Annotated in this window: 98 protein-coding genes and 13 tRNA genes (2 of these 111 cut by a window edge); 68 read left to right on the forward strand and 43 right to left on the reverse strand. The window is 71.2% G+C overall.

Going from position 1 to position 113,916, the window contains the following annotated elements; translation table 11 throughout:
- From msrA to VIS07_04900, 3 genes are all read right to left on the reverse strand, one after another.
- Positions 1–193, reverse strand: partial view of a peptide-methionine (S)-S-oxide reductase MsrA gene (gene msrA, locus VIS07_04890; GenBank protein HEY8514836.1) — the beginning only. The gene continues 326 nt to the left of window position 1, outside the view; the window shows 193 of its 519 coding nt (coding positions 1–193); it begins with the start codon at positions 191–193; its stop codon lies off the left edge, out of view.
- 2 nt (positions 194–195) lie between these two features.
- The gene (gene msrB, locus VIS07_04895) at positions 196–693 is read right to left on the reverse strand and encodes a peptide-methionine (R)-S-oxide reductase MsrB (protein ID HEY8514837.1); all 498 of its coding nucleotides are present in this window, start codon (positions 691–693) and stop codon (positions 196–198) included.
- 322 nt (positions 694–1,015) lie between these two features.
- Complete coding sequence (locus VIS07_04900) at positions 1,016–3,247, reverse strand: hypothetical protein (GenBank protein HEY8514838.1); 2,232 nt, start codon at positions 3,245–3,247, stop codon at positions 1,016–1,018.
- 553 nt (positions 3,248–3,800) lie between these two features.
- On the opposite strand from VIS07_04900, the gene VIS07_04905 reads away from it, so the two are divergent.
- Positions 3,801–4,430, forward strand: coding sequence for a hypothetical protein (locus VIS07_04905; GenBank protein HEY8514839.1), 630 nt, complete (start codon positions 3,801–3,803; stop codon positions 4,428–4,430).
- 310 nt (positions 4,431–4,740) lie between these two features.
- Positions 4,741–5,493, forward strand: a complete 753-nt coding sequence (locus VIS07_04910; GenBank protein HEY8514840.1) for a hypothetical protein — start codon at positions 4,741–4,743, stop codon at positions 5,491–5,493.
- A 1,600-nt stretch (positions 5,494–7,093) separates the two neighbouring features.
- Here the strand turns inward: VIS07_04910 and VIS07_04915 are convergent.
- Positions 7,094–7,166, reverse strand: a tRNA-Thr gene (locus VIS07_04915).
- A gap of 316 nt (positions 7,167–7,482) precedes the next feature.
- Between VIS07_04915 and VIS07_04920 the strand changes: the two genes are divergently transcribed.
- Positions 7,483–7,875 (forward strand): hypothetical protein, encoded by a 393-nt coding sequence (locus VIS07_04920; GenBank protein HEY8514841.1) that lies wholly within the window; start codon positions 7,483–7,485, stop codon positions 7,873–7,875.
- 27 nt (positions 7,876–7,902) lie between these two features.
- Here the strand turns inward: VIS07_04920 and VIS07_04925 are convergent, their stop codons facing one another.
- The 6 genes from VIS07_04925 to VIS07_04950 form a co-directional block, all read right to left on the reverse strand.
- On the reverse strand, positions 7,903–8,751 hold the full coding sequence (locus tag VIS07_04925) for an SEC59/DGK1/VTE5 family protein (protein HEY8514842.1): 849 nt from the start codon (positions 8,749–8,751) through the stop codon (positions 7,903–7,905).
- Between the two features lie 5 nt (positions 8,752–8,756).
- On the reverse strand, positions 8,757–10,580 hold the full coding sequence (locus tag VIS07_04930) for a hypothetical protein (GenBank protein HEY8514843.1): 1,824 nt from the start codon (positions 10,578–10,580) through the stop codon (positions 8,757–8,759).
- Positions 10,581–10,676: 96 nt separating this feature from the next.
- Positions 10,677–11,603 (reverse strand): glutathione S-transferase family protein, encoded by a 927-nt coding sequence (locus VIS07_04935; GenBank protein HEY8514844.1) that lies wholly within the window; start codon positions 11,601–11,603, stop codon positions 10,677–10,679.
- Between the two features lie 34 nt (positions 11,604–11,637).
- Positions 11,638–12,750: a CHAD domain-containing protein gene (locus VIS07_04940; protein HEY8514845.1), complete on the reverse strand. Its 1,113-nt coding sequence runs from the start codon at positions 12,748–12,750 to the stop codon at positions 11,638–11,640.
- A 243-nt stretch (positions 12,751–12,993) separates the two neighbouring features.
- On the reverse strand, positions 12,994–14,379 hold the full coding sequence (locus VIS07_04945; GenBank protein ID HEY8514846.1) for a wax ester/triacylglycerol synthase domain-containing protein: 1,386 nt from the start codon (positions 14,377–14,379) through the stop codon (positions 12,994–12,996).
- A gap of 150 nt (positions 14,380–14,529) precedes the next feature.
- Positions 14,530–15,636, reverse strand: a complete 1,107-nt coding sequence (locus VIS07_04950) for a sugar phosphate nucleotidyltransferase (protein ID HEY8514847.1) — start codon at positions 15,634–15,636, stop codon at positions 14,530–14,532.
- Positions 15,637–15,730: 94 nt separating this feature from the next.
- On the opposite strand from VIS07_04950, the gene pyrE reads away from it, so the two are divergent.
- Together pyrE and VIS07_04960 are read left to right on the forward strand one after the other, a co-directional pair.
- The gene (gene pyrE / locus VIS07_04955) at positions 15,731–16,336 is read left to right on the forward strand and encodes an orotate phosphoribosyltransferase (GenBank protein HEY8514848.1); all 606 of its coding nucleotides are present in this window, start codon (positions 15,731–15,733) and stop codon (positions 16,334–16,336) included.
- Positions 16,337–16,450: 114 nt separating this feature from the next.
- Positions 16,451–16,963 carry a thermonuclease family protein gene (locus VIS07_04960; protein HEY8514849.1) on the forward strand — a complete coding sequence of 171 codons (513 nt, stop codon included), beginning with the start codon at positions 16,451–16,453 and terminating at the stop codon, positions 16,961–16,963.
- Positions 16,964–17,057: 94 nt separating this feature from the next.
- On the opposite strand, the gene VIS07_04965 is transcribed toward VIS07_04960, so the two are convergent.
- Positions 17,058–18,776: an amidohydrolase family protein gene (locus VIS07_04965; GenBank protein ID HEY8514850.1), complete on the reverse strand. Its 1,719-nt coding sequence runs from the start codon at positions 18,774–18,776 to the stop codon at positions 17,058–17,060.
- Between the two features lie 192 nt (positions 18,777–18,968).
- On the opposite strand from VIS07_04965, the gene VIS07_04970 reads away from it, so the two are divergent.
- Entirely contained in the window at positions 18,969–20,354 is a 1,386-nt protein-coding gene (locus tag VIS07_04970; GenBank protein ID HEY8514851.1) for a hypothetical protein, read from the forward strand.
- On the opposite strand, the gene VIS07_04975 is transcribed toward VIS07_04970, so the two are convergent.
- A complete protein-coding gene (locus tag VIS07_04975; GenBank protein ID HEY8514852.1) occupies positions 20,288–21,445 on the reverse strand; it encodes a LacI family DNA-binding transcriptional regulator in 1,158 nt (385 codons plus the stop codon). The two genes, VIS07_04970 and VIS07_04975, sit on opposite strands and share 67 nt — an antisense overlap.
- Before the next feature lie 356 nt (positions 21,446–21,801).
- Here VIS07_04975 and VIS07_04980 point away from each other — a divergent pair, with 356 nt between their 5' ends.
- Entirely contained in the window at positions 21,802–23,121 is a 1,320-nt protein-coding gene (locus tag VIS07_04980) for a PQQ-binding-like beta-propeller repeat protein (protein HEY8514853.1), read from the forward strand.
- A 3-nt stretch (positions 23,122–23,124) separates the two neighbouring features.
- Positions 23,125–24,519 (forward strand): hypothetical protein, encoded by a 1,395-nt coding sequence (locus VIS07_04985; GenBank protein HEY8514854.1) that lies wholly within the window; start codon positions 23,125–23,127, stop codon positions 24,517–24,519.
- A 51-nt stretch (positions 24,520–24,570) separates the two neighbouring features.
- Here VIS07_04985 and VIS07_04990 read toward each other — a convergent pair whose 3' ends face one another.
- Together VIS07_04990 and VIS07_04995 are read right to left on the reverse strand one after the other, a co-directional pair.
- Positions 24,571–25,506, reverse strand: a complete 936-nt coding sequence (locus tag VIS07_04990; protein HEY8514855.1) for an SDR family oxidoreductase — start codon at positions 25,504–25,506, stop codon at positions 24,571–24,573.
- 20 nt (positions 25,507–25,526) lie between these two features.
- The gene (locus VIS07_04995; GenBank protein HEY8514856.1) at positions 25,527–26,459 is read right to left on the reverse strand and encodes an SDR family oxidoreductase; all 933 of its coding nucleotides are present in this window, start codon (positions 26,457–26,459) and stop codon (positions 25,527–25,529) included.
- A gap of 209 nt (positions 26,460–26,668) precedes the next feature.
- Between VIS07_04995 and VIS07_05000 the strand changes: the two genes are divergently transcribed.
- Both VIS07_05000 and VIS07_05005 read left to right on the forward strand, forming a co-directional pair.
- A complete protein-coding gene (locus tag VIS07_05000) occupies positions 26,669–27,568 on the forward strand; it encodes a CsgG/HfaB family protein (GenBank protein HEY8514857.1) in 900 nt (299 codons plus the stop codon).
- A gap of 150 nt (positions 27,569–27,718) precedes the next feature.
- Entirely contained in the window at positions 27,719–28,597 is an 879-nt protein-coding gene (locus VIS07_05005; GenBank protein ID HEY8514858.1) for a DUF2333 family protein, read from the forward strand.
- A 46-nt stretch (positions 28,598–28,643) separates the two neighbouring features.
- On the opposite strand, the gene VIS07_05010 is transcribed toward VIS07_05005, so the two are convergent.
- A complete protein-coding gene (locus VIS07_05010; GenBank protein HEY8514859.1) occupies positions 28,644–29,072 on the reverse strand; it encodes a DoxX family protein in 429 nt (142 codons plus the stop codon).
- 215 nt (positions 29,073–29,287) lie between these two features.
- Here VIS07_05010 and VIS07_05015 point away from each other — a divergent pair, with 215 nt between their 5' ends.
- The gene (locus VIS07_05015) at positions 29,288–30,319 is read left to right on the forward strand and encodes a gluconate 2-dehydrogenase subunit 3 family protein (GenBank protein ID HEY8514860.1); all 1,032 of its coding nucleotides are present in this window, start codon (positions 29,288–29,290) and stop codon (positions 30,317–30,319) included.
- On the forward strand, positions 30,316–31,896 hold the full coding sequence (locus VIS07_05020; GenBank protein ID HEY8514861.1) for a GMC family oxidoreductase: 1,581 nt from the start codon (positions 30,316–30,318) through the stop codon (positions 31,894–31,896). Before VIS07_05015 ends, VIS07_05020 begins: the two co-directional genes overlap by 4 nt.
- A 1-nt stretch (position 31,897) precedes the next feature.
- Here the strand turns inward: VIS07_05020 and VIS07_05025 are convergent, their stop codons facing one another.
- Both VIS07_05025 and VIS07_05030 read right to left on the reverse strand, forming a co-directional pair.
- Positions 31,898–33,301: a beta-propeller fold lactonase family protein gene (locus VIS07_05025; GenBank protein ID HEY8514862.1), complete on the reverse strand. Its 1,404-nt coding sequence runs from the start codon at positions 33,299–33,301 to the stop codon at positions 31,898–31,900.
- A gap of 120 nt (positions 33,302–33,421) precedes the next feature.
- Complete coding sequence (locus tag VIS07_05030; protein HEY8514863.1) at positions 33,422–34,756, reverse strand: hypothetical protein; 1,335 nt, start codon at positions 34,754–34,756, stop codon at positions 33,422–33,424.
- An 80-nt stretch (positions 34,757–34,836) separates the two neighbouring features.
- Here VIS07_05030 and VIS07_05035 point away from each other — a divergent pair, with 80 nt between their 5' ends.
- Positions 34,837–35,094 carry a hypothetical protein gene (locus VIS07_05035; GenBank protein HEY8514864.1) on the forward strand — a complete coding sequence of 86 codons (258 nt, stop codon included), beginning with the start codon at positions 34,837–34,839 and terminating at the stop codon, positions 35,092–35,094.
- On the opposite strand, the gene VIS07_05040 is transcribed toward VIS07_05035, so the two are convergent.
- Together VIS07_05040 and VIS07_05045 are read right to left on the reverse strand one after the other, a co-directional pair.
- Entirely contained in the window at positions 35,079–35,939 is an 861-nt protein-coding gene (locus tag VIS07_05040; protein ID HEY8514865.1) for an HAD-IA family hydrolase, read from the reverse strand. The genes VIS07_05035 and VIS07_05040 overlap by 16 nt on opposite strands.
- A complete protein-coding gene (locus VIS07_05045) occupies positions 35,933–36,808 on the reverse strand; it encodes a VOC family protein (protein ID HEY8514866.1) in 876 nt (291 codons plus the stop codon). Before VIS07_05045 ends, VIS07_05040 begins: the two co-directional genes overlap by 7 nt.
- Before the next feature lie 137 nt (positions 36,809–36,945).
- Between VIS07_05045 and VIS07_05050 the strand changes: the two genes are divergently transcribed.
- Positions 36,946–37,791, forward strand: coding sequence for an RNA methyltransferase (locus tag VIS07_05050; protein HEY8514867.1), 846 nt, complete (start codon positions 36,946–36,948; stop codon positions 37,789–37,791).
- Here the strand turns inward: VIS07_05050 and VIS07_05055 are convergent.
- The 4 genes from VIS07_05055 to VIS07_05070 form a co-directional block, all read right to left on the reverse strand.
- Complete coding sequence (locus VIS07_05055; protein HEY8514868.1) at positions 37,739–38,212, reverse strand: hypothetical protein; 474 nt, start codon at positions 38,210–38,212, stop codon at positions 37,739–37,741. The genes VIS07_05050 and VIS07_05055 overlap by 53 nt on opposite strands.
- Before the next feature lie 102 nt (positions 38,213–38,314).
- On the reverse strand, positions 38,315–39,415 hold the full coding sequence (locus VIS07_05060) for a hypothetical protein (protein HEY8514869.1): 1,101 nt from the start codon (positions 39,413–39,415) through the stop codon (positions 38,315–38,317).
- Between the two features lie 135 nt (positions 39,416–39,550).
- Positions 39,551–39,955 carry a response regulator gene (locus VIS07_05065; GenBank protein HEY8514870.1) on the reverse strand — a complete coding sequence of 135 codons (405 nt, stop codon included), beginning with the start codon at positions 39,953–39,955 and terminating at the stop codon, positions 39,551–39,553.
- A gap of 46 nt (positions 39,956–40,001) precedes the next feature.
- Complete coding sequence (locus VIS07_05070; GenBank protein HEY8514871.1) at positions 40,002–41,000, reverse strand: sigma 54-interacting transcriptional regulator; 999 nt, start codon at positions 40,998–41,000, stop codon at positions 40,002–40,004.
- A 253-nt stretch (positions 41,001–41,253) separates the two neighbouring features.
- Here VIS07_05070 and rph point away from each other — a divergent pair, with 253 nt between their 5' ends.
- The 6 genes from rph (at position 41,254) to VIS07_05100 (ending at position 43,542) form a co-directional block, all read left to right on the forward strand.
- Positions 41,254–42,051 carry a ribonuclease PH gene (gene rph / locus VIS07_05075; protein ID HEY8514872.1) on the forward strand — a complete coding sequence of 266 codons (798 nt, stop codon included), beginning with the start codon at positions 41,254–41,256 and terminating at the stop codon, positions 42,049–42,051.
- A 31-nt stretch (positions 42,052–42,082) separates the two neighbouring features.
- Positions 42,083–42,679, forward strand: a complete 597-nt coding sequence (rdgB, locus tag VIS07_05080; GenBank protein HEY8514873.1) for an RdgB/HAM1 family non-canonical purine NTP pyrophosphatase — start codon at positions 42,083–42,085, stop codon at positions 42,677–42,679.
- A 169-nt stretch (positions 42,680–42,848) separates the two neighbouring features.
- A tRNA-Pro gene (locus tag VIS07_05085) sits at positions 42,849–42,922 on the forward strand.
- A 22-nt stretch (positions 42,923–42,944) separates the two neighbouring features.
- Positions 42,945–43,018: transfer RNA gene (locus VIS07_05090), tRNA-Arg, on the forward strand.
- A 193-nt stretch (positions 43,019–43,211) separates the two neighbouring features.
- Positions 43,212–43,286 (forward strand) — tRNA-His (locus VIS07_05095).
- Between the two features lie 183 nt (positions 43,287–43,469).
- Positions 43,470–43,542: transfer RNA gene (locus VIS07_05100), tRNA-Lys, on the forward strand.
- 208 nt (positions 43,543–43,750) lie between these two features.
- Here the strand turns inward: VIS07_05100 and VIS07_05105 are convergent.
- Positions 43,751–45,430: a radical SAM protein gene (locus tag VIS07_05105; GenBank protein HEY8514874.1), complete on the reverse strand. Its 1,680-nt coding sequence runs from the start codon at positions 45,428–45,430 to the stop codon at positions 43,751–43,753.
- Positions 45,431–45,576: 146 nt separating this feature from the next.
- On the opposite strand from VIS07_05105, the gene VIS07_05110 reads away from it, so the two are divergent.
- Both VIS07_05110 and VIS07_05115 read left to right on the forward strand, forming a co-directional pair.
- Positions 45,577–46,737, forward strand: coding sequence for a lipid-transfer protein (locus tag VIS07_05110; GenBank protein HEY8514875.1), 1,161 nt, complete (start codon positions 45,577–45,579; stop codon positions 46,735–46,737).
- Positions 46,738–46,739: 2 nt separating this feature from the next.
- The gene (locus VIS07_05115) at positions 46,740–47,186 is read left to right on the forward strand and encodes an OB-fold domain-containing protein (GenBank protein HEY8514876.1); all 447 of its coding nucleotides are present in this window, start codon (positions 46,740–46,742) and stop codon (positions 47,184–47,186) included.
- A 130-nt stretch (positions 47,187–47,316) separates the two neighbouring features.
- Here VIS07_05115 and VIS07_05120 read toward each other — a convergent pair whose 3' ends face one another.
- Positions 47,317–48,753, reverse strand: a complete 1,437-nt coding sequence (locus VIS07_05120) for a coniferyl aldehyde dehydrogenase (GenBank protein HEY8514877.1) — start codon at positions 48,751–48,753, stop codon at positions 47,317–47,319.
- Positions 48,754–48,828: 75 nt separating this feature from the next.
- On the reverse strand, positions 48,829–49,785 hold the full coding sequence (locus VIS07_05125; protein ID HEY8514878.1) for a hypothetical protein: 957 nt from the start codon (positions 49,783–49,785) through the stop codon (positions 48,829–48,831).
- Positions 49,786–50,153: 368 nt separating this feature from the next.
- Here VIS07_05125 and VIS07_05130 point away from each other — a divergent pair, with 368 nt between their 5' ends.
- From VIS07_05130 to VIS07_05145, 4 genes are all read left to right on the forward strand, one after another.
- Entirely contained in the window at positions 50,154–52,520 is a 2,367-nt protein-coding gene (locus tag VIS07_05130) for a phosphoketolase family protein (GenBank protein ID HEY8514879.1), read from the forward strand.
- An 8-nt stretch (positions 52,521–52,528) separates the two neighbouring features.
- Positions 52,529–53,743 (forward strand): acetate/propionate family kinase, encoded by a 1,215-nt coding sequence (locus VIS07_05135; protein ID HEY8514880.1) that lies wholly within the window; start codon positions 52,529–52,531, stop codon positions 53,741–53,743.
- A 52-nt stretch (positions 53,744–53,795) separates the two neighbouring features.
- Positions 53,796–54,872 (forward strand): ATP-dependent DNA ligase, encoded by a 1,077-nt coding sequence (locus tag VIS07_05140; GenBank protein ID HEY8514881.1) that lies wholly within the window; start codon positions 53,796–53,798, stop codon positions 54,870–54,872.
- Between the two features lie 113 nt (positions 54,873–54,985).
- Positions 54,986–57,220, forward strand: coding sequence for a DUF3604 domain-containing protein (locus VIS07_05145; GenBank protein ID HEY8514882.1), 2,235 nt, complete (start codon positions 54,986–54,988; stop codon positions 57,218–57,220).
- A gap of 78 nt (positions 57,221–57,298) precedes the next feature.
- On the opposite strand, the gene VIS07_05150 is transcribed toward VIS07_05145, so the two are convergent.
- The gene (locus tag VIS07_05150; GenBank protein HEY8514883.1) at positions 57,299–59,032 is read right to left on the reverse strand and encodes a helix-hairpin-helix domain-containing protein; all 1,734 of its coding nucleotides are present in this window, start codon (positions 59,030–59,032) and stop codon (positions 57,299–57,301) included.
- A gap of 24 nt (positions 59,033–59,056) precedes the next feature.
- Here VIS07_05150 and ligD point away from each other — a divergent pair, with 24 nt between their 5' ends.
- The 8 genes from ligD to VIS07_05190 all read left to right on the forward strand — a co-directional run bounded on the left by ligD (position 59,057) and on the right by VIS07_05190 (position 68,056).
- Positions 59,057–60,397 (forward strand): non-homologous end-joining DNA ligase, encoded by a 1,341-nt coding sequence (gene ligD, locus VIS07_05155; protein ID HEY8514884.1) that lies wholly within the window; start codon positions 59,057–59,059, stop codon positions 60,395–60,397.
- Between the two features lie 128 nt (positions 60,398–60,525).
- Positions 60,526–62,163, forward strand: coding sequence for a H(+)/Cl(-) exchange transporter ClcA (clcA, locus tag VIS07_05160; protein ID HEY8514885.1), 1,638 nt, complete (start codon positions 60,526–60,528; stop codon positions 62,161–62,163).
- Positions 62,164–62,233: 70 nt separating this feature from the next.
- Complete coding sequence (locus VIS07_05165) at positions 62,234–63,394, forward strand: hypothetical protein (protein HEY8514886.1); 1,161 nt, start codon at positions 62,234–62,236, stop codon at positions 63,392–63,394.
- Positions 63,395–63,441: 47 nt separating this feature from the next.
- A complete protein-coding gene (locus VIS07_05170) occupies positions 63,442–64,278 on the forward strand; it encodes a hypothetical protein (protein ID HEY8514887.1) in 837 nt (278 codons plus the stop codon).
- Positions 64,279–64,477: 199 nt separating this feature from the next.
- Positions 64,478–66,184 (forward strand): hypothetical protein, encoded by a 1,707-nt coding sequence (locus VIS07_05175; GenBank protein HEY8514888.1) that lies wholly within the window; start codon positions 64,478–64,480, stop codon positions 66,182–66,184.
- Between the two features lie 162 nt (positions 66,185–66,346).
- Positions 66,347–66,892: a GNAT family N-acetyltransferase gene (locus VIS07_05180; protein ID HEY8514889.1), complete on the forward strand. Its 546-nt coding sequence runs from the start codon at positions 66,347–66,349 to the stop codon at positions 66,890–66,892.
- Between the two features lie 156 nt (positions 66,893–67,048).
- Entirely contained in the window at positions 67,049–67,225 is a 177-nt protein-coding gene (locus VIS07_05185) for a CsbD family protein (protein ID HEY8514890.1), read from the forward strand.
- Positions 67,226–67,564: 339 nt separating this feature from the next.
- On the forward strand, positions 67,565–68,056 hold the full coding sequence (locus tag VIS07_05190) for a CHRD domain-containing protein (protein ID HEY8514891.1): 492 nt from the start codon (positions 67,565–67,567) through the stop codon (positions 68,054–68,056).
- Positions 68,057–68,090: 34 nt separating this feature from the next.
- Here VIS07_05190 and can read toward each other — a convergent pair whose 3' ends face one another.
- Positions 68,091–68,723, reverse strand: coding sequence for a carbonate dehydratase (can, locus tag VIS07_05195; GenBank protein ID HEY8514892.1), 633 nt, complete (start codon positions 68,721–68,723; stop codon positions 68,091–68,093).
- Between the two features lie 214 nt (positions 68,724–68,937).
- On the opposite strand from can, the gene mscL reads away from it, so the two are divergent.
- From mscL to VIS07_05225, 6 genes are all read left to right on the forward strand, one after another.
- Positions 68,938–69,348: a large-conductance mechanosensitive channel protein MscL gene (gene mscL, locus VIS07_05200; GenBank protein ID HEY8514893.1), complete on the forward strand. Its 411-nt coding sequence runs from the start codon at positions 68,938–68,940 to the stop codon at positions 69,346–69,348.
- Between the two features lie 34 nt (positions 69,349–69,382).
- Entirely contained in the window at positions 69,383–75,244 is a 5,862-nt protein-coding gene (locus tag VIS07_05205; GenBank protein ID HEY8514894.1) for an MG2 domain-containing protein, read from the forward strand.
- Positions 75,241–77,562 (forward strand): penicillin-binding protein 1C, encoded by a 2,322-nt coding sequence (gene pbpC, locus VIS07_05210; GenBank protein HEY8514895.1) that lies wholly within the window; start codon positions 75,241–75,243, stop codon positions 77,560–77,562. Before VIS07_05205 ends, pbpC begins: the two co-directional genes overlap by 4 nt.
- Before the next feature lie 108 nt (positions 77,563–77,670).
- Positions 77,671–77,913, forward strand: a complete 243-nt coding sequence (locus VIS07_05215; GenBank protein ID HEY8514896.1) for a hypothetical protein — start codon at positions 77,671–77,673, stop codon at positions 77,911–77,913.
- Positions 77,892–78,485, forward strand: a complete 594-nt coding sequence (locus VIS07_05220) for a VTT domain-containing protein (GenBank protein ID HEY8514897.1) — start codon at positions 77,892–77,894, stop codon at positions 78,483–78,485. Before VIS07_05215 ends, VIS07_05220 begins: the two co-directional genes overlap by 22 nt.
- The gene (locus VIS07_05225) at positions 78,482–79,429 is read left to right on the forward strand and encodes a D-cysteine desulfhydrase family protein (protein HEY8514898.1); all 948 of its coding nucleotides are present in this window, start codon (positions 78,482–78,484) and stop codon (positions 79,427–79,429) included. Before VIS07_05220 ends, VIS07_05225 begins: the two co-directional genes overlap by 4 nt.
- A 33-nt stretch (positions 79,430–79,462) precedes the next feature.
- Here VIS07_05225 and VIS07_05230 read toward each other — a convergent pair whose 3' ends face one another.
- The 7 genes from VIS07_05230 to VIS07_05260 form a co-directional block, all read right to left on the reverse strand.
- Entirely contained in the window at positions 79,463–80,302 is an 840-nt protein-coding gene (locus VIS07_05230; GenBank protein ID HEY8514899.1) for an EI24 domain-containing protein, read from the reverse strand.
- Positions 80,303–80,441: 139 nt separating this feature from the next.
- The gene (locus tag VIS07_05235; GenBank protein ID HEY8514900.1) at positions 80,442–80,660 is read right to left on the reverse strand and encodes a hypothetical protein; all 219 of its coding nucleotides are present in this window, start codon (positions 80,658–80,660) and stop codon (positions 80,442–80,444) included.
- A gap of 91 nt (positions 80,661–80,751) precedes the next feature.
- Positions 80,752–81,204 carry a nuclear transport factor 2 family protein gene (locus VIS07_05240; GenBank protein HEY8514901.1) on the reverse strand — a complete coding sequence of 151 codons (453 nt, stop codon included), beginning with the start codon at positions 81,202–81,204 and terminating at the stop codon, positions 80,752–80,754.
- Positions 81,205–81,261: 57 nt separating this feature from the next.
- On the reverse strand, positions 81,262–82,104 hold the full coding sequence (locus tag VIS07_05245) for an alpha/beta hydrolase (GenBank protein HEY8514902.1): 843 nt from the start codon (positions 82,102–82,104) through the stop codon (positions 81,262–81,264).
- A complete protein-coding gene (locus VIS07_05250) occupies positions 82,085–84,694 on the reverse strand; it encodes a GH116 family glycosyl-hydrolase (protein ID HEY8514903.1) in 2,610 nt (869 codons plus the stop codon). Before VIS07_05250 ends, VIS07_05245 begins: the two co-directional genes overlap by 20 nt.
- 35 nt (positions 84,695–84,729) lie before the next feature.
- Entirely contained in the window at positions 84,730–85,356 is a 627-nt protein-coding gene (locus tag VIS07_05255; GenBank protein HEY8514904.1) for a DUF1614 domain-containing protein, read from the reverse strand.
- Positions 85,357–85,372: 16 nt separating this feature from the next.
- The gene (locus VIS07_05260; GenBank protein HEY8514905.1) at positions 85,373–85,867 is read right to left on the reverse strand and encodes a hypothetical protein; all 495 of its coding nucleotides are present in this window, start codon (positions 85,865–85,867) and stop codon (positions 85,373–85,375) included.
- 103 nt (positions 85,868–85,970) lie between these two features.
- Here VIS07_05260 and VIS07_05265 point away from each other — a divergent pair, with 103 nt between their 5' ends.
- The gene (locus VIS07_05265) at positions 85,971–86,609 is read left to right on the forward strand and encodes a hypothetical protein (protein ID HEY8514906.1); all 639 of its coding nucleotides are present in this window, start codon (positions 85,971–85,973) and stop codon (positions 86,607–86,609) included.
- Entirely contained in the window at positions 86,606–88,129 is a 1,524-nt protein-coding gene (locus tag VIS07_05270) for a GMC family oxidoreductase (GenBank protein HEY8514907.1), read from the forward strand. The genes VIS07_05265 and VIS07_05270 overlap by 4 nt, the downstream gene beginning before the upstream one ends.
- On the opposite strand, the gene VIS07_05275 is transcribed toward VIS07_05270, so the two are convergent.
- The 3 genes from VIS07_05275 to VIS07_05285 all read right to left on the reverse strand — a co-directional run bounded on the left by VIS07_05275 (position 88,113) and on the right by VIS07_05285 (position 91,238).
- Complete coding sequence (locus VIS07_05275) at positions 88,113–89,789, reverse strand: AAA family ATPase (GenBank protein HEY8514908.1); 1,677 nt, start codon at positions 89,787–89,789, stop codon at positions 88,113–88,115. The two genes, VIS07_05270 and VIS07_05275, sit on opposite strands and share 17 nt — an antisense overlap.
- Before the next feature lie 13 nt (positions 89,790–89,802).
- Positions 89,803–90,228 carry a c-type cytochrome gene (locus VIS07_05280; GenBank protein HEY8514909.1) on the reverse strand — a complete coding sequence of 142 codons (426 nt, stop codon included), beginning with the start codon at positions 90,226–90,228 and terminating at the stop codon, positions 89,803–89,805.
- Positions 90,229–90,311: 83 nt separating this feature from the next.
- The gene (locus VIS07_05285) at positions 90,312–91,238 is read right to left on the reverse strand and encodes a sugar phosphate nucleotidyltransferase (protein HEY8514910.1); all 927 of its coding nucleotides are present in this window, start codon (positions 91,236–91,238) and stop codon (positions 90,312–90,314) included.
- A gap of 166 nt (positions 91,239–91,404) precedes the next feature.
- Between VIS07_05285 and VIS07_05290 the strand changes: the two genes are divergently transcribed.
- From VIS07_05290 to glgA, 5 genes are all read left to right on the forward strand, one after another.
- On the forward strand, positions 91,405–91,836 hold the full coding sequence (locus tag VIS07_05290) for a DUF2267 domain-containing protein (GenBank protein HEY8514911.1): 432 nt from the start codon (positions 91,405–91,407) through the stop codon (positions 91,834–91,836).
- Positions 91,837–91,839: 3 nt separating this feature from the next.
- The gene (locus VIS07_05295; GenBank protein HEY8514912.1) at positions 91,840–92,235 is read left to right on the forward strand and encodes a TraR/DksA C4-type zinc finger protein; all 396 of its coding nucleotides are present in this window, start codon (positions 91,840–91,842) and stop codon (positions 92,233–92,235) included.
- Between the two features lie 172 nt (positions 92,236–92,407).
- A complete protein-coding gene (locus VIS07_05300; protein HEY8514913.1) occupies positions 92,408–94,102 on the forward strand; it encodes a DUF4912 domain-containing protein in 1,695 nt (564 codons plus the stop codon).
- A 5-nt stretch (positions 94,103–94,107) separates the two neighbouring features.
- A complete protein-coding gene (locus tag VIS07_05305; protein ID HEY8514914.1) occupies positions 94,108–95,694 on the forward strand; it encodes a 1,4-alpha-glucan branching protein domain-containing protein in 1,587 nt (528 codons plus the stop codon).
- Between the two features lie 4 nt (positions 95,695–95,698).
- A complete protein-coding gene (gene glgA / locus VIS07_05310; GenBank protein HEY8514915.1) occupies positions 95,699–97,231 on the forward strand; it encodes a glycogen synthase GlgA in 1,533 nt (510 codons plus the stop codon).
- A gap of 76 nt (positions 97,232–97,307) precedes the next feature.
- On the opposite strand, the gene VIS07_05315 is transcribed toward glgA, so the two are convergent.
- The 3 genes from VIS07_05315 to VIS07_05325 all read right to left on the reverse strand — a co-directional run bounded on the left by VIS07_05315 (position 97,308) and on the right by VIS07_05325 (position 99,845).
- A complete protein-coding gene (locus VIS07_05315) occupies positions 97,308–98,111 on the reverse strand; it encodes a family 1 encapsulin nanocompartment shell protein (protein HEY8514916.1) in 804 nt (267 codons plus the stop codon).
- Positions 98,108–98,500, reverse strand: coding sequence for a ferritin-like domain-containing protein (locus VIS07_05320; GenBank protein ID HEY8514917.1), 393 nt, complete (start codon positions 98,498–98,500; stop codon positions 98,108–98,110). Before VIS07_05320 ends, VIS07_05315 begins: the two co-directional genes overlap by 4 nt.
- 262 nt (positions 98,501–98,762) lie before the next feature.
- Positions 98,763–99,845, reverse strand: coding sequence for a hypothetical protein (locus VIS07_05325; protein HEY8514918.1), 1,083 nt, complete (start codon positions 99,843–99,845; stop codon positions 98,763–98,765).
- Positions 99,846–99,958: 113 nt separating this feature from the next.
- Here VIS07_05325 and VIS07_05330 point away from each other — a divergent pair.
- The 10 genes from VIS07_05330 to rpsI all read left to right on the forward strand — a co-directional run bounded on the left by VIS07_05330 (position 99,959) and on the right by rpsI (position 107,609).
- Positions 99,959–100,038, forward strand: a tRNA-Leu gene (locus VIS07_05330).
- Between the two features lie 117 nt (positions 100,039–100,155).
- Positions 100,156–101,463 (forward strand): trigger factor, encoded by a 1,308-nt coding sequence (gene tig / locus VIS07_05335; protein ID HEY8514919.1) that lies wholly within the window; start codon positions 100,156–100,158, stop codon positions 101,461–101,463.
- A gap of 73 nt (positions 101,464–101,536) precedes the next feature.
- Positions 101,537–102,136, forward strand: a complete 600-nt coding sequence (clpP, locus tag VIS07_05340) for an ATP-dependent Clp endopeptidase proteolytic subunit ClpP (GenBank protein HEY8514920.1) — start codon at positions 101,537–101,539, stop codon at positions 102,134–102,136.
- A 21-nt stretch (positions 102,137–102,157) separates the two neighbouring features.
- Positions 102,158–103,411, forward strand: a complete 1,254-nt coding sequence (clpX, locus tag VIS07_05345) for an ATP-dependent Clp protease ATP-binding subunit ClpX (protein ID HEY8514921.1) — start codon at positions 102,158–102,160, stop codon at positions 103,409–103,411.
- 15 nt (positions 103,412–103,426) lie between these two features.
- Positions 103,427–105,877, forward strand: a complete 2,451-nt coding sequence (lon, locus tag VIS07_05350; GenBank protein ID HEY8514922.1) for an endopeptidase La — start codon at positions 103,427–103,429, stop codon at positions 105,875–105,877.
- A gap of 199 nt (positions 105,878–106,076) precedes the next feature.
- Positions 106,077–106,349 (forward strand): HU family DNA-binding protein, encoded by a 273-nt coding sequence (locus VIS07_05355; GenBank protein ID HEY8514923.1) that lies wholly within the window; start codon positions 106,077–106,079, stop codon positions 106,347–106,349.
- Positions 106,350–106,415: 66 nt separating this feature from the next.
- Positions 106,416–106,487, forward strand: a tRNA-Val gene (locus tag VIS07_05360).
- 90 nt (positions 106,488–106,577) lie between these two features.
- Positions 106,578–106,652: transfer RNA gene (locus tag VIS07_05365), tRNA-Asp, on the forward strand.
- Between the two features lie 124 nt (positions 106,653–106,776).
- Positions 106,777–107,202, forward strand: coding sequence for a 50S ribosomal protein L13 (gene rplM / locus VIS07_05370; GenBank protein HEY8514924.1), 426 nt, complete (start codon positions 106,777–106,779; stop codon positions 107,200–107,202).
- A gap of 8 nt (positions 107,203–107,210) precedes the next feature.
- Positions 107,211–107,609 (forward strand): 30S ribosomal protein S9, encoded by a 399-nt coding sequence (gene rpsI, locus VIS07_05375; protein ID HEY8514925.1) that lies wholly within the window; start codon positions 107,211–107,213, stop codon positions 107,607–107,609.
- 102 nt (positions 107,610–107,711) lie between these two features.
- On the opposite strand, the gene lptG is transcribed toward rpsI, so the two are convergent.
- Positions 107,712–108,806, reverse strand: a complete 1,095-nt coding sequence (lptG, locus tag VIS07_05380) for an LPS export ABC transporter permease LptG (GenBank protein ID HEY8514926.1) — start codon at positions 108,804–108,806, stop codon at positions 107,712–107,714.
- Complete coding sequence (lptF, locus tag VIS07_05385; protein ID HEY8514927.1) at positions 108,806–109,993, reverse strand: LPS export ABC transporter permease LptF; 1,188 nt, start codon at positions 109,991–109,993, stop codon at positions 108,806–108,808. Before lptF ends, lptG begins: the two co-directional genes overlap by 1 nt.
- A 15-nt stretch (positions 109,994–110,008) precedes the next feature.
- Here lptF and rlmB point away from each other — a divergent pair, with 15 nt between their 5' ends.
- The 11 genes from rlmB to rplA all read left to right on the forward strand — a co-directional run.
- Complete coding sequence (rlmB, locus tag VIS07_05390) at positions 110,009–110,782, forward strand: 23S rRNA (guanosine(2251)-2'-O)-methyltransferase RlmB (protein HEY8514928.1); 774 nt, start codon at positions 110,009–110,011, stop codon at positions 110,780–110,782.
- A 186-nt stretch (positions 110,783–110,968) separates the two neighbouring features.
- Positions 110,969–111,040, forward strand: a tRNA-Thr gene (locus VIS07_05395).
- A 22-nt stretch (positions 111,041–111,062) separates the two neighbouring features.
- Positions 111,063–111,145, forward strand: a tRNA-Tyr gene (locus VIS07_05400).
- Between the two features lie 137 nt (positions 111,146–111,282).
- A tRNA-Gly gene (locus VIS07_05405) sits at positions 111,283–111,356 on the forward strand.
- A 76-nt stretch (positions 111,357–111,432) separates the two neighbouring features.
- Positions 111,433–111,505 (forward strand) — tRNA-Thr (locus tag VIS07_05410).
- Between the two features lie 20 nt (positions 111,506–111,525).
- Positions 111,526–111,678 (forward strand): 50S ribosomal protein L33, encoded by a 153-nt coding sequence (rpmG, locus tag VIS07_05415; protein ID HEY8514929.1) that lies wholly within the window; start codon positions 111,526–111,528, stop codon positions 111,676–111,678.
- Between the two features lie 85 nt (positions 111,679–111,763).
- Positions 111,764–111,838: transfer RNA gene (locus VIS07_05420), tRNA-Trp, on the forward strand.
- A 122-nt stretch (positions 111,839–111,960) separates the two neighbouring features.
- Complete coding sequence (gene secE, locus VIS07_05425) at positions 111,961–112,212, forward strand: preprotein translocase subunit SecE (GenBank protein HEY8514930.1); 252 nt, start codon at positions 111,961–111,963, stop codon at positions 112,210–112,212.
- Positions 112,213–112,238: 26 nt separating this feature from the next.
- The gene (gene nusG, locus VIS07_05430) at positions 112,239–112,862 is read left to right on the forward strand and encodes a transcription termination/antitermination protein NusG (protein HEY8514931.1); all 624 of its coding nucleotides are present in this window, start codon (positions 112,239–112,241) and stop codon (positions 112,860–112,862) included.
- A 10-nt stretch (positions 112,863–112,872) separates the two neighbouring features.
- A complete protein-coding gene (gene rplK / locus VIS07_05435; GenBank protein ID HEY8514932.1) occupies positions 112,873–113,298 on the forward strand; it encodes a 50S ribosomal protein L11 in 426 nt (141 codons plus the stop codon).
- Positions 113,299–113,300: 2 nt separating this feature from the next.
- Positions 113,301–113,916: the 5' portion of a 50S ribosomal protein L1 gene (rplA, locus tag VIS07_05440; GenBank protein HEY8514933.1), read on the forward strand. The gene runs 92 nt beyond the window's last position; only the first 616 of its 708 coding nucleotides appear in the window; the start codon lies at positions 113,301–113,303; its stop codon lies beyond the right edge, outside the window.

A 113,916-nucleotide genomic window follows, 5' to 3' on the forward strand; every position in this document is an offset into this window, starting at 1 on the left:
AGGAGAGCTGGTCGGGATCGAACACCACCTCGACCGCCTCGGCGTGCGTGCCGTGGTTCCAGTAGGTCGCGTTCGGCACGTCGCCGCCGGTGTAGCCGACGCGGGTCCGGATCACTCCGGGCAGCCTGCGGATCAGGTCCTGCATGCCCCAGAAGCACCCACCCGCGAGAATCGCCGTTTCCGTCTTCGCCATCGTCAGGTCTCCCTGTCGTCTCGCCACGGTTCGCCCTCCGGGGCGCCGCGGCCGAGCTTGTCGGGCAGCGGCTCGCCCTCGGGAACGAACTGCAGCGACACCGAGTTGATACAGTAGCGCAGCCCCGTCGGCGGTGGACCGTCGGGGAACACGTGCCCCTGGTGGCCGCCGCAGCGCGCGCAGAGCAGCTCCGTGCGGATCATGCCGTAGCTCGTGTCGCGCTCCTCGCGCAGGTGCTCCGGGTCGAAGGGCGCGGTGAAGCTCGGCCAGCCGGTGCCGCTGTCGAACTTCTGCCCGCCGCGGAAGAGCGGCAGGCCGCAGAGCCGGCAGGTGAACACCCCCGGACGCTTCTCGTGCAGCAGCGCGCCGCAGAACGGCGCCTCGGTGCCGTGTCGCAGCAGCACCTGCGCTTCGGTGGCGCTGAGGTCCGCCTCGAGGCTTCGACGCTGCTCGGGCGAGGGGGGCGAGAGATCGAATCCCGTGCGGGAACGTGTGGCCATGTCGGTGCTCCTCGTCCGATGCTCGCGCACGGCGCGTCGCGGCGCCAGCGCGGCGACGCTCAGGTCGCGTGCTCGAACGTCGGACGAGCTTTCCGCGCGCGCGGGTCTCTTTCAATTCCACGCGGAATGTGGCGGATGCGCGGGCGAGGGCGCGACGGAGTCCTACGCTGCGGCCACGGCCCAACGAACGCGAGCGGCGACGCCCGCAGGGGCATCGCCGCTCTCTTGCCGGTGCAGCGTTCGGACGTCGCGCCGCACGCCGCAGCTTGCGCAGCCCGGGGCCGCGTCCTCGTGCGAGCCCGGGCTGCGTGTCGCGTGGCGGTCAATCCAAAAGCGTCTCCACCCGGTCGAGGAACGCGCGCGACGCCGAGCCCGCGACGCCGGGAACGTCCGGGCAGGTGATCGGCGCCGGCGAGCCCGGGACGCCGAGGAACTTCACCGTCGAGTCGTTGCGCGCGAGCGGCGGCTTGGCGAGCGCGGCCGCGCACCAGGTGACGCCGCGTCCGAGCCGCAAGCGCAGCGCCATCTGTCCCTGCGGGGCGCCGGCGAGCTCGTACAGCCCGTTGCCACGTCCCTTGATCGTCACCTTGCCGCCGCCGACGACGATCTTGGTGATCGGGCCCTCCTTGCCCTTCTTGTCGACGTACTTGTAGCCGCGCGAGCTGGCGTCGCCCGTGCGCCGCCAGCGTGCCGCCGGGAGCGCGATGCGCGCGACGTCGCCGGGATCGCCGCCGACTCGGTAGACGAAGAGCTCCGCGCCCTCGACCGTCGGATCGCCGACGCTGTCGAAGTCGGGCGCGACGACGTCGCTCGGCGCCGGGCGCGAGCGGAAGACGAGCCGACGCAGGTCGGGATCGATCGGTGGCGTCGCGTCGTCGGTGAGGCGCAGCGCGCGGGTCTGGACGCCGACCGTCGGCGCGGGCGACGGCGTGGGCTGCGGCGTCGGCTTCGGGGTCGGCTGCGCCGTCGGACCCGGCGGGCTGACGAGCGAGCGCACCTCGATCACGAGCCCGCCGGCCGGCGTGATGCGCGCGACCGGCTCGAACACCGTCCCGCAGGCCGCGGCCGCATCGCCGAGGTCGAAGCGGATCACGTTCGCGATCGGCGCGAACTTCTCTCGGACGCGGCTCTCGATCGTGCTCTCGACCCGCACCGGGCAATCCTGGCCGACGAACCCGTCGGCGCCGCTGCAGAAGATCCCCGCCAGCGCCTGGGTCGTCCACGACGCGTCGGCGTTGACGTCGAAGCTGTCGGGCACGGTCTCGACCGTGAAGTCGATGCCGCTGCCGCTGCACGCCATCGTGAAGCGAAGCTCGAAGTCGACGTCGACTTTTGGATTGAAACCGGTGACGTCGGCTTCGAGGTCGAGATCGACGTGCACCGTCTGCGTATCGACCCGCGACACCTCGACGTAGGCGCCGCCCTCGAGGCTGCCCCACTCGAGGCTCGTGCCGCTGATCGCGTGGCCGACGATGCCCTCGATCCGCTTCTCGAGGTCGCCGCGCGTGATCTCGAGGATGCGCACGGTCTCGCCGCGCAGCAGGCGCTGCGCCGCGTCCGCGGGAACGAGGTTCGGTCGGTAGGTGGACCACACCGGCGAGGCGCGCAGCTCCTCGTGCGTGATGCCGAGCACGTACTCGTACTTCGCGCGCTTACACGGCGAGAAGGTCTTCTCGATCATGGTCTCGTCGTTGATCAGCAGCGCGACGCCGGCGACGCACCACTCGTCGTCGCCGCTCTTCATGATGCTGACCTCGGTGATGTCGCCCATGTCGGAGATGTGGTCGAGGTTGAGGTCGTACACCTCGACGGCGCCGCGCTCGTGATCGTCCCCCGGACGGTCGAGCTTGGTCAGGTTGCCGTACGGCTCCTCCCAGCCCGCGAGGTCTTCGTAGAGCGCGCCCATGTAGCGGCGGTTCAGCGCGACGTCGACCGCGTCGTCGGTGCCGTCGGAGCTGCCGTTGCCCGTGCGGATGACGAGCTGCGCGCGCCACACCGAGCGCGACGGCCGCTCGCGCGTGAACGAGCACACGACCGACGACATGTAGTCGGCGAACTCCGAGAAATGGTCGTGCGGCACGATCTGGTAGCAGTACAGCGTGTCGGGCTTCAGGCTGCCGTGCAGGATGCCCGGCAGCGCCTTCGTCGACCCGATCGGCGGCAGCGGATCGACGACGATCGAGCCATCGACGAACTCCTTGCAGCCGTTCGGGCTCGCCGGCAGGTCCATCACGATCTGCCCGCCGAGCTTCGCGATGTCGCCTTCGATCGGCGCCATCGGGTCGTTGGTGCGCCACAGGTGGTTGCCGGTCTCGATGCGCGAGCCGTCGCACCACTTGAACTTCATCGTTCCGGTGCCGCGCTCGAGAAGCGACAGCCCGGGGCGCGCGAGGTCGGGGATCGGCGTCGGCTGCGGTGGCGGCGGGAGCGGGCTCGGCACCGGGTTGGTTGGATCGAAGATGCCGCCGCCGCCGGGGCCGCGGCCGATCCCGCCGCCGCCCGGGAAGCGCGGGTCGTCGAGCGCGCTTGCCGTGGTCGCGAGCGCGAGTGACAAGCATAAAACGCCGATGCTCCCCACCACGCGCTTGCGCGACGTGAGGGAAGCGGCGGCCGGGTAGCGACGAGAGCCGACGAACGACGAGCACATGCTGCGTGTCTCCTTTGGGTGCTTGACGGCGGCGCTCCACGCGCCGCTCGGCAGGCGTGGAGCAACGCCGGTGCCGCGGCAAAAATGCAGTCCTGGCGCGGGATTTTGGCGAGATCGCGTGGCGCCGGCGGGGCGTCGGATCACACGGATATATCGATGCGATGGAGCCGTGGGCGGGGCGTGCTGCGTCGCGCGCACGTTGAGATCGCGGGCGATGCGCGCGGGCGGCACGCGTCCTGCGCTGCGACCGCGTAGAACCCCCCGGGTTGATCCACCGGGTCAAAGGTCTAGCGTCGGAGGTGAGTGGTCGACGCTCGATCCCCGACATCGAGCACCCCGACCGGGCCGGCAAGCGATCCGGCCTCCCGTCTCCGGCTTCGCGCACGCGCCTCCGGCAGGAGCGTCCGCGACGGCGTCTCGCCACTCGAGAGAATCACCCCCTCGAGAAAGGAGAACGACGATGGCAACGACGACGACGAGGCTGCGCATGCGCGCGCTGCTCGGCGCAGGGCTCGCGCTGCTGTTGCTCGGCGCGCCGTCCGCGCAGGCGACGCACAGGATCCCGCGCGAGGTCCGCGAGGAGCTGCGCGAGCTGCGCAGCGTGATGATGAAGTACCGCGACGTCGCCGCTGCGGAAGCCGACGGCTACGTCGCCGCGAGCCCCTGCGAGAGCGATCCCAAGTACGGCGCGATGGGCTTCCACTACGCCAACGAGGAGCACCTGAGCGACGGCGTGCTCGATCCGTTGCGGCCGGAGATTCTCGTCTACCACGAGGGCGAGAACGGTCAGCTTCGCCTCGGCGCGATCGAGTACTTCCAGGTCGACGCCGACCAGGACCTGCACACGTTCGACGACCGACCCGAGATGTTCGGCGTGCCCTTCGACGGTCCGATGCTGGGCCACAACGAGACCATGCCGATCCACTACGACCTGCACGTCTGGCTCTTCCGCCACAATCCGGCGGGGATCTTCGCGGCGTGGAATCCGCGCGTGCACTGTGCGGAGGAGGATGGGGACGATGATGCGAACGCAGGCGCGGAGAAGGGCAATGCGGAAGCGAGCGCAGCCGGGGAGGATGCGCAGGGCTAGCTCTGCTCACGTTCGGCGTCCGGAGTGAAAGCGCGCGGCGCTGCCCCGAACGGGGTGGCGCCGCGCGCGTTTCGAGGCGGTCTCGAGCGCGTGAGATCGACGGCGTGCTGCGTCATCGAGCGAGGAGGCGGTGCCGGGACCTGCGCTGCGCTTGCGTCCGACACGTCCGGCATGCCACTGCACGCGGCGTCTGCCGGCGTCGCTCGATGACGTCGGGGGACGTGGACGTGGCGTCCATTCGATCCTCGTTCACGGACACTTCATCCACGCGCGCCGCCAGGCGTGCTCTTCGACGGAAATCAGGAGACCCATGCTTCGCTCGCTTCGCCAGATTCGCTCATCGCTGCCACGCAGCTCGTCCTTCGCGTCGCTCGCGCTCGCGGCGCTGCTCGTCGCCGGCTGCGGCGACTCGAGCGAGCCCGCCACCGCGACGGTGAGCGGCGACGCCATCCCGTTCAACGCCCAGGACCGCCGCGTCGAGGGCGCGACGGTCTGGATCCTCGAGTTCCCCGAGAAGCGGATGGTGACCGGCCCCGACGGCCACTTCTCGTTCGACGGCATCCCGGTCGGCAGCGAGGTGTCGCTGGTGATGGAGCACCCCGACTACCACCTCATCCAGACCGGCACGCACGTCGTGCCGCCCGAGGGCCTCGAGCGCATCACCTTCCAGGCCGTGCGCCACGACGTCTACGCCGCGATGGCCGCGATCCTCGGCATCGTCCCCGACGAGGAGAACCGCTGCCAGATGCCGACCACGGTCACGCGCATCGGCAAGTCGCTCTACGACCCCGGCGCGCACGGCGAGGACGGCGCGACCGTGACCATCGAGCCGCCGCTCCCGCCCGAGCACGGCCCGATCTACTTCAACTCGAGCGTGATCCCCGACCGCAGCCTGAGCGAGACCAGCGACGACGGCGGCGTGGTCTTCATCCAGGTGCCGCCCGGAGAGTACGTCATGACGGCGCACAAGCCGGGCGCGACGTTCCGGCAGGTGAAGTTCAAGTGCCGGCCGGGGGTGCTGGTGAACGCGTCGCCGCCGTGGGGGTTGCAGAGGGTGGAGTGATCGGTGGGCGTCGAGGAACGCTCGCTCCTTCTTTCTTGATGCTTGATGATGGTGCTCCGTAGGTCGCTCGCGGCGCCGTAGAGCAACAGCGAAGGAATCGACCAAAGCGTGCAGTGCTGCCCGTGCGGGGGGCGGCGCTGCGCGCTTTTTCTCTACTGGTGCGCGCGCGATCTGCGGTCCAGCGTCCGCGGGGACTGAACTCGGAGCTCCGTCGTTTGGCGTCTGCGGCGGAGCGGCGCGCGACGGGAGCGTCTCTTACCGTAGTTGGTGGGCGATCCGCGCGGGGAGGCGCGCCCACGTCACGGCGCCTGAGGGGTTGGCGAAGCGAACGGGGCGGCGGAGGCGGCGGACGTCGCGGAGGACCCATGCGTAGACGCGGCCCTCGCGACACTGTCGGCGCCACCAAGTGACATCCTCCAAGATCTCAGCACGGTTCCCCATCCGTCGCGCGTTCTTCAGAACGTCCTCGATGGAGAGCGGTCCCTTGACGTCGTGTAGGGTGCACGTGCCGACGATGGCGTTCGCACCCTTTTCGGAGAGCGCAATCCGGCCGCGAATCCGAGTGGGTCTTGTTCGAATCTCCCAATCTTTGGTCCCGCTGAAGATCATCTCCAGCGCGTCAGCTCGAATGATCAGTGTCCGCTCGATCATGTCCGGTCTCCGGCGTCGGTTCTCTCGGTCGTCGTGCGTCGGTGGCGCCGCAGCGCTGTGCGCACCAGCGCGCTGCGTGCTCAGAGGTCGTACGAAGAGCCGAATGTCAACTCATCCACCCGCCGGACTTTTGTAGGGATGCGTTGGTAATCACGCGCGCATCGCTCAGCAAGTGGTGGAGGCACGAATGTACCCGCCGACGCTTTGGGCACTAGAGCTCGACGAGAACGCCGCTGTGATCGCTCAACCTCACGCCGTCGCTGCCGAACCTCTCCCACGCGTCCACTCGCACGACTCGCGAGGCGAGGTGTGGCTCCATCAAGCTCTCAGCCGGACGTCAAGTATCCAGCGAACGGCCGCCTACGATGGTCGCCATCGCAGTGATCGAGCCAAGCCCGTCAGGGAGAGTTCGCGTCGCGGGAACTTCGTTCTCGCTGCTTCATGGAGCTTCTCGACGAATTTCTTGACGTCCTCGAGCGCACGATCAGCCCACTCGGAGGATGCGATCCTCGAGATCTCCGATCGTACACAGCCGAGCGAGGTGCTCGAGCTTGGCGAACGCACCACCGTTCCGAAACAGAGTGCGTTCGCTCGCCCAGTCCTTCGGGGCGACGTTCTGTCCCAGGTAGTTGGCGTACGCCTCGACGGCGAAGTGCGCGAACAGCAGTGTCGCTAGGTGCAGGTGCTGTCGGCCGGACGTTCCGTCGCGTCGTAGTTGCTGGTAGTGCCGCGCGGCAGTCCAGAGCTCAACGTGGGTGTAGAACGTCGAAGCGGATGTGGGCTCGAGCAGCCTTTTGCCGACGCCGCCGAGTGGGAGTCGCCCATCATCGCCGTCGGCCGTTCGTCACGTTGGGCATCGCGCGCGCGGACGTGCGCGATGTCGACACCTCTCGGGAATGGGCGCGCTTCAGTGGCGTCGGTTTTCGGACCCGGGGGCCGAGACGATGACAGCCACCCGCCGGAATCGAACCGGCGACCTACTGATTACGAATCAGTTGCTCTACCGACTGAGCTAGGGTGGCCAACGCCGCACCGGTAACCCACGCGACGTCGCGCTTGGCGCCCGGTGTCGACCCGCCTTGGGTACCGAAGCGACGCCGGCTCGGCAACTCCTGGGCAACCGGTGGCGGCGCCCAGGGCGGGCGGGCTGCTGAAGCCGGGCGAGCGGCGGCTCCCACCGGGACGGGCACGACCGCGCACGACCCGTGACCCGGCGGCCCGATCCTTGGCCAACGCCACCCCTCGCTGTATTCCACCGCCCGGAGCTCGCGCACCGCGCGAGCGGGGAGGTGGTGTGTGATGCAAGCTCGTCGTTCTCCAGGATGGCGCGCCTCGGCCATGGGGGCGCTGGCGCTTCTCGCCGTGCTCGCCACGGCGTGCTCGAGCGTGCAGACGCGCTCGATCCACTTCGTCGGCCGCCCGGAGTTCCCGCCGACCGACCCGGCGACCGTCGAGATCCTGTCGCGTCCGCCCGAGCGGCCGCACTGGGTGCTGGGGCAGATCATCGCCGAGCCGCAGGGCAACCCGGGCGACGCGGCCATCGAGGAGAAGCTGCGCGAGGACGCGGCGGCGATGGGCGGCAACGCGGTGGTGATCGTCCACGACGGCCTGCGCCGCGTCGGCGCGGTGTGGCAGGGCGGACCGTGGTGGGGCGGCGGCACGATCCACCCGGTCATGGGCCAGGTGATCTCGGCGATCGTCGTCCGCTTCAAGCCCGAGGGCGAGCCTTGATCTGACGGCGACCCGCGCGGGTCGGCGTCACACCGCGATCCCGAACGCCCCGCACGTCGCCCACGCGCCGAACGCGACCCCGAGCGGGATCGTGATGTTGTCGTCGATCCGCACCGGCAGCGCGTCGACCAGCATGCCGAGCGCGGCGACCACGAAGCTCGCCTCGAGCCGCGTCGAGAGGGTGACCGGCACGGCGGCGCCCCACGCGAGCACGGCAGCCGACACCGCGAAGGTCGCCGCGAAGAACGCGAGCGAGCCCTCGAGCGTCTTGCGTCCGATCAGGCGGTGGCGCCCGAAGCGGATGCCGACCACCGCGGACAGCGGGTCGGCGATCGCGAGCGTGTAGATCGCGATCAGCGCGATGGGCTTGGGGAACGTCAGGATCGTGAGCAGGATCGCGATCGCATAGGGCGTCATCGCGGCCTCGCGCGCCTGCTCCTCGGCGCGCAGCAGCGTCCGGTTGATCCACGGCACGCGCGCCGCGAGCTCGGGGTAGTGGATGCGCACGCGATCGACGATGTAGACCAGGCACGCGACCACGCCGAAGAGCTGCACGAGCTGCTCGCGCGTCAAGAGCAACGCGTACGCGGTCGCGATGACGACGCCGTTCGCGAGGTGGAAGAGGCGCCTGCCGGGCTGAAAGTGCGAGCGCGTCGCGCCCGGCGCGGCGTCGGCGCTCGCTCCGTCCTTCGCGCTGGGCGCGGCGCTCGCGCTCGCACCGCCATCGGCGCCGCCGCTCGCATCGCCACCAGCGCCGGGATCACGCCCGGCGCTCGAATCGACGCCGACGCTGCCAACGCCCGCATCGGCACCGGCTCCGCCCACCGACGCCACGTCGCGCTCGCCCGAGTCCGCCTGCGTCTCCCTCTCGCTCACCCGCCTCACCCCCGCGGCGGCCGCCGCCGCTCCGCGAACCACTCGCGGTAGCGCTCCATGCGCGCGCGCTGCGCCTGCGGCGCACGACGCCGGCACGTGCGCGCCTCCTCGCTGCCCGGCGGCGCGCCCCAGCGCACCTCGACGCAGTCGTTGGGGTTGTACGCCATCTCGAGCGCACCCGCGCGCGCGAGCACGTCGGCGAGCGTCAGCGTCCACTCCGATCCGTCGCTGCGCACGTAGGTGAAGCGCCGAGCCGCGGCCTCCTCGTCGAGCATCAGCTCGAGCGCGCGCCGCACCTTCTGCGGATCGGCGCCCGGCGGGATCACGTAGCGCCCGGGACGCTCGGCGACGCGCGCGGGGAAGTTGCGAACGACGTCGATCGCGATCAGCAGCCGCAGGTCGCGCGACGGCGTCGCGAAGTCCTCCCAGGGACCGGTGGTCTCGAAGATCGCCGCGCCCTCGGGCATGGCGATCGTGCTGCGTGTCCGCGCGACGTACTCCTCGCCGTTCGCGACCGAGCGCACGCGCGCGCGCACCTGCTCGTCGAGCGCGTCGATGGTCTCGCGGAACGCGCGCGCGGGATCCTGCGGCTCGGGCGACAGCATGGCGTCGACGCGCTCGTAGAAGGTCTCGACGCCGCCGACGTACTGCTCGAGCGAGAAGTCGCCGAACTCGGGGTGCGCTTCGATCTCGTCGTTGCCGAGCCGGCGCAATCCCCGTCCGTCCGATACGATCGGGCGGAAGTTCTTGAAGCCCGCGCCGCCGAGCTTGGGGTCGACCGCGAAGAGGAAATTGCCCCGCCAGTAGCGCTTGCGCGCGACGGTGTGGTCGGGCTGCGCGTCGACCGCGAGCAAGAGCCCGCCCGCGTCCTCGGTCTGCGGGATGCGCTGCACGACCACCAGCGTGTGCCCGTAGGGATCGGCGAACACGGTGCCTGGACGGAGCGCGCCGGGCTCGATGCGCGTCGGGTAGAGGTCGGTCGCGTCGGCGGCGGCCGGCGTGCGCGCGCTGCCGGAGTGCACGCCCCAGGCGACGTCGCGGCGCAGGAAGTGCAGGAAGCGCGCGACCTCGTCCTGCGCCGACGCCTGCGTCTCGGGGGCGAGGTTCGAGTGCCAGCCGGCGCAGCGCGGCGGCGACGTCGCCGTGCCGCGCGAGCACTTCGAGTAGCCGAACGGCAGGCCGAGCTTCCACGCGAAGTAGGCGCGCAGGAAGTAGGGCAGGTCCGCGCAGTCCGGCGTCAAGCGCATCTTTCCGCTCGAGTCCTCGCGGAGCCCGAGGTGGTCGTGGAGCAGGTTGCGTTCGGGGTCGGCGAGCACGGCGCCGATCCCTTTCCAGGTGGGCTCCGCATCGAGCGGGTCGGTGAAGAGCTGCTCGATCCATGCCGAGTAGAGGCTCTCGGTGCCGCGGTCCCACTCGCGCTCGACGCCCCACACCGCGCCCGCGGGACGCGGACGCGCGGGCGCCGCACCGCTGCCGACCACGATCACCGCGCAGCCGGCGACGTCCGCACCGCGGCCGACCGCGACGCGGTAGGTGCCGGCGCTCGGGGAAGGAATGGTCGTGGTCCACCACCACGGCCCGGCGCCGCGCCGCTCGGCGCTCATCGCCGCGAGCCCGCCGCGCACGTCGCCGACGACCAGCGCGCCCTCGACCTCCTGGGGCGTCGCGGCGACGATCCGCAGCGGCTCGCCGGCGCGCGGCACGCGCGGGCTGGTCAGGAACGCGACCGCGCTGGTCGCGGGGCACGCGGCCGCGTCGACCATGCCGACCGCGGTGCCGGCGCGGGCGGGCGGCGTCGGCGCCGGCGCGACGAGCCACCCGAGCAGCAAGAGGATCGGAAGCGATCGCAGACGCGCAGCTCGAAGCACGCGTAAAGCAGAGCGCGCCCGGGGAGCCGCAGCAAGCGCCGCACGTGCAGCGCGCGCTCAGCCTTCGGCCGCGACCCGGTAGCCGACACGGGGGAAGTGCACGACGATCTCGCCCAGCGCCGGATCGACGCGCTTGACGGCGATCTCGTGCACCGAGCTCGCGACCAGCTCGCCGCGCACCGGATCGAAGCCGTAGTCGTCGGGCGTGACCGACACCGACTGTCCGACGCGCAGACCGTTCGGCTCGCGCGGATCGACGCCGCCCGCCGGCGCTGGCGTCGCGTCGCGTGCGATCGCGAGCGCCTCGGCCGGTGCCATGTCGCTGCGCTCGCCGTGGCCCATCTCGTCGACGCGCTTCGCCCACGCGGCGACGCGCGGAAGCTCGTCGAGCGCCGCGCTCGCCTGCGGCGCCATGCGCAGGAACCACAGCGGGTGGAAGCACGCGGCGTCGGCGAGGCTGAAATCCGAGCTCAGGAGGAACGCGCGTCCGTCCGCGAGCTGCGCATCCAGCGTCGCGAGGTGACCGCGCAGCTGCTCGCGCGCGTACGGCGCGAGCTTCGGCAGCTCCGCGAAGTCCCGTCCCGGCATGAGCTTCGTGCGGTCCTCGATGAACTCCTTCGGCACGAGGTGCCCGATCTCGCCGAACACGACCGTCACCGCGGCGAGGAACACGATGCGGTCGGCCCACAGGCTCCAGGCGTGGCAGGTGCCCTCGCTCGCGCCGGGGTAGATCGTCGGCTCGGGGTGCAGCCGCTCGAGGACGCGCACGATGAGCTGCGTGTCGCAGTAGACGTCGGCGCCGATCTGCAGCACCGGGATGCGCCGGTAGCCGCCGGTGAGCGGCACGAGGTCCGGCTTCGGCATGATCGTCGGCTGCTCGACCGCGCGCCAGGCGAGCCGCTTGTGCGCGAGCACCTTGCGCACCTTCTCCGAGAAGGGCGAGGTGTCGTACTGGTGCAGGATCAACGTCGCTTCGCTCGCCATCGCGTCCTCCTGCGTCGTGCGGCGCTCTCCGCAGCTACGAAGAAGCTTCGCGCGTGACTTCCGACGCCGCGCCGACGCGGGCGTCCTGCGCCGATGCCTCGCCGCCCAGCGCCGCCGCAGCATCCTCACGCGTCGCCGCCGAGCCAACGGACGGTTCAGCCTCGTCCGGTGTGGGCAGAGGGACCCCCGCCGCAGCGAGCGCGTCCGCAACCAGCGCGACGAAGCCCTGCTCACGCAGCCGCTCGATCGCGGCCCGCACCTCGCGCTCGTCGCGCGCCAGCACGCGGCGGCGCGTCGTGCGCAGCCGGCGCAGCTCGCCCGCGAGCAGCGCGCGCCCGCGCTCGCTCGCCCGAGCGATCTCGGCGCGCAGCGTGTCGTCGAGCACCGTGTCGTCGTGGAACTCGCCGAGCGTCTCCTGCAGCGCCTTGAGCCTGCGCACCGCCTCGCGGCCGCGCTCGCCGAGGTAGGGCTCGAGGATCTCGAGCTGGTAGCGGAGCTTCTTCGCCGCGATGCGCACCGCGTGCAGCTCCTCCGCCGCGGCCGGCGTCCCCGGTGGTGCGGTGAGCGGCGGCTCGGTCACCTGACGTGACTCCGCGAGCAGCGTCGGCGCGATCGTGCGCAGCAGCTCGGCGATCGGCGCGTCGTGCGCGCCCGCCGCGTGGGGGACCGCGGTGTACGCGTCGGTCGCCTGGGCCGTGGCGCCGTTCAGCGCCTGCGCGACCGTGCCCGCCGCGACCGCACCCTCGAGCTGCCCGTGCAGGCGCTCGAGCCGTGCGTCGAGCCGGTCGAGCCGCACGTCGGCGAAGCACGCCATCATGCGCTCGCGCGCGCGGCGTCGGCGGCGCGCGAGCCGCGCGTCGACGTGCTCGAGGGCGAGCGCGCGCTGCGGTGTGGCGCGCTCGGCGAGCTTCGCCAGCCGCAGCCGCAGGACGTCGAGCTCGCGCACCCGCCCGAGCGCGCGCGTCAGATCGCGCACCGCGGACGCGAGCCGGCGCTGCTCGTCGGGATCGAGCCACGGCGCGAAGGTCTTGAGGCACGCGCGCAGGCGCCGCGTCGCGACCCGCATGTCGTGCACGCCCTCGGGGTCGCGGCCGTCGACCGCGGCGGCGACGTTGCCGAACATCTTGCGTCGCTGCTCGTCGAGCACCTGTGCCGCGCGACCGTAGATCGACGGCGGCGGGGCAGGGGCGCGCGGCGCTTCGCTCCGTGCTGCGCCGCTGCGCGGTGCGTTGCTCCGCGCCGTTCGCGTGCGGCGCGCGACGGCACGCCTCGCGTGCGCCGTCGAGCCCGGCTGCCGTCGTGCCGCCACGTGTGGTGCGTACCCTGTGACGGCGCGGATTTGAAGCCCGGCCACGCGCGCTTTCGCCGTCGCCGCGACGGAACGACGCGCCTACGAGAGCGATCGGACGCTCGTGCGCATGCGCTGCTCGGCGCGCTGCGCGAGCGCCCGGAGCGCCGCGTCGACGAACTCGCCGCACGCCGACTGCCAGGCGTCGACCAGACCGCGCGGCCGTCCGACGATGCTCGAGTCGAAGCTGACGCCGAGCGACAGCCAGCGCTCGAAGCGCTGCGCGCCGACCGCCACACCGGCCGTCCCGGCGTCGGCGGTGAGCGGGTAGACGCGCTGCACGCGCGCGCCGGCGAGCGTGCGCGCGTGCAATGGCAGCTCGCGGTACGCGAGCTCGACGTCGTAGCGCTGTGCCGAGCGCGGCGCGACGCCCTGCGACAGCGCGAGCGGCAGCGCCGTCATCGCGCCGGCGAGCGCCTTCATCGCCGCGAGCCGCGCCTCGCTGCCGAGCGCCGCGAGCAGCTCGTGGAAGTGCGCCGCGCGCCGCAGCGGATCGGTCTCCTCGATCGGCAGCAGCATGCCGGCGACGCGCGATTCGGGCAGCGACACGAGCGCGCGCAGCGTCGCCGGCAGCACGCCACGCTCGTTCTGCTCGAGACGGGCGAGCGCGCCCGACGAGATCGCGAGCAGGACGTCCTCGAGCCCGAGGCCGAGCGGGCGGCGCACGGCGTCGAGCGCGGCGAGCGGCAGGTCGACGAGCGCGAGCGCGCGCGGCCGCGCGGCGCCGCCGAGCAGCGTGCCGGGCGCGCTCTCGGCGAGCCGCTCGGTGAGCAGCGCGCCGAGCGAGCGCGCGGCCCGAAGCGCCGCGTCGGCGAGCTCGCCCGACCACGCGCCGCCGTCGAGGCGCGTCGCACCGAGCGTCGCGCGCGCGAGCTCACCGGAGAGCAGCGCGGTCTCACGCGCGGCGCGAAGCAGGCTCAGCGCCGACTGCCGCAGCGCTGCGGCCTGCGGCACCAGCGCCTCCAGCGTCTCGACCAGCGCGAGCATCGGGCTCGCGGGATCGCTCGCGGCGTTCTCTTCGGTGTCGTCGCTGCCGTCGTCGACCAGCGACGAGAGCAGCGCCGTGCTCGTCCCCGAGCGCTCGAGCTGCGGGTCGACCTTCACGAGCAGCAGCGAGCGCGCATCGCCCTCGAGCACGTGCAGCTCCCAGGGCGGCGCCTTGTGTGCAAGCGGTTGAAAGAATCGCCGCGTCGCCACGCCGAGCAGGTCGCGGTCGTTGCCGATCCGCTCCCAGCGCAGGTGGTAGGACAGATCGAAGCCGTGCTCGACCCAGTCGGCGGCGAGCCTGCCGCGACGCTTGACGCGCCGGCGACGCAGCCGCGGGTGCCGGTCGACGGCCGCCTCGAGCCCGTCGACGATCTCGGGATGGGACGGGGCGCCGCGCAGAAGCACGATGCTGCCCGCGCAGGGCCGAGAGATCGGCCGCACCTCGTGACCTCCTCGTTCGAAGGAAAACGACTCGATCGATGAAGTCATGAGAGTGTCGTCCAATCTCGCACGCGCCCGTAGTGGTGACAAGACGGTTCGGGCGTCAAGCTACTTTCGACGCGCACATTTCTCGCGCGCGTCACGCGACCGTCAAGTGAAGCGCTCGCGACCTCGCTTGCGCAGCTCGGCGACGGCACGGCGGACGTCCTGGGCACGGTCCTTGCTGCACACGAGCACGCCGTCGCGCGTGATCGCGACGATCACCTTCTCCACTCCGACGAGCGCGACCGCGATCTCTTCATCGGCTTCGTTGAAAACGATCGAGTCGCGCGCATCGACGAGCACGGCGTCGCCTTCGACGACGTTTCCCGCTGCGTCGGTCGTGCGCGTGCGCTCGAGCGCGTCCCACGCTCCGACGTCGTCCCAGGGAAACCCTGCAGGGAGAACCCACACGTTGTCGGCGCGCTCCATCAGGCCGACGTCGATCGAGACGTCGGCGAGCGGTGCGAACGCTTCACGAAGCGTGCCGCGCGCGCGCGACGCGAGCGCATCGCGCATCGTGCGCTGTGCGCGCGAAAGGTCGGGCATGTGGCGCGCGAGGCCCCGAAGGAACGTCGACACGCGCCAGAAGAACATGCCGCTGTTCCAGTAATGATGGCCGGACCGCGCGTACGCGCGCGCGGTGGCCTCGTCGGGCTTCTCGCGGAAGCGCAGCACGCGCAGTGGCGTGCGTGCGGCGTCGGCAGCGTCGCCCGTCCGCTCGGACGGCGACACCTCGATGTAGCCGTAGCCGGTCTCGGGACGCGTCGGCACGATGCCGATCGTCACCAGCGCGTCCTCGGTCGCCGCGAAGTCGAGCGCGCGCGCGACGTCGGCGCGGAAGCGCTCGGGCTCGCCGATCTGGTGATCGGCGGTGAGGACCGCCATCACCATGTCCTCCGGGTCGCCGTGCTGCTGCTCGAGGTGAGCGGCGGCGAGCGCCAGGCAGGCGGCGGTGTTGCGCTTCTCGGGCTCGGCGAGCACGTTCTCGCGCGGCAGCGAGGGCAGGGCTTCGGCGATCGGCTCCGCGAGCAGCTCGCTCGTCGCGATGACGATGTTCTCGCGCGGGATCAGCGGCGCGATGCGCTCGATCGCCTCCTCGAGCATCGACAGCCGTGCGTCGGTGAGGCGCAGAAGCTGCTTCGGGCGCGCGCGCCGGCTCGCGGGCCAGAAGCGCTCCCCCGAGCCCCCGGCCATGATGACGGCGAAGCGACGCATCCGGCTCCCATACCATGGCGTCTGCGCGATGCATCGCGCAGCGCGGCGAAGGGCGATTTGACGCTGGCGTGGGGTTTCTGCGACGCAGGCGGGCATGGATGACGCCACGCGCCGGCTCGCGGAGATCCTCCTCGAGCGCTCGTTCCTCGAGAACCACGAGAAGCCGTTCCTCCTCGCGTCCGGGAAGACGAGCCCGTTCTACTTCGAGTGCTCGCTGACCACGACCTGGCCGCCGGCGATGCCGCTGATCGGCAAGCTCGTGTTCGAGCGGATCCGCGGCAAGGTGAAGGCGATCGGCGGTCCGACGATGGGCGCGGACCCGATCTCGGCCGCGGTCGCGTACTACAGCGAGACGGTGGGCGAGCCGATCCCGTGGTTCAGCATCCGCAAGACGGCGAAGGACCACGGCACCGGCGGCTTCCTCGAGGGCAGCGCGCCCGCGGCGGGCGAGCCGGTGGCGCTGGTCGACGACGTGCTGACGCGCGGCGGCGCGATGCTCGACGGGCTGCGCGCGGCGCGCGAGTCCGGTCTCGAGGTCGCGGTGGCGGTGGTGCTGCTCGACCGCCAGGAGCAGGATGGGCGCGCGCGCGTCGAGGCGGCGTGTCGCGAGATCGGCGCGGAGTTCGTCGCGCTGCTGACCAAGAGCGAGATCGACGAGGTGCGCGCGGCGCGCGACGCCGCGGCGGGCAAGCGCTCGTAGCGCCCGTGCGCGGCGCGCTCGGCCGACGCGTTGCCGGGCTCGCGCGCCGCTGCTTGACCTCGCGCGGCGCTCGGTGAAACTGCCCGCGTGCGCAGTCGCCCCGCTGCTTCCGCCGTGCCTTTCGCCCGCCGGCTCGTCGTCGCTGGCCTGCTGGTCGCGCTCGCGACCGCGCTCGCGACGCCGGCGCTCGCCGCGTCGTTCCGCGGCCGCGTGGTCAAGATCCGCGACGGCGACACGATCGACGTGCTGCGCGACCGCACGGCGGTCAAGGTGCGCGTCTTCGGCGTGGACGCGCCCGAGCGCGGGCAGCCGTACTCGGCGCGCGCCAAGTCCTTCACCGCCGATCTGGTCGGCAACCGCGAGGTGCGGGTCGAGGTGAAGGAGGTCGACCGCTACGGGCGGATCGTCGGCGAGGTCCTGCTCGACGACGGCCGCAGCCTCGGCCCCGAGCTCGTGCGCGCCGGGCTCGCCTGGCACTACCGGCGCTACTCGAAGGACCCGGAGCTCGCGCGGCTCGAGGAGGAGGCGCGTCGTGCGCGGCGCGGTTTGTGGGCCGACCCGAAGCCGACGCCGCCGTGGGCCTACCGCGAGATGCTGCGCGGCAAGTCGCGTCGCTCCGCGAAGTGAGGCGGGACGAGCCGCGTCGGCATCGGCCCGCGAGGCGCGAGCACCCACGTCCGTCCGCGAGCGTGAAGCGCGGCGCCGCACGCCGCGCGCGATCTCACGCTTCGAACAGCTCGTTGCGCAGCAGACGTCCCGGCAGCTCGCCCGTGTGCTCGCCGCCGCGCATCAGCACGCGTCCGTTGACGATCGTCGCCTCGTAGCCGCGCGCGTCCTGCGACAGGTGCGGCGCCGAGGCCGGGAACTCGTGCTTGACGACCGGCAGCTCGACGTCGAGGCGGTCGAGGTCGATGACGTTGAGATCCGCGTACGCGCCGCGGCGGATCAGGCCGCGCCCGTGCAGGCCCCACATCAAGGCCGGATCGAAGGTCAGCTTGCGCACCGCCTCCTCGAGCCCGAGCAGCTTCCGCTCGCGCACCCAGTAGGCGAGGAGGAAGGTCGTGAAGCTCGCGTCGCAGGTCTGGCTCGTGTGCGCGCCCGAGTCTCCGAGCCCGATGCCGGTCAGCGGGTGGCGGAGCATCTCGGCCGCCGCGTCGAGGTCGGGGTTGTAGAGCGGGACGATGAAGAAGCCCCGGAGGTCGGTCGCGAGGATGTGGTCGAGGATGACCTGGCCGACCTCCTTGCCGGTGCGCTCGGCGATGCCGACGACGCTGCGCTCGGGCGCCGTCTCGTAGGCCTTCACGCCGTCGCCGACGAGCGGGAAGACGTGGCGCAGCGTCGCCATGCCGCCCAGAATGTCGCCGCTCGTGCCGCGGATCGATTCGAGGAGCTTCGCCTGCATCGCGGGATCGCGCAGCGCCTCGCGCTGCTTCTCGATCGGCTCGGCGATCAGGTCGAAGCCCGCGGGGAACATCGTGAGCGGCGAGATCGAGGTGCCGAAGCCCATCAGGATGCCGACGCTGCGCACCGCGACCTGCGGCACGAGCCGCGCGCCCTGCGCGACCGCGCGCTCGACCTTGGCGAGCACGTCGCGCCACACCTCGGGGTAGGCGAGGTTCTGGATCAGCCCGAAGCTCATCGGCCGCGCGGACGCGAGCGCGACCGGCACCATCCACTCGTAGTCGCGGTCGAAGCCGTTCGCGTCCTCGCCGGCGGCGCCGTAGGGCACGAGCTCGAAGACGCCGGTGCCGACCTCGGCGAGCGCGCGTCCGATGGCGTCGAGCTCGCGGCGGTCGGCGAAGGTGCCGGGCACCGGATCCCAGGCGGGCGTGCGGTGCATGGTCGTGCGGCCGCTCGCGAAGCCGAGCGCGCCGGCGCGCATGGCGTCGACGATCGCGCGGTGCATGAGCGCGAGCTCCTCGTCCGATGCGGGCGCGTCGGTGGCGCCCTTCTCGCCCATCGCCCAGATGCGCAGCGGCGCGTGGCTCAGGTGCGCGCCGACGTTGATGCCGAGCCGGCTCGACGCGAGGTGCTCGAGGTACTCCGGGAACGTCTCCCAGCGCCAGGCGATGCCTTCCTTCATCGCCGCGCGCGGCACGTCCTCGACGCCCTCCATGAGGAACATCAGGTAGTCGCGGTCCTGCGGCTTGCAGGGCGCGAAGCCGACGCCGCAGTTGCCGACGATCGCCGAGGTCACGCCGTGCAGGTTGGACGGCGAGCCGAGCGGGTCCCAGGTGATCTGCGCGTCGAGGTGCGTGTGCACGTCGACGAAGCCCGGCGTGACCACCTTGCCGCGCGCGTCGATCACCTCGTGCGCCGGTCCGTCGTGCTTGCCGATGGCGGCGATGCGGTCGCCGCTGACGACGACGTCGGCGACGTAGGCAGGACGGCCGCTGCCGTCGACGATCGTTCCACCGCGGATCACGAGATCGGCCTTCATCGAGTCCCTCCCCGGCGACGCCCGGTTGGCGGCGGCACGCTATCAGATGTCCGCGGTCCGGTGCGACGAGCCGACGTGTCGCGCCAGCAGGACGGAGCCGCTGCGGCGTCGATCCCGCCCGCTCGCGCGGAAAGTTCTTTCCCACGCCGTGTCCTTCGCGCTAGAAGGCGCCGCCGCGAAAAGGAGGATCCGATGCGCATCGCACCCGTCGCCCTGGCCGTCGCCACGGTCGGTTTGGTCTCGCTCGCAGCGCTCGACGGCGCGGCCGCCGCGCCGGACAAGTGCTTGACGGGTGCGTCGGTGCTCGACGATCAGCGGCAGCTCGCGTCGCTGCGCGCGGCGATCGACGCCGCGTGTCCGTGCGAGAGCTTCGACGGCTCACGCGGCAAGGACCGCAGCGCCTACCGCAAGTGCGCGCGCGGGCTACTCAACGCGGCGATCAAGTCGGGCGAGCTGCGCAAGCAGTGCAGGACCGTCGCGACGCGCGGCTTCTCCGACGCGACCTGCGGCACGGTCGGCAAGGTCGCGTGCGGGCGCGTCACGCCGAGCTCGAAGAAGAAGCCGATCAGCTGCAGCATCAAGCCGGCCGATCGCTGCGTGAGCCGCGCCAGGTACGTCGAGACGGTCTGCAGCAGCCACACGCACTGCTCGGACGTCGTCGACTGGACGGCAGGGACCTGCGTCGACGTGCGCCGGGCGGAGCCGTTCCAGGCCGGCGTGCGCACGATCACCTTCACCAAGAACTCGGTGGTCAATCCGAGCCAGCCGCGTCCGCTCGAGACCGTGATCTGGTATCCGACGCAGCCCGGCGCGGGGCCGGTCAACCCGGGATACAACGCCGTGGTCGACGCGCCGCTCGACCCGTCGGGCGGCCCGTACCCGCTGCTGCTGTTCTCGCACGGCTCGTGCGGCATCCCGACGCAGTCGACCTTCCTCACCGCGCTGCTCGCGGCGCAGGGCTTCGTCGTCGTCGCGCCGCCGCATCCCGGCAACACGCTGCTCGAGTTCCCGAACTGCGGCACGCCCGCGGCGCAGATCGCTTCCGCGCAGGAGCGCCCGCAGGACGTGATCTTCGTGCTGAATCAGGTGCTCGCCGCGAACCAGGATCCGGCGTCACCGTTGTTTGGCGCCATCGACCCCGAGCGCATCGGCATGTCGGGGCACTCGTTCGGCGGCTTGACGACCTACCTGGTCGAGAACCTCGAGCCGAGGATCAAGGTCGCGATCCCGATGGCGCCCGCGGTCGGCGCGCAGACGCTCGACGTGCCGTCGCTCACCATGCTCGGCCAGCTCGACTCGGTGGTGAGCAACACCGCGATCCGCAACGCGTACGCGCGCGCGCTGCCGCCCAAGTTCCTGGTCGAGATCGAGCACGCCGGGCACTACGCGTTCTCGGTCGCCTGCTTCCCGAGCAGCGACTGCAACCCGCCGACGACGCTGACGCAGGCCGAAGCGCACGGTCACGTGCTGCGCTGGGTGCGGCCGTTCCTCGAGCTCTACCTGAACGGCGATCAGCGCTTCGCGCCCTTCTTCCTCGTGCCGGAGCCGGGCGTCGTCTTCGCGTCGGAGGTCGAGTAGCGGCGTCGCTCGCGCGGCGGCGCGAACGAGCCGCGCTCGACGAACTCCGACTCGAGCTCGGGGAGCGGCGGCACCGGACGCTTGCCCTCGATGCGCGCGACCAGGTTGTCGACCATCGCCACGCCCGCGAGACGGTAGTCGAGGCGCACGACGCTGATCGGCGGACGGAACGCCTGCTCCCACAGCGAGTCGCCGAAGCCGAGCACCGACACGTCGCGCGGGATCGCGAGGCCCGCGTCGCCGATCGCGGCGAGCACGGCCGGCGTCAGCGCTTCGGTGCCGGCGACGATCGCGGTCGGCGGCTCGGGCGCGTCGAGCAGCGCGCGCGTGCGCGCGCGGCACTCGTCTGTGTCGGCGGCGGTGACGACGAGCTCCGCGTCGTGCTTGACGCCGACCTCGGCGAGCGCGCGCTCGAGACAGCCGACGCGCACGCGCTGCATCGGCGGGAAGTAGCGCGCGTCGCGCTCGACGTACGCGAGGTAGGCGATGCGCCGGTGCCCGAGCTCGACCAGACGGCGGAACGCGCGCAGCGCACCCGAGCGCTCGGCGCGCTCGCGCAGCTCGCTGCCGCGCATCTTGCGCCGCTCCTCGCTCGGCACGTCGGGCACGACCGGGATGCCGGACTCGGCGAAGCGGGCGACGTGCGGCAGCCCGTGGATCGGCCCCGCGACCACGAGCCCGTCGATCTGCTCCTCGTAGAGCCGCTCGAGCTGCTGCTCGATCACGTGCGCCGAGTTCTGGCCGTCGCACACGAGCAGCACGTAGCCGTGCCGCCGTGCGGCGTCGCCGGCGGCGCGCAGCCACTGCGCGTAGAGCGGCAGGCTGAGGTCGGGGATCATCACGCCGATGACGCGCGCCCGCACGCCGCGCAGCACCTTCGCGGCGCGGCTCGGCCGGTAGCCGACGCGGCGCGCCGCGGCGACGACCCGCGCGCGCGTCTCCTCGCTGACGAGCTGGCCCGAGCCCAGCGCGCGCGACGCGGTGCCGATGCCGACGCCGGCCTCGCGCGCGACGTCGCGGATGGTCGGCGCGCGCCGGACGCGCCTCCTTCGGGCGGCACCGCCGGCGGCGCCGGTCGCTGCGGGCTCCATGGTCACCGCTCCGAGGTGGCGGATTCGGACGCGCCTGACAAGGCGCGTGGATGCCGCCGGGCGACCCGTCGCACCGTCGGGGCGACCGTTCGCGCAACGGGGCTTTGACCTGGGTCGCGCGGCCGGCGTATGGAAACGTTACCATGAAAACGTCACCGCCGCTTGGCGGCGCGCGCTGCCGCGGTCCGCGCCGCCGTCGTCGCCACCGTTCAGCGTCTTCCCTCGCGGCCTGTCTGCTCGCGCTCGCCGCGCTGGGAGGCGTCGCGCTCGCTGCGTCCGCCGCGTCGGCTGGATCTGCCGAGTCCTCGGCGTCCGCCGCGCGCGGCGACGCCAGCGCGCGCGGCCGCGCCGCGGAGGTGCGGGCCGCGCGCGAGAGCGCTGCCTACCTGCGCTGCGCGCGCGAGCTCGCGCGCACCTCGGCCCGCGCCGGACGCGTCCACCCGGTGCGCGGGCGCGGCTGCAGCACGCGCAGCGAGAGCGCGTACGCGCCCGGCTGGTCCGCGGTGCACGCCGACGCGTCGAACACCGACTACACGCCGGTTCCGGGCGCGCGGCGCTTGACGCTCGCCTGGCAGAAGCAGCTTCCCGGCGGCATCAACCTCGGGCCGACGATCGATCCGACCGGGCGCGTGTACGTCACGCACGGCTCGGGCAGCGTCGACTGCCACCTGCACGCGCTCGACGGCAAGACCGGCGAGGAGGTCTGGTGCTCGGCGGAGGTCGACCAGTTCGCGGTCGCGTCGTCGCCGCTGCTCGATCGCGACGGACGGCTGTTCCTCGCCGACAGCGAGGCGATGCACGCCTTCGACCGCGACGGACGGCTCCTCTGGGAGACGCCGATCCTCGGCGTGCCGCTCTCGGCGCAGTTCACGCCCGAAGGACGCCTCGTGTTCATCACCCACGTCGGCGTCGTCTACGTGCTGCGGCGCGAGACCGGCGAGCCGATGCTGCCGCCGCTCGAGCTCATTCCCGGCATCACCTGGACGCCCGCCGACGGCATGACCGCGTGCCTCATCGGCACGCCGCGCTGCCCGGCGGCGAACACGCTCGCGGTCGATGCGAGCGGCAGGCTGATCTTCACGTTCTGGGCGCCGGGCGAGCCGCAGGCCGGCGTGCGCGCGATGCGCTACACCGAGCGGCCGACGCCGCGGCTCGAGCACCTGTGGACCAACGACTCGCTGCCCGGCGGCAGCGCCTCGAGCCCGGCCGTGTCGTTCGACGGCAAGCGCGTCTACGTCAACGACAACGTCGACTCGGCGCACGCGCTCGACGTCGCGACCGGGCGCACGATCTGGAGCTACAGGATCGGCTTCGCGCCGGGCGGCAGCCCGTCGCTGTCGCCGGAAGGGCTGATCATGCCGTCCGGCTCCGCGCTCGGCGTCGTGCTCGCGCTGCGCGACGAGGGCACGCACGCGAGCGTCGCGTGGCGGCGCGACGACCTGATCAACCGCGGCGTCCCGACGCAGGCCGCGGGCAACATCGCATACCCGACCGTCGCTCGCGGCGACCGCGTGAACGACCTCGTCGTGATCGACACGACGAACGGCGAGGTCCTCGATCGCGAGCCGCTGCCCGGGACGACGTCGTTCACCGTCGGCACGACCGTCGGACCGGACGGCACGGTGTACGTCCCGACCTTCTTGGGGCAGCTCTTCGCCTTTCGTCCGGAGGAGTGAGCCATGCACAGGCTGCGGATCGTCGCCCTGGTCGCTTTCGTTCTCGCCGTGGTCGCGGCGTTCTCGGCGTGCGTCGACGTCACACCGGTGTATGCGCAGGACGCGTGCCGCACGGGCGCCTCGGCGCTCGACGACCAACGCGCGCTCGCCGAGCTGCGCCGCGCGATCGACGAAGCGTGCCCGTGCGCGTCCTTCGACGGCACGCAGGGCAAGACGCGCAGCGCCTACCGCCGCTGCGCGCGTACCGTGCTCGACGCGAAGGTCGCCGCGGGCGGGCTGCGTCGGCAGTGCCGTTCGGTCGCGATCCGCGGCTATCTGGATGCGACCTGCGGCGCGCCCGGCAAGGTGACCTGTGGACGGGTCACGCCGAGCTCACGCACGAAGCCCATCTCGTGCCGCATCACGACGCCCGAGCGCTGCGTGAGCCGCGGCAAGTGGATCGAGACGCCGTGTCCGACGCAGACGCACTGCATGGACGTCGTCGAGTGGACGGCGGGAACCTGCGTCGATCCGCGCGAGCCCGGGCCGTTCGTGCCGGGCGTGCGCACGATGCCGTTCGTCAAGCCGTCGGTCGAGACCGGCGAGCCGCGCGCGCTCGACACCGTCGTCTGGTACCCGGCGGCGGACGGCGCGGGACCGGTCGATCCCGGGTTGCGCGCCGTCGTCGACGCGCCGGTCGCGACGTCCGGCCGGCCGTACCCGGTGGTGCTGTTCTCGCACGGCATGTGCGGCTCGCCGCTCCAGTCGCTGTTCCTGACGTCGCTGCTCGCCTCGCAGGGCTTCGTCGTCGTGGCCCCGCCGCACCCGGGCAACACGACGGCCGACATTCCGTTTTGCTTGACGGGCGAGTCGCTGCTCAGCTCGTTCCGCGAGCGGCCGCACGACGTGACCTTCGTGCTCGATGAGATGCTCGCCGCGAGCGCCGCGGCGGGCTCGCCGTTCTTCGGCGCGCTCGACCCGGACCGCATCGCGATGTCGGGCCACTCGTTCGGCGGCCTCACGACCTACCTCGTCGAGGACCTCGACCCGCGCATCAAGGTCGCGATCCCGATGGCGCCGGCGGTCATCAACCAGCAGTCGCTCGCGATCCCGTCGCTCACGCTGCTCGGGCAGACCGACGGCGTGCTGCCGGTCGAGCCGATGCGCGCCGCGTGGCAGGCGTCGGCGGCGCCGAAGGTTCTGGTCGAGATCGAGCGCGCCGGGCACTACGCGTTCTCCGACTTCTGTCGGCCGGGCTCGGACTGCCGGCCGCCCGAGACGCTGACCTCGGACGAGGCGCACGCGCACGTGCTGCGCTGGGTGCGGCCGTTCCTCGAGCTCTACCTGAACGGCGACGACGGCTTCGCGCCGTTCTTCCTCGCGGCCGAGCCCGGCGTCGTGCTGCGCGTCGAGCGCTGACGCCCGGCGCGCAGCGTTGCGCGCGCGGGCGTCGCGGCTCGAAGGAGCGTCTCAGCCCGCCGGCTTCGGTGCGGGCGGCGCGGGGTTCGGCACGTCGAAGCCGAGCGTGCGCGGGAACACCTGCGCGACCTCGATCGGCTCCCAGCGCGAGCGCTTGGTGATCGTGCGGATCGGCGTCGGGTCGCTCATGCGAGCGATCATGCCGCCGTTCACGAGGAAGATCTGGCCGTTGATGTTCGCCGCGTGGTCGGTCGCGAGGTAGGCGACCATCGGCGCGACGTCCTCCGGCTCGCCGATCGTCGCGGCCGCGTTGGCGAGCGGCGTCTCGATGCCGCGCGACGCCTTCGCGGCGGCCTGCTTGGCGCGCGGGATGTTGGCGATCATGCGGGTCTGCGCGATCGGCGCGATCGCGTTGACCGTGACGCCGTACTTGCCGAGCTCGCGCGCGACGACGCGCGTCATGCCGGCGATGCCGTCCTTCGCGGCGCCGTAGTTCGCCTGCCCGGGGTTGCCGTAGAGGCCCGAGGTCGAGGTGAAGGAGATGATGCGGCCGCCGCGCTGCTCGCGCATCACCACCGACGCGTGCCGCGTGCAGCTCCAGGTGCCCTTGAGGTGCGTCGCGATGACCGCGTCCCACTCCTCCTCGGTCATGTTGAAGATCATCCGGTCGCGCAGGATGCCCGCGACGTTGACCAGGATGTCGAGCCGCCCGTAGGTCTTGAGCGCCGTTTCGATGATCCGCCCCGCAGACGCGAACTCCGCGACCGAGTCGTAGTTCGGCGTCGCCTTGCCGCCGGCCTGCACGATCTCGCGCACGACCTCGTCGGCGGCCTGCGTCTCCTGTCCGGCGCCGTCGACCGAGCAGCCGAGGTCGTTGACGACGACGGAAGCTCCCTGCTCGGCGAGGAGCAGCGCGATGCCGCGGCCGATGCCGCGCCCCGCGCCGGTGACGATCGCGACCTTGCCCTCGAGATGCTTGCTGGCCATGTCTCTCGTCCTCCTCGTCCTCAGGCGCTCTTCTTCTCTTCTTGACGCGGCGGCGCGGGGTTGGCGACGCCCAGCATCAGCGTGTCGGGCACGGTCTCGATCAGCTCGTCCACCGTCCAGCGCGACTCCTTGAAGATCGTCGTCACCGGACGCGGCGGGGAGACCAGCGCGTAGGACGGCCCGGTGCACAGGAAGACCTGCCCGTTGACGTTCGAGGCGAGGTCGCTCGCCAGGTAGACGACGAGCGGGGCGACGTCGTCGGGGCTCAGATTCTCGATCGCCGCCACGCCGCGCTCCTCGCGCACGATGCCCTGCTGCTTCCGCAGCTCGCGCGCCTTGAAGTACGCCTCGGTGAGCGTCATGCGCGTGCCCGCGACCGGCGAGATCGCGTTGCAGGTGATGCCGTACTTGCCGAGGTCGCGCGCGACGACCTTGGTGAAGCCGGCGATGCCGCTCTTCGCCGCGCCGTAGTTCGACTGCCCGGGGTTGCCGAACAGACCCGAGCCCGAGGTGAAGGTGATGATGCGGCCGTAGCCGCGCTCGCGCATGTGGCCGACGGCGGCGCGCACGACGCTGAAGGTGCCCTTCAGGTGCGTCGCGATCACCGCGTCGAAGTCCTCCTCGCTCATGTTGAAGATCATCCGGTCGCGGAGGATGCCCGCGCAGGTCACGACGATGTCGACCTGACCCCACTTCTCGAGGGCGCTGTTGACGATGCGCGCGCCGCCCTCCATCGTGGCGACCGTGTCGGCGACCGCGATCGCCTCGCCGCCCGCCTTCGTGATCTCCGCGACCACCTCGTTTGCGGGCTCGCTCGACGGCTCCGTGCCGTCACCCTTGACGCCATAGTCGTTCACCACGACACGTGCGCCTTCACGCGCCATGAGGAGTGCAATGCCGCGGCCGATGCCGCGGCCCGCGCCGGTCACGACCGCGACGCGGCCTTCGAGCATTTTCGCCACTTGACTCTCCTGCGTTGGGTTCGGGAGCGGCGCCGCGGAGCGCGGCGCGCGACGGACGTCCTGCCTCTTAATGGGCCTCTTCGCCCCGGGTCAACCGCCGACGGCCCGACCGAGATTTGAGCATCGCCTTACGAACACCGATAGTAGGCGGCGCAATTCGAGCGGCGTCGCGCCGCTCGCGTCTGGGAGGTTTGAAGTCGATGCGGAAGCTCTTGCCCTTGGTGTGCGCGCTGTTTGCGGCGGCGTGCGCGCCTGCCACCGTGAATCAGCAATCGGTGCGTGCCACCGACCAGGCGCCCGTCGCGACGCAGGTCGACGTCGTGCGCATCCCCTACAACCCGAACTACCCGTACTACGTGGTGACCGTCGAGCCGTTCCAGATCGCGACGGACGGCATCCCGAGCGGTCCGCCGCCCGAGACGCCGGGGGTCGTGCGCTACGGCTTCGGACCGTGGGGTTGGGGTCTGCTCCCGACCGGTCCCGAGGCGAAGGCCTACAACCCGAGCCCGCAGGGCATGTCGGCGAGCATCGGCCCGGCGGTCGCGGCCCAGCTCACCACCGCGCTCTCGAACGTCGGCAACATCCGCCTGATCGATTGGGACTACTACCAGCAGCACGCGAGCAACCCGGCGAAGCTCGTCGATCGCAACGCGAACGAGGTCGGTCCGTTCGTGATCCGCGGCGTCGTCACGGAGTTCAACGAGATCGCCGAGGCGACCGGCTCGTCGACCGGCGGCTCGCTCGGCGCGCTCGGCGCCGCGCTCGCGATCGGCGGCGCGATCGCGGGCAACAAGCCCGCGACCTACACCGGCGCCGGTCTCGCGCTCGCGAACCCGACCTACGAGAACACGGTCGCGCGCCGCACGGGCTCGGTCGGCATGGATCTCAAGATCGTCGATCCGAAGAACGGCCGTCTCGTCGGCAGCGTGGTCGCGAACGGCAGCTTCACCTCCGAGTCGGCGGCGAACGGCTTCTCGCTCTTCGGCTTCGGCAAGGCGAGCAACGCGTTCGCCGCGAGCGCGCTCGGACAGGCGAACCGCGCCGCGATGAACTCGGCGACGCAGCAGATCATCGAGCGTCTCGAGTCGGCGTACCCGTGACGTGAAGAGGGCAGGCGATCGCTCCGTCGGGCTCGCGCGAGCTCGACGGGGCGACCGTCTCGCCCGCTCGATGCGGTCTCCGGACCGCTCCTCGCGCCGCGTTTCTCCGCGCGGCCCTCGCCGTCAGGCGAAATTCGGGTAGAAGAGAGCATGCGCAAGCTTCTTCCCTTGTTCGGCGTCACGGCAATCGCTCTGCTTCTCCTGCTGCCGCTCGTCCTGCACTTCGGACAGAAGGCGCACAACCGGCTCGACATCGCGCCGATCCCGGCCGATGCCGGCTACGTCCCCGGCATGAACTTCGGCAACGCCGCGGCGCGCATCATCGAGCACGAGCTCGATGGGCTCACCGGCTGGCGGCCGAACGACATTGTGATCTGGGGGCCGAGCGTGATGGCGGACAACAACGCGAACCGCCAGCTCGGCATCCTGCAGGCGCTGCGCGAGACGGTGCGCGTCTTCAAGGACGACCTCACCAAGGTCTCGAACGACGTCTACGACCGGAACCTGATCGAGGCCGACAACCTGCTGCGCAACGACCCCTACAAGTGGGCGTTCCCGTCGGCGGAGAGCCGCTACCGCGAGGCCGTCAAGCGCCTCGACGCGTACGTCGCCGGGCTACGGAGCGGCGCGAGCCGTCCGATCAACACGCGCAACACCGAGCTGCGCAACCTGCTCTCGGTGTGGACCGATCTGCTCGGCGACGCCCACGCGGAGCTGTACAGCACGCAGATCGGCTGGTTCCAGGTCGACGACGTCTTCTACCGCGCGACCGGCTACTGCCACGTGATCGCGAAGATGCTGCCCGCGGTCGAGATCGAGTACCAGGCGGAGCTCTCGTCGCGTCCCGGGCTGCGCGGGATGTTCAACGAGCTCCACTGGCCGATCGAGCGCTGCGCGGTGATCAAGCCGATCTACGTCTTCAACGGCCGCGACAGCGGGCCGCTCGCGAACCAGCGCCGCAACCTCGACGCGTACGTCAACGAGGTGCGGCAGAAGCTGTACTCGATCCGCGACGAGCTCGAGAAGTGAGCTCGAGCGCCGTCGCGCTCCCGCGCGCGACGGCGCCGCGCCGAGATCAGCGGACGGCGAAGACGATCAGGCCGAGGAGCGCGACCGCGAAGTACGCGGCGACCACCGCGGCGCCCGCGTAGTCCTTCGCGAGACGCTGGCCGAACAGCAGCGCGAGCAGCGCGAGCGTCGCGAAGCGGATGCCCCAGCGCGCGAAGAAGCCCGCGGTGGTGAAGCTGAAGGTGATCAGCGCGAGCCCGCAGAAGACGCCGGCCAGCAGCTCGAGGATCGTGAGCGCCCAGAACAGGTTGTTGACGTTGTTCGCGAGCGTCGGTGCTTCCTTGAAGTGCTCGCGCAAAAAGCTCAGGTTGCCCTCGGAGTCGAACACCTTGTTGAGGCCGGACTGAAGGAAGACGATCGCGAAGAACGCGACCACCGCGAAGCGCGCGAAGACGAGAAAGCCGGGATCGGCGGCGAGTCGTCCAACAGTTTGCATGTGCGAGCCTCCGGCGCGTGGTTTTAAGAGCGGCCTCCGGCATGGTCAACCGCGACGCGTCGTGCTAGCCATGGAACGTGCCTGACCGCCTTGTGGGAAGGCTGCGGTGGTTGTTCGGTGCGGCGGTGGTCGTTGCGGTTGGCGGAGGTGTGCTCGTCGCGGTCGGTGTGCTGCCCGCACCTGGCGTCGCGATGACGGCGTCGGCGGAGGGCACGATGGTGGCAGTCGCACCCGGTGCGGTCGCTGCGTTCGCGGCCGTGATCGTCTTCGTCGCCGCGCTGTCGGCGATGCTCGCGTGGCGCCCGCGTCGCTTCGCGCACCTGATGCCGGTGCTCGCGTCCGCCGCTGCCGCTGCGGCGCTCGCGTTTCTCGCGAGCGGCGCGTGGCTCGGCTTCGCGGCGGCGCTCGTGTGCGCCGCACTGAGCGCGTCGGCGTGGATCGCGCTTTGGCTCTCGCCGCGTCCGAGCATCGCGACGCGCGCGCGTGACACGGCGCTGCTCGACGCGATGCTCGACGCCATCGTTCCCGCGGGCGGTCCGTTCGCGCTCGGCGCGACCGACGCCGAGCTGCGCGAGTGTGTGACGCGCGCCTTCGCCGCGCGTCACCGCGGCAAGGACACCTGGCTGCGTCTCGCGCTGCGTCTGCTCGACGCGCGCAGCATCTTGGAGCACCGTCGCGGCTTCGCGCGGCTCGACACCGAGGCGCGCGCGGCGATCGTCGCGCGGCTCGCGCGCTCGCGCGTGCCGGCGCTGCGCGCGGTCGGCGAGACGCTGAAGAGCGTCGTGGTCGGGTTGGTCTACGAGGACGCGCGCGCGCTCGAGCAGATCGGCTACGACGCGAGCTGGGTGCAGAGCCGCATCGACGCGGGTCCGAACTGCGAGGCGCACCGCGAGCGTCGCGAGGCGGAAGCGCGCGCGGCGCGCTTGGCGGAGGAGGCGCGGCTCGCGGCCGCGCGCGCCGCCGAGCTCGACGAGGAGGTCGCGCCGGTCGAGGAGGAGCTCGCCGCGCCGGAGCTCGAGATCGCGCCGTCGGACGAGGCGCAGGCGACGTCGCCCGAGGCGCCGACACCGCAGACGTCGGCGCCCGAGGCTTCGGCCGTCGACGACAAAGCGCCGCAGCTCGACGACGAGCCGTTCGATCGTCCGTGGACTCTCGGCGTGCCGCATGAGCCGGTCGCCCCCGCAGCGCCGGCTCTCGGCGTGCCGCTGCTGCGCGCCATCCGCGCGCTCGGGCCGACGCGGCCGTGATCGCACCCGCCGCCGCGGAGCACCGACGCGACGTCGAGCGGCTGCTCGCGGTGGTGCGCTCGCCGCAGGTGCGCGACGGCGCGCTGCAGGAGCGCGACCACTCGCTGCGCGTGCAGGTCTGCGTCGTCGGCAGCGGCGCGGGCGGCGCGACGATCGCGCGCGAGCTCGCGCGCCGCGGCCACACCGTCGTGCTGATCGAGGAGGGCGCGTATCGCACCGGACGCGACTTCGGCGATCCGCCGCCCGTCATGCTGCGCGCGCTCTACCGCGAGCAGGGCCAGACGCGCGCCATCGGCGACGTGCCGATCCCGATCCCGCTCGGGCGCTGCGTCGGCGGCACGACGACGATCGGCTGGGGGACGTGCGAGCGCGCGCCCGACGACGTGCTGCGCGCCTGGGAGACGGAGCACGGCGTGTCGGGCGTCGGCCCGGGCGAGCTCGCGCGCTTCTACGTCCGCGCCGAAGGGGAGCTCGGCGTCGCGCAGGTTCCCGACGAGCTCTTCGGCCGCAACGCCGAGCTGCTCGAGCGCGGCGCCAGCGCGCTCGGCCACCAGGGCGCGCGCGTCGCGCGCAACGTGCGCGGCTGCCTCGCGACCGGCGTGTGCGGTCTCGGCTGTCCGCAGGACGCGAAGCAGGCGATGCACGTGAGCTACGTGCCGTCGGCGCTCGGCGCCGGCGCTGTGCTCTACACGCGGACGCGCGTCGAGCGCGTGCTGGTGTCGCAGGGACGCGCCTTCGGCGTGCAGGCGGTGTTCCTCGGCGAGAACGACCGGCCGACCGGGCTCGGGCTGCGCGTCGTCGCGGACCGCGTGGTGGTCGCTTGCGGCGCGCTCTTGACGCCGGCGCTGCTCGAGCGCAGCGGCGTCAAGCACGAGCTGCTCGGCCGCAACCTGCACCTGCAGCCCTCGCTGCGCGTCGTCGCGCGCTTCCCCGAGGACGTACGCGCCTGGACCGCGGTGCCGCAGGGCTACGCGGTGCGCGAGCTCGCCGCAGAGGGCATCTCGATCGCGAGCACCTTCCAGCCGCCGTCGCTCACCGCGCTCGCTCTGCCGGGGCTCGGCGCGACGCACAAGAACGTCATGGCGCACTACGCGCAGCTCGCCTCGTGCAGCGTGACGGTCGCGGATCAGGCGGGCGGCAGCGTTCGCGCCGGACGCCGCAGCTTCCCCGACGTGCGCTACGCGCTGCACGACGTCGACCGCCGCAAGCTGCTGCGCGGCGCGTCGCTCGCGGCCGAGATGCTGTTCGCGGCGGGCGCGGTCGAGGTCCATCCGGCGATCCACTCGCGCCCCGTGCTGCGCACGGTCGACGAGGCGCGCGCGCTGCGCGACGCCGACCTGCCCGCGTCCGATCTGATCCTCGAGGGCTTCCACCCGATGGGCACGGCGCGCATGGCCGACGACCCGAAGCGCGGCGTCACGAGTTCGATGGGCGAGGTGCACGGCGTGCGCGACCTGCACGTGGTCGACGCGAGCCTGCTGCCGACCGCGTGCGGGGTCGCGCCGCAGATGACGATCGTCGCGCTCGCGATGCGCATCGGCGAGTGGATGTCGGACGAGCTCGGCGCGCCGCTCTAGCTCACCTCTTCTGCCGCGCGAACACCGCGACCGCGCCGCTCTGCAGCGACGCCACGTAGACCGACTTGCCGTCGTCGCTCACCGCGACCGCGCCGGCGCTGCGCAGCGCCGTGCCGTCGGCGCACTCGCCGCCCGTGCCGTCCTCGCTGACGCAGCCCTCGGTGCCGGGGAGCTGCGTGAGCGCGCCCGTCCTGCGGTCGCGTGCGAACACCGCGACGGCGTGGCTGCCCGCCGCGCCGACGTAGACGTTGCGTCCGTCGCGGCTCACCGCGATGCCGCGCGGACCGAGCAGCGCCTTGCCGTCCGCGCACGCGCCGCCGAGCGAGGTCTCGCCGACGCAGCCGTCGGTGCCCTCGAGCTGGGTCAGCTCGCCGGTCTTCCGGTTGCGCGCGAAGACCGCGACCGAGTTCCCGAACTCGGAGGCGACGTAGACGTTCTTGCCGTTGCGGCTGATCGCGATCGCGCGGGCGCCGACGAGGCCGCGGCCCTTCACGCACGCGCCGTCCGTGCCGTCCGCGCTGATGCACGCCGCGGTGCCCTCGAGCGGCGTGAGCGCGCCGGTGCGCGCGTTGCGCTTGAAGGCGAGGACGGCGTGCCCGCCCTGCGAGGCGACGTAGACGTGGCGTCCGTCGGGGCTGGTCACCATGCCGAGCGCCCCGCCGAGAAGCGGCGACTCCGTGCACTCGGTGGCGCCGTCCACCGAGCTCAGGCAGCTCGCGGGCGCGAGCGCGCCGCGCAGCGGGCCTCGATCCGTGTCGCGCGCGAACGTCGCGAGCGACGCGGTGTCGTTGGCGGTCACGTAGACGTGCTTGCCGTTCGGCGTCACCGTCAAGCCAACCGGGCGGCCGAGCCCCTTGCCGTCGACGCACGCGCCGCCGCTGCCGTCCTCGCTCACGCAGCCGGCTTCTTCCGGAAGCTGCGTCAGGCGGCCGGTCTCGGGGTCGCGCCACAGGGCGGCGATCGCGTTCGCGCCGGAGCCGGCGACGTAGACGCTCGTGCGGTCGCGGCTCACGGCGACTGCGAACGGCTGGTCGAGCGCCTTGCCCTTGGTGCAGGCACCGTTGCTGCCGGTCTCGCTCACGCAGCCGTCCTGGCCGGCGAGCTGGGTGAGGCGTCCGATGGGACCGCCGGATGCGCTCTTGTTGCGCGCGAAGACGGCGATCGCATCGTCGGAGAACGAGGCGACGTAGAGGCTCTTGCCGTCGGGGCTGAGCGCCAGGTCGAGCGCGCCGCCGAGGCCGCGTCCGACGGCGCAGGCGCCGCCGGCGCCGTCCTTGCTGATGCAGCCGTCGGGGCCGTCGAGCTGCACGAGCGCGCCTGGCGTGGCGAGCGCCGCGCTCGCGACCAGCGTCTCGAGGATCGTGGCGCAGAGAACGAGCGGGGTGGTCGAGAGTCGGGCGTGCATGCGGGCTCCGTGCGGCGCGCGAGGGCGCCGCGTCCGCGGCCGCGCGTCGGTGCGGCCGATGTCCGGAGCCGAATGACGAGAAGATTGCGCGCGCCGATTGCGCGCCGTCGCGTCAGCCGCTCAGGGCGCCGCGACGTAGACCAGCACGTCCGACGGGAACGTCCCGGGGATCGGCTCGGTGCTCGAGAACGGACGCTCCTCGAGGGTGCCGTCCGGGTTCACGGCGTAGGCGTCGACGCGGTCGAAGCCGCCGACCGAGACGAACAGCGTGCGCCGCGGCGTGCCGCCCTCGGGCGTGAAGTCGAGCAGCGCGAGCCCCGTCGGGTAGGACGCCGTGTTCGCGAAGGTCGCGCTCAGCGTGCCGTCGATGATGTTGCCGTTCGCGTCGATCGCGAACGAGTCGACCTGACCGTTCTGGAACGCGGCGCCGTAGATCCGCGTCGGCGACACGAAGCTGTCGACCAGGATCGCGTTGTAGAGGCCGCGCGTGTTCGACTCGCTCGACGGATCCTCGCCGAGGTTGCCGAACGGATCGATCGGGTTGGTGCCGATGCGCCGACGCGACTGCTGCACGACGTAGAGCACGTCGATGAACTCGCCCTCGACCGGCTGCGCCACCGCCTGGATGATCTTGCCCGGCGCCCAGGCGCGGAACGCGGTCGGGCTCGGCGACGGCGGCGTCGGCGTCAGGTCGGGCGGCGTCGGGGTCGGGACCGGCGTCGGCACGAGCGGCGACGGCGTCGGCGGCACGTCGGGCAGGTTGCCGTCGGGCTGCAGCGGGAAGCGCACGATCTGCGAGAGGCCGACGTCGCCGACGTAGGCGAACTGCGGCGTCACCGCGGCGCCCTGGTAGAAGGTCGCGTCCGGCGTCACCGCCTGCGAGCTCGCGGTCGCCGGCAGCTCGCCGTTCGGCCCGAGCTCGTAGGCCGCGAGCCGCGTGTCGGTGTCGAGGTTCTGACCGCCGCCCTGCTCGACGACGTAGAGCAGATAGTTGCCCTCGCTGTTGCGCAGGAACGTCATGTCGACCGGGTTCGAGCCCGGCACCGGATCGGTCGCGCACGGCGGCGCGAGCCCGCCGTCCGGTCCGCACAGCGACACGAGGCCGCCGCCGGTGATGTCGAACGCGAAGATCTGGCTCGAGCTCGCGACGTACAGCACCGGCAGCTCGGGATGGCGCACGAGCCGACGCGGGTTCACCACCGTGACGCTCGCGTTCGGCGTGCCGGGCAGGAAGCCGTCGGAGCCCAGCTGGTAGACGCTCACCGCGCCGCCGTTGGTGCCGAGCACGGGGTCGCGCGCCTGCGCGACGTAGACGAAGATGCTGGCACCGCCCGGGGCCGCCGTCGGCGCCGGCGGGATGTTGCGGCTCTCGCCGCTCGGACAACCCGACAGCGCCACGCTGACGCCGAGCAAGAGAAACGTGAGAGCTCGCGCCGCGCGGTCCCGATTCAGCATCCGGCCGGATATATCGGAGGGGGAACAAGCTGTCGAGATTGCGCAAACGGCCCGCGCCGTCCGTGGGTCGCGAGGTGACCATGCAGAGTGAGGAATCGAGCTTTCTCCTGCGCTTCAGCGTGCGCGCGGACCTGCCGGACGCGCTGCTCGACGACGACGAGTTCGACGAGCGCTCGCACCTGGTCGAGTGGGAGCGGCGCGTGAAGCCCGCCGTCGTGCGCGCGGTGTTCGAGGCGCTGCGCGCGCACCCCGAGTGGTCGGCGCACGTGCGCAACCGCGGCGCGTCGCCGGAGGACGAGATCGAGATCGTCGTGCAGCGCGACTACGCGCTGGGCTGAGCGAGCGGCAGGAGGTCGGCGAGGCGCGCGATGCGGGGGACGCGCGGCGCGTCCGCGACGGACGTGGCGCTGGGCCGCGCGTCCGTGGCGCGCGCGTCCGTCGAGCGCGCGTTCGTCGTGCGTGCGTCCGCGGCGTCCTGATCGGTCGTCGAGCGCGCGCTCGCGCCACGGCGGTCGAGCCAGACGGCGCGCAGCCCGGCCGCGGTGGCGCCGTCGACGTCCTCGCGCAGCGAGTCGCCGACGTGCAGGCAGCGCGCGGCCGGAAGCCCGCCGAGGAGCGCGAGCGCGCGCCGGAAGATCGCCGGATCCGGCTTCGCCGCGCCGGCCTCGCTCGACGGCAGGACGACGTCGACCAGCTCCGCGAGGCCGAGGCCCGCGAGCACGCCGTGCAGACGCGCGTCGAAGTTCGACACCACGGCGAGCCGCAGGCCGCGCGCGCGCAGCTCGCGCAGCACGGCGACGGCGTCTGGGTCGACGCGCCATGCCGAGGGCTGCGCGTAGTGCGCGAACGCGGCGAGGAAGAAGCGCTCGCACGCGTCGGCCGTCGCGACCTGCGCGAGATCCTCGACGCCGAGCGCGAGACGCAGCGACTCGAGCGCGACGCGCCGCCACCAGGCGTGCTCGAAGTCGAGCAGCGTCGCGTGCGCGTCGCCCGGCGGCGGCGCGAGCGGCGGCGCGGCCGCGAAGGCGCGCCGGAAGCCGTCGTCGAGCTTCGTCGCGTCGGCCTCGATCCCGGCGTCGCGCGCGAGGCGGGCGTAGGTCTCGCCCACCGACTCCACGTTCGCGATCAGCGTGCCGCCCGCGTCGAGCGTGACGGCGAGCAGCGGCTCCGCGGCGCTCACCACGTCGGCGCCTCGATGTTCGGGATCTGCCAGAACTGGATCAGCACGCCGTGCGCCGAGCGCGGCGACACGAACGCCGTCTTGTAGCCGCCGCCGATGTCCGCCTCGTCGACGATGCGCACGCCGTCGGCCTTCATGCGCTCGAGCAGCGGATCGAGACGGTCGACGTCGATCGACAGGTGGTGGAAGCCCTCGCCGCGCTTGGCGAGAAAGGGCAGGACGAAGCTCTTGCCGTTCGCGTCCGCGATCAGCTCCATGCGGAAGCGGCCGATGTCGAACTGCTTGAGCTCGAAGTCGCCCGCGTAGCCGATGTGGCGCGGCGCCTCGCCGCTGATCGGGAACCAGCGGCGGAAGAACCCCATCGTCGCGTCGATGTCGCGCACCGCCACCGACAGGTGATCGAAGCGCATGCGCGCGTCGACGCCGGGCATGGCCACGATGCGCGGCGCGACGCTCTCGGGCGGATCGTCGAGCTCGGGCACCTGCCAGAGCTGGATCAGCATGCCGTGCGCCGAGCGCGGCGAGACGAACGCCGTCTTGACGTCGTCGCTGATCGCGAAGCGGTCGACGATGCGCAGCCCGTCGCGCTCCATGCGCTCGACGAGCGGATCGAGCGCGTCGATCTCGAGCGACAGGTGGTGCAGCCCCTCGCCGCGGCGCTCGAGGAAGCGCTCGACGAAGCTGCCCGGTCGCGCGCTCTCGATCAGCTCCATCTTGATGTGCCCGACGTAGAAGTCGCACCAGCGGAAGTCGTCGGTGTAGCCCGGGCGCTTCTCGGTGTTCATGCGCACCGGCAGGTAGCGGGAGAAGAACTCGAGGGCCTCGTCGATCGAGCGGACGGCGATCGAGAAGTGGTCGACGCGGAGCTTCATCCCGCTGGTCTTAGAACGCGGGGCCATCTGCCGCGAGGACGCGCGCCGCTCGGCACGTCCGGCGGAGCGTGCAGCGCGGCGGCGCATGCGGCTCGCAGCGGTCTGCCGAAGCGGGGCGAGATGATAGAAGCGCCGACGTGCTCGAGCGCGTCCGCATCGTGCTGGTGCGCCCGCGTCGCGGCGGCAACGTCGGCGCCGCGGCGCGCGTCCTGAAGAACATGGGGCTCGGCGAGCTCGTGCTGGTCGCACCGCGCACCCGCGTCGGCGCGGTCGGCGAGCGCATGGCGGCGCACGCCCGCGACTTGCTCGCGCGCCGCCGCGTCGTCCCCGACCTGCCGAGCGCGCTGCACGACTGCGTGCTGGCGGTCGGCACCGCGGGGCGCGACCTCGCGCAGCTCACGAGCCTCGAGCCGCGCGCGGCGGCGATCGAGATCGTTCGCGAGGCGCGGCGCGGGCCGGTGGCGGTCGTGTTCGGACCCGAGGACCACGGGCTGTCGAACGCCGAGCTCGGGCTCTGTCAGCGGCTCGTGCGCATCCCGACGAGCGACGCCTACCCGTCGCTGAACCTCGCGCAGGCGGTCGCGGTGTGTGGCTACGAGCTGCGGCTCGCGGCGCTCGCGCAGGCCGACGACGTCGCGCCGGCCGTGGAGCGCGCCGCCGACGACGAGTGCGCGCCCGCGACCAGCGCCGAGCGCGAGGCGCTGCTCGCGCACCTCGAGCAGGCGCTGGGCGCGGTCGGCTTCCTCTCGCGCCAGAATCCCGGCCACATCCTCGCCGACGTGCGCTCGCTGCTCGCGCGCGCCGGGCTCACGCGGCGCGACGTGCGCATCTGGCGCGGCATCGCGCGGCAGATGCTGTGGGCCGCGAGCCGCGGCGAGGTCCGCGCGCGCGACGCGCAGAGCGGCGCTGCGAAAGACGAAGAGCGGACGCTCAGCGACGCGACGGGCTCAGCGACCGCACCTGCCGCACGACGACGCCGTTGATGCCGCCGCGCTCGACGAGCGTGCCGCGCACCTCGACCTTGCTCGCGACGTGCTCGAGGAGCGGGTTCGGCTGCGGCCCGGCGGTGAGATCCTGCACGAGGACGTAGAGCGTCTTCGTCTTGTCGTCGAGGATGCCGAGATCCTGACCGGCGCGCGCGCAGGCGAGCGCGCACGGCTTGTGTAGCTCGCCGCGCCGGTTGCCGATGATGAAGCACCCGGTCTCGACGACCTCGCCGCGCAGCACGGTCTCGCGCGGCACGTCCGACGACGCGGGCGCCGCCAGGGCGCGCGCGGCGTCAAGCAGCGGCGGTGCGGCGAGCAGCGCTGCGGCGAGCCACGCCGCCGCAAGGCGCGGCGCATGACGACGCATGCGCCGGGCGTCGGCGCCGTGCGGTGCTTGACGGGCGTGCCGATCGTGCATGGCTGCGGCGTCTAGCGGCCGGGTTGCGGAAATGCCAGAGCTGCGACGCGCGCCGCTTCGCCAGTCTCGTTTCTGGGAAATCGCGGACGCGGCGCGCGCGCGTCACTCCTCGAGGATCCCGATGCCGTCCGGGAAGTCGAGGCCGCCGTCCATCGTGATCGGCGGCTGCGGCACGCCGTCGACGAAGTGGATCTTGCGCACGGTGCCGAGGTTCGGGCCGGGGCCGATGCCGCCGCCGCGGACCACGAGGCCGATGTCGGCGTAGTAGAGCGTCCCGGCGGAGTCGATGCCGATGCCGAGCGGCGAGCCGGTCGAGTAGGGCTCGGGGCCGAGCGTCTCGCCGGGCGGCGGCTCGAGGACGCGGCGCACGAAACGTCCTGCGGCGTCGTACTCGGCGATCACGCCGTTGATGACGCTCGAGACGTAGAAGCCGCCCGACGGGCTGCCGACGACGCCGTTCGGCGTCGCGGCGTTCTCGTCGGCGGGAATGAACAGGCGTTTCTCGACGGCGTCGGCGAGCGGCGCCCCGGTCGCGTCGACCCGGCCGCAGCCGCCGCTCGCGTCGTTGCTGGTCGGGAAGGGCGGCTCGTAGAGCCAGATGCCCGGCTCGACGCGCGCGCTCGCGACGTACACGCGATCCTCGGCGTCGACCCAGATCTGGCCCGCCGTGCCGATCGTCACGTCGAGCTTGCAGTACTTGACGTCGAACGAGTCGAACGGCGGAAACCAGAGGATGAGCTGGCCGTCGCCCGGACCGGAGGCCTGGTTGCCGACGTCGGTCGTGAGGAGACGTCCGTCGGAGAGGAAGCCGCAGCCGTAGTTTTCCGCGTTGTCGAGGCTGCCCTGGTAGGTCGGCGTCAGCTTGCCGATGCGCGTCGCCGACAGCTCGCCGACCGAGCTTCCCGAGAGCTGGAAGAAGCCCCAGCCTTGCGGCGGGTTCGGCTGCCCGGTGTCCTCGCCGGCGATGAAGCGGCGCGAGCCGTCGGGCGCGAAGCAGATCTGCGCGTTGATGTCGAAGCCCTGCGGGTCCGACGCGCGGCGCTCGATGACCGTCTGCTTGCGGTCGTTCTCGGCCGGCGCGTAGGCGTTCAGCCGGTTGCCCTCGCCGTTGAAGACGATGACCGCGCCGCCCGGCGGGGGACCGTCGCTGCAGGCGAGCGCGAGCAGCGGGAGCGCGAGCAGGAGGCGGCCGAGGCGCGGCATGGCGCCTTCGAGCACGACCGCGCGAGCGCTGTCAATCCACGAATCGCGCGGCGCGCAGACCGCTAGCTAGCGCAGGCTTCTCGCGCTCCGACGCGGGGTCGGGCGCGGTGCCTGGCGGCTCTTCCGCAGGCGCGGTCAGCTGATGGAATCGGCCCGACGCTGCGCCTGCTCGAGCTGACGGCCGCGCTGGCGGCCCTCGATCTGCGTGCGCACGCGCGCGTAGAGCTCTTCCTTGTTGACCGGCTTGGCGAGGAACTCGCTGACGCCGAGCTTCATGCCGGTGGCGCGCGTTTCGAGGTCGTCGCGCGCCGTCAGCAAGATCACGGGCAGCGTTGCCGTGCCGGGCGACTTCTTCAGCTCCCGGCAGACGGCGAAGCCGTCCATGTTCGGCATCATCACGTCGAGGACGACGACGTCGACCTCCTGCTTCGAGAGCGTCGAGAGGGCCGATTTTCCGCCGTCCGCGAGGACGACCGAGTAGCCCTTGCGCTCGAGCAGGTGGGCCAGAAGACGACGGGAATCCTCGTCGTCGTCAACCACCAAGACTCGTCCCACGTTTTCCACGGCTGCTGCTGTCTCGCTCACGTCAAACCGCCGTCATGCCGCCTGCCGCGGCAACACCGCCGCGCCTGCGACGGAGCTTCGCGACCAGGGTCGTTCGTTTCAGCCCAAGCAAACGGGCTGCCGCCTGCTTGTTCCCCTTGGTTCGCCGCAAGGCCTCCTCGATGAGGCGGTTCTCGAATTCCTCGACGGCATTCGTGAGATCCAGACCCTCGTCGGTCATGACGGGCCTGGGGATCTTCTTCTCGGAGATGAACGACCGGATGTTCGGCGGCAGATTCTCGATGCGCACGACGCCGTCCTCGGAGAGGATGACGAGGCGCTCGAGCAGGTTCTCGAGCTCACGGACGTTCCCCGGCCAGTCGTACTCCCAGAGGTGCACCATCGCCTCCTCGGTGATGGTGACCTTGAGGTCGCTGCGCTTCTGGTTGTGACGGTCGAGGAAGTGCTTGACGAGGAGCGGGATGTCCGAGCGACGCTCGCGCAGCGGCGGCAGCGTGATCGGGATCACCTCGAGACGGTAGAACAGGTCCTCGCGGAACAGCCCGCGCTCGACCTGGAGGGCGAGGTCCTTGTTGGTCGCGGCGATCACGCGCACGTCGACCTTGATCGCGCGGTCCGAGCCGACGGGTCGCACTTCCTTGTCCTGCAGCACGCGCAGCAGCTTGACCTGCAGGACGGGGCTCATCTCCGAGATCTCGTCGAGGAAGATGGTCCCGCCGTTCGCGAGCTGGAACATGCCGGCGCGCGAGCCGATCGCTCCGGTGAAGGAGCCCTTCTCGTGCCCGAACATCTCGGACTCGAGCAGGTCGGCCGGGATCGCGCCGCAGTTCACCGGGATGAACGGACGGTCGGCGCGACGACTCGCGGCGTGCACGGAACGCGCGGCGAGCTCCTTGCCGGTGCCGCTCTCACCCAGGATCAGAACCGTCGCGTCGGTCGCGGCGACGCGGCGGATCAGGTTCTGCACCCGTTGGATCAGCGGGTGCTCGCCAATCAGCTGGGTGGGGGCGGTCGTCTGCATCCCGTTGTCTTTCCGGTCAGCGCCAGTGCCACGCGACCCTGATGAGGAATACGAAACGACTTCCTTGAAAAAAGCCATCGGGGTTCTTTTCCGTCAGTGCGCTTTGCGTTGGCTCTGTAGCCACGATGTCGTCACCTTTGCGTCGGGCCTTTAGCGTCGGCGCCGAAAATTTGCCGCCCCGCGACCCGGCTGCTAGGGCGGGCCCCCGATGCCGTCGCCGCGTAACACTACTCCCATTTCCGTCCGTTCCAAAATGCGTCGCACCGACGGTCGCTTGCCGCTCGAGATCCGACCGCTGGGCATCGAGCCCGGCTACCTCGCACATGCCGAAGGGTCTGCGCTGGTCACGGCCGGCAAGACGCAGGTGCTGTGCGCCGTGAGCGTCGAGGAGCGCGTCCCCGACTTCCTGGTCGGCAAGGGACGCGGCTGGCTCACCGCCGAATACGCGATGCTGCCGCGCGCGACCCACACGCGCAGCCAGCGCGAGTCGGCGAAGGGCAAGATCTCCGGGCGCACGCACGAGATCCAGCGCCTGATCGGACGCAGCCTGCGAGCGGTCGTCGACCTCGATCGGCTCGGCGAGCGCACGCTGTTCGTCGACTGCGACGTCCTGCAGGCCGACGGCGGCACGCGCACGACGGCGATCAACGGCGCCTACGTGGCGGTCGCGCAAGCGCTCGCGCGCCTCGTCAAGGACGGCGTGGTCGAGGAGTCGCCGCTGCGCGAGCCGGTCGCCGCGATCAGCGTCGGCATCGTCGAGGGCAAGCTGCTGGTCGACCTCGCGTACGACGAGGACAGCACGGCCGAGGTCGACGCCAACTTCGTCATGACCGGCAGCGGCGGTCTGGTCGAGGTGCAGGGGACGGCCGAGGGACGGACGTTCCAGCGTCGCGATCTGAACCGCATGCTCGACGCCGCCTGGGACGCGATCCAGCAGATCAACCGCGTGCAGGCGCGCGCGATCGCGACGCTCGGCGGACGCGCGTCGAGCGCGCGCCGCAGCCGCAGCGTGCGCCAGGTCGGCACGCGGCGCGCGGCGTCGCGTCGTTGACGCTGCCGCGTCGTTGCACCGAGGACGAGGCGTGCAGATCCGTGGCGCCGTCACGCTCGCGTCGCACAACGCGGGCAAGCTCGCCGAGCTCGCGAAGCTCGCAAACGGCGCCTTCGAGCTCCGTCTCCTGCCGCGCGAGCCGGCGCCGCCGGTGGTCGACGAGGACCAGGATACCTACGTCGGCAACGCGCTGAAGAAGGCGCGGGCCGTCGCGGACTTCGTCGGCGGGGCGGCGCTCGCCGACGACTCCGGGCTCGAGGTCGACGCGCTCGGCGGCGCGCCCGGCGTCCGCTCGGCGCGCTACGGAGGGCCGGGGCTCGACGACGCCGGCCGCTGCGCGCTGCTGCTGCGCCAGCTCGGCGACGAGCCGCGGCGCAGCGCGCGCTTTCGCTGCGCGCTCGTGCTCGTGCAGGGCGACGAGTGGATCGTCGGCGAGGGCACGCTCGAGGGCGAGATCACCCGCGAGCCGCGCGGCGCGGGCGGGTTCGGCTACGATCCCGTGTTCCTCGTCCCGAGCCTCGGGCGGACGCTCGCCGCGATCCCGGCCGAGGAGAAGAACCGGATCTCGCACCGCGCGGCGGCGATGCGCGCGCTGCTCGCGCGGCTGCGTGGCGAGACGGCGGGCTGACCCCGACGCCGACGCGGGCGCGGGCAGCGGATCTGCGACGCTGCGCGTGCGCGGGCGTCGCGGGCTGCCGCTGCTGTGCGGCGCGGCGGCGCGGCGAGCGTCGCGTTGACACGTCAGGGGGCGAGCCGTAGGTTTCTCCGTCGCTCTGCTCGGGCGGAGGTCGGTTGCACGGGGCGTGGCGCAGTCTGGTAGCGCGCCTGCTTTGGGAGCAGGATGTCGGAGGTTCAAATCCTCTCGCCCCGACTTCTCGCTCCGTATCGGACGTGCGCCAGTAGCTCAGGTGGATAGAGCAACGGCCTTCTAAGCCGTGGGTCGGGGGTTCGAATCCCTCCTGGCGCGCTGCGGCCCCCGTCGCCGCGTGGGGCCCGTGGGGCGAGGAAGCGCGCGCTCCCGAGCTGCAGCGGTCGCTCTTCCGCCGTGGCGCGTTTTTCGGGGCGCTCTCCGAGGTCGTTTCCGGCCGCGACGGGCAAGGGGCGCGCGACGGCACGTTGACGCGCGGCGGCTCGACCGATACGTCCGTGCGTTCCTTCCTGGTGGGCGTAGCTCAGCTGGTAGAGCACCGGATTGTGGCTCCGGGGGTCGAGGGTTCGAAGCCCTTCGCTCACCCGCCACGAGCGCCGGCCTGGGTCGCGAGACCCGGCCGGCGCTCGTCGTTTCTTGCGGCGTGCGGCGGACCGTGGTGACGTCGGCGGCCGCGTTGGACCCGTGTGCGCGTCGCGTGAAGTCCATCGTTGCGCGCTTCGCGCGCTCGGCGGTTGCGCGCCCACCCTGCGGTGGCTAAGAACCCGGTGGGCCGCTAGCTCAGTTGGTAGAGCAGCTGACTCTTAATCAGCGGGTCCGGAGTTCGAGCCTCCGGCGGCCCATTCTCCAACCCCGCAGATTGCGGTGACGTCGACCGGCCTCGCTCGAGCCGATGCGCTCGCGGCCGGCTCCCCGGAGCGCCAGAGGGCGACCCGCGTCTGGCGAGCGGCGCGCTGGGACGTTCCGCGCCGCGTGCTCGGTGGGAAAGCTGCTCCGGCGCCGGCGCGGGGTCGTCAACCGAACCCCGCGCCAGCGCCGGCGACGAACGGATTACGCGGACGCCGCGACCGCCGCAGCACCCTCCTGCGACCCGACGCGCGGGCGCGCGCCCTCGACCTCGCGCGGGCTCGGGTGCCACATCGGACCCTCGTCGGCCCACGTCCAGGTGCAGCGCCCGCCCGACACGCTGTAGCGCAGGAAGCCCTCGCGCAGCCCGTAGTCGAGCGCGCGCGCGATCGCGTCGGGCTTCTGGCCGGTGCGCGCGTGGACGCGCGCGCCGAGCTCGGCGACCATGTCCGCTTCCGAGCGTCCGTGCTGCTCGAGGTCCCACGAGCCGTCGGTCTCGAGCACGTCCTGCATCATCATGTCGTAGTAGACGCCGTGCCGCTCGACGCGGGCGTAGGTCTCGCGATCCTCCTCGCTTGCGGTGCCGTTGAGCACGCGCTCGGCCATCTCCCAGAAGGCCTTCTTCGCGCGCTCCTCGATCTCGAGCGCGATCGCTTCCTGCAGCTCGTAGCTCGCCGAGTCCTGCTCGGTGATCGCGTGGTTGGCGTGGAACTGCGACCAGTCGTCGGTCAGCAGGCGGATGCCGTACTTCTCGCGCTGCTCGTAGACCGCGGTGCCGGGGAACGGCGCCAGCATGTGCACGCCGGTCTCGCAGCCCATCTCGGCGAGCTTGCGCGCGAAGTCGTGCATCTCGCGCAGCGTCTCGGGCGTCTCGCCGGGCAGGCCGACGATGAACGAGCCGTGCGGCTTGATGCCGGCCTCGTTGCACATCTGCACCGCCTCGAGGATGCGAGGAATCTTGGTCCCCTTGCGGACGGTTTTCAGGATCTCCGCGTTCGCGGACTCGAGGCCGAAGCTGACGAGGATGCAGCCGGCCTCCTTCATCTTGCGCAGCAGCGGGACGTCGACCGTGTTGACGTTCGAGAAGCTCGTCCAGGTGACCTTGAGCCCGCGGCGCAGGATCTCGTCGCAGACCGCGTGCGCGTGGTCCTTGCGCGCGGTGAAGAGATCGTCGGCGAGGTTCAGGCGCTTGAAGCCGAGCGACGCGACGTGCTCCATCTCGTCGACCACGCTCGTCGCTTGACGGTAGCGGATCTTCGCGCCGACGAGCTGGCGGCCGGTGCAGAAGATGCATTGGAACGGACAGCCGCGGCTCGTGGTCATCGAGATCGGCAGGTCGAGCGCGCGGTAGCGTCCGAGCGGCACGAGGTGGCGCGAGGGCATGGGCAGCGTGTTGACGTCGATCCAGTAGCCGCGCGGGCCGTTGTTCCGGATCGTGTCGCCGTCGCGGTAGACGATGCCCGGCACCTTGCTGAAGTCACGCCCGTTCTCGAAGGCGCGCACGATGTCGACGATGGTCTCCTCGCCCTCGCCGAGGCCGACCAGATCGAGCTCGGGATGCTGGTTCAGCGTCGACTCGGCGCAGAAGCTCACGTGCGCGCCGCCCATTGCGGTCGTGATCGACGGGTCGATTTGCTTGACGTTGCGGATCACGGAGATCGCGGCGTTGAAGGTCATGGTGACCGAGGTCGCGCCGACGATGTCCGGCTGGAACTCGTTCAGGACGCGCTCGAGCTTCGGTCGGTCGCAGGCGGTGACCACGAGGTCGAGCACGCGGACCTCGACGCCGACGCGCTCCAGGGCACCGGCGAGATACGAGATCCCGAGCGGCGGCGAAGGGATCTCGGCGATGGGATAGAACGGATTCACGAGCAGAAAGCGCATCGACGGCCTCCATGTGTCACGCCTCTGGCGTGGGCGCGCGGAAGGATGCCCGGAAAGCGGATCCGATGCGAGCGTTTCGCGTCTCCCGGACGCTCTTCGCGCTTGAGCCGCGCCAGCCGACGTTGCTAGTTCGGTAGACCTTCGCCATGCCCGCCGCGACCATCAAGGACCGCACCGCGATCGTCGGCATCGCGCAGACCCGCTTCGGCAAGGGGCTCGCGGACAGCGAGCTGTCGCTCGCCTGCCAGGCGATCTCGATGGCGCTCGACGACGCGGGGCTCTCGCCGAAGGACGTCGACGGCTTGGTCGCCTTCTCGATGGAGGACGGGCGCGAGGTCGAGGTGGCGCGCAACCTCGGCATGGGCGACGTCACCTTCTTCGCCCAGGTCGGCTACGGCGGCGGCGCGGGCTGCGGCACGACGGGGCACGCGGCGCTCGCGGTCGCGAGCGGGCAGTGCGAGGTCGCGGTCGCCTGGCGGTCGCGCAAGCGCGCCGACAAGGGCAGCCGTCCGTGGGCGCAGACCAGCAACCGCATCGACACGCCCTGGCAGTGGAGCCGTCCCTGGGGTCTGCTGCGCCCGGTCGACGAGGTCGCGATGCTCGCGCGCCGCTACATGCACGAGTACGGCGCGACCCGCGACCACTTCGCGAACGTCGCGCTCGCGTTCCGCAAGCACGCGAACCGCAACCCGAACGCGATGATGTACGACAAGCCGCTCACCCGCGAGCAGTACATGAGCGCGCGCTGGGTGTCGGAGCCGCTGTGCCTCTACGACAACTGCCTCGAGACCGACGGCGCGCTCGCGGTGGTGATCGTCTCGGCCGAGCGCGCGAAGGACCTCAAGCAGAAGCCGGTCTACATCCATGCGTACGCGCAGGGCATCCCGCCGCAGCACCAGACGATGACCAACTACTTCTGCGACGACCCGCTCGCCGGACCGTCGCACGCCTGCATGAAGCGGCTGTGGGCGAACAGCGACCTCAAGCCCGAGGACATCGACGTCGCGCAGATCTACGACGCGTTCAGCCCGCTCGTGATCCTGTCGCTCGAGGGCTACGGCTTCTGCAAGCGCGGCGAGGGCGCGGCCTTCACCGAGAACGGCGCGCTCGAGTGGCCCGACGGACGGCTGCCGACCAACACCGCGGGCGGCGGCATGTCGGAAGCGTACGTGCACGGCTTCAACCTGATCGTCGAGGGCGTGCGCCAAATGCGCGGTACGTCGACCTGCCAGGTCGAGGGCGCGGCGAGCTGTCTCGTGACCAGCGGCGAGGGCGTGCCGACGAGCGCGCTCGTGCTGCGGAGCTGACGGTGGCGACCTCCGGCTTCGTCCTGCCCGGCCTCGGCGATCCCGCGGCGCGTCCGTTCTGGGAGGGTGCCGCGCGCGGCGAGCTGCTGATCCAGACCTGCGCCGACTGCGGCAAGATGCGCATGCCGCCGCGTCCGATGTGTCCCGCGTGCCGCTCGCTCAGCGAGCGCTGGACGAAGGTCTCGGGGCGCGGACGCATCTGGTCGTTCGTCGTCGCGCACCCGCCGCTCTTGCCGGCGTACGCGGAGCTCGCGCCCTACAACGTGATCGTCGTCGAGCTCGAGGAGGATCCGACGCTGCGCCTGGTCGGCAACCTCGTCGAGTCGGCCGACGGACCGATCAACGCGATCGATCCCGCGACGATCCGCATCGGCGAGCCGGTGCAGGTCGTGTTCGCGCGGGTCGAGCACGTCGTGCTGCCGCGCTGGGTGCGGGCGACCGCACCGTGAGCACGCCGCGCGCGTCCTGAGCCGACGCCGCGCGCGAGCGCAGCAGCCCGACGCGAGCCCGAAAACGCGTGCGCCGCCGCGGTCGGGTGACCGGCGGCGGCGCGACGCCAACGAAAGCGCGTGATCCGTTCTACGGCTTGTAGCGGATCAGCAGGTCGAGCAGCTGCCGCGTGCGCGCCGTGTACGGCGGGTAGAACATCGACAGCAGCGAGAAGCGCGGGTTCTTGAACACCGGGCGGAGCTTCGTGAACTCGAGGAAGCCCTCGTAGCCGTGGTAGTGGCCCATGCCGCTCGCGCCGATGCCGCCGAAGGGCAGGTCGTGCTGCGCGACGTGCAGCACGCAGTTGTTGATCGTCACGCCGCCGGAGATGGTCGAGTACAGGACCTTCTCCTGCAGCTTCGAGTCGTTGGTGAAGACGTAGAGCCCGAGCGGACGATCCTTCGAGTTGATGTACGCGATCGCCTCGTCGAGCGACTTGTAGGTCTTGATCGGGAAGAGCGGCCCGAAGATCTCCTCCTGCATGATCCGCATCGAGTCGTTGACGTCGAGCACGAGGTGCGGAGGGATCTTGCGGAGCTGGTCGTCGAACGTCGCGCCCGGGATGAGCGGCACGATCGTCGCGCCCTTCTGCTGCGCGTCCTCGAGCGTCGCGCGCAGCCGGCGGTACGACTTCTCGTCGATCACCGAGGTGTAGCTCGGCTGGCGGATGTCGGGGTAGCGCTCGGGCAGGATGCGCTTCGCCGCCTCGACGAAGCGGTCGCGCTTCGCCTCCGAGATCAGGAGGTAGTCCGGCGCGAGGCAGGTCTGCCCGGCGTTCAGGTACTTCGCGTAGAGGATGCGCGACGCGGCCTCGTCGATGTCGAAGTCGTCGCACACGATGGTCGGCGACTTGCCGCCGAGCTCGAGCGTGACCGGCGTCAGGTTCTCCGCCGCCGAGCGCATCACCGTGCGACCCGCGTCCGCGGAGCCGGTGAAGATCAGGTGGTCGAAGGGCAGGGTGGAGAAGTCCTGCGCGCGCACGCCGGGCAGGATCGCGACCGTGTCCTCCGGAAACACCGCGCTCACCTTCTCGGCGAGGAGCCGCGCGAGGTTCTGCGAGTTGGTCGCCATCTTGACCATCGCGCGGTTGCCGGCGGCGAGGATGCTGGTCAGCGGGCCGATGGTGAGGAACAGCGGGTAGTTCCACGGCGACACCACGCCGACCACGCCCTTCGGCTGCGGCACCACCATGTTCGAGCCGCCCGCGAAGGTGATCGACACCGCGCGCTTCTGCGGCTTCATCCACTTCGCGACGTGCTTGACGGCGTGGCGGATGCCGTCGACGCTCGCGAAGACCTCGGCCATCAGCGTCTCCTCGACGGCGCGATGGCCAAAGTCTTTCTGGATCGCGTCGGCGATCGCCTGCGCGTTCTCGACCAGGATGCGGTCGAGCTTGCGCAGGTTCTCCTTGCGCTCCTCGGCCGACGGGAAGGGATGCCGCAGGTAGGCTTCCCGCTGCAGCGCGAACACGCGCTGCGCTTCGTTCTCGACCTGCTCGATCTTCCGGAGTTGGGCGGTCTGTGCCATGAGCTCCCTCCTAGCGATCGCTCGGCGGATTCTCACGCCGGGCGCTCGACCGAGGCAAGGGGGCTCGTGGCTCGCTCAGCGGCGGGCGCGATCGGGCCCGCAGGAGCTGCTCCACTGGAGGACGCGCGTGGTCGGTCGGGTCGACGTGTCGGCGAGCGCGGTCGCCACGCTGAGATCGAACGCGGGCGTCGAGCCCGGCTGCGGCGTCGAGCCGTCTTCGAGGCGTCCGGCGATCGCGATCACCAGGTTGTCGTGGTCGACGTGCGGCGTGCCGTCGACGTGCCAGTCGGGATCCTTCTTGTCGAGCGCGAGGCGACCCTCGTGCTGGTGCTGGCGCTTGTAGGTGACGAACTCGTGTCGCTCGTAGATGAGCTCGAAGCTCTTCGGCGAGCCCGGATCCTCGATCGTGTAGAGCTCGCCCGCCTGCTCGGGCTCGAGGAGCTGCATGAGGAAGCCCTGCGTGTTGTAGATCGCGACGTCCGCCGGCGTGAACGTGAGCGGGTAGCTCTCGGCGAGGCCGCTGAACACCATGCGCCGGCTGATCGCGCCGATCTCGAACGGGAAGTACACCGTGCCGTCCTCGCCGACCGCGGCGCGGTAGCACTTCGCGATCGTGACGCCGTCGCTCTCCTCGAGACGCAGCGGCGCCTGCAGGACGGTGAACTGATCGCTCGGGATGCGCAGCACCTCGGCGCCGTTGCCGTGCCGCGTGACGCGGATGCGCGCCGGGCCGAGCGGCAGGCCGGACGGCATGGTGACGCGGAGCTGATGCTTCTTCTTGCCGTCGGCGAGATCGCGGCGGTTCTCGGATTGCACGGTCACCGTCGCCGACGCGCCGTCGGCCTCGAAGGTGACCTGGTACTTGCCGCCCTTGATGTCGGGGCCGAAGAGCGTGACCGTCTGACCGAGCGACGCGAAGCTCGGGCGGACCTGTGCAGGCTCGGGCGGCGGCTTGTCGCAGCCGCAGCCGGCGTCGGCCTTCGACGCCCACGGCGCGCTCGCGAGCACCGCGCCCGCAATCACCGCCCTCATCAGCGTTCCACCCGACATCATTGCTCCTGCCGCCTTTCCCCTCGCTCGTCCCGGACGCGGCGGCGGGGCGATCTGCAATGGCGGTGCCACGCGACGGGTTGCGCGCCGCGCCGCGATTCTACGTGTCGGCCTAGAGCGCTCCCTACATCTTCGGCATGGCGGGCGTCGTGCGCGATGTGACGCAGGTGGCACCGCTGTGCCACGAGCGCACGTCACCGAAACGCTCGCGAGCCGGCTTCCCAAGACGTCCGTCCGGCGTATGGTGGTCAGCAAACGCGCCCCCGAGCGTGATTGCTGCGCGAGCGTGCGCCGGAGCATCCGGCGAGGAGGGACGTCGGCCGACCGCTCGTGCGCGACGGAGGAGCAGCATGAAGGTTTTGTCGGGCGTCGAGCTCGAGCGTCTCGACGCGTACTGGCGCGCCGCCAATTACTTGACGGTCGGACAGATCTACCTGCAGGCCAATCCGCTGCTGCGCGAGCCGATCCGTCCCGAGCACATCAAGCCGCGTCTGCTGGGGCACTGGGGCACGTCGCCGGGCCTGAGCCTGATCTACGTGCACCTGAACCGCCTGATCCGCGAGCACGACGCGAACGTGATCTACCTCGCGGGTCCGGGACACGGCGGTCCTGCGATCGTCGCCAACGTCTACCTCGAGGGAACGTACTCCGAGATCTACCCCGAGGTGTCGCAGGACGAGGCCGGGCTGCAGCGGCTCTTCCGCCAGTTCTCGACCCCGGGCGGCATCCCGAGCCACGTCAGCGTGCCGACGCCCGGCTCGATTCACGAGGGCGGCGAGCTCGGCTACGTGCTGACGCACGCGTTCGGCGCGGCGTTCGACAACCCGGACCTGCTGGTGGTCGCCGTGGTCGGCGACGGCGAGGCGGAGACCGGCCCGCTCGCCGGATCGTGGAAGGGGATCCGCTTCCTCAACCCGGCGCGCGACGGCGCCGTCCTGCCGGTGCTGCACCTGAACGGCTACAAGATCGCGAACCCGACGATCTTCGGGCGCACCGACGACGCGTCAATCCAAAGCTACCTCGCGAGCCAGGGCTGGGATCCGCTGTTCGTCGAGGGCGACGAGCCGCACGCGGTGCACCAGGCCTTCGCCGAGGCGCTCGAGCGTGCGTACCAGCGCGTGCGCGAGATCCAGGACGACGCGCGCCGCCGCGGCGCGTCCGCGGTCTCCGACGTCCCGCGCTGGCCCGCGATCGTGCTGCGCACGCCGAAGGGCTGGACCGGACCGAAGCAGGTCGATGGCCTGCAGATCGAGGGCACGTTCCGCGCGCACCAGGTGCCGGTCGCCGAGGTGCGCACCAACCCGGAGCACCGCGCGATCCTCGAGCAGTGGATGCGCAGCTACGAGCCCGAGAAGCTGTTCGACGCGCAGGGACGGCTCGTTCCCGAGCTCGCGGCGCTGGCGCCCACGGGCGAGCGTCGCATGGGCGCGAACCCGCACGCGAACGGCGGTCGGCTGCTGGTCGACCTCGACCTGCCGGCGTGGAGCGAGTACGGCGTCGACGTCCGGCAGCCGGCGACCGAGCGCCACGAGTCGACGCGCAAGCTCGGTGAGCTCCTGCGCGACGTCCTCGTCCGCAACCGCCGTCAAGCAAACTTCCGCGTGTTCTGCCCCGACGAGGTCAATTCGAATCGGCTCGGCAGCGTGTTCGAGGTCGAGAACCGCTGCTTCATCGGCGGGATCCTGCCGACGGACGACCACCTCTCGCCGGACGGACGCGTCTTCGAGGTGCTGAGCGAGCACCTCTGCCACGGCTGGCTCGAGGGCTACCTGCTCACCGGACGGCACGGGCTGTTCGCGACCTACGAGGCCTTCGCCATGGTGTCGGCGTCGATGACCGTGCAGCACGCGAAGTGGCTCGAGCACGCGATCCACCTGCCGTGGCGCGCGCCGATCGCGTCGCTCAACGTCCTGCTGACCTCGACCTGCTGGCGAAACGACCACAACGGCTTCAGCCACCAGGGACCGGGTCTGATCGACACCGTGCTGTCGAAGAAGGGCGCGATCGCGCGCATCTACCTGCCGCCCGACGCGAACTGCCTGCTGTCGGTCGCGGACCACTGCCTGCGCAGCCGCGGCTACGTGAACCTGATCGTGATCGACAAGCAGCCGCAGCTGCAGTGGCTCGACGTCGAGGCGGCGCGCGCGCACTGCGCGGTCGGCGTCTCGGAGTGGAAGTGGGCGGGCACGAGCGGCGACGCGATCCCCGACGTCGTGCTCGCCGCTGCGGGCGACGTGCCGACGCAGGAGATCGTCGCCGCCGCGTGGCTCATGCGCCACCACGTCCCGCACGTGCGCGTGCGGGTCGTGAACGTCGTCGACCTGATGACGCTCTTCGTCCCCGAGAGCCATCCGCACGGGCTGCCGCAGGGCGAGTTCGTCGAGCTCTTCACCGCCGACCGCCCGGTGATCTTCGCCTTCCACGGCTACCAGCGCGCGATCCACGAGATCGTGCACGGACGTCCCGAGCCCGAGCGCTTCCACGTGCGCGGCTTCATCGAGGAGGGCACGACGACGACGCCCTTCGACATGACGGTGGCGAACGGGATGAGCCGCTACCACCTGTGCAAGGAGGCGCTGCGCCGCCTGCCCGCGCAGGACGACCGCACGCGGGCGCTCGCCGCGCACTGCGACGAGATGCTGGCGCGCCACCGCGTCTACGTGCGCGAGCACCTCGAGGACATGCCCGAGGTGCGCGACTGGGTGTGGAGCGCCTGACGTTGCGCGTGCTCAGCGTCAACGTCGGCTCGTCGTCGCTCAAGCTCGCCTGGTTCGAGGCCGACGCCTCGTCCGAGCGGCGCGTGGCGAGCGCGTCGGTGTCGGACGTCGGACCGGATGCGCGCCTCGTACTGCACGCGGTCGACGACGCGGGCGAGCGCCGCGAGCTGTGCAGTCAGAAGCTCGTGAGCGGTGAGGACGCCGGACGTGATGTGCACGAAGCCGGCGGCGTCACGCACCACGCGGCGCAGGCATTGACGCGCGTGCTCGACGTCGCGGCGTCGCACGGCCTCGGCGCGCCGGACGCGGCGGGGCACCGCATCGTGCACGGCGGCCCGGACCACGTCGCACCGCAGCGCGTGACCGACGCGCTGGTCGCGGAGCTCGAGGCGCTCGAGCCGTTCGCGCCGCTTCACCTTCCAGCGGAGATCGCGGTCGTGCGCGCGCTCGCGCGGCGCGCGCCGGAGCTGCCGCAGGTCGTGTGCTTCGACACCGCGTTTCACCAGCGCATGCCGGCCGCCGCGCGCCGTCTGCCGCTGCCGCGCGCGCTGTGGGACAAGGGCGTGCGGCGCTACGGCTTTCACGGGCTGTCCTACGAGTACGTCCTCGGCGCGCTGCCCGACGGCGCGCGCGGGCGCATCGTGATCGCGCACCTCGGCAACGGCGCGAGCCTCGCCGCGGTGCGCGACGGCCTCCCGATCGACACCACGATGGGCCTCACGCCGACCGGCGGTCTGATGATGGGCACGCGCAGCGGCGACCTCGACCCGGGCGTGCTGTTCCACCTCGCGCGCGTCGAGGGCTGGGACGTCGAGCGCCTGCAGCGCCTGGTCGAGGCGGAGAGCGGGCTGCTCGGCGTCTCGGGCGAGAGCAGCGACGTGCGCACGCTGCTCGCAAGCCGCGCGACCTCGGCCGCAGCCGACGAGGCAATCGAGCTCTTCTGCTGGATCGCGCGCCGCCACGTCGGCGCGATGGCGGCGTCGCTCGGTGGGGTCGATCAGCTCGTCTTCACCGGCGGCATCGGCGAGCACGCGGCCGAGATCCGCGCCGGCATCTGCACGGGCCTCGAGCACCTCGGCGTGCGTCTCGACCCGGAGCGCAACGCGCGCAACGCGGCCGTGGTCAGCGCGGACGCGAGCCCGTGCACGGTGCGCGTCGTCGCAACCGACGAGGAGCGCGTGATCGCGCGCCACACGCGCGCCCGCGTCGCGGGTGGCGTGTGAGCTCTGCGTGCGTGGCACGCGCGGCGAGCGCGCTCTCTGCTAGCATCGCCTCGTGAACCTCCCCGTGAACCCGCCGGTCCTGCCGATGCTCGCCAAGCGCATCGACGCGCTGCCCGACGGCGACGGCTTTCTCTACGAGCCCAAGTGGGACGGCTTTCGCGTGCTCGTCTTCCGCGACGGCGACGAGGTGCTGCTGCAGAGCCGCGACGAGAAGCCGCTCGACCGCTACTTCCCCGAGCTGCTCGCGCCGCTGCGCGCGCAGCTCCCCGAGCGCTGCGTGCTCGACGGCGAGGTCGTGGTGGCGCTCGGCGAGGGGCTCGACTTCGAGGCGCTGCAGCAGCGCATCCATCCCGCGGCGTCGCGCGTCGAGCTGCTCGCGCGCGAGATCCCGGCGTCGATGGTGTTCTGGGACCTGCTGTGCGTCGGCGACGAGGACCTGCTGCGCACGCCGTTCGCCGAGCGTCGCGCGCGTCTCGAGCGCGTGCTCGCGCGCGCGAAGCCGCCGCTGCACGTGACGCCGATCACGAGCGACCTCGCGACCGCCCAGAGCTGGTTCGAGCGCTTCGAGGGCGCGGGGCTCGACGGCGTGATGGCGAAGCCTGCAGACGGCGTCTACGAGCCGAACAAGCGCGTGATGTTCAAGGTCAAGCACGCGCGCGAGTGCGACTGCGTGGTCGGCGGCTTCCGCTGGCACAAGAACGGCGAGAACGTCGCCGTGGGCTCGCTGCTGCTTGGGCTCTACGACGAGCAGGGCGCGCTGCACCACGTCGGCGTGTGCGCGAGCTTCACGATGCCGAAGCGTCGCGAGCTGGTCGAGGTGCTCGCGCCGTACCGCGAGAACGCGCTCGACGGCCATCCGTGGCGCGACTGGGCGGAGAACGATCACCACGTCGCAGGGCAGCGCATGCCGGGCGCGAAGAGCCGCTGGAGCAGCGACAAGGATCTGTCGTGGGTGCCGCTGCGTCCCGAGCTGGTCGTCGAGGTCGGCTACGACCACATGCAGGGCACGCGCTTTCGCCACACGGCGCAGTTCCGGCGCTTCCGCACCGACAAGAATCCGCGCGACTGTACCTACGCGCAGCTCGAGGTCGTGCCGCCGCACGAGCTGAAGGACATCTTCGGGCTGTAGCGGCGTCGTCCGCGGCGTAATCCCGTCGCCTCACCGCGCGCCGCGTCGTCCGCGGGGCGCTTCACAACCGGCGCGCGATCTGTCTTCTTCGCTTCGTGCGAAGATCGGCCCCTGTGCTCCTCGCCGCGCTCGGCATCGCGCTCCTCGCGGGCTGCAGCGGCGAGTCGACGAACGAGATCGTCGGCGCGCGCCGACCGCAGCACGCGCTGCGCGCGCAGGCCGCCGCGCAGAAGGCCGCGCAGCAGGCGGTCCTCCCCGAGGGCGACGCGCGCCGCGAGCGACGCATCCTGTTCGGCGACCTGCACGTCCACACGACGTACTCGATCGACGCCTTCATGTACTCGCTGCCACTCTTCGGCGGCGAGGGGGCGCACCCGCCGGCCGACGCCTGCGACTTCGCGCGCTACTGTGCGGCGGTCGACTTCTTTGCCTTGACGGAGCACGCCGAGGGCCTGACGCCCGAGCAGTGGACCGAGATCAAGCAGACCATGCGCGAGTGCAACGCGCGCGCCGGCGATCCGCGCGACCCCGACATGGTCGCGTTCGTCGGCTGGGAGTGGACGCAGGTCGGACCGACCCCGGAGACGCACTTCGGGCACAAGAACGTGATCTTCCCCGGCCTCGCCGACGACGAGCTGCCGGCGCGTGTCATCACCTCGCTCGACGACCGCACGATGCAGCAAGCGCCCGGCGAGTGGGGGCTGCGCGCGATGCGGATCGCCGCTGCGCTGACGCCCGGCCGCTACGGCGAGTTCGTCGAGTGGATGCGCCAGATCGCGGCGCTCCCGACCTGCGAGGCCGGCGTCGACACGCGCACGCTGCCCGCGAGCTGTCGCGAGAACGCGCCGACGCCGCGCGAGCTCTTCGAGAAGCTCGCGCAGTGGGGCTTCGACGTGCTCGTCATCCCGCACGGTCTCACCTGGGGCCTGCACACGCCGGCGGGCGCGCGCCTCGACGTGCAGCTCAAGCCCGGCCTGCACGACCCCGAGCGCCAGACGCTCCTCGAAGTGTTCTCCGGACACGGCAACGGCGAGCCGTACCGCGCGTGGCCCGAGCCGCGCGTCGGCGAGGACGGCGAGGTGGTGTGTCCGCCGCCGACCGAGGACTACCTGCCGTGCTGCTGGCGCGCGGGCGAGATCATCCGCGAGCGCTGCGGCGATCTGCCCACCGACGAGTGCGAGCGCCGGGTCGAGGAGGCGAGGCGTCTCGCCGCGAGCGCGCTGGTCTCGCCGCACCTCGTGATTCCGGACACGCGCGAGGAGGACTGGCTCGACTGCGACCAGTGCCGCGACTGCTTCAAGCCCGCGTTCACGCTGCGCCCGAAGCAGAGCGCACAGTACAGCCTCGCGCTGTCGCGACCGGGCGAAGGCGGCCACGGCGACGAAGCCCGTGATGGTGACGACGACAGCGAGCCGCTGCGCTTCCGCTGGGGCTTCGTCGCCTCGAGCGACGACCACCACGCGCGCCCGGGTACCGGTTACAAGCAGGTCGGCCGGCGCTGGATGACCGACACGCACGGCTTCTCCTCCGAGTGGTACGAGTGGGCGCTGCGCGAGTGGGCGATGGGCGAGCAGGTCGACCCGCAGCGTGCGCAGCCCGTCACGCGCACCGAGCGCAGCTTCGCGACGCTCTTCGACGTCGAGCGCGTGTCGTCGTTCATGTACCCGGGCGGGCTCGTCGCCGTGCACGCCGACGGCCGCGACCGCGACTCGATCTGGCGCGCGCTCAAGCGGCGCGAGGTCTACGGCACGAGCGGTCCGCGCATCCTGCTGTGGTTCGATCTGGTGAACGCGCCGGGCGGTCCCGCGCCGATGGGCAGCGAGGTGCGCATGAGCGAGGCGCCGCGCTTCGAGGTGCGCGCGGTCGGCTCGCTGGTGCAGAAGCCCGGCTGTCCGCCCGAGAGCGTCTCGGGTCTCCCCGCGGAGCGCCTCGAGAAGCTCTGCCACGGCGAGTGCTACAACCCCGGCGACGAGCGCGTGCCGATCGCGGCGATCGAGATCGTGCGCGTGCGCCCGCAGACGACGCCCGACGAGGACGTCGCGACGCTGATCGACGATCCGTGGCGACGCTTCGAGTGTCCGCCCGATCCGGCGGGCTGCGTGGCGACCTTCGAGGATCCGGAGTTCGCGTCGTCGGGGCGCGACGCGGTGTACTACGCGCGCGCGATCCAGCAGGAGACGCCGGCGATCAACGGCGCCAACCTGCGCACGCGCTTCGATGCGGAGGACAACGCGGTCGCCGTCGAGCCCTGCCACGGCAGCTATCGCGCCCGGCCGAACGACGACTGCCTCGCCCCGGTCGCCGAGCGCGCCTGGTCGTCGCCGATCTTCGTCGATCAGGCGCGCTGAGCGCGCGCGGCGCGCTCACGCGAACGCGCCTCGTGCTTCGCGTCGCCGCGCCGCTTGCTCACGCGACGTGCAGCTCGCTCACGCGCTCGCGCCGCGCGCCCAGGCGGCGAGGCGGTCTGCGTCCCACGTGTTCGCGACCCGCGCTGGATCGACCCACGCGCGCTGCGCGTTGAGCGCCGCGTAGTCGACGCGCGCGAGCTCGCTCGCGCGGTGCGCGTCGCTCGACAGCACGAGGACGACGTTGCGCTCGCGGGCGATGCGCAGCGCGTCCACCGACAGGTCGAGGCGCGGCAGCCCGCCGTTGATCTCGAGCGCGGTGCCGGTCGCCTCGGCGGCGGCGAGCACCGCGTCGAGGTCGAGATCGATCGGCGGCCGTGCGCCGATCATGCGCGCCGAGAGGTGTCCGATCATGCGCACCGCCGGGTCCTGCATCGCGGTGACGATGCGCCGGGTCTGCGCCGCGCGGTCGAGATCGAAGTGGTCGTGCACGCTCGCGAGACACCAGTCGAAGGTGCTGCGGAATTCGGGATCCCAGTCGAGCTCGCCGTTGCGGCCGATGTTGAGCTCGACCCCGTGCAGCAGCAGGATCCGGTCGCCGACCTCGCGCTGCACGGCGCGGATCTTCGCGCGCTGCGCGAGCAGCGCCTCGCGTCCGACGCCGGAGATCGTGTTCTCCGCGTGCTCGGTGATCGCGAGCACGCGCACGCCGCGCGCGATCGCCGCCATCACCACCTCCTCGAGCGGCGAGCGCCCGTCGCCCGAGGTCGTGGTGTGGACGTGGAAGTCGCCGATCGTCTGCTCGATCGGCCGCGGCAAGAGCCCCTTCTCGGCGGCCTCGATCTCGCCCTGGTCCTCGCGCAGCACGGGCGGGATCCACGGCAGCCCGAGCGCCGCGTAGATCTCCTCCTCGGTCTCCGACGCGATCACCTTGCCGGTCTCGAGCTCGGCGAGCGCGTACTCGTTGAGCGTCCAGCCGCGCGCGAGCGCGCGCGTGCGCAGCTTGATGTTGTGTCCCTTGCTGCCGGTGAAGTAGAGCCGCGCGGCGCCGAGCTGGTGCGCGGCGACGACTCGCAGGTCGACCTGCGTGCCGCGGCGCGTGACGATGCTCGTCTTGCCCTCGCCGCGCACCAGCACGCGGTCGACGACGTTCATCCCGACGAACGCCTCCATGACCTTCGCCGGGTCGGACGCCGCGACGATGATGTCGACGTCGCCGACCGTCTCGCAGAAGCGGCGCAGCGAGCCCGCGTAGGACGCGTGCGTCACGCCCGGCACCTGCGCGAGGTGCGCGACGATGCGCTCCGCGAGCGGCAGCGCGACCGAGATCGGCGTGCGCTTGCCGCCGCCGCCCTCCTCGAGGCGCGCGATCGCGGCGGCGAGCTTCTCCTCGCTCTTCGGGCCGAAGCCGCGCAGGTTGCGCAGACGGTGCTCGGCGAGGACGCGCTTCAGATCGTCGAGCCCGGTGACGCCGAGCTCCGTGCGCAGCCGCTGGATCGCCTTCGGACCGAGTCCCGGGATGCGCGTCAGCGCGACGATCGACGGCGGGTGCTTGACGCGCAGCTCCTCGAGCTTCTTCACCTTGCCGGTCTCGATCAGCTCGCGGATCTTCGCCGCCGTGCTCTTGCCGACGCCGGGGATCTTCTCGAGCTCCTTCGCCGACAGCTTCGCGAGGTCGCCCGGATACGCCTCGATGCCGTACGCGGCGCTCTCGTAGGCGCGCACACGGAAGGACTGCGGGTCGCCCTCGTCGAGGATCACGAGCTCGGTGAGCTCGCGCAGCATGTCGAGAACGTCCTGCTTCGTGTCGGCCACGTCTCCGGTGTACCTTCCGGTGCCGTGGCGAAGAAAGAGGACGCCGAGATCCTGACGATCGACGGGCGCGAGGTGCGCGTCAGCAATCCGTCGAAGCTCTACTTCTCGCGCGAGGCGCGGGTCACGAAGCTCGAGCTGGTGCGCTACTACCTGTCGGTCGCGGACGGCGCGCTGCGCGGCATCCGCGACCGGCCGATCGTGCTGAAGCGCTTCGTCGACGGCGCGGAAGGCGAGCCGTTCTACCAGAAGCGCGCGCCGGAGAAGCGTCCGGAGTGGCTGCGCACGGTGACGCTGAGCTTCCCGTCGGGACGCACCGCCGAGGAGGTCGTGGTCGACGACGCGGCGGGGCTCGCGTGGATCGTCAACCTCGGCTGCATCGAGCTGCACCCGCACCCGGTGCGCACCGGCGACCTCGAGCACCCCGACGAGCTGCGCATCGACCTCGATCCGACGCCGGGCGTGGCCTGGGACGACGTGCGTCGCGTGACGCTCGAGGTGAAGGCGCTGCTCGACGAGCTCGGGCTCGTCGGCTGGCCGAAGACCAGCGGCTCGCGCGGCATGCACGTCAACGTGCGGATCCAGCCGCGCTGGACCTTCACCGAGGTCCGTCGCGCGGCGCTCGCGTTGGCGCGCGAGATCGAGCGCCGCGTCCCCAACCTCGCAACCAGCAAGTGGTGGAAGGAGGAGCGCCACGGCGTCTTCCTCGACTACAACCAGAACGCGAAGGACCGCACGACGTGCTCCGCGTACTCGGTGCGTCCGCTGCCCGACGCGCGCGTCTCGACGCCGCTTCGCTGGGACGAGGTCGCGGACTGCGAGCCCGCCGACTTCACGCTCTTCACCGTGCCGAAGCGCCTCGCCGAGATCGGCGACCCGCACGCCGCGATCGACGAGCATCCGGGCTCGCTCGAGGGACTGCTCGAGCTCGCGGCGCGCGACGAGGCGAACGGGCTCGGCGACGCGCCGTGGCCGCCGCACTACCGCAAGATGGAGGGCGAGGCGCCGCGGGTCGCGCCGTCGCGCGCGCGCAAGCGCGCCGGCACGAAAAGCTCGTCTGCATCCGGCGGCGGCGGCAGACGGCGCAGCTCGATGCCGCTTCTCACCATCGCCAGCTCGCCGCACCGTGACGAAGCGCTCGCCGGGCTCGAGCGCTGGAAGGCGCGCTGGCCGGACGCCGCGCGCCACCTGGCGCCCGAGGACGTGCTGATCGACTCGATGCGCGGCCGCTCGAGCACCTGGACGCGCATCCGCGTCAACCTGAAGAGCGTCCCCGAGGAGCTGCGTCCGCCGCAGGAGACGCCCGATCCCGACGACGACCCGACGCGCGAGTGGCGCGAGGTGCACCGACGCAAGCCCGCGAGCTGAGCGGAAGCACGCCGCGTCTCTTGTCGGAGCTGCGCCGCGACATTAGGAACGTCGGTCGCATGAACGGCTGCGGCGGCGAGGCGAGGTAAGGAGCGGCACGTCGCGGCCCGCGCGGCGCGGTTTGGGGCATGGCGGTCGACGAGAGCACCTCTGACGCCGCGCCGGAGAAGGGCGGCGCGGCGCGCGAGCCGGAGCTCACGCCGCGCATGGTGCGGCGCGAGCTGCGCGACCTCGCGCGCACGCACGAGCGCCGCCGTCGGCAGCTGCCGCGCGCGCTCGTGGTCGGCGTCGTCGCGGGTCTCGTCGCGGTGGCGTTCAAGTGGGCGCTCGACGGCGGCGATCTTCTGCACGCGCGGCTCGCCGCCTTCACGCGCGAGGAGCCCTGGCTCGGCCTCGCGCTCTACGTGCTGCTCGGCGCCGTCGGCGGCGGGCTCGCGGTGTGGCTCGTGCAGCGCTTCGCGCCCGACGCGTCGGGCAGCGGCATCCCGCACGTCAAGGCGGTGCTGCACCACCTGCGCGAGCTGCGCTGGGCGAGCATCCTGCCCGTCAAGTTCCTGGGCGGCGTGATCGGCATCGGCGGCGCGGGCATCGCGCTCGGCCGCGAGGGTCCGACGATCCAGATGGGCGCGTCGGTGGGCGGCATGGTGAGCGGCTGGTTCCGCTGCACGCCGCGCGAGCGCCAGACGCTGATCGCGGCGGGCGCGGGCGCGGGGCTGTCGGCGGCGTTCAACGCGCCGCTCGCCGGGCTCGTCTTCGTGCTCGAGGAGCTGCAGCGCGACTTCTCGCCGGCGGTGTTCACCGTCACGCTGATCGCGTCGGTGACTGCAGACGTCGTCGCGCGATACTTGACGAGCGAGCTGCCGGTCTTTCACATCGGCACGAAAGCCGTCGCGCCGCTGACCTCGCTGCCGCTGGCGCTGCTGATCGGTGTGATCGCGGCGCCGGTCGGCATCGCGTTCAACCGCACGCTGGTCGCGACGATGAGCAGGCTCCAGGCGTGGCGCGTGCCCGGCTGGGTGCGCGGCGCCGCCGTCGGCGTCGCGGTCGGCGTCGTCGGCTGGTTCGTGCCGTCGTCGCTCGCCGGCGGTCAGCGTCTCGTCGAGCAGACGCTCGCCGGCGCGCTCTCGGCGCAGATGCTGGTCGGCTTCTTCGCGCTGCGCTTCGCGCTCACCATGGCGAGCTACGGAAGCGGCGCGCCCGGTGGGATCTTCGCGCCGATGCTGGTGCTCGGCGCCACGCTCGGCATGGCGATCGCCGAGGCGGTGGACGAGGTCTTGCCGGAGATCGTGTCGCACCCGGAGACCTTCGCCGTGGTCGGCATGGCGGCGCTGTTCACCGCGATCGTGCGCGCGCCGCTCACCGGCATCGTGCTCATGGTCGAGATGACCGGCGACTACGGGCTCGTCCTGCCGCTGCTGATCGCCGCGCTCGCGGCGGGCGGCATCGCCGACTACCTGGGTGACGCGCCGATCTACGACGTCCTGCTGCGCCGCGACCTGGGACGCTGGCAGACGCGGCAGCTCGACGAGGCGCTGCTGCTCGATCTCGTGGTCTCGCCGGGCGCGCGCTTCGAAGGACGCGCGGTGCGCGAGCTCGGGCTGCCGCCCGGCTGCATCGTCGTGTCGGTGCAGCGCGGGCTCAACGCGCACGTGCCGACCGCGGACTTCCGCCTCGAGGCCGGCGACCGGATCACGGTCGTCGTTGCGGCCGAGGCGGCAGCGGCGGTCGCGACGCTGCGCGAGGGGACCGAGCGTTCTTCGGCGTGAGCGCGCGCGACGCGGCCGCGCAAATTTGCTAGCGCACGGGCGCGCAGACGCACCACAGGACCCAGGAGCGATGATCGATCCCCGTACGGCGCAGGCCGCCGAGCTGATGACGACCTTCGTCGAGCGCACGGGTGTCGCCGAGGGCGACGCCACGCGGCGCTACCTCTGGACCGACGCGTTCGCCGTCACGAACCTCCTCGGCCTCGAGCGCGCGACCGGCGACGCCCGCTGGCGCGAGCTCGCGCTGCGCCTCATCGACCACGTGCACCACGTCCTCGGACGCCACCGCCCGGACGACCGGCGCACGGGCTGGATCAGCGGCCTCTCCGAGGAGGAGGGCGAGCGTCACCCGACCGCGGGCGGGCTGCGCATCGGCAAGCGGCTTCCCGAGCGGCCGCCCGGCACGCCGTACGACGAGCGCGCCGAGTGGGATCGCGACGGGCAGTACTTCCACTACTTGACGAAGTGGATGCACGCGCTCGACCAGACGACGCGCGCCACCGGACAGGTGCTCTTTCACCAGTGGGCGCGCGAGCTCGTGCGCGCCGCGCACCGCGGCTTCGTGGTCGTCGGCTCGTCGGGTCGCAAGCGGATGTGCTGGAAGGCGAGCATCGATCTCTCGCGGCCGCTCGTCGTGTCGATGGGCCAGCACGATCCGCTCGACGGCTGGGTGACCTGCCTGCAGCTCGCGGCGACGCTGCCCGACGCGGGCCCGGCGATCGCCGACGTCACGGCGGACTTCGGCGCGATGGTGCATCCGAACGGGCTCGCGACCAGCGATCCGCTCGGGCTCGGCGGACTCCTGAGCGACGCCTGGCGCCTGCACCAGCTCCTCGCGCAGGGCGCGCCGCCGCGCGCCGCGGAGGTGCGCGACGCGCTGCTCGGCGCCGCGCTCACCGGGCTGAACGTCTACCTCTCGCAGCCCGACCTCCGGCAGCCCGCGTCGCGCCGCCTCGCGTTCCGCGAGCTTGGCCTCGCGATCGGGCTCGCCGCGGTGCCGATGCTCGAGCGCGACGCGGCGTCGCTCGGCGAGCGCGCGCGTGCGGCGCTCGACGGTCTCCTGCGCGCGCTGCCGGTGCGCGACACGATCGAGTCGTTCTGGCTCGCGCCCGAGCACCGCGCGACCGAGATCTGGCGCGAGCACCTCGACATCAACGAGGTCATGCTCGCGACCTGCCTCGCGCCCGAGGGCTTCCTGCTGCTGCGCCCTCTCGCGTCGGGGAGCAGCTAGTGCGGACCGGAGGGAACGCGACCCGCCCGCGCTCTCTCGACGGCGACGTGCAGCCCGTCGTCGTCTTCATCCTGAGCGCCAACCGCTCCGGCTCGACCTGGCTGAACCTGGTGCTCGGCAGCCACTCGTGGGCGGCGAACGTCGGCGAGTTCTACCGTCCGTTCCTCTTCCCCGGCCACGTGATCTGCCGGCTGTGCGAGGCCGAGGAGCTGCCGAGCTGCACCGTTCTCGCCGGTCTCGAGAGCGTTTCGGCGGAGCGCGCGTACCACTTCGCGGCGGAGCGCTTCGGCCGCGGCTGCATCGTCGACGCCTCGAAGCGGCTCGACTGGTGCGCGCGCTTCCTCGCCCGCGACGACCTGTCGGTCCGCCTCGTGCACCTCGTGCGGCATCCTGCGGGCTACGTCGCCTCCGAGCTGATCCGCCGCCCGCACGAGATGCCGTCGTCGCTGTTCGACGAGTGGCGCCGCATCAACGGCGAGATCGAGGAGTTCACCGCGGCGTCCGGAAGGCCGCACATGGTCGTCGCGTACGACGACCTCGCCGACGCTCCGCACGAGGAGATGCCGCGCCTCTGCACGTTCGCCGGCGGCGAGTTCGAGCCCGCCGCGCTCGAGTACTGGCGCTTCCCGCACCACGGGCTCGGCGCGAACGGCGCGGCGTCGCTCTACCTCGCGGGCCGCAAGCGAAGAAACTGGGAGCGCTCGGAGGACGCGTTCTACGAGGCGGCGAAGCAGCGTCCCGTGCGCGCCGATACGCGCTGGGCCGAGCGGCTTCCGGCGGACGAGTGCGAGCGCATGCTCGACCACCCATACGTCGCGCAGCTCCGCGCCCGCATCGGCACCGCACGCGCGTGGGCGCGACCGTCGGATCTCGGTCGGCGCTGAGAGGTCCGCTCGCGCGCGGCGACGCGGGTCGGGTCGAGCACGCCGCGGCACGCGTGGCGCAGGCGTATGCGCAGTGCGCCGTGACGTTCGCCGTCGCGTCGCGTAGCAGGAAGGCGTGCGGCAGGGGAGGAGAGCGCCGGCGCGCGGCGGCAGCCGTGAGCGCGGCTCGGCGACGCGCGGACGCGGTGTCGCGGCCCGCGTGCGCGGCTTTGCGACGCAGGAGCGCGGACTCGCGACGCGCGAGCCCGCGGTGCTCGGCGCGACGCTCAGCGCGCTGGTCGTGGTCGCGTTCGTCGCCTGGTTCGTCACCCAGGAGCGCTGGATCTACTTCTTCGACTGGGCGGGCTACTGGCGGAAGACGATCGACCTCGCGTCGCACCTGCGTCACGACGTGCTCGGCGCGCTCGCGACCGTCCTGCGCACGATCCGCCGCGACGAGTACAGCTTCGCGCCCGTCCTGCCCCTCGCGCCGCCGGCGCTCGTCTTCGGCTCGAGCCGGCTCGCCTACGTGCTGTCGATCGCCGTTCTCTACGGCGTGGTCGCGGCGGCGAGCCTCGCGTGGTTCGCGGACCGAGCGCTGCTGCGGCGGCTCGGCGCGTCGCGCGAGGCGCGGATCGCGTGCGGCGCGACGATCGCGCTGCAACCGCTCCTCTGGGTGCCGACGCTGATGGGGCTGCCCGACGTGATCGGCTGCGTCGTGCTGCCGTGGGCGTGGTGGCTCTTGCGTCCGCCGCCGACGCGGCTCGACCCGCGCCGCATCGCCATCGGCGGGCTGCTGCTCGCGCTGCTGGTCGTGCTGCGTCGCTGGTACGCGTATGCCGCGGTCGGGCTGCTGGTCGCGCTGGCGCTCGAGTCCGCGTTGCTGCTGCGCGAGCGCGAGCGTGCGACGGCCGCGGCGCTGCGCGTCGCGGCGCTCGGTGGAGCCGCGCTCGCGATCTTCCTGCTGCTCACCGGCTCGCGCGGCCTCGCGATGCTGCGCACCGACTACGCGACGCTCTACGCGGCGTACGCGAGCGCGTCGCCGCTGCGCGACGCGGCGCTCGGGCTGTGGCGCGACTTCGGTCCGGTCGTGCTCGCGCTCGCGCTGGGCGGCGCGGTCGCAGGTCTCGTCGCGCCGGCGACGCGCGCGAGGACGCGCGTGCTGCTCGTGCAAGCGCTGGTCGCCGTGCTGCTCTTCACGCGCACGCAGAGCCTCAACCTGCACCACGACCTCTTGCTCGTCGCGCTGCTCGTGCTCGCGGGCGTCGGCGTCGCGCGGGCGCTCGACCTCGTGCCCGCTGCGGGACGCGTGCCGGCGTGCGTCGTGCTCGCTCTCGCGCTGGTCGCGAGCTTCGCGGGCGTGCTCGTGCCGTCGATCCGTCCGGCGCTCGGTCCGCTCGCCGGGGCGCTGCCGGGGATCACCTACGGGCCGCTCGTGCGCGGCGACCTCGACGAGGTCGCGCGTCTCGTGCGAACGCTCGATGACCTGACCCGCGCCGGCAACGACAAGATCTACGTGCTGTCGAGCTCGACGGTGCTGAACGAAGAGGTCGTGGCGAACGCGTACCTGGTCGATCGATCGCTGCCCGCGCTCGACACGCGCGTGCTGCCGACGAGCCACGTCGACCTGCGCGACGGCTTTCCGTTCTCGCTCCTGATGGCGCGCTTCGTGGTCGTCGGCGAGCCGATCGGCCACCACCTCGACCCGCGCCACCAGCAGGTGGTCGGCATCCCCGCGCGCGAGATCCTGCGCGGCTCGACGCTCGGGCGCGCGTACGTCGCGCTGCCGGGCGAGTTCGAGCTCGAGGGCGGTGTCCGCGTGCGCATCTTCGCGCGCACGCGCGACGTGCGTCCGGAGGAGCTCGAGCCCGTGCTCGCCGAGCTGCGCGCGCAGTACCCTGGTCGTCCCGGGTTCACGCGCCGCTGATTCTGTCCTCACGTGCTCGTCACGCTCGTCGAAACGCGACAGGCGCGTCGAGCAACGACCGCGCGCGACGCACTGGCGCGGCGCTTGCTCCCTTCGCCCGCCGTTCCCATGTCCGTCACGATTTCACACCACCGACCCGTCCAGCGCGCTCGGCGCGCCGACGTGGGCGCGCTCGAGCGCGTACACCGGTTGCGCGACGGGACGCTGTTCCGGCTGCGTCCGCTCGGACCCGCGGACGCCGAGGAGCTGCGCGCGGGCTTCGCGCGGCTCTCGCCGGCGTCGCGCTACCGGCGCTTCTTCACGCCGATCCAGCGCCTGCCCGAGTCGATGCTGCGACGCTTGACGGCGACGGACGGCTGGAACCACGTCGCGCTGGTCGCGGAGACCATCCCGGTCTACGACGAGCCGCCCGAGCCGCTCGGCGTCGGACGCTTCATCCGCCTCGCCAACCGGCCGAACGTCGCCGAGGTCGCGCTCGAGGTGATCGACGAGAAGCAGGGCCGCGGTCTCGGCAGCGTGCTGCTCGAGGCGCTCGCCGAGCTCGCCCGCGCCGAGGGCGTGACGATCTTCGTCGCGACGGTGCTCGCCGAGAACGAGCCGATGCACCGCCTCGTGCGCTCGTTCGGACCCGTGGTGAGCGTGACCCGCGACGGCGGCACCTACGAGTACGAGGTGCGGATCGGCCGGCGCACGTCGCGCGCCGCGTAACCCTTACAGGGCTCGTTCCAAGGACGGGCGCCCGAGAGCGTCGCTCGACCTGCGTGGGCGACGCGAACGCGGGCTTTTGCGCGCTTTCGGCGGTGGCACCGCCCTTGCGCTTGACCTCCGCTCCCGGCCACCGACGGCCGGCTCAAGGAGGTTCGAATGGGATCCGGCACCACCGACAAGGTCAAGGGCCGTGTGAAGGAAGCCGCTGGCGCGCTGACCGACGACGACGAGCTCCGCGAGGAGGGCAAGATCGATCAGGCCGCCGGCAAGGTCAAAGACGCAGCCGAGAAGGCGATCGACAAGGTGAAGCGCGCGGTCGGCGGCGGGAAGTGACGCCGCGGCGCTCGTCCCGGTAGCGCCTTTCGACGATTGCGCTTGCCGGCGAGGACTCCGGGCGCGGGAAGCGGTGCTCGGTCGCCGCTCCCGCGCCTCGGCGGTGCGCTCACGACGCTCGCTCGCCGTCGCGGTGTGCTCGACGAGGCCGCGCGTGGTCCATCCCGCTTCTGTCGCGCTCGCACGCCCCGGCGCCGGTGCTCTCAGACTCTGCCGCCGACGCGAACCTACCTTCTTTCGCTCTCCGCACGGTGGTACGACGGCCGCGCCCACGTCGCTCGGGGTCTGACGCGCGTGGGCTCCCGGTACGCCGTCGTCGGACCCGGAAGGAGAAGGACCATGAGGCAGCTCGTCGTCTCCCTCTTCGTCGGCGCCACCGTCCTCGCCGCCGGCCCTGCGCTCGGTGCCCCGCTCGTCTTCCGCGCGCACCTCTCCGGGGATCAAGAGGTGCCGCCGGTCGACACGACGACGAACGGAACGATCTTCGTCAACTTCGATCGCGACCTGAGCAAGGCGCGCTTCGACCTGCGCGTGCGCAGCGGACAGGGCATCACCATGGCGCACTTCCACTGCGCCAAGGCGGGGATCAACGGGCCGATCACGGTGTTCCTCTTCGGTCCGGTCAATCCCGGGATCGACGTCAACGGTCAGCTCTCGACCGGCACCATCACCAACGACGACATCATCCCGATCGACGACGAGGAGGTCTGCGGCAGCCCGATCAACAACGTCGCGTCGCTGTACCAGGCGATCCTCGAGGGTCGGGTCTACGCCAACGTGCACTCCGAGGATCATCCCGCCGGCGTCATCCGCAGCCAGCTCTTTCCTTGACGTATCTCGACGCGCGCCGCGTGCGACGGGACGGCTAGCCCTCGTCGACGCGGTACGCGGGCGGCACCTGCTCGAGCGAGGTGACCGCGACGCGCAGGTCGCGGATCAGGCCGTCGTCGATGCGGTAGATCCAGCCGCGCACGGTGAGCGGCTGACCGCGCCGCCACGCGTCCTGCACGATCGTCGTGTGCGCGACGCTCGCCACCTGCTCGGCGACGTTGAGCTCGCACAGGCGGTCGAAGCGCTCGGCCTCCGACAGCGTCGCGAGCTCGTCGCGGTGGCGGTACGCGACGTCCTTGATCGGCCGGATCCAGTTGTCGATCAGGCCGTGCGGACCGTTGTCGAGCGCGGCGCGCACGCCGCCGCAGCCGTAGTGCCCGCACACGATCACGTGCCGCACGCGCAGCACCTCGATCGCGAACTGCAGCACCGAGAGACAGTTCAGGTCGGACGGCAGCACGAGGTTCGCGACGTTGCGGTGCACGAACATCTCGCCGGGTAGCAGCCCGACGATCTCGTTCGCCGGCACGCGGCTGTCCGCGCAGCCGATCCACAGGAACTCGGGCGCCTGCTGGCGGGCGAGCGTCGCAAAGAAGCCGGGACGCGTACGCTCCATCGCCTCCGCCCAGGCGCGGTTGTTGTCGAGCAGATGCTTTAGGGTGTCCATGGCCGCGTCTCCGCGTCTTCAGCGTCTTCGCTGCGGCTCGAGGCCGCGTCCGAGGTCGTCGAGGTGCGACCTCGGGTGACGCCGATCGGTGCCGAGGTCTTTGGCACATCGCACGAACCGAAGCACCGGACCCCGTCGGGCTTGTGACGCCCCCGCGATCGGAGGAAAAGGCGCTCTGTCCGCAGACCGGCTCCAGCCGGAGAGGAGGGCGCTTATGAGCATCCTGAAGGAGTTTCGGGAGTTCGCCGTCAAGGGCAACGCGATCGATCTCGCGGTCGGCGTCGTGATCGGTGGGGCCTTCGGCAAGGTCGTGAGCTCGCTGGTGAACGACGTGATCATGCCACCGATCGGGCTGCTCGTCGGCGGCGTCGATTTCTCCGACCTCGCGCTCACGCTGCGCGCCCCGACCGACGCGCAGCCCGAGGGCGTCGTGCTGCGCTACGGCGCGTTCATCAACACGATCATCGACTTCGTCATCATCGCGGCCGCGATCTTCGCCATGGTGAAGCTGCTCAACGCGCTACGCCGCGAGAAGGAGGTCGAGGAGGCCGCGCCGCCGCCCCCGACGCAGGAGGTCGTGCTGCTCACCGAGATCCGCGACGCGCTGGTTCGCCAGCCTCGGTAAACTTTTCCGTTCCGCAACCGTCCGTCCTGCCCGCATGCCAAAACGCAGCTCGTTCCTCATCGTCGTTCTCTGCACCCTGGTGCTCACGGCAGGACGGACGGGCGGCGCGGCCGCGCCCGCGTCGCCCGCGTCCGCGCCGTCGGCGACGCCCGCCGTCGCGCCGGGGCTGGTCGAGTTCTCGCCGCGCGGCACCGTCAAGCAAGTCCGCCAGGCGGTCGCGCGCTTCGCGACGCCGATGGTCGCCTACGGCGACCCGCGCGCCGTGGACCCGCTCGTCGCCGACTGCCCGGTCGCCGGCACGGGGCGCTGGCTCGACGCCCGCACCTGGGTCTACGACTTCGTCCGCACGCTGCCCGGCGGCGTGCGCTGCACGTTCCGCGCGCGTCCGGACCTGAAGGATCTCGCCGGCGCGGCGCTGCGGCCGATCGAGGATCTCGGGTTCGATACCGGCGGACCGGCGATCGTCTCGTCGATCCCGTCCGCCGACGAGACGATCGACGCCGAGCAGGCCTTCGTCCTGCGGCTCGACGCCGAGCCTGCCGCGGAGTCGGTCGAGCGCCACGCGTACTTCGCCGTCGACGGCGTCGCGGAGCGCGTCGGCGTGCGGATCGTCGACGGCGCCGAGCGCGCGCAGCTCCTCGAGCGCTTCGGCAGCGGCGAGAAGGATGCGGTCGAGCTCGTGCTCGCCGCGCGCCGACGCTTCCCCGACGGCGCGGGCGTGCGGCTCGTGTGGGGCGCGGGCGTCGCAACCGCCTCCGGTGTGGCGACGACCGAGGATCAGACGCTCGACTTCACCGTGCGTCCGACGTTCACCGCCGAGCTGCGCTGCCAGCGCGAGACCGCGCGCACCGACTGCATCCCGTTGACGCCGATCGTCGTTCGCTTCAGCGCGCCCGTGCCGTGGTCGGAGGCGAGCCGCATCACGCTGACCGCGCCGGACGGCAAGGCGTACGCCGCCGTGCCGCCCGACAGCCCCGACCTCGCGGTGTCGCAGGTCGTGTTCCGCGGTCCGTTCCCGCCGTCGACGACGCTGCGCCTCGAGGTGCCGACGGACCTGAAGGACGACGCCGGGCGCACGCTCGCCAACGCGGCCCAGATGCAGTCGTTGCAAGTCGCGCTCGGCGCCGATCCGCCGCTCGCCAAGTTCGCGTCGCGCTTCGCGATCGTCGAGCTCGAGGCCGACCCGGCGCTGCCGGTGACGATCCGCAACCTCGGCGCCCGCGTGACGACGCGCGAGCTGCGCATTCCGCCGGATACGAGCGCGGCGACCGGCGCGAGCGCCGACGTCAAGCAACCGTCGGCCACGGTGAGCGGCGAGGTGCTGCGGGTCGACGCGAGGCGCGCGAGCGAGATCCTCGCCTGGCTGCGCAAGGTCGGCTCCGCGCGGCGCGACCGCTCGGTGTTCCGCGACGCGAAGCTGCCCGCGGGCGAGCACGTGCAGTCGCTGAGCCTGCCGGAGCTCTCGGGCGAGGAGCTGCAGGTGGTCGGCATCCCGCTGCCAAAGCCCGGTCTCTACGTCGTCGAGATCGAGAGCCTGCGGCTCGGCGAGGCGCTGCTCGAGAAGCCGAAGCTGCTCTACGTCCCCGCCGCCGCGCTGGTCACCGACATGGCGGTGCACTTCGAGTGGAGCGCGAGCGGCTCGGTGGTCTGGGTGACGCGTCTCTCCGACGCGCGTCCGGTCGAAGGCGCCAAGGTCGCCGTCCACGACTGCGCCGGACGCGTGCTCGCCGAGGCCGAGACCGACGCGCAGGGCATCGCGCGCATCGCCGACCTGCCCGATCGCGACGACGCGCCGCTCTGCCGCTCGAGCAACGACGAGTACGACGAGCACCACGACTACCGCGCGTCGCGCGCGCTCTCGGATCTCGACGGCGGGCTCTTCGTCACCGCGCGCCACGGCGACGATCTCAGCTTCGTGCACTCGAGCTGGGACTTCGGCATCGAGCCCTACCGCTTCGACCTGCCGCAGGAGCCGTGGAACGGGCCGTACGTCGCGCACACGATCTTCGATCGCCCGCTGCTGCGCGCCGGCGAGACCGTGCACATGAAGCACGTCTACCGCGAGCAGACGCTGCAGGGCTTCGCGGTCGTGGATCCCGCGAGGGCGCCGACGAAGCTCTCGATCCGCCACCTCGGCAGCGACACCCGCTACGACCTGCCGCTCGAGTGGCGCAGCGACGGCAGCGCGGTCACCGATTGGCCGATCCCGAAGGAGGCGAAGCTCGGGCTCTACGAGGTGTACTACGTGCGCGAGGGCGCGCCGGCGGACGCGCCGACGCCGACGCCGCCCGCGCCGTACGTGCGTCTCGCCGCGCCCGAGCCGACCTGGGACCGCGAGTGGCTCGCCGGCACGTTCCGCGTCGCCGAGTTCCGCGTGCCGCTCGCGCGCGGCACCGTCAAGCTCCCGGCGGAGCCGCTGGTCGCGCCGTCCGCCGTGCAGGCCGACCTCGCCGTGCAGTACCTCGCGGGCGGCGGCGCGGGCGACCTGCCGGTCGTGCTGCGCGCGCAGCTCGAGCCCTACGACGTCCGCGTCAAGGACCTGCCCGACGCATCGTTCGCCAACGGTCCGGTGAAGGTCGGGATCCGCCGCGACGGCGACGACGGACCGGATGACGACGAGCGCGCCGAGGGCAAGGTGCTCTCGCGTCAGGAGCTGCGGCTCGACGCGGCGGGCACCGCGCGCGCGACGATCGGCGATCTGCCGGCGGTGCAGCGCCCCGAGCGGCTGCGCGCCGAGCTCGAGTTCCGCGATCCGAACGGCGAGGTGCAGACGGCGGTCGCGAGCGTGCCGCTGTGGCCGTCGGGCGTGGTCGCGGGCGTCGAGGTGAAGGTGCGCGAGGCGCACGCGCCGCGTCTCGCCACGCGCGCGGTCGTGCTCGACGATCGCCTGCAGCCCGCGCCGCGCGTGCGCGTGCAGATCGACGCGTTCGAGCGCCGTAACTACAGCGTGCGCAAGCGGCTCGTCGGCGGCTTCTACGCCTACGACTACGTCGAGGACACGCGTCCGCTCGGCACGCTGTGCCGCGGCCGCACGCGCGCCGACGGCACGCTGCGCTGCGAGCGCCTCGCGAAGGTCTCGGGCAACGTCGTCGTGCAGGTCACCGCCTGGGACGAGAGCGGGCGCGCGAGCGTCGCGCACCAGGACGTGTGGGTCGCGGGCGAGGACGACTTCTGGTTCCGCGTCGGCAGCAGCGACCGCATGGACGTCCTGCCGGACCGCAAGCGCTACGAGCCCGGCGACGTCGCCCGGTTGCAGGTGCGCATGCCGTTCCGTCAGGCGACGGCGCTCGTCACCACGGCACGCGAAGGCGTGCTCGACGCGCGCGTCGTCGAGCTCTCGGGCAAGGATCCGACGATCGAGGTCCCGGTCACGGACGCGTTCTCGCCGAACATGTTCGTCTCCGTGCTCGCCGTGCGCGGCCGCGTCGGCGACGTGCAACCGACGGCGCGCGTCGACCTCGGCAAGCCGTCGTTCAAGCTCGGCATCGCCGAGCTGGTGGTCGGCTGGAAGCCGCACGAGCTCGACGTCGACGTCACCACCGACCGCGAGGTCTACCGCGTGCGCGAGACGGCGAAGGCGCGGATCTCGGTGCGCGCCGCGACGGGCGAGGCTCTGCCGCCCGGCGCCACGGTCGCGCTCGCGGCGGTCGACGAGGGGCTGCTTGAGCTCGCGCCCAACGAGAGCTGGCATCTCCTGCGCGCGATGATGGGCCGCCGCGGCTTCGGCGTGTGGACCTCGACCGGGCAGATGGAGGTCGTCGGCAAGCGCCACTACGGCCGCAAGGCGCGTCCGCAGGGCGGCGGCGGCGGACGCTCGAGCACGCGCGAGCTGTTCGACACGCTGCTCCTGTGGCGCGCGGACGTCCCGCTGGATGCGAGCGGCGCGGCCGAGGTCGAGATTCCGCTCAACGACTCGCTGACGAGCTTCCGCATCGTCGCGGTGGCGACCGCGGGCACGGGTCTCTTCGGCGACGGCGGCACGACGATCCGCACGACGCAGGATCTGCTGCTGCTCTCCGGGCTGCCGCCGGTCGTGCGCTCGGGCGATCGCTTCCGCGCCGAGCTCACCGTGCGCAACACGACCGAGCGCACGCTCGACGTCGCGCTGCGCGCGAAGGTCGAGGGGCTGGCGGACGAGCTCGCCGGGCAGACGCTCGCGCTCGCGCCCGGCGAGGCGAAGATCGCGAGCTGGGAGGTGACGGTCCCCGACGGCGTCACGCAGCTCGTCTACGACTTCGCGGCGCAGGCCGGCGCGGGCGAGGGCGCGGACGCTGGAGCTGCAGCAGGAGCCGGAGAAGCGGCCGACTCGCTGCGCGTCGTGCAGCTTGTGGTACCCGCGGTGCCGGTGCGGGTCGTGCAGGGTACGCTCGTGCAGCTCGCCGCGGGCGCGCCCTTCCGCGAGCCCGTCGCGGCGCCCGCGGGCGCGCTGCCGGGGCAGGGTGGCATCAATCTCAAATTCACCCCGAGCCTGCTCTCCGGTCTCGACGGTCCGCGCGCCTACATGGAGCGCTATCCGTACACGTGCCTCGAGCAGCGCGTGTCGCGCGCCGTCGTGCTCGACGACTCGGCGTTGTGGTCGCAGGTGGTGGCGGCGCTGCCGGCGCACTTCGACGACGACGGCTTCCTGACCTTCTTCCCCGGCATGCGGGACGGGAGCGAGCTGCTCACGGCCTACGTGCTGCTGATCTCGCGCACGGCCGGCTACGCGCTGCCCGACGACGTCGTGGAGAAGATGGAGCGCGCGCTGCGCGGCTTCGTCGACGGCACCGTGTCGCCGGGCGACGGCGTGCAGCGCGGCGCCGTCGACCTGCCGCTGCGCAAGCTCGCCGTGCTCGCGGCGCTGGCCACGGACGGCGACCTCGACCCGACGCTGCTCGACGGCATCCCGATCGAGCCGAACCTGTGGCCCGCGTCGACGCTGCTCGACTGGTGGACGATCCTCGCGCGCACGCCGTCGATCGAGCGTCGCGACGCGCGCCTCGCCGAAGCGCAGCAGGCGCTGCGCGCGCGTCTCGAGCTCGGCGGCACGACGCTCGGCTTCCGCGACGACGGCGCCAACGCCTCGTGGTCGATCTTCTCCGGCGGCGACGTGGACGCGCTGCGCCTCGTGCTGCTGGCGCTCGACGCGCCGAGCTGGCGTGGCGACGTGCCGCGGCTGATGCGCGGCGCGCTCGCGCGTCAGGAGCGCGGGCGCTGGGACACGACCATCGCCAACGCCTGGGGGGCCCTCGCGACGCGTGCGTTCGCGCGCTCCTTCGAGAGCGAGCCGGTGACGGGCGAGGCGGTCGCCGCGCTCGCGGGCGCGAGCGGGCGCGTCGACTGGGGTCGCGAGCCCGAGGGCGGCAGCGTCGCCCTGCCGTGGCCCAAAGGCCAGGCGGATCTCACGATCGAGCAGCGCGGCGGCGGCAAGCCGTGGGCGAGCGTGCTCGCGAGCGCCGCGGTACCGCTCGAGAAGCCGCTCGAGGCCGGCTACCGCATCGTCAAGCACATCGCGCCGCTCGAGCCGCGGCCCGACGGCACGGTGCGCGCGGGCGACGTGCTGCTCGTCCGCCTCGAGATCGACGCGCAGGCCGAGCGTCCGTGGGTCGTGGTCGACGACCCGGTGCCCGCGGGCAGCTCGCACCTGCGCAAGGCGCCGCCCGCCGCCGCTGCTCCGGGCGCGACGCCGGACGCGTCGTCGGCGGACGCGTCGCTCTCGCCGACCTTCGTCGAGCGCTCGTTCCAGTCGTGGAAGGGCTACTTCGAGTGGCTGCCGGCCGGGAAGACCGTGCTGACGTACGCGATCCGCGTCAATCAGCCGGGGCGCTTCCTGCTGCCGCCGACGCGTGTCGAGGCGCTGTACGCGCCCGAGTCCTTCGGCGAGACGCCGAACGCGCCGCTCGAGGTCGCGCCGTGAGATGGGGCTTCCTGCGCGCGCGGCGCGGCGTGCGCGTCGGCGTCGCCTGCGCGGCGCTCGCGTTCATCGGCACGTGGGCGGCGTTCACGTGCGGACGTCCGGATCCGGCGACGGTGCCGAGCTACGACGAGGTGCGTGGCGCGCACCGGCCGTCCGACGTGCAGCTGCTCGACCGTCACGGCGCCGTCGTGCACGAGCTGCGCACCGACCCGCACCGCCGCGCGCTCGCCTGGGTCCCGCTCGACGAGGTGTCGCCGCTTCTGCGCGACGCGATCGTCGCAGCCGAGGATCGGCGCTTCGAGCGTCACGGCGGCGTCGACGCGCTCGCGGTGCTGGGCGCGCTGCGCGACCGGCTGCTCGGACGCGCGCCGCGCGGCGCGAGCACGATCACGATGCAGCTCGCGAAGCTGCTCGACGCGCGCGCCGGAATCCCGCACCGCCGCTCGCTCGCCGGCAAGCTGCGCCAGATGCGTCGCGCGTGGGCGCTCGAGGAGCGCTGGAGCAAGGAGCAGATCCTCGAGGCCTACCTCAACCTGGTGACGTTCCGTGGCGAGGTGCAGGGCGTCGGCGCCGCTTCTGCCGTGCTGCTCGGCAAGCGGCCGCACGGGATCTCGCAGGCCGAAGCGCTCGTGCTCGCGGTGCTGCCGCGCGCGCCGAACGCAGCGGGCGAGCGCGTCGTCGCGCGCGCGACCCTGCTCGCGCGTCGCCTCGGCGCGGGCGTCGACGAGACGTCGCTCGCGCAGGTCGCGCGCACGGCGCTCGATCCCGACCGCGCGGCGGGCGTGCGGGTCGCGCTCGCGCCGCATCTCGCAACGCGGCTCTTGCGCGGCAACGACGGGTCACGCAACGCGCCCGTGCGCACGACGCTCGACCGCGAGCTGCAGCGTGCGGCCGCTCGCGCGCTCGAGGAGCACCTGCGCGAGCTCGCCGGCCGCAACGTGCGCGACGGCGCGGTGCTGGTGGTCGACAACCAGAGCGGCGAGGTGCTGGCGTACGTCGGCGGCCGCGGCGCGAACGCCAGCGCGCCGCACGTCGACGCGGTGCGCGCGCGTCGCCAGGCGGGCTCGACGCTCAAGCCCTTCCTCTACGCGACCGCGCTCGAGCTGCGTCTCCTCACCGCCGCATCGCTGCTCGACGACGCGCCGCTCGCACTGCCGGTCGCGGGCGGTCTCTACCAGCCGCGCAACTACGACGAGGCGTTCCGCGGGCTCGTGAGCCTGCGCAGCGCGCTCGCCTCGTCGCTCAACGTGCCGGCGGTGCGCGCGCTGCAGCTCGTCTCGGCCGACGCTCTGCTCGCGCGCCTGCGCGCGCTCGGCTTCTCGGGTCTGCGGCACGACGGCGAGTTCTACGGTCCGTCGCTGGCGCTCGGCTCCGCCGAGGTCAGCCTCGAGGAGCTCGTCAACGCGTACCGCGCGCTCGCGAACGGCGGCGTCGCGTCGCCGCTGCGCTTCGTCGCCGACGGTGACCTCCGTCAAGCTACGAACGAGAGCGCAGCGGAAGCGTCGCGCGTCTTCGGCGCGGAAGCGACGTTCGTGGTCGCCGACGTGCTCGCCGACCGCGACGGACGCAGCGCGACCTTCGGCCTCGAGAGCGCGCTCGCGACGCGGCGCTGGAGCGCGGTCAAGACCGGCACCAGCAAGGAGATGCGCGACAACTGGTGCATCGGCTTCTCGCGCCGCTTCACCGTCGGCGTGTGGGTCGGCAACGCGTCCGGCGAGCCGATGCACGACGTGAGCGGTCTCTCGGGTGCGGCGCCGGTGTGGCGCGAGCTCATGGAGCTGCTCGCCGAGCGCGAGGCGGACGCCGGTCCGCCCGCGCCGCCGGACGGCGTGCAGCGCGCGCGCGTCGACTTCCCGGGTGGCGTCGAGCCGTCGCGCGACGAGTGGTTCCTGCGCGGGACGGAGCCCGGTGCCGGCGGTCACGCGCGCGCGGCGAGGCGGCCGCGCATCGTGTCGCCGCAGCCGGGGACGGTGATCGCGCTCGACCCGGACATTCCCGAACATCTGCAGCGCCTCGCGTTCGAGGCGGACGGCGTGCGCGCCCGTGCGGGTGCCGCGGAAGGTGCGGACGGCGCGGCCGAACATGCGCTCGGCCCGCGCTGGCGGCTCGACGGACGCGAGCTGCCGTGGCGCGCTGCGTCGCTACTTTGGCAGCCGATCCCCGGCCGGCACCGCCTCGAGCTCCTCGATCCCGACGGCCGCACGCTCGACGCGGTCGAGTTCGAGGTGCGCGGCGGGCGTGCGGTGGCGCGTGACGCCACCGCGGAACACGCGGCCCCGGTGGCATCTCCGATCGACAGCGTGTTCGACCGCTCTTGATCGAAGCTGGCGTCGGGCGTATCCGGGTCCGAGCTCCGACGCACGCCCCGGCAGGATCGCGGTACGGCAAGCGACGGAGACAAACCGCGATTGAGGAGCGCCGCAGCGATGGCCGAAGACGATCTCCCCAAGCCGGAGCCCAAAGAGATCGATGAGAAGCTCGCGATGGAGCTCAAGCATCTCTCGGAGGATGCGCTCCTACGCGGGTTCCCCAACGGCACGGAGCGATGCGACAACTGCCTGTACTACCTGAACCCCGACGAGAAGCTGAGCTACTGCTGGCACCCCAAGCTCCGGATCCTGGTCGGCGCTGATTGGTGGTGTCAATGGTGGGAAACGAACGAGCAGTAGCTCCCGAGCCGTCGCCCGCTCCGCCGCGGCTGCGTCCCGGCGTTCGTCTCGCGCTGATCGCGCTCGTCGTCGTCCTGGTCTACGGGATCGGGCGCGCGAGCGGCGTGACCGAGTCGCTCACGCCGGAGTCGCTGCGCGCGATGTTCGCGGGCGCGGGCGTGCTCGGCGTCGTGCTGTTCGTCGCGGCGTTCTCGGTCGGGATGCTGGCGCAGCTTCCGGGGTTGCTGTTCGTCGCGGTCGCCGTGCTCGCGTACGGGCGTGAGATGGGCGCGGTGGTCGCGCTCGGTGGTGCGGTGATCGCGGCGTCGGTGAGCTTCGTCGTCGTGCGGCGCTTCGGCGGCAAGGCGCTCACGGAGCTCGAGAGCCCGTTCGTGCGCCGCTGGCTCGCGCGCCTCGACGACCGGCCGCTGTCGAGCGTCATCCTGCTGCGGGTCGTGTTCGGCGTGGCGCCGTTCCTCAACTACGCGCTCGCGCTGTCGTCGCTCGGTTTCCGCGACTACCTGATCGGCTCGATCATCGGGATGGCGTTGCCGATCGCGGTCGCGGCGCTGGTCGTGGACGCCGCGCTGTGAAGGACGACAGGACGGCGCGGGCGGCGTCGCTCGCGTTCGCACCGACACCTCTCGAAGAGGCGCCGCGGCTGTCCGAAGCGCTCGGCGTGCGCGTGCTCGTCAAGCGCGACGATCAGACCGGCCTCGCGCTCGGCGGCAACAAGGCGCGCAAGCTCGCGCTGCTGGTTGCCGACGCGATCGAGCGTGGCTGCGACACGCTGATCGCGACCGGCGGCGCGCAGTCGAACTTCGCCCGCATGACCGCTGCCGCGGCAGCGCGCTGCGGGCTCAAGTGCCACCTCGTGCTGGCCGGGGACGCACCCGTCAAGCACAGCGGCAACCTCATCCTCGACGAGCTGTTCGGCGCGACCGTCGAGTTCGCCGGCACGAACGACTGGCTGAAGCTCGAGGAGCGCGCCGCTGCGATCGCCGCGGAGCTCGGCGCGCGCGCCTACCCGATGCCGGTCGGCGGCGCGACGCCGCTCGGCGCGCTCGCCTACGTGCACGCGGCGCGGGAGCTGCTCGAGCAGATGGCGGAGCCGCCCGACTGGATCGTGCTCGCCGACGGCACCGGGGGGACGCACGCCGGACTGCTCGCCGGCTTGCCGGCGTCGGTGAAGATCCTCGGCGTCGACGTCGCGCGGCCGCCGATCCCGCTCGCCGATCGCGTTTCCTACCTCGCACGCGAAGCGGCGGCGCTGGCCGGATGTCCGGAGCCCGAGGGCGAGGTCCTGGTCGCCGACCACACCGGTCCGCACTACGGCGCGATCACCGAGGAGTGCCGCGAGGCGGTCCGCCTCGCCGCGCGCACGGAAGGCCTGGTGCTGGACCCGGTGTACACCGGCAAGGCGATGGCGGGGCTGATCGCGGCCGCGCGCGCCGGTCGGCTGTCGGGCACCGTCGTGTTCTGGCACACGGGCGGCGCGCCGGCGCTGTTCGCCGACGAGTTCGCGGACTTCGTCTAGGCGCGCCGCTCGCGGCCGTCCGCGCGCGGTCGCTCAGGCCGCCGCGCGCAGGCGCTCCGCGTTGCGCTCGCGCAGCTCCGCGAGCGTCGCGCCGGCGACGCCGAGCGGCAGCAGGAACGGCGCGAGGAAGAAGGGCAGCGCGAGCCCGAGGTAGAGGAAGAGCGAGCGGCGCACGCGACGGAAGCGCTCGCGCACCGGGAAGCCCTTGCGCGCGATGGCGACGTCGGCGAGCGTCAGCGCGACGAGCCAGACGCCGCCCACGGCGGCGAGCGGCGCCGTCACCGCGAGCAGCGACAGCAGCAAGAAGAAAAATCCGAAGAACGCCTGCACGACCGCCATCGCGGCGGCTTGCAGGATCGGCAGCACGCCCGTCCGCCAGAAGCGCGCGAGCGAGAACGGCGTCGCGTCGGGCTGACCGACGACGATGGTCTCGACCGCCTGCGACAGCCACTCGAGGAACGGCGCGCTCACCACCTGCGACAGCAGGATGGTCGCGATCGCGGAGACGCCGATCGCCGCGAGCACGGCGAGCCACTCCGCCGCCGACGCGACGAAGCCACGCAACCAGTCGAGGCCCCACGGCCACGCGCTCGCGAACTCCGGCCGCATCGCTTCGCGGTACTCGAAGATCAGCGCGACCAGCGTCACGAACAGCGCGACGCTGAGCACGATCGGCAGCACGACCAGGAGCAGCAGGCGCGGCGTGTACAGCGTCAGCCGCGCGCCGCGCAGCGCGAGGCGAAGACCGTTGACCGCTTCGGCGAGCGCGCCGCCGTGCGGCGGCGCGAGCAGGTCGGGACGCGCGATCCGGCCGCCGCAGCGGCGACACGGGCGAGCCGGATCGGGATCGCCACACACGTCACAGCGTTGCACCAAGGACGGGCTCCTGCGGAACGTCGGAGTTCGGTGTGTAGGAAGCGTGCGCGTGCAGTGCAAAAACGAAGCGGGGGCGGTCCCGCTGCAACCGCCCCCGCACGTCCATTCCGCGCCTGGCAGGCGCGCGGCCCGAGCGTCAGCTCGGCCGGGACTTCGACATCAGGGCACGGAGTGCCGCGTCGTCTGCGAGCTCGAGATCCTCACGGATCGCGATGTCGAAGGTTTCCGGGTTCGCCTCGCGCTCCTCGGCGCGCTCGCGGCGAGCCGCCTCCAGGCGGTCCTGCTTGGCCTTCTTCTTTTCGATGCGCGCCAGTTCTTTCTGCCGCTTTTGAAACGTCGGTTTGGCTCTTCTCACTCGAACTCCTTGGTCGTGCGCCAGGCGGCGAGGTGATCCGACCACCCTAGCGAGCCCCGGTTGCCCTAGCACGCTGCGCGCCGGGAAGCCCTCAGCGCCCCGCGGGCAGCGCGCTCTTCAGATGGTGGCGCAGATCGCCGACCAAATCGACGAGGATCCGACGCTCGCGGAAACGCCAGGCGCCGGATTCCTTGCGGAAGCGGTCCTGGTAGCGCCCGGCGATGATCGGCTGCAGCGGCAGCTCGGGCGTGGCCTGCAGCACCGTGAAGTACGAGCGCGCCGTCGCCTCGACGCGGCTGGGCTCGACCTCGACGACGACGTTGGTCGTGACGTGCTTGGTGCACGGCGTGCCGTTCTCGTACAGGCGGACGGTGTCGCGGTAGAGGCGCAGGATCGCGTCGCGACCGTGCACGCCGTCCGCGCGGGCGTCGCTGCGAAAGGTCGCGTCGGCGAGCAGATCCGCGACGCCGTCGAGGTCGCCCGCGTCGAGACGCTCGGCGTAGGCGAAGATCAGGCGGGTGATCGCCGCCTCGTCGTCGTGCATGCGCCGCCCTAGCACGGCCGCGCGCGCGGCGACAGGCGCGACTCGCTGCGGCTCGTTTCAGCGCCGGCGCTGTGGCGTGCGCGTCGCGGCGTGCGCGAAGTCGGCGATGGCGTCGAGCAGGGCGGGGTCCTCGAAGACGTCGTTGTGGTAGGCGCCCGCGACGCGCAGGAAGCGCTTCTCGCCCTTGGCGAGCGCGTAGAGCTGCTCGCCGAGCTCGTAGGGCACGATCTCGTCTCGATCCCCGTGCGCGATGAAGATCGGCACGTCGATCTCGCCGATCAGCGACGCCGAGTCGAACTGGTTGCCGGCGAGCATCGCGAGCGTCCCGTAGTGCGCGCGCGCGACGTCGCGCAGCCGCGTGAAGGTCGACACCACGATGACGGCCGCGACGCGTCGGCGGTGGGCGAGCGCGATCGACACCGCGCCGCCGAGCGACTCGCCGAAGGCGACGATGCGCTCGGGCGGCACGCCGTCGCGGATCAGCAGGTCGTAGGCGGCTTCTGCGTCGAGCTTGACGCCGGCCTCGGTGGGGCTTCCCGCGCTGCGGCCGTAGCCGCGGTAGTCGTAGGCGAGGACCGAGAGGCCGCGCGCCGCGAGCGCGAGCAGGATGTCGGCGCGCCACGCGATGTTGCCGCCGTTGCCGTGCGACCAGACGAGCGTCGGCGCGTCCTGCGCCGGACGTCCGTCCGCGGCCTCGGCGAACCACGCGTGCAGCTCGACGCCGTCGGCGGCGGTGAAGCGGCGCTCGGTCACCCCCGGCGGCGGCGCCGGCACCATGCGGTCGGGGAAGTAGATCAGGGGATCGAGTGCGCTCACGTTGCAGGCTCCGCAGGCGAGCGCCGCCGCGACGACCGCCAGCACGACGAGCGGCGCAGCGTGCTCACCCTTCCTTCTTGCCACGCTCGAGGTGGAGCTCGAGCGTCGTCCCGGCGACGAGCTCGGTCGGTTTCAGCGTGTGCGTGCGGACGGAGCCCGAGGGCGCGTGCGTCACCACGGTCTCGATCGTCACCGGGTCGCCGAAGTGGCGCAGGACTTCGAGCTTGACGAGCTTGTCGTCCGGGTCGTGCTCGAGCAGCGCCCACGCGCCGGGGAAGAAGACCGGGCAGCGCAGCCGCGAGATCTCGCCGCCGACGCGCGGCCCGAGGTGCAGCGTCTTCCGCGGGACGTCGAGCGCGGCGCCGGTCAGGGCGTCGAGCACCGCCCACAGCACGCCGTGCGTCATGTAGATCGACTCGTCGTTGCCGCGCAGTCCGGCGCTCCAGGCGTTGCCGTCGCGCCAGATGCGCTCGCAGATCCCGCGCAGCGTGCCGAGCGCGGCCTCGACCTCGCCGACGTAGATCTGCAGGCAGATCTGGTACGAGATCACCTGCCAGACGTAGGTCAGCGTCTCGTTCTGCGGCAGACCGCGGGCGAGCGGGTGCTCGACCTCGCTGCCGTCGAAGCGCGCCTCCGCGCGCGGCAGCGGACGGAAGCGTCCGCCGCAGGCCTCGAGCGCGGCGTCGACCAGCACGCGCTGCTGGTGGCGCACGTGCGACACGCAGCGCTCGTACTTGACGACCGGCGCGAGACCCGCCCAGCGCGCCGCCCAGTCGCCGGCGAGCGACGCGGTGAAGATCGTGTCGCGTTCGGGCGTGGTGCGGAAGAAGCCGCGCTCGTCCCAGAGCTCGTCGAGGCGCAGCGAGGCGGTCGCAAGCAGCTTCCTGTAGTCCGGGATGCGTGCCTGATCGACCGCGGTCGCGAGATCGATCATCGTCGCGAGCGTCGCGAGGTAGAGCGTCGTGCTGTAGGCGAAGACACCGGGGAAGTCCCAGACGTCGAACGTCGTACCGCCCTCGGGCACGCCGCGCGGCGCGAGGCCGTCGAGGTACTCCATGCCGCGCACGAGCGAGGGCCAGAAGCGCTCGAGCACGTCGGCGCGTCCCGTCGAGCGCCACACCTTGCCGACCTGCAGGACGAGCGACATCGTGAGATCGGTCCACTCCTTGGCCGGCAGGAAATCTTTGATGTACATCGGCCAGCCGTACGGGACGTCCGTCGTGCCGAGGCCGAGGTCGCAGTTGCCGTTGCCGTGCGGGATCGCGCCGCGCGGGTCCTGCAGGCGGCGGAACTCGTCGAGCTCGGTGAGGTTGAGCTCCGGGAAGAACGTCGCGACGTAGGGCTGCGCCGAGAGCCGCTGGTCGTTGGTGCCGGTGAGCCCGCCCATCGGCCAGCTCCAGTCGACGCCCTCGATCGTGTAGAGGCGTCCGCTCTGCGGCACGACGCTGTTGCACAGCGTCGAGTCGATCGAGTTCGCGAGCGCGCGCACGAGCCACGGCGGCAGCGTCGAGTCGGTGAGCAGGCGGACGACCTCGGTCGAGCGCTCCTCGAGGCTCGCGCGCTCGTCGAGCACCTTGGCTGCCGCCTCGTCGAGCGAGCGGTGGTACACCTCGTAGACGTGCCCGACGCGCACGCCGTCGTGCGCCTCGGCGTCCGACGCACGGGTTCCGGCATCCGCCGCTGTGCTCGACGTCGCGGCGCGCCGCGCGAGAGCGGGCTCGGTGACGTGATCCGCCGTCCACCAGCCGAGCAGGAAGACCACCTCGCGGTTGCTGCGCGGCGCGAGCTCGCAGCGCGCGGCGCACGCCGCGGCCGGGCGGTAGACGCCGTCTTCGCCGCGTCGGCCGCCGTCGGTGCAGAACACGCGGCCCTCGCGCGAGAACGTCTCCAGCACCGAGCTGCGCGGGGCGTCGGCGTTCCAGCCGTCGCACACCGTCACCTCGAGGCCGTCGTCGGACTCGACCAGGATCAGGTACTCGCCGGTCACCGAGCGGCGATGGTCGCGCTCGTCGTAGGTCTGCTCGGTGCGGAAGCGGACGCCGCGCCGTCCCGCCACCGTCACCGCTTCCTGGTAGTTCCCGGCGATGCTGTCGTAGACGACGCGCTTGCGGACGCCGATCAGCTCGCCCTCGGGTCCGAGCTCGACGCCCAGGTGTCCGGTCCCGCCGCGCCCGAGCACGTTCTCGAAGGAGAACAGCACGGCCGCGACCACGGGCTCGTCGTCGGGGTTCTCGAGGTGGAAGCGCAGCACCGCGACCGGCAGCGTCGAGCTCGCGAGGTCGTGCGGCACGTGCGGCGTGAAGCCGTCGAGCTTGATGCCGATCGGCAGGTGGTGCTGGAAGCGCAGCGAGAACGACGGCAGCAGACCGATGAACGTCGTCGAGTCGACGTGGTGCACGCCCTCGTACTCGGGCGGCGCGTCGGGCGACGGCGGCCTGCGCAGCACGACCGTTTCGCGCGTTCCGTCGTGCTCGGCGAAGACCGCGAAGAAGCTTCCGCGCAGATCGCGCACCGGACACATCCAGTTGTTGTTCGAGCGCAGCTCGCCGAAGCTGCCGTCGGTGTTGATGCAGACGTTCCCGGCACCGATCCCGCCCAGGGGAAAGCCGCGCTTGACGCGACATTCGTGGTAGGCGCCCGAATCGGAATCGAAGCGGATCGGCTGGGCAGCCATGTCTCGACGATGCACGCGCGGGGCGGGCTCCGCAATCAGGCGAGGAGCACCGCGATGATGCCGGTGACGAAGACGCCGTCGAACGTCCCGGCGCCGCCGATCGACACGAGCGGCGAGCGGAGCTCGCGGATGCGGGGCAGGTGGGCGAGGTCGGCGCCGAGCAGCGTCCCGATGCTGCCGGCGGGGTAGGCGAGGGCGGGGGCCGCGTCGGGTGCGAGCGCGAGCGCCGTCGCCGCGGCCGTGAGCGGCGGCAGGAAGATCGGCACCGCGATGCCCACCCCGGGCACGGGACGCGCGAGCCGGTAGCTCACCGCGGCGACCACCGCGATCGCGATCGCGCCCTGCACGAACAGGCGATGCTCGAAGAGCAGGTAGAGGCCGAGCAGCGTCGGCACGACCGCACCGCCGAGGTTGACCGCCACCACCGTGCGCTCGGGCGGCTCGCCGACGGCGGTCAGCGGCACGTTGATCGCGCTGCCGAGCAGCGACACCAGCAGCAGCGCGCCGAACGTGCGGTGCCCGATCCCGAGGCGCTCCCAGGTGAACTCGAGCACGCCGAGCTCGATCAGCCCGATCAGCGCGGCGAGCGCGACGCCGAGCAACAGGACGATGGGTCCGCGTGGACGCAGCCCGGGCGAGGAGGGCGTCAGGGAATCTTCCATGTCGAGGCGGTGAGCGTCAGGCCCGCGCGCTACGGATGATCGCCCACTCCTCGGCGTTCATTTTTTCCTTGATGCGCGAGCCCTTGCCGAGGTGTCGGTAGGCGCCGCCCTCGGAGAAGTACTCCTCCCAGGGCTCGGCCGGGACGTAGGTGTCGGGCTTCTTGTCGCCGATCTTCACGCCGAGCACCTGCTCGACGAGATCGACGTCGTACATGCGAACCGCGTCGTAGTCGGTGAGCAGCGCGCACACCTCGACGCAGATGTAGCAGCCGATGCACTCCTGGAAGCGGTCCTGCACCGGTTGCACACCGCGTCCCGGCACCGAGCCGGGCCGCAGGTACTCGATGCACTGGACGGGGCAGAACTCCGGACACTTGCCGCACGGGAAGCAGAGGTTCACGTCCATGAACGCGACCTCGCGCGGACGCTTCTTCTTCTCCGAGATCTCGTCCGGGACCTCGGGGATGCGGTCTTCCTTGAGGCGGCGCTTGATGACGTCGATCGCATCCATGTCTGGTCCTCGTCGGCTGCTCCCCGTCCGAGACTACAAGGCGCAGCGCGCACGTGGAAGCCGAGGTGCGCCCGCGCGCGGCGAACCGCTATGGTGATCGGCCATGGCCGTCCTGGTGATCCTGCTGCTCGTGCTCGCCTACGGGGCGTTCCGCTTCTTCGTCGGCTACCCGCGTCCGCCGATGCCGCTGCAAGCGCTCTCGCCGCGCGAGTACGCGACCATCCGCGCGGCCGCGCTCGCGTCGTATCCGCGCGGCGGTGCGATCGAGCCGTCGGGGCTCGACGCCGGGATCCCGCTGCACGTCGATCGCTTCGTCGCCGCCCAGCCGCGCTCGACCCGAACGCTCATGCGGTTGCTCTTCGTGCTGATCGAGCACGGCACGTTGCTCTTCCCCGCGCCGGGATTCGGCGTCGCGCGCTTCTCCTCGCTGCGCGAGGACCAGCAGGTCGCCTACCTCGAGTCGTGGCAGAAGAGCCGGCTGCTGCACCGTCGTCTGGTGTTCGTCAGCCTGCGCGCGATCCTGACCATGGGCTACTTCGCCGATCCGGCGGTGCTGCGCGCGCTGGGGCTCGCGCCGCGCGCGATCCCGACGCCGGTGATCGAGGCCGATCTGCTGTGGCCGCGCATCGGCGAGCGGCCCGAGTCGATCCGCGTGCGTCCCGAGGACGTCACGGCCGGCTCGGACGGCATACCGCTCGGCGTCGAGGGGCCGCTCCATCCCGCGTACGAGGCGCGCGCATGAGCGGCGAGGTTCGCGTCTTCGCGCAGTACGACCGCGACGTCCACGAGAGCTGCGACGTCGTGGTCGTCGGCTCCGGACCGGCCGGTGCGGTGGTGGCATACGAGGTCGCGCGAACCGGCAAGGACGTCGTGCTGCTCGAGGAGGGACCGCCGTTCACGGCGGAGGACTTCGTCCTCGACGGCTCGCTGTCGCTCGCGCGCACGATGCGCGAGGGCGGGCTGCGCTCGACGCGCGGTGGCTTCTACATGCCGACCATGCAGGCGATCGCGCTCGGCGGCGGATCGCTCGTCAACTCGGCGATCTGCGTACGCGCGCCGGACTTCACGCTCGACGCGTGGTGCGAGGAGTTCGAGCTGCGTCGCACGACGCGCGCCGACCTCGACCCGCACTACCAGGCGGTCGAGGATTTCCTCGGCATCGCGCCGACCCCGGACGAGGTGCAGGGGCTGCGCAACCTGCTGTTCCGCGACGGCTGCAACGCGCTCGGCTTCTCGTGCGAGCCGATCCCGCGCAACGTGCGCGGCTGCCGCGGCAGCGGCGAGTGCTTCACCGGCTGTCGCTCGCGCGCGAAGCAGTCGGTCGACATCAGCTACGTGCCGGCGGCCGTCCGCCACGGCATGCGCGTGCTGACCTCGGTGCAGGTGCAGCGCGTGCTCGCGCAGGGACGGCGCGCGACCGGCATCGAGGGCCGCGTGGTGCGTCCGTTCACCGGCGAGCCGTCGCACCACGTCCGCGTCGATGCAAAAATCGTCGTGCTCGCGGCGGGCTGCATGGCGACCCCGGTGCTGCTGCACCGCAGCGAGCTCGCGAACTCGTCGGGCGCGGTCGGCGAGTACCTGCAGTTCCACCCCGGCGTCGCGATCATGGGCGTCTTCCCCGAGCGCACGCAGCCGCAGTTCGGCGCGACGCAGGGCTACCAGTCGCTGCACTTCCTGCGGCGGGGCTTCAAGCTCGAGACGCTGTGGGCGCCGCCCGGCGTACTCGCCGTGCGCTTGCCCGGCTTCGGCTTCGACCTGAAGGCGAACCTCGCGCGCTTCCCCTACGCCGCGATCTGGGACGCGATCGCGTCGTGCAACCGCTCGTTCGGACGCGTGCGCCCGCAGCGCGGGACGCTCGATCCGGTGCTCACCTACCGGCTTCACCCCGAGGACGTGAAGATCCTCGGCGAGGCGATGTGGGTGCTCGCGCAGATCTTCTTCGCAGCGGGCGCGACCAGCATCCTGCCCGGCGTGCACCGTCTGCCCGACGAGATGCGCTCGCTGCGCGAAGCAGAAGCGCTGCGCACGCACGACCTGCGCGCGAGCGACCTGACGTGCGGCGGCAACCACGTCTTCAGCACGACGCGCATGCACGGCGATCCGAAGAAGGGCGTCGTCGACGAGGACGGCCGCTGCCACGACATGGACAACCTCTACATCGCCGACACCGGCATCATGCCGCGCAGCCCGTCGGTGAACCCGATGCTGACGGTCATGGCGCTCGCGCACCGGATCGGCGTCGGGATCAGCTCGCGTCTGTGAGCACCGCGCGCGCGACGTGGCGGCGGCGCCACGCCCAGAGGAGACGCAGCGCGCGCGTCGCGACCTCCTCGGGGTCGCCGCTCGTGTCGATGCGCAGCGCCGGCTCGGCGGCCTCGAGCGGCTCGGCGCGTCCGCGCTGCGCGACGTAGACCTCCCAGCCGGCGTCGGACAGCGCGGGCTGCCCGGCGGCCGCCGCTTGCTCGGGGCGCTCGTGGCGCCTGCGCAGACGCTCGCGGATCGTCGCCTCGTCGGCGACGCACTCGAGGAAGACCAGCGGACAGCGCACGCGGCGCGCGAGCGCGTGCACGGGCTCGCGCTCCTCGCGGCGGTGGAAGGTCGCATCCAGGATCACCGCGTCGCCGCGCGCGAGCGCATGCTCGGCCTCGGCGGCGAGCGCGCGGTAGGTCTCGCGGCGCATCTCGTCGCGGTAGAGCGTCGCGCCGACCTCGGCGGGCGTGCGCGCGTGCGGATCGAGCCCGGCGCGCCGCTTGCGCACCTCGTCGCTCGCGATGTGGCGGAAGCCGGTGGTGCGCGCGAGCTGGACGGCGAGCGTCGTCTTGCCCGAGCCCGAGAGGCCCGTGCAGCAGACGATCGCCGGTCCCGCGGAGCTCCAGGCGAGACGCGTCGCGAGCGCGAAGTGCACGCGGGAGCGCTCCGCCGCCTCGTCGCGCTCGCGCGGCGCGACGTCGTCGCCGCGCGCCTTGAGGCCCATCACCATGCCGCGGATGCAGGCGCGGTGGCAGGCGTAGAACGGCAGCAGGACGCGCACGTCGGTGTCGCCGGTCGCGGCGACGTAGGCGTCGACGAAGACCTGCGCGAGCTCCGGGTGGCCGCGCGCCTCGAGATCCATCGCGAGGAACGCGACCTCGGAGGCGACGTCATTGGTGCGCAGCTCCGGCGAGAACTCGAGGCAGTCGAAGGCGTGCAGCCCGGCCGGCACCTCGGGCGCGCCGTCGAGCGGCGGCAGCGGCGTCTCGACGAGACAGAGGTTGCCCGTGTGCAGATCGCCGTGGCCGTCGCGCACGCGTCCCGCCGGGCCGCGGGTCGCGAGCAGCGTCTCGTGGCGCTGCGCGAACGTCGGTCCGAAGTCGGACAGCACCTCGTGGTCGGCGACGCCGAGCAGCGTGCCGGCCATCGGCGCCGCGTCGTCCATCACCTGACGCCAGCGGGCGATCGTGCTCGCCGCGTCGGCGATCGCGAGCTGCGGTGGAGGCGTCGTGTCGGGGCTCGCGTGAAAGCGCGCCAGGTCACGCGCGAACGCTTCGAGCACGTCCGCGTGCACGCGGCCCTCCGCGAGCGCGACCGGCAGCATGCCGCGCTCGGGCAGGGCGCGCATCCAGACCAGCGGCTCGACCTCCGCGCCGTCGCCGTCGAGCGCGAGCGAGCCGTCGCGCGCGCGCGTCACGCTCCGCACGCCGAAGTACACCGACGGGCACAGCCTGCGGTTGAGCCGGACTTCCTCCTCGCAGAAGCGGCGTCTCAGCTCGAGCGTCGAGAAGTCGGCGAACGAGTAGCGCACCGACTTCTTGAGCTTGCAGGCGTACGCGCCCGCCACGAAGACGTGCGAGACGTGCGTCTGGTAGTGGCGCACCGCCTCGGGGCGGTGCGGGTAGAACGATGGCTGCGAGAGGGCGCGAACGACCTCTTCCTGGTCGGACACGCCCGCTTCGCTACTACTTGACCTGGATCGACTCCAGGTACTTGCCGATGTTCAGGAGCTGCGCGTCGGCGGCGTCCTGGCTGTACATGCCCTCCTCGAGCGGACGGCCGAGGATCGTCCCCCACACCGGCATCTCGCGCGTGCCGTGCGCCGCGATGGGCTGGTCACCCTTCACGATGTTGATGACCTCCATCATCGGGAACTTGCCGCCGTTCTCCTTGGCGAGCGTCGTGAGGTTCGTCGGCCGCTTGGTGAACAGCCGCGACGCGATGCCGTCCTCCCCGGTGGCGCTCGGGCCGTGACAGGTCGCGCAGTACTTCATGTACATTTCCTTGCCGAGCTTGATCTGCGGATCCTCGTCGGCGGCGAGCGCGACGGTCGCGCCGAGTGCCAGCGCCGCGATGGTGCTGAGTCCGATCAGCATGCCTCGATGATGCATTGACGCACCTCCCTCCGTCCGGCGGACGTCGACAACCATCCCGCTCGGGGCGGCCGACCAGTACAACAATGCCTCGTTCTTTTCTAGGAAGCCCGCGGCGCGATCCCGTGCCAGGGCGGCGGCTGGTCGAGCGCGGCGAAGGTGCGCTCGATGGCCTGGCGCGTGCCCCAGTCGCTCCAGCCGGTGCGCTCCGCGCGCAGCACGACGAGCTCGTTCGGCACCTGCGCGAGCACGTCGCTCGAAAAGTTCCAGGCGGGCGTCGACGCGTAGAGCCGGTCCAGCGCGGCCGGATCCTCGCTCGCCGCGCGAAGCGCCGCGAACTCGACCGGCCGCACGGCGGCGATCAGCTCGAGCATGCGCGCCGCGCGCATCACCATGACCAGCGAGTTCCACAGGCCGCCGCGACGCCAGATGCGGCGCGCGAGCGCGCGGTCGGGTTTCTCGCGGAAGCTCGCCACCTGGAAGGCCGGCGTCGCGTCGAGCGTCGGCAGCGGGTTTGCGGGCACGACGTAGCCGTAGCCCGGCGCCGCGTGGTCGGGCTCGATGCCGAGCAGCGCGATCTTGTCGGGGAACTGCTCGACCAGCAGCGCCGCGCGGTGCACGCAGTCGCGGAACGCGCTCGCGTCGGCGACGTAGTGATCGCTCGGGAAGACGGCGAGGCGCGCGCCCGGCGCACGCCGCTCGAGCTCGAGCAGGCTCCACAGGATGCCGGGTCCGGTGTCGCGGTTGCACGGCTGCACCAGGACGTTCTGCTCGGGCAGCGTGCCGAGCTGCGGCAGCGCGAGCGTCAAGTGATCGCGATTGACGATCACCAGCGTGCGCTCGAGCGGCACGAGCGGCGCGATGCGCGCGAGCGTCGCCTCGAGCATCGAGCAGTCGCCGGTGATGCGACAGTACTGCTTCGGGATCGGACGTCCGGCGAGCAGCGTGGTCAGATCGCGCAGCCGCGTGCCGTCGCCGCCGGCCAGTACGAGTGCCCAGATGTCCGCAGCGGCCCGCGCGTCTTCCATGTCGTCTCCGCGTTCGACGGTGGAGCAAGCCATATGCCGGTCGCCCGAGACGCATCGACCGGCACGATGGTTCATCGGTCCGACGTGCGATTGACTTGAGAAGCGGTGCGGCGGCATCGTCGATCACGAGCCGCTCGTCTCGTCGCTTCGCTCTCCGAGGGTTTGCATGGACAAGAAGGAGTTCTTCGAGTCGGTATCGCGTCGTCTGAAGTGCGACGCGCAGCGGGCCGAGGGTGTGACCCTCGCGGTCTTCCAGCAGCTGCGCGATCGCTTGACGCCGAAGGAGGCGGCCGACGTCGCGGCGCAGCTCCCGACGGGGCTCAAGCCGCTGTGGCTGGACAACGAGCGCCCCGGGCGCGGCGTCGACAAGGTGCACCGCGAAGAATTCATCGGCCGCATTCGACGCTTTGCTGGCCTGCCCGACGACGCCGAGGCCGAGCGCAGCGTCAAGGCCGTATTTGCGACCCTACAGAAGCTTCTCGGGAGCCCGACCGGCAAGGAGGGCGAGGCGTGGGACATCTTCAGCCAGCTCCCGAAGGACCTGAAGGAGCTCTGGCTGGAGGCGGCCGACGAGCGCGACGAAACGCAGCGGAGGTGAAGCATGCGTGACGAAGGCAGCTCGGATCGTCGCCGACTGGGACGCGAGATGCGCGACGTGCTGCTGGCTCGGCGCGCGGAGCTGTTGAACCACAAGCAGCGCCTCGAGGACGACCTCAGCGTGCTCGCCAGCGAGAACGAGCCCGAGCTCGTCGAGCGCGGCCAGGAGGAGACGATGGCGCGCCTGCTGCGTCGGCTCGACGACCAGGAGCGCGTCGAGATCGAGGCGATCGACCGCGCGCTCGGTCGCATCGAGGCTGATGCCTACGGCGTGTGCGACGCGTGCGCGACGCCAATCGACCCCGCACGCTTGCGCGCGATCCCGTGGACGACGACCTGCCTGCCCTGCGCGCAGGCGCGCTCGCACGGCGAGCGTCCGGTCGCGTCGCGCCACGCTTGACGTAGGGCTGACGTAGAACACCGAGCGCGCTCGCGCCGACGCGCCACTGCCCTTTGGACCGGCGTGTCGACGATGATACCGTCGAGGTGTCGGCGGCGTCGGAGGGATCCGCCGGGCTCACAGGTTGCGGATTCCGGTCCTCTCCCGAACGATGCGGCACCAAGGCTCGCAGTTGAAGGAGAAGCTGCGCACGAGCGTGCGCGCGCTGCTCGGCGTGGGCGACGACGAGTCCTTGCAGGACTTCGTCGCGCAGCGCGGCGGCTCGCTGCGCCGACACGGCACGCAGGCGCTGCGCAAGCTCGAGCAGGTGCTCCAGGGGCTCGGCATCGCGCCGCCTCCGCGCCGTGACGATGGGGCGGGCTCGATCGCGGAGGACGGCTCGTCGGAGATCGTGCCGCAGCCCGAGCGCAACAAGTTCGACCTCGGGCAGGGCATCGACCGCACGCCGCCGCGCGAGCACATCCCGTGGGGCTACGGTCAGGACCGCGTCACCGCGATGGCCGTCGACCCGGAGCGGCTCTACGTCTACTGGGAGGTCACCGACGAGGCGATCGCGCGCGCGCGAGCGGGTCTCGGTCCGGGCGGCGCGGACTCCTGGCTCAACCTGCGCGTCTACGACGTCACCGGTCGCATCTTCGACGGCACCAACGCGCACGGCTACTTCGACCACCGCGTCGAGCGCCACGACCGGCAGTGGTTCTTCGCCATCGACAAGCCGGGCTCGTCGGCGATCGTCGAGCTCGGTCTCAAGTCGCGCGAGGGCTACTTCGTGCGCATCGCACGCTCGGGGCGCGTCGACTTCCCGCGCACGACGCCGGCGCCGGCGCGCGCGGTCGAGTGGATGACGGTGCGCACGCTGTCGGAAGACGCCGCGCCGTCGTGGCAGACGCCGCCGCCGGCGCAGGACGCGCGTCCGCTCGCAGCCACGCACGCTACGCCGTGCGACGATGCGAGCCGCGTCGTGCAGAGCGCGGACATCGAGCCGACGACGGAGACGACGGAGCGCTGGACGTCCGTCGAGGATCTGCCCGTGGAGCTGCGCGAGGTCCTGGGCGGCGCGACGACACGGGAGGCGACGAGCTGGGAGTGGGCCGAGGCGCTGCCGAGCGAGCTGCACGAGGTCGCGAGCAACGGCGCGTGGACGGGTGAGGTCGAGCGCACGAGCTGGACGGCGGGTCCGTTCGTGCACGCGGTCGAGGTGCCGAGCCGCGTCGTCGAGGAGGAGCGTCCTGGCTACGTGCGCGTCGAGACGACGCGGAACGGGGCGCGCGTCGTCTACGGACCGTGGCGCGTGACGGTGCGCGGGATCGGCGCACGCGCGCAGCGTCGGGTGATCGCGCGCTGGGAGATCACGCGCGTGTGGTCGTCGGACGACGCCGAGCCGCGCGTGGAAGATGTCGGGCGGCCGCTCAGGGTGGGCGCGTCCGAAAGCGTGCGGCGGCTCGGCGCGAGCGAGCGGCGCATCGGGGCCGCGAGCGAGGTGCGTCTCGCCGGCGCCTCCGAGGTGCTCTACCTCGGCGCGAGCGAGCTCCGTCGCCGCGGCGCCAGCGAGCGGCTCTTCGCGGGCGCGAGCGAGCGTCGCTGGGGCGGGGCGAGCGAGCGACGCTGGGCAGGCGCGAGCGAGCTGCGCTGGGGCGGCGCCAGCGAGCGGGTCGCGCGCGGTGCCAGCGAGCGCGTCGCGCTGGGCGGCAGCGAGCGCGCGGCGCGTGGCGCGAGCGAGCGCGTTGCAGGTGGTGCCAGCGAGCGGCTGGCACGCGGGGCGAGCGAGCGCGTCGTCGGCGGCGCCAGCGAGCGGCTCGCCGCGCGCGCCGACGACGCCGCGACGGACGCAAACGAGAACGAGCGGCCGCAGCCGCCGCGCTGGTGACGGCGATGGCGACCGGCTACCTCGCGCTCGTCCTGCACGCGCACCTGCCGTTCGTGCGCCATCCCGAAGATCCGACGGTGATGGAGGAGCGCTGGCTCTACGAGGCGGTGAGCGGAACGTACCTGCCGCTGCTCCAGGTCTTCGAGGGGCTCGTCGCCGACGGCGTACGCTTTCGCTGCACGGTGTCGCTGTCGCCGCCGCTCCTCACCATGCTCACCGACGACCTGCTGAAGGAGCGCTGCGCGAAGGCGCTCGATCAGCTCATCGAGCTCGCGGAGCGCGAGATCGACCGCACGCGCCCCGAGCCGCACTACCAGCGTCTCGCGCGCATGTACCACGACCGCTTCCTGTCGCTGCGTCACACCTGGCGCTGCCATGACGGCGACCTCGTGGGCGCGTTCCGCAACCTGCAGGACGCCGGCGTGCTCGAGCTGATCACGGCGACCGCGACCCACGCCTTCTTCCCGCTGCTCGACCGCAACTGGGCCGCGATCCGCGCGCAGGTACACACGGCCGCGGATCTCTACGAGCGTCACTTCGGACGTCGCACGCAGGGCATGTGGCTCGGCGAGTGCGGCTACGTCCCCGGCGTCGACGAGCTGCTGCGCGAGGCCGGCGTGCGCTACTTCTTCGTCGACACGCACGGTCTGCTGCTCGCCGATCCGGCGCCCGTGTTCGGCGCGTACGCGCCGGTCTACACGCGCTCGGGTGTGGCCGCGTTCGCGCGCGACACCGAGTCGTCGGAGCAGGTGTGGAGCGCGGAGCAGGGCTACCCCGGCGATCCGCACTACCGCGACTTCTACCGCGACATCGGCTTCGATCTCCCGATGGAGTACATCGCGCCGTACGTCCATCCGGAAGGCCACAGGCTGTACACCGGCATCAAGTATCACGCGATCACGCACCGGCAGCTGCACGACAAGTGGGTCTACGACCCGGACAAGGCGCGCGAGCGCGCGGGACAGCACGCGACGCACTTCCGCCTCGGGAGGCAGCGTCAAGCATCGGCGCTCGCCGCGCGCATGGATCGACCGCCGATCATCGTCAGCCCGTACGACGCCGAGCTCTTCGGGCACTGGTGGTACGAGGGGCCGATCTTCCTCGGCGATCTGTTCCGGCAGCTGCACTACGACCAGAACGAGATCGAGACCATCACCCCGGGCGACTACCTCGAGCGTCACCCGACCAACCAGGTCGCGACGCCGAGCGCGTCGTCGTGGGGGCACGAGGGCTACAACGACTACTGGCTCAACGAGAGCAACGCGTGGATCTACCGTCACCTGCACCACGCCGGCGAGCGGATGACCGAGCTCGCGCGCCGCTACCGGAACGACGATGGCGGCACGCGCGGACGCGCGCTCGCGCAGGCGGCGCGCGAGCTGCTGCTCGCGCAGAGCAGCGACTGGCCGTTCATCATGCGCACCGGAACGATGGTCCCCTATGCGACGCGTCGCTTCGAGGGGCACGTGCTGAGCTTCGTGCGCCTGTGCGACGAGATCGAGGCAGGCCGCATCGACGAGCGCTTCCTCAGCGAGCTCGAAGCCCGCGACAACATCTTCCCGGACGTCGACTGGCGCCTCTACGCTTCGTGACGCCGTGATCCATCCTGCCGTACCGCGACCGCCGGCGCAGCGGGCGCTGGAGGCATCGAAGGCCGCGCTGAAGGTGCTCTTCGTCGCGTCGGAGTGCGCGCCGTTCGCCAAGACGGGCGGGCTCGGCGACGTGATCGGCGCGCTGCCGAAGGCGCTCGCGAGCCTCGGCGTCGACGTGCGGATCGTGATGCCGCTCTACTCGGGCTTCGACTGGCGGCAGCTCGAGCGGCTCGAGGGCGCGGTCGGGGTGCCGATGTTCTTCGGCGCGGCGTGGTCCGGGCTGCGGCTGGGTCGTCTGCCCGGCAGCGACGTGCCGGTCTACTTCCTCGAGTACAACCACTACTTCGACCGGCCGTACCTCTACGGTCCGCCGAGCGAGGGCTACGCGGACAACCTCGAGCGCTTCACCTTTCTCTCGCGTGGCGCGCTCGAGGTGACCAAGGCGCTCGGCTGGGTGCCGGACGTCGTCCACGCCCACGACTGGCAGAGCGCGCTGGTGCCGGTCTACGTGAACACGGTGGAGTGGGGCCAGCCGCTGCACGGCTGCGCGAGCGTCTACTCGATCCACAACCTCGCTTACCAGGGCGTCTTCGACCCCGGCGCGATCTTCGTCACCGGCCTCGGGCGCGAGCACCTCAACCCGCGCGAGTTCGAGCACTTCGGCTCGATGAATCTGACCAAGGCCGCGCTCTACCACTCGACGATGCTGAGCACGGTGAGCCCGACCTACGCGCGCGAGATCCAGACGAGCGAGTACGGCTTCGGCCTCGACGGCGTGCTGCGCGAGCGCAGCGCGGACCTGCGCGGCATCCTGAACGGCATCGATGTCGTCGAGTGGGATCCGGCGAACGACCCGTACCTGCCCGCGCGCTACGACGCGAGCGACCTGTCGGGCAAGGAGATCTGCAAGGCGACGCTGCAGCGCGAAGCGGGGCTGCCAGTGCGCGGCGAGGTGCCGGTGTTCGGGCTCGTCGGGCGGCTGGTTGCGCAGAAGGGCGTCGACGTGCTCGCGCAGGCGCTCGAGCGCGTTCTCGAGTGGGATCTGCAGATCGTGCTGCTCGGCACCGGCGAGCCCGACGCCGAGCGCTACTTCGCGTGGCTGTCCTCGCAGCGTCCCGATCGCTTCCGGGCGTGGATCGGCTTCGACAACGCGCGCGCGCACCTGATCGAGGCGGGGGCGGACTTCTTCCTGATGCCGTCGCGCTTCGAGCCGTGCGGGCTGAACCAGATGTACAGCTTGCGCTACGGCACGCTGCCGATCGTGCGTCACACCGGCGGGCTCGCCGACAGCGTGCAGAGCTACGACGAGCGCACCGGCGAGGGCACGGGCTTCGTGCTCTACGACCTCACCCCGAACAGCCTCGCCGACACGATCGGCTGGGCGCTCGCCACCTGGTACGCGCGCCCCGAGCACGTCCACGCCATGCGCCTGCGCGCGATGGCGCAGGACTTCTCCTGGGAGCGCGCCGCACGCGAGTACGTCGCTCTGTACTTGACGGCGTACGAGCGGCGACGCGGCCACCCGTTCGCCGGCTGACGCGCGTCGTTCTCTGACGCGAGGCGCGTGGGGCCGGTCCGCGCATCGGCGTTCGACGCGCGGACCGGCCGGAAGGTCACTTGTAGACCAGAGCCACCGCGGCCTCGGGGGTGAGGACGCGGAAGGTGAAGGTTTCCGTCAAGTAGAGGTGGACGTTGGCGGCGTCGTGGCTGCGGTAGCCGATCGAGAGGTCGCGGCCCACCGTCAGCTCGAAGTCGCCCTCGCGCATGCTGAGCACGACCGCGCCGTTCACCGCCGGAGCCCAGACGACCGGTCCCTCGATCAGGTTCTTCACCACCTTGAGGACGGGGTAGCCGTCGTCGGTCGCCTGCGAGAGGTTCTCGAAGCAGCGCGTGCCGAGCGCGAGCGCGTACGGTCCCTCGACGCCGGCGAGCATGAGGACACGGATCGCCTCGGCGACCACCTTCGGGTACTCGTCGTACGACTTCGGGATGGCGATCGCCGAGTGCGGCGAGCGCTCCGTCATGCCGGCGATGCCGCCCGCGGCGTAGCCGTGGAAGATCGCGCTGTCCTCCGCGTGCGCGATGCGCGCCGCCGCTTGCTTGACGGGCTCGAGGTCGGGGTCGGCGCTACCGCGCTCCACCGCGTCGAGCTCGGCGCGCGACAGCGTGAAGTCGGTCTGCAGCTGGACGAGCGGCAAGACCTCGCGACGCGCGGCGCTCACCTTCTCGACGGGACCGGCCTCGATCGCCTGCAGGCGACCGGTGTTGACGGCGCCGCACTGCGGGCCGAGCGGTCCGACGAAGTCGACCAGCTTGCGGCCCGCGAGCTTGAGGCGCAGCGTGCGCGCCGCTTCCTTGTCGATCTCGCTCCAGGCTTCGCTCGAGATCGGAGCCAGCTCACGAAACAGGTTGTTCACAGCGTCGCCCCTCCCTTGAGGCTGCCGATGCCGAGCGATCCGTCACCGGCGGGACGCGCCGCGCCGGACTCGCTGCGGCCCCCCTCCTTCTCCGCGGCCTCCTGCGCCACGATCGACCCCGTGGTGAACAAGCGCGACTGCAGCTCCTCGGAGAGCTTCGGGTCGTGACGACGCAGCCACTCGAGCGTCATCACGAAGTGCTCCTTCTCCTCGTCGCGATTGTGCGCGAGGATCTCGCGCAGCTCGGGATCGGTCGCCGCGTCGACGCGCTGGTCGTACCAGTCGACCGCCTCGAGCTCCTCCATCATCGACGCGAGCGCGCGATGGCGGTCGATGGTTTCCGGTCGAAGCTTCTCTGCCGCTTCGTGTAGTCCGACGGAATTCGCCATGTCGAATCTCCCCTCGTGCCGGCGCGGCGTGCTCGTCGCGCCGGGCGAAATCTGCGTGCGAGCCTGGCGGTCGCGACGGCGCCCTCCGACGCTCGTCGGCGAGTATTCCGAGGCTCGAGCGATGTTGCAAAGCGCTTCGCGCGCACGCCAGCCCTGGGCCGTCACGATGACGCCTCGGCAAATATCGGCTCGGCGACCTGTTTCTTGACATTCCTCGTCGCGAGCTCGCGTCGCGCGCGACGCGCGAGCGCTCGCCATAGGCTCAGAATCCCATGACGAAGAACAGCACGATCTCGAGGACGATCAGCACGACGATCGCGGTCTCGAGCAGCTCGGCGCGCGCCGTGGCCGTGCGCTGGACCATGACTTCGTAGATCTTCTGCAGCACGTCGAGCTTGCGCGCGACGCTCTCCTCCCAGACCCGCATGCCGAGGCGCTCCGAGGTCATCGCGTAGATCTTCGCGAGGTACAGGCTGCCGCTCAGCTTGAGCGCGTTGTGCACGCGCTCGACGATCGTCGCGACGTCGAGCCGGATCGCTCCGAGCTCCTGCACCGTGCGGCGGTACGGGCGATAGGTCAGCGACAGCAGGCCGTTCGGGCTCGCGGACAGGGAATAAAAGGATGCGACCAGCGCGTCGAGACGGGCGTCGTAGTGCCGCAGCTCGACGAGCTGGACGTTGAGGAACTCGAGCACGCTGACCGCGTCGGCGTAGTCGCGGTCGATGATCACCGCGACGTTCCAGTCGGTGACGATGAGGTCGTCCGGGTAGTAGCTGAAGCGGTTGGCGAGGACGGCGCGCGCCTCCTGGGTCGAGAGCGCGTGACGCTCGCCGCGCAGCGTCGCGGCGAGCGCGTTCTCGTGCCGCCAGACGAGATCCTCGATCGCGGGCAGCCCGGTCGGGTCGATCTGGACGACGTAGTAGTCTTCCACGACCGTGGTCGCCTCGGGGCGGATCACCGCCGGGCCGATGCGTTCGAGCAGCGAGCCGAGAAGCGTGCGCGCCGTCGCCTCGAGCGCGCCCGTCCCGACCAGGTAGCCGGTGAGCTCGGGCAGCGCGTCGATGTCGCGCGCGATCGGCCACTGCAGCGCGATCGTCACGGCGCCGAGGTCGTGGATCGTCGCGCTCGCGGCGGCCGGGTAGGGCTCGTCGAGGACCGTCAGGTGGTGCGTGCCGAGCGGCACGCGCAGCGGCGGAGCCGCATAGGCGACGTAGGTCGGTGCGGCGCGCCGGCGCTCGATCTCGCCGCTCGTTCCCTCGGCGAGCAGCACGCGCGCGCGGTCGAGCAGGATCTCGTAGCCGACGTCGAACGAGAACAGCGCTATGAGGCGGCCATGGATGCGCAAGGGACCCTCGAGCCGAGTAGGCAACGTTGTATCTCCTGTCGGCCCGGGGGCGAAGCCGGTCGGGTCGCCGAAGTGCGCAAGGTCGGCGGGGGTGCTACCGTTCCGCGCGCGCCGCGAGAGTGGCGGAACTGGCAGACGCACTAGACTTAGGATCTAGCGGGCAACCGTGGGGGTTCGAGTCCCCCCTCTCGCAGTCGACGGCGCGAGTTGTGGGCGTATAGGCGCTCCGTTACCAACGACGGGCCATTGCCGAGGCCGTGCGGTGCGACGTCTCGCACCCGGCCCCGTGCCCGCACCCGACGGAGCCGAGATGAAGTTCCAGGTCGAAGAGATCAGCGCCACCCGGCGCAAGCTCGACATCGAAATCCCAGCCGAGCGCGTCGCAAGCGAGTTCGAGCGTGTCTTCCGCGACGTCGCGCGCCGCGCCAACATCCGCGGCTTCCGTCCCGGACGCGCGCCGCGCGGCGTGATCGAGCGACACTTCGGTGACGAGATCCGCAACGAGGTCCTGACGAGCCTCGTGCGCGAGGGGTTCAGCTCCGCGCTCGAGGAGAGCAAGATCGAGATGATCTCGCAGCCGGAGCTCGACATCGGGAAGCTCGAGCGGACCGATCCGCTCCGCTTTTCCGCGACCGTGGAAATCTTGCCACCGATTCCCACCGTCGACGTCGAAGGACTGTCGGTGACGCGACCGCGGGTCGCGATCGCCGACGAGGACGTCGACAAGGTGATCGAGCAACTCCGACTGCGGCACGCCGAGCTGGTTCCGATCGAGGATCGGACCGAGCTCGCGCGCGGCGACTTCGCGACCGTGCAGATCGAGGTCGACGACGCCGGCACGCCGGTCGAAGCGCTGCGCGTCGAGTCGGCGACCGTCGAGGTCGCGGGTGGGCAGCTGCCGGCGGCGATCGACGAGCGCCTCGCCCTCGCGCGCGTCGGCGAGACCTTCACCGTCGAGGCGCCGCCGCCCGAGGGCGCGCCGGCCGAGCTCGCCGGCAAGCAGCTCCGCTACTCGGTGACGGTGAAGTCGCTCGCCGAGCGTCGGCTGCCGACGCTCGACGACGAGTTCGCCAAGGATCACGGCGATTGCGAGACGCTCGACGAGCTCAAGAAGCGCATCCGCGAGCAGCTCGAGCGCGAGGCGAACCGGCGCGCCGACGCGGTCGTGCGCGAGGCGATCATCGACCAGATCATCGAGCGCACGCCGATCGAGGTGCCGGAGTCCTTCGTCACGCGGCGCATCGAGGGGCTGCTCGGCGAGTTCAAGATGGAGCTCTTCTCGCGCGGCTTGCAGCTCGGCGGGCCCGAGCACGAGGCGGAGGCGCGCGAGAAGCTTCGCCCGCGCGCCGAGCGCCTGGTGCGACGCGACCTGCTGCTTGACGCGGTCGCGAACCAGCTCGCGATCGAAGTCACCGACGACGAGCTCGCGGAGCAGATCGGACGCATCGTCGCATCCGCAGGCAAGCACGCAGATCATCTGCGCGAGCACTACGCGCACGACCACGCCCGTGACGCGGTGCGCGCAGACATGCGCCGCGCACGCGCGCTTGAGCGGCTCGTGGAACGTGCCGATGTGAGGGAAGGAGAGCCTTCCCGCGAAGGGAGCAGGGGGGATTAGTCGTTGCTCGGGGTTTTTGAAACGTCTAGAATCCGCCCATGAAAATCAGCCGAGCTGCGAGGTCTGATCGGTGATGAATCTGATTCCGATGGTCGTCGAGCAGACGGGTCGCGGCGAGCGCGCCTACGACATCTTCTCGCGTCTCCTCAAAGATCGAATCGTCTTCCTTGGCTCTCCGGTGACCGACGAGGTCGCCAACCTGGTCATCGCTCAGATGCTCTTTCTCGAGTCGGAAGACCCCGAGAAGGACATCCACTTCTACATCAACTCTCCCGGCGGCTCGGTGTCGGCTGGTCTCGCGATCTACGACACGATGCAGTACATCCGCCCGCCCGTTTCGACCCTTTGCCTGGGTCAGGCGGCGAGCATGGGTGCGCTGCTCCTCGCGGCGGGAGAGAAGGGCAAGCGTTTCTCGCTACCGTACGCGCGCATCATGATTCACCAGCCGCTCGGCGGCGCGCAGGGCCAGGCCACGGACATCGACATCCAGGCCCGCGAGATCCTTCGGATGCGCGAGCAGATCAACAACATTCTCGCCAAGCACACCGGTCAGTCGCTGAAGCGTATCGAGAAGGATACCGACCGCGACTTCTTCATGACCAGCAAGCAGGCCGTCGAGTACGGGCTCGTCGACGAGGTGATCGTTGCCCGCTCGGCCAAGCAGAGGGCCTAGGAAGGCGGCCTAGGGGGTTCCATGGCCAAGCACGGTGACGACCGGTCCGGGAACCTGGTCTGCTCTTTCTGCGGAAAGAGCCAGGACGAGGTTCGCAAGCTGATCGCCGGGCCGACCGTCTACATCTGCGACGAGTGCATCGATCTTTGTAACGACATCATCGCCGAGGAGTGTGATCAGGAAGAGAACGTCACCTCGAGCTCGGCGGTTCCGAAGCCGGCCGAGATCAAGAAGGTTCTCGACCAGTACGTCATCGGCCAGGAGCACGCGAAGAAGATCCTCGCCGTCGCAGTCCACAACCACTACAAGCGCATCGATTCGCAGCTGGTCACCGGCGACGTCGAGCTGCAGAAGTCGAACATCATCCTCATCGGTCCGACCGGCTCCGGCAAGACTCTGCTCGCTCAGACGCTGGCTCGCTTCCTCCAGGTTCCCTTCGCCATCGCCGACGCGACCTCGCTCACCGAGGCGGGCTACGTCGGCGAGGACGTCGAGAACATCATCCTCTCGCTGCTCCAGAACGCCGACTACGACGTCGAGAAGTGCCAGCGCGGCATCGTCTACATCGACGAGATCGACAAGATCGCCCGCAAGGGGGACAACCCGTCGATAACCCGCGACGTCTCGGGTGAAGGTGTCCAGCAGGCGCTGCTCAAGATCATCGAGGGGACGACGGCGTCCGTGCCGCCCAAGGGCGGTCGCAAGCATCCGCAGCAGGAGTTCCTGCAGGTCGACACGACCAACATCCTGTTCATCTGCGGTGGCGCGTTCGTCGGCCTCGAGGACATCATCCGCCGGCGCGTCGGCCTGAAGGCCGTCGGCTTCGGCGCGGAGATCCGCAAGCGCGACGAGCGCAACACGACGGATCTCCTGCGCGAGGTGCAGACCGAGGATCTGCTGAAGTTCGGTCTGATCCCCGAGTTCGTCGGTCGTCTCCCGATGATCGCGACGCTCGAGGAGCTCGACGAAGCCGCTCTCGTGCGCATCCTGCGTGAACCGAAGAACGCCCTGACGCGTCAGTACGCGAAGCTGTTCGAGATGGAGAACGTCCATCTCAAGTTCACGGACGGCGCGTTGACGGCGATCGCGCGGGAGGCGTTGAAGCGGAAGTCGGGGGCGCGTGGTCTGCGCGCCATCATGGAAAACGTGATGCTCGACATCATGTACGAGATCCCGTCCCAGCCGAACATCAAAGAGGTGCTGATCTCCGAGGAGGTCATCACCAACCGTGAGCAGCCGATCATCCTCTACCAGAAGGCTGCCGAGACGGCGTGAGGAAGAAAATCCTAGATGCTCTTTAGAAACGACAAGGACAAGAAGGACCCGGGCGGAGAAGACCAGCGCGGCGGGCTGCGGGTACCCCTGCTGCCGTTGCGTGACATCATCGTCTTCCCGCACATGGTGGTCCCGCTGTTCGTCGGCCGCCAGAAGTCCATCCGCGCCCTCGAAGAGGCGATGAACAAGCAGAAGTTCATCCTCCTCGCGGCGCAGAAGGACGCGAAGACCAACGAGCCGTCCGAGGCCGACATCTACAACGTCGGCACGCTCGGCACGGTCGTGCAGCTGCTCCGTCTCCCGGACGGCACCGTCAAGGTGCTCGTCGAGGGCAAGAAGCGCGCGCGCATTGCCCGCTACGTCCCGAACCCGGAGTTCTTCCTGGTCGAGGTCGAGGAGATCGAGGAGACCTGCGAGGGGACGACGGAGGTCGAGGCGCTGATCCGCAGCGTGAACTCGACCTTCGAGAACTACGTCAAGCTCAACAAGAAGATCCCGCCCGAGATGATCATGTCGGTCGCGTCGATCACCGATCCGGCGCGCCTGGCCGACACCATCGTCGCCCATCTCGGCATCAAGCTGGAGGACAAGGAGGCTTTGCTCGAGACCTTCGATCCGGCCGCACGGCTGGAGAAGGTGCTCGGCTACATGCGGTCTGAGATCGAGATCCTCGAGGTCGAGAAGCGCATCCGTACTCGCGTCAAGAAACAAATGGAGAAGACGCAGAAGGAGTACTACCTCAACGAGCAGATGCGCGCGATCCAGAAGGAGCTCGGCGAGAAGGACGAGTTCAAGAACGAGATCCAGGAGCTCGAGGAGAAGATCAAGGCGCGCAAGATGAGCCCTGAGGCCCAGGAGAAGGCCGAGAAGGAGCTCAAGAAGCTGAAGATGATGTCGCCGATGTCCGCGGAGGCGACGGTCGTACGCAACTACATCGACTGGCTGATCTCGCTTCCGTGGGGCGAGTACACCGACGACAAGCTCGACATCGCCGAGGCGGAGAAGATCCTCGAGGAGGATCACTACGGCCTCGAGAAGGTGAAGCAGCGGATCCTCGAGTACCTCGCCGTCGGCAGCCTGGTCGGCGAGATCAAGGGTCCGATCCTCTGCCTCGTGGGGCCGCCGGGCGTCGGCAAGACGTCGCTCGGCAAGTCGATCGCGCGCGCGACGGGGCGCAAGTTCGTCCGCGTGTCGCTCGGCGGCGTGCGCGACGAGGCCGAGATCCGCGGCCACCGGCGCACCTACATCGGCGCGCTGCCTGGCAAGATCATCCAGTCGATGAAGAAGGCGGGCTCGAACAACCCGGTCTTCTTGCTCGACGAGATCGACAAGATGTCGACGGACTTCCGTGGTGATCCGTCGTCGGCGCTGCTCGAGGTGCTCGATCCCGAGCAGAACACCAGCTTCAACGACCACTACCTCGACGTCGACTACGACCTGTCGAAGGTGATGTTCATCACCACGGCGAACAACCTCGAGCGCATCCCGCGTCCGCTCCAGGATCGCATGGAGATCATCCGGATCGCCGGGTACACCGAGCTCGAGAAGCTGAACATCGCCAAGAAGTACCTCGTGCCCAAGGTCCGCGAGGCGAACGGCCTCAAGGAATCGAACATCGAGTTCTCGGACAACGCGATCCTCGGCCTCATCCGGCACTACACGAAGGAGGCCGGTGTTCGGAACCTCGAGCGCGAGCTCGCGTCGCTGTGCCGCAAGGTGGTCGTCGAGGTGGTCAAGGGCGACCGCGACGCGCACATCCTGATCAACTCGAAGAGCCTCTCGAAGTACCTCGGCCCGGAGAAGTACCGCTACGGCCGCGCCGAGCAGGAAGCGCGGGTCGGCGTCACGACCGGTCTCGCGTGGACCGATCTCGGCGGCGAGCTGCTCGCGACCGAGGTCGCGGTGGTGCCCGGCAAGGGCAAGCTGACGATCACCGGTCGGCTCGGTGAGGTGATGCAGGAGTCGGCGCAGGCCGCGATGAGCTACGTCCGCTCACGCGCGGACGACCTCGGGCTCGAGCGCGACTTCTATCAGAAGATCGACGTCCACATTCACGTGCCCGAGGGCGCGACGCCGAAGGACGGTCCTTCGGCGGGCATCACGCTGGCGACGTCGCTGGTGTCGGCGCTCACCCGCATCCCCGTCCGCTGCGATCTCGCCATGACGGGTGAGGTGACGCTGCGCGGGCGCGTTCTGCCGATCGGGGGCCTGAAGGAGAAGGTCCTCGCGGCGCACCGCGGCGGGATCAAGCACATCCTGATCCCGACGGAGAACGAGAAGGACATCAGCGAGATCCCGCCGTCGATCCTCAAGACGGTGACGATCGAGCTGGTCGAGCACATGGACGACGTCCTGCGCAAGGCGCTCGTCCTGACCGACCCCGACAACTTCCTCAAGAAGCCGGCGGACCTCGGTGAGCGCTTCCCCGAGCCGGCGGCTCCGACGACGGACGTCGTCACCCATTGAGGTAAAGGGAGGTTTGGCCCGGGCCGCCTCGCGGCGGTCCGGGCCTCACACCACGCAGCCCGGCGTGCACGCGCCGGTTGCGTCTGCAATGATCCTGCCGCACGGTGGCCGTCAGCCGGTCCCGTGCGGTAGTCGTTGGGCACCGATCGTTTGCGACACGGCGCCGGCATCTGATAATCCGGCCGGGAGAGGGGGCAAAATGACCAAGGCGGATCTGATCGAGGCGATGGCGGGCAAGATCGATCTACCCAAGGCCACGGCGGAGCGCGCCGTCAACCTGATCTTCGACGACATCATCGCGGCCCTCAAGAACAACGACAAGGTCAACATCTCCGGCTTCGGTACGTTCACCGTCTCGCAGCGAAAGGCCCGCCAGGGTCGCAACCCGAAGACCGGGGAGACCATCGAGATCCAGGCCTCCCGGTCCGCCAAGTTCAAGCCCGGCAAGGTCCTCAAGGACGCGCTGAACTGAGGAGCACCGCGCGCCGTTACGCACTTCGCACGCGATCTGCGTCGGCCTTGGGGGAAGGGATCACCGGGGCGGTTAGCTCAGCGGGAGAGCATCGGCCTTACAAGCCGGGGGTCGTGCGTTCGATCCGCACACCGCCCATTTCGCCGCGCCGCTGCCCCTGATCGTCGCCTTTTCCGCGGTTCCTTCCTTGCCGACCTGCATCGCGACTGTTAACGGTGCCAGGATCACGGGGTCGTAGCTCAGCCTGGTTAGAGCGCCGGCCTGTCACGCCGGAGGTCGCGAGTTCGAGCCTCGTCGGCCCCGTTCCAACGTTCCAACAACGACGCGCGAGTCCATTCCCACGGTCGGCCCCGACGGCGGGCGTTCCGGCTTCCGGGGGGCCCGCCGTCGGAGAATCGGCTTTCGTATGGCGGCAAAGACATTCGTCATGACCCGGGAGGACGCGCTTGCGCAGCGGCGCTGGCTCGTCGTCGATGCCGAAGGGCGTGCGCTCGGTCGCGTCGCGACGCAGGTGGCGAACCTGCTGCGGGGCAAGGGCAAGCCGTTCTTCTCGCCGCACATCGATTGCGGTGACTTCGTCGTGGTGGTGAACGCGGCGAAGGTCCGTCTGACCGGACGCAAGGCGACCGACAAGATCTACTACCGCCACACGGAGTACCCGGGCGGCCTGCGCGCCACCACGGCCGGGCGCCTGCTCGAGGAGAAGCCGGAGCGGCTCGTGCGCGGGGCGGTGCAGGGCATGCTGCCGAAGAACCGTCTCTCCCGCCGGCTGATCACGAAGCTGAAGGTGTATCCCGGTGCGGAGCATCCGCACGGCGCGCAGCAGGCGACGCCGGTCCCAGCGCAGGATTGAACGACGCCATGACACAGCAGGGTCAAGTCTTTCAGGCCACCGGCAAGCGCAAGTGCGCGATCGCCCAGGTCCGGCTGCGTCCGGGCGAGGGGCGCATCGTGGTGAACGATCGTCCGCTCGAGGACTACTTCGGGCGCGAGACGTCGCGCATGATCGTCAACCAGCCGTTCGAGGTCACCGAGATCCAGGGACGCTTCGACGTCTCGGTGAACGTCCGCGGCGGCGGCGTGTCGGCGCAGGCGTCGGCGATCCGGCACGGCATCGCCCGTGCGCTGCTCCAGGTCGACGAGAACCTGCGCAGCCCGTTGAAGCGCGCCGGCTACCTGACGCGCGACTCGCGCGAGGTCGAGCGGAAGAAGTACGGCCGCCACAAGGCGCGCAAGCGGCCGCAGTACTCGAAGCGCTGAACACTGCGCGAACGCCGTCCCGGGTCACCGGGGCGGCGTTTTCGTTTGTGCGCTGGATCGCGTGCCGCCGTGAGTGGGCTTGGGTGCCGCAGCTCCGCGCGCTCACTCCGAGCCGAGGAAGAAGATCACCCCGATCGCGCCGAAGATGATGTTCGCGCTCCACGCCGCAAGCGGCGCCGGCAGCACCCCGCCCTTGCCGAGGCTCGTCGACAGCGCGAGCACCACCCAGTAGGCGAAGCCGACCACCAGCGCCGCCCCGACGCTCGCCGCCATGCCGGACCCGCGGCTGTGCCGCGACGCGAGCGGGATCGCGATCAGCGCCATCACCACGCTGATGAACGGCACCGCGAGCTTGAGCCACAGGTCGACCTTCGCCTCGGTGGTGTCGATGCCCTTGCGGCGCAGGTCGTGGATCTCGCGCGCGAGCGACCGGTAGCTCAGATCCTCGGGCTCGCGGTGGACGGCGGTGAAGTCCTCCGGCGTCTCGTCGATCCGGAACTCGGACTCCGGGAGACGCGCCGTCTCCACCGCGCCGTCCGGACCGAAGCGGATCTCCTCGACCTCCGTCGCGCGCCAGCCGTCGCCGGTCCAGGTCGCGACCGGCACCTCGACGATCCTACGCAGCTCGAACGAGGGGTCGAACTCGTAGCGCGTCAAGCCGTAGATCTCGTTGCGGTTGGCGTCGTAGCGGTCGATGTTCGTGAAGCCGTTCGAGCCGTGGTACCAGATCTCGGCCTCGTTGAAGTGGCCGCGGAATTTCTTGTTCTTGATCTGGACACGGTCGACGTAGTGAGCCTGCATCGACGCCCCGGGCACGACGTACTCGCTCCACGCGAGCGTGAGCAGGGAGATCACGAGACAGGCCATCACGAGCGGTCCGCCGATCTGCCACAGGCTCACGCCGCACGAGCGCATCGCCATGAGCTCGCTGCGTCGTGCGAGGTTGCCGAGGCTCAGCAGCATCCCGGCGAGCACGGCGACCGGCGTCATCTGCGTGAGGATCAGCGGGATCTTGAGGACGAAGTACAGGATGATGAGCCGCGTCGGCGCGTTGTGGCTGAGAAAGCCGGGGAAGCGCTCGAAGAAGTCGACGCACAGGTAGAGCCCGACGAAGGCCGCGAGGCACAGCGAGAACGCGCGTCCGAACTCCCGCAGCAGATAGCGGGAAATGGTGGGCAGCCAGGCGGAGCCGAACATCAGCCTGCTCGCCGGAGCGCGGTCGCGAGCCGACCGACGGCCGCGTCGGTGAAGCGTGCGAAGAAGCCCTCCGCGGGGCCGCTCAGCTCCTGCGCCTGGCGGACGAAGAGCACGACGCCGATCACCGCGAGCACGATGTTCGGCGTCCACAGCGCGAGCCGGATCGGCGCCTTGCCCTGCGTGCCGAGGGTCTCCGCAGCGGACAGCATGAGATAGTACGCGAGGATGATGACGAGGCTCACGGCGAGCCCGCGCGAGCGCACGGCGCGCACCGGCTGCAGTCCGAGCGGGACGCCGATCACGGCGAAGACGAGCGCCGCGAACGGGATCGAGAAGCGGCGCGCGAGCTCGACGCGCTCGGCGCGCGCCGGCTGACCCTCGGACTGCAGCGTCGTGATGCGCTCGCGCAGCTCCGCGAGCGGCAGCTCGCTGGGCTCACGCTCGCGCATCTCGAGCCGCCCGAGCGCCTCGTTGAGGTCGAGGCTCACGTCGTACGTCGTGAAGTCGGTCTTGTGGTAGCCCCTCTCGCTGGCGCGGCTGGTGAAGATGACGCCGTCGAAGAGGCGCAGGTTCACCGAGCGATTGTCCTCGTCGGCGATCAGCACGCCGCGCTTCGCGACCACGGTGTTCTCTTCGCCGGCCTGGCGCCGGTCGGAGATCAGGATCCGCTCGAGGTAGTTCCCGGGCGGCTCGATCTCCTCGACGTAGATCATCAGGCCTTTGAACTCGTCGTTGAAGACGTGCTCCTTGAGGCCGACCGTCGCCCGCGTTCGGGCGAGGTCGAAGATCGCGCTCTTGAGCGCGGAGTTGCCCCACGGGCGGGCATACATCGAGAGGAAGAGCGACAGGATGAACACCAGCACGGCGAACACCCCGATCGGCGCCGCGATCTGGTATAGGCTGAGCCCGGCGGCCTTCATCGCGGTGATCTCGCTGTCGGCCGAGAGCCGCCCGCAGGCCAGCAGGCAGGCGAGCAGCAGCGCCATCGGCACCGTGACCTCGAGGAAGGCGGGCAGGATGTACGAGAACACACGCAGGATTTCGAGCGCGGGAACCCCCCGGTTCACCACCATCTCGACCAGCTTCATGATGCGTGCGATCAGCAGGATGAATGTGAAGAGGGCGAGGCCGGCGGCGAACGGCGCGAGTACCTGCAGAAAGATGTAACGGTGAAGCGTGCGCCCCATCGACCCGGAAGGGCGATGCTACCCGACGCCCCTAGTGGTGTAAAACTTGACGCTCGGCGCGGTGATGCGCGTGGCCGCTACGTCGCGCCGGGCACGCACGCGGCGCTCGCCTTCATCGAGTCGCGTCCCCGGGACGTCGAGCGGGTGCTGCTCGCGGGCGATGCGAGCGCGGATCTGATTCGCCGCATCGGGCGCGCGGGGGTCGCGACCGAGCAGGTCGAGCGGTCGGTGCTCGAGCGTGCCGCGGGCGGCGTGCCGCACCAGGGGATCGTGGCGCTCGGACGGGCCCCCGCCGGTATCCCGCTCGAAGCCCTGATCGAAGAGCGTCCCGACCTCGTGCTGGTGCTCGACGAGGTGACCGATCCGCGCAACGTCGGCGCGATCTTGCGCTCGGCCGAGGCGGCGGGGGCGGGCGGCGTGCTGCTGGCCCGCGACCGCGCCCCGCACCTGTCGCCCGCGCTGGTCAAGGCGGCGGCCGGGGCGGTCGAGTGGCTGCGCCTGGTCCGCGTGGTGAACGTGGCGCGGGCGGTCGACGCGCTGCGGGACGCCGGCTACTGGACGATCGGCCTCGCCGGCGAGGCCGAGGTGGACCTGTTCTCGCCGGGCGCGGTGCCCGGGCTGCCGGTCGCGCTGGTGGTGGGATCGGAGGGCGAAGGGATCCGGCCGCTGGTCCGCCGGTCCTGCCATCGGTTGGTGCGCATCCCGATGCGCGGGCGCGTGGAGTCGCTCAACGTGTCGGTCGCCGCCGCCGTCGCGCTGTTCGAGATCCGGCGTGCCCACCCCGACTGACCGATCGGTAAGGGTCTCGAGGGCAGCCCCGAACTTGACACTGGCTTTGGCGCGATGGTAGAAACGCCGGTTATCTCATTTTTCGGGGAACCGTGCCAGCGGGGGGCGGGGCTTCGCGACTCGCCGGATGGAAAATCATTTCGAGAAATCAATGCTTTAGACGTCGAGCGCCAAGTCCCGACCCGGGCCGATGTAGCTCAATGGTAGAGCAACTGATTTGTAATCAGTAGGTTGTCGGTTCGAGTCCGATCATCGGCTGGCCGTTCGGTTTCGCGTCTGGGGAGAGGTACCCAAGTGGCCAACGGGAGCAGACTGTAAATCTGCCGGCGAACGCCTTCGGAGGTTCGAATCCTCCCCTCTCCATAGGAGCGGATCTCTGGATCGAGCGCGAAATGCTCGGCCCGGGCCGGGGTCGGAAGCGAGAACGACACGAGCAGCGAGAACGAGAGAAGAACGGAAGCAAAGGACAGCGAGGAACAAGCAGAGAGTCGGACGATCAGGCGGGAGTAGCTCAGCTGGTTAGAGCACGAGCCTTCCAAGCTCGGGGTCGCGGGTTCGAATCCCGTTTCCCGCTCTCGATGCCGCAAGCAGTTTCGCGGCAATCAACAAGGCGGAAAGACCGCGAGGTGTCGTTCCGACGCAGCGAACAGGCCCAGGTAGCTCAGTCGGCAGAGCACGTCCTTGGTAAGGACGAGGTCGGCGGTTCGATCCCGCTCCTGGGCTCGTCGGAAAGGTAGGCGGCGATGAGAGATCTGGTTGGACTCGCGTGCGACGAATGCAAGCGGAAGAACTACACGACGACGCGCAACAAGAAGCGCACCACGGAGAAGCTCTCCATCCAGAAGTACTGCCCGGCCTGCCGGGGCCATCGGCTCCATAAGGAGGTCAAGGTCTGATCGTTGCGCCGCGGCGCTCCGGTGCGCGCGTCGCTGCCGTGACGTGCCGGGACGACGGGCGGCCTTCGGCGTCACTGCCCCGCGGGGGTCAGTAGCTCGAATTGGTTAGAGCACCGGACTCCAAATCCGGGGGTTGCAGGTTCGAATCCTGCCTGGCCCGTCAAGGCGGTCGGCGAGCGCGGCGCCGCGACCGACGCGACAATCACCACGAGCGGACGAACGAACTCGGCACATTCATAAGGGACACGCGAGCGGCGGGAGCGACGCAAGGCGCACATGGCAATGGAGCAGCAATCCGGAGGCAAGCAGCCTCAGCAAGGCGGACTGGGACAGATCACCACCGTCGTCCCGCGGTCGATCGAGTTCGTCAAGGAGGCGTGGCAGGAGCTCAAGAAGGTCCACTGGCCGACGCGTAAGGAAACCTACTCCGCGACGGTGATCGTCATCGTCGCGGTCGTGATCGTGGCCACGTTCCTCGGGCTCGTCGACTTCGCCCTCTCGTTCGCGATGCAATACATCATGGGTCAGGAATGAGCGAGACGAAGGCTGCCGCAGGCGACCTGACTCCGCGCTGGTACGTCGTCCACACCTACTCGGGTTACGAGGCCAAGGTGAAGGCGTCGCTCGACGAGCGTCGCCGGGGCGAGCTGGCGAAGAAGAAGGCAGATCTCGCCGCGCTCGAAGCGAAGTCCGACAAGACGGACAAGGATCTTGCGGCGATCGCGGACCTGAAGCGCGCGATCGAGCAGCTCGAGTCCTTCCGTGAGGTGCTCGTCCCGTCCGAGAAAGTCGTCGAGCTCGTCAAGGGTCAGCGACGGACGTCGACCAGGAAGTTCTTTCCGGGCTACATCCTGGTCAATATCGGCATCCTCGGCGACTACATCAAAGGTTTCATCAAGTCGACGCCGCGGGTGACCGGCTTCGTCGGTGGCACGGACGATCCGCCTGCGATCAGCGAGGCCGAGGTCCGCGAGATCACGCAGCAGATGGAAGAGGGCGCCGTCAAGCCCAAGGTCCTGTTCGAGGCTGGCGAGAGCGTCAAGGTCATCGACGGACCGTTCCAGGACTTCAACGGCGTCGTCGAAGAGGTCAAGCCCGACAAGGGCAAGCTGCGGGTGCTGATCAGCATCTTCGGCCGCGCGACGCCCGTCGAGCTCGACTTCATCCAGGTCGAGAAGGCTTAGGGGAGGCGTCGTGGCAAAGAAGGTTATCGCCGAGGTCAAGCTCCAGATTCCCGCCGGCGGGGCGAACCCGAGCCCGCCGGTCGGTCCGGCGCTCGGCCAGCGCGGCGTTAACATCATGGAGTTCTGCAAGGCGTTCAACGCGCAGACCCAGGCTCAGGCCGGGCTCATCATCCCGGTCATCATCACGGTCTACGCGGACCGCTCCTTCACGTTCGTCACCAAGACGCCGCCCGCCGCGGTGCTGCTGAAGAAGGCGGCGGGCATCGAGAAGGGCTCGGGCGAGCCGCGCCGCAAGATGGTCGGCAAGGTGACCAGGGAGCAGGTGCGCGACATCGCGAAGCTCAAGATGCCCGATCTGGCGGTGAACTCGCTCGAAGCGGCCGAGCGCACCATCGCCGGCACCGCGCGCTCGATCGGGCTCGAGATCGTGGACTGATCATGGCGAAGAAGCACAGCAAGAGGCACCGGAACGCCGTCGCGAAGGTCGACCGCGAGAAGCGCTACGCGCTCGCGGACGCGCTGAAGCTCGCGCTCGAGACCGACCCCGCCAAGTTCGACGAGACGGTCGAGCTCGCGGTGCGGCTCGGCGTCGACCCGCGTCAAGCAGATCAGAACGTCCGCGGTACGACGCAGCTGCCGCACGGCACCGGCAAGACGGTTCGCGTGCTGGTGTTCGCGAAGGGCGAGAAGGCGCGTGAGGCGCAGGAGGCGGGCGCCGATTACGTCGGCGCCGACGATCTCGCCGCCAAGATCACCAACGAGAACTGGCTCGAGTTCGACAGCGCGATCGCGACCCCCGACATGATGGGCGTGGTCGGCAAGCTCGGTAAGGTGCTCGGTCCGCGCGGCCTGATGCCGAACCCGAAGGTCGGCACGGTGACCATGGACGTCGCGAAGGCGGTCCGCGACATCAAGGCCGGTAAGGTCGAGTACCGCGTCGAGAAGGCCGGCATCGTGCACGTGCCGATCGGCAAGCGCTCCTTCGGCGCGGAGAAGCTGCTCGACAACGCGAACGCCGTGCTCGAGAGCCTGATCCGCGCCAAGCCGGCGGCGG

This window comes from Candidatus Binatia bacterium (assembly GCA_036563615.1).
Taxonomy (GTDB): domain Bacteria; phylum Desulfobacterota; class Binatia; order UBA12015; family UBA12015; genus DATCMB01.

Excerpts from the sequence above, each read along its gene's own strand:
- msrB (HEY8514837.1), bottom strand. The coding sequence starts at position 693 with ATGGCCACACGTTCCCGCACGGGATTCGATCTCTCGCCCCCCTCGCCC.
- VIS07_04905 (HEY8514839.1), top strand. The coding sequence starts at position 3,801 with ATGGCAACGACGACGACGAGGCTGCGCATGCGCGCGCTGCTCGGCGCA.
- VIS07_04910 (HEY8514840.1), top strand. The coding sequence starts at position 4,741 with ATGCTTCGCTCGCTTCGCCAGATTCGCTCATCGCTGCCACGCAGCTCG.
- VIS07_04920 (HEY8514841.1), top strand. The coding sequence starts at position 7,483 with ATGGGGGCGCTGGCGCTTCTCGCCGTGCTCGCCACGGCGTGCTCGAGC.
- VIS07_04935 (HEY8514844.1), bottom strand. The coding sequence starts at position 11,603 with ATGGCGAGCGAAGCGACGTTGATCCTGCACCAGTACGACACCTCGCCC.
- VIS07_04950 (HEY8514847.1), bottom strand. The coding sequence starts at position 15,636 with ATGCGTCGCTTCGCCGTCATCATGGCCGGGGGCTCGGGGGAGCGCTTC.
- pyrE (HEY8514848.1), top strand. The coding sequence starts at position 15,731 with ATGGATGACGCCACGCGCCGGCTCGCGGAGATCCTCCTCGAGCGCTCG.
- VIS07_04965 (HEY8514850.1), bottom strand. The coding sequence starts at position 18,776 with ATGAAGGCCGATCTCGTGATCCGCGGTGGAACGATCGTCGACGGCAGC.
- VIS07_04970 (HEY8514851.1), top strand. The coding sequence starts at position 18,969 with ATGCGCATCGCACCCGTCGCCCTGGCCGTCGCCACGGTCGGTTTGGTC.
- VIS07_04975 (HEY8514852.1), bottom strand. The coding sequence starts at position 21,445 with ATGGAGCCCGCAGCGACCGGCGCCGCCGGCGGTGCCGCCCGAAGGAGG.
- VIS07_04985 (HEY8514854.1), top strand. The coding sequence starts at position 23,125 with ATGCACAGGCTGCGGATCGTCGCCCTGGTCGCTTTCGTTCTCGCCGTG.
- VIS07_04990 (HEY8514855.1), bottom strand. The coding sequence starts at position 25,506 with ATGGCCAGCAAGCATCTCGAGGGCAAGGTCGCGATCGTCACCGGCGCG.
- VIS07_04995 (HEY8514856.1), bottom strand. The coding sequence starts at position 26,459 with ATGCTCGAAGGCCGCGTCGCGGTCGTGACCGGCGCGGGCCGCGGCATC.
- VIS07_05000 (HEY8514857.1), top strand. The coding sequence starts at position 26,669 with ATGCGGAAGCTCTTGCCCTTGGTGTGCGCGCTGTTTGCGGCGGCGTGC.
- VIS07_05005 (HEY8514858.1), top strand. The coding sequence starts at position 27,719 with ATGCGCAAGCTTCTTCCCTTGTTCGGCGTCACGGCAATCGCTCTGCTT.
- VIS07_05010 (HEY8514859.1), bottom strand. The coding sequence starts at position 29,072 with ATGCAAACTGTTGGACGACTCGCCGCCGATCCCGGCTTTCTCGTCTTC.
- VIS07_05015 (HEY8514860.1), top strand. The coding sequence starts at position 29,288 with ATGGTGGCAGTCGCACCCGGTGCGGTCGCTGCGTTCGCGGCCGTGATC.
- VIS07_05025 (HEY8514862.1), bottom strand. The coding sequence starts at position 33,301 with ATGCACGCCCGACTCTCGACCACCCCGCTCGTTCTCTGCGCCACGATC.
- VIS07_05030 (HEY8514863.1), bottom strand. The coding sequence starts at position 34,756 with ATGCTGAATCGGGACCGCGCGGCGCGAGCTCTCACGTTTCTCTTGCTC.
- VIS07_05035 (HEY8514864.1), top strand. The coding sequence starts at position 34,837 with ATGCAGAGTGAGGAATCGAGCTTTCTCCTGCGCTTCAGCGTGCGCGCG.
- VIS07_05045 (HEY8514866.1), bottom strand. The coding sequence starts at position 36,808 with ATGAAGCTCCGCGTCGACCACTTCTCGATCGCCGTCCGCTCGATCGAC.
- VIS07_05055 (HEY8514868.1), bottom strand. The coding sequence starts at position 38,212 with ATGCACGATCGGCACGCCCGTCAAGCACCGCACGGCGCCGACGCCCGG.
- VIS07_05060 (HEY8514869.1), bottom strand. The coding sequence starts at position 39,415 with ATGCCGCGCCTCGGCCGCCTCCTGCTCGCGCTCCCGCTGCTCGCGCTC.
- VIS07_05070 (HEY8514871.1), bottom strand. The coding sequence starts at position 41,000 with ATGCAGACGACCGCCCCCACCCAGCTGATTGGCGAGCACCCGCTGATC.
- rph (HEY8514872.1), top strand. The coding sequence starts at position 41,254 with ATGCGTCGCACCGACGGTCGCTTGCCGCTCGAGATCCGACCGCTGGGC.
- VIS07_05105 (HEY8514874.1), bottom strand. The coding sequence starts at position 45,430 with ATGCGCTTTCTGCTCGTGAATCCGTTCTATCCCATCGCCGAGATCCCT.
- VIS07_05110 (HEY8514875.1), top strand. The coding sequence starts at position 45,577 with ATGCCCGCCGCGACCATCAAGGACCGCACCGCGATCGTCGGCATCGCG.
- VIS07_05120 (HEY8514877.1), bottom strand. The coding sequence starts at position 48,753 with ATGGCACAGACCGCCCAACTCCGGAAGATCGAGCAGGTCGAGAACGAA.
- VIS07_05125 (HEY8514878.1), bottom strand. The coding sequence starts at position 49,785 with ATGAGGGCGGTGATTGCGGGCGCGGTGCTCGCGAGCGCGCCGTGGGCG.
- VIS07_05130 (HEY8514879.1), top strand. The coding sequence starts at position 50,154 with ATGAAGGTTTTGTCGGGCGTCGAGCTCGAGCGTCTCGACGCGTACTGG.
- clcA (HEY8514885.1), top strand. The coding sequence starts at position 60,526 with ATGGCGGTCGACGAGAGCACCTCTGACGCCGCGCCGGAGAAGGGCGGC.
- VIS07_05165 (HEY8514886.1), top strand. The coding sequence starts at position 62,234 with ATGATCGATCCCCGTACGGCGCAGGCCGCCGAGCTGATGACGACCTTC.
- VIS07_05185 (HEY8514890.1), top strand. The coding sequence starts at position 67,049 with ATGGGATCCGGCACCACCGACAAGGTCAAGGGCCGTGTGAAGGAAGCC.
- VIS07_05190 (HEY8514891.1), top strand. The coding sequence starts at position 67,565 with ATGAGGCAGCTCGTCGTCTCCCTCTTCGTCGGCGCCACCGTCCTCGCC.
- can (HEY8514892.1), bottom strand. The coding sequence starts at position 68,723 with ATGGACACCCTAAAGCATCTGCTCGACAACAACCGCGCCTGGGCGGAG.
- mscL (HEY8514893.1), top strand. The coding sequence starts at position 68,938 with ATGAGCATCCTGAAGGAGTTTCGGGAGTTCGCCGTCAAGGGCAACGCG.
- VIS07_05205 (HEY8514894.1), top strand. The coding sequence starts at position 69,383 with ATGCCAAAACGCAGCTCGTTCCTCATCGTCGTTCTCTGCACCCTGGTG.
- VIS07_05215 (HEY8514896.1), top strand. The coding sequence starts at position 77,671 with ATGGCCGAAGACGATCTCCCCAAGCCGGAGCCCAAAGAGATCGATGAG.
- VIS07_05240 (HEY8514901.1), bottom strand. The coding sequence starts at position 81,204 with ATGCACGACGACGAGGCGGCGATCACCCGCCTGATCTTCGCCTACGCC.
- VIS07_05250 (HEY8514903.1), bottom strand. The coding sequence starts at position 84,694 with ATGGCTGCCCAGCCGATCCGCTTCGATTCCGATTCGGGCGCCTACCAC.
- VIS07_05255 (HEY8514904.1), bottom strand. The coding sequence starts at position 85,356 with ATGGAAGATTCCCTGACGCCCTCCTCGCCCGGGCTGCGTCCACGCGGA.
- VIS07_05260 (HEY8514905.1), bottom strand. The coding sequence starts at position 85,867 with ATGGATGCGATCGACGTCATCAAGCGCCGCCTCAAGGAAGACCGCATC.
- VIS07_05265 (HEY8514906.1), top strand. The coding sequence starts at position 85,971 with ATGGCCGTCCTGGTGATCCTGCTGCTCGTGCTCGCCTACGGGGCGTTC.
- VIS07_05270 (HEY8514907.1), top strand. The coding sequence starts at position 86,606 with ATGAGCGGCGAGGTTCGCGTCTTCGCGCAGTACGACCGCGACGTCCAC.
- VIS07_05280 (HEY8514909.1), bottom strand. The coding sequence starts at position 90,228 with ATGCATCATCGAGGCATGCTGATCGGACTCAGCACCATCGCGGCGCTG.
- VIS07_05285 (HEY8514910.1), bottom strand. The coding sequence starts at position 91,238 with ATGGAAGACGCGCGGGCCGCTGCGGACATCTGGGCACTCGTACTGGCC.
- VIS07_05290 (HEY8514911.1), top strand. The coding sequence starts at position 91,405 with ATGGACAAGAAGGAGTTCTTCGAGTCGGTATCGCGTCGTCTGAAGTGC.
- VIS07_05295 (HEY8514912.1), top strand. The coding sequence starts at position 91,840 with ATGCGTGACGAAGGCAGCTCGGATCGTCGCCGACTGGGACGCGAGATG.
- VIS07_05305 (HEY8514914.1), top strand. The coding sequence starts at position 94,108 with ATGGCGACCGGCTACCTCGCGCTCGTCCTGCACGCGCACCTGCCGTTC.
- VIS07_05320 (HEY8514917.1), bottom strand. The coding sequence starts at position 98,500 with ATGGCGAATTCCGTCGGACTACACGAAGCGGCAGAGAAGCTTCGACCG.
- tig (HEY8514919.1), top strand. The coding sequence starts at position 100,156 with ATGAAGTTCCAGGTCGAAGAGATCAGCGCCACCCGGCGCAAGCTCGAC.
- clpP (HEY8514920.1), top strand. The coding sequence starts at position 101,537 with ATGAATCTGATTCCGATGGTCGTCGAGCAGACGGGTCGCGGCGAGCGC.
- clpX (HEY8514921.1), top strand. The coding sequence starts at position 102,158 with ATGGCCAAGCACGGTGACGACCGGTCCGGGAACCTGGTCTGCTCTTTC.
- lon (HEY8514922.1), top strand. The coding sequence starts at position 103,427 with ATGCTCTTTAGAAACGACAAGGACAAGAAGGACCCGGGCGGAGAAGAC.
- VIS07_05355 (HEY8514923.1), top strand. The coding sequence starts at position 106,077 with ATGACCAAGGCGGATCTGATCGAGGCGATGGCGGGCAAGATCGATCTA.
- rplM (HEY8514924.1), top strand. The coding sequence starts at position 106,777 with ATGACCCGGGAGGACGCGCTTGCGCAGCGGCGCTGGCTCGTCGTCGAT.
- rpsI (HEY8514925.1), top strand. The coding sequence starts at position 107,211 with ATGACACAGCAGGGTCAAGTCTTTCAGGCCACCGGCAAGCGCAAGTGC.
- lptG (HEY8514926.1), bottom strand. The coding sequence starts at position 108,806 with ATGTTCGGCTCCGCCTGGCTGCCCACCATTTCCCGCTATCTGCTGCGG.
- lptF (HEY8514927.1), bottom strand. The coding sequence starts at position 109,993 with ATGGGGCGCACGCTTCACCGTTACATCTTTCTGCAGGTACTCGCGCCG.
- rlmB (HEY8514928.1), top strand. The coding sequence starts at position 110,009 with ATGCTACCCGACGCCCCTAGTGGTGTAAAACTTGACGCTCGGCGCGGT.
- rpmG (HEY8514929.1), top strand. The coding sequence starts at position 111,526 with ATGAGAGATCTGGTTGGACTCGCGTGCGACGAATGCAAGCGGAAGAAC.
- secE (HEY8514930.1), top strand. The coding sequence starts at position 111,961 with ATGGAGCAGCAATCCGGAGGCAAGCAGCCTCAGCAAGGCGGACTGGGA.